The following is a 91,892-nucleotide window of genomic DNA, read 5'->3' as shown; positions in this document are numbered from 1 at the left end:
TAGGTCTGTTTTAATAACGGATTCAAGATCCCAAAAAGACTTCGACCTATTCTTCACTTTTACTATATAAAAAATAGTAGTACGAACCAATGCCTTGGTCTGCACTACTAATCTTAGTATGTTTTATTTAAAATGAAATAATGATGGAAATCTGTGATTTCCGCTGCGCGCGAACGCTTTCCGCGGGCGTGGCTTGAGCCTCTTCAGTCGCTATGCTCCTTGCAGGGTCTCAAGACTCACGCTATTCCCGCAGGAGTCGTCGCCCTCCGCTCCAATCAACGTTCTCTGAAAAATAACCGAGGTGATGGATAGAATTTTCGGAAATCCTAATCTATCCTATATAAAAATAAAAAGACTGTAGTCAACTTTTTAGAGTTGTCTACAGTCTGAAGCATTCATAGTTAATTATTCTCTTTTAAACTATTTGCAAAGCTTATCATAGATCTGCTAGACATTGGGCCTTTGATAAGCAAAACAGCGCGATTGTCGAGCATTGGTTTTAGGATATCCATCACACCATTGACGTCTTTAAAAGAATAGACATTCGCCTTTGTCCCATCTTTTTTTGCTTGAATTGCTATATCTTCTGCCTTACTTCCAATTGTAATGAGTGTATGAATGTCTCTTTGCGCAACCATACTTCCAATCTCACGGTGATATTTCTTTTCAAAATTTCCTAATCTTTTAATATCGCCAAGTACAAGTATGACATTTTTGCCCTTTCCAATAGAATCTAGCACCTTTAATGCAGCCTCAACTGACGTAGGATTATTTGTCCACGTATCATCTATAATTGTACTTCCTCCCATTCCACTTGAAAATTCAAGGTGTCTGGCCATATTTTTATAGGTTGTTAAACGTGAGATTGCTTCACTTATATCCATGCCCATTTCGTTTACTGCAGCAAGTGCAGCAAGTGCGTTATACACTTGATGTTCACCATATCCCGGTATAAATGCTTTATATTTTTTATCCGAAAAATGAACCTGGAAGTCCATTCCATTCTTTGTAAATCTAATATTGGAAGCCCTAATATGTGACTTCTCATTTACCCCAAAATAGATGATCTTTCCTTTAAATGAATGTAAAGGGACTTTTTTTATATTCGTATCATCCGCATTTAATATTAGTGTACCGTCTTGCTTTATCCCATCCACTATTTCGGACTTCGCTTTTATATATCCTTCCAAATTTCCACAACCATCTAAATGATGAACACCAATAGTTGTAATAATTCCAATCGTAGGCTGATAAATCATACACTGATGTTTAATATTTCCTGTATTTCCTAATCCAAGTTCAAAAACAGCTGCTTCTGTATTTCCATCAATTCCAGTCAAGTAAGGAAAGGATTGACGCGGTTCATTTTTACTACTAAAGGATGCCTGGACATTCCAGTCTTTACTTAAAATGTGTTTGATCATTTCTTTCGTAGTTGTTTTACCACATGTACCTGTTATAGCCACTACTGGGATTTTAAAAAGGTTTCGATAATAATCTAAAAATTTCCAATATGCCTGTACTAGGCTTCTAACTTTAATGACAGTAGTATCCGACAGTGCATTTTTCAATTCAGAGGAAGGCTTATCAGAAATCACAAGAGAAGGTCCCTTATTATTAATTTCATGCCAGTTAATAGAATCACTTCTACTAACAAACATGAGCGAATTTCGTTTTGTAAGCTCATGCCGATTATAATAAATAGCATCACTTACACTCCAATTTTCGGAACCACTTATTATTTCACCTTGAAGTAAGTTCCGGATGTCTTTCACACGTAAAGGTTTCAACATTACCCCTCCTTCCCCTTGTATAGTATGAAAAGCAATTTCTTGATGATTGGGTTTATGATGTGAACATACATCAAAATCATTATTAAAATAGTAAGAAACTGTATTTTTTTTTTGGGAAATATTAAAGGGGCACAGTGTTTGTCCATCTCAACTTCCCAATTTAACCTTATAATCTTGTTCATCGGGGACTATTTCTTCTTCCGCAATTTTGAAGCTAATTCAATTATGGGTTGACTATACATATCTCCTTTAATGAGGACAATGGTATTGGAGTCTAATATTTTACTTAGTAGATTTAAAACGAGGACTTCATTCCTGAATTTATAAACTGGGGAGCTAAAACCGAGCTTCACCGCGTGATCAGCCATTATACTTGCATGTTCACCTACGGTAATGAGTACATCCACTCCTATCCGATAAATTAACTCACCTGCTTGTTCATGAATAGTGTATCCCCAAGATCCCAAATCCGTAATTGTCCCTAAAATTGCAACCTTCTTTTTCTCTTTACCAATTTCATTTAATACTTTTAAAGCAGCTTCCAATGAAGTCGTTGTAATACTCCATGTATCATCGATAATCACAGAGTCATTTATGCCATCTACTACTTGAAGTTGCTTATTATATTTTCGAAATGTTTTTAACTGAACTGCAGCTTCTGGAATAGTTACCCCCATTTCGTAAACAGCCGCTATTGCAGCAAGTGCGTTATAGACTTGATGCTCTCCAAATCCTGGTACAAACATTTGATAATTCCGCCTCTTATGCTTGACACTAAACTGCATACCATCTTGATGGTATTTAATATTACAAGCTCTGAAATGGCAAGACCAATGAGTTCCAACCTTTATGACCCTACCTGCAAAACTTTTAACATCAATCTTACTTGTATTAATATCCTCTGCATTAATAATTAGTACACCTTTCGGGTCAATGATTTTAACCATTTCTCCTTTTGCCTGAATATAGCCCTCTAACGTATTGCAATAATTAAGGTGATGCGCTCCAATATTCGTAATAATTCCGATGGTAGGTTTAAAATATTCTCCTGCTTTTAATACATCTCCGGGCGAACCAACAGCTGTTTCGAAAATCGCCGCTTCGGTATCCTCCTCTATACTCAAAAGATATTGCAGTGAGGCTGTCCTAGAATTACTTGTAAGAATGGTTGAAGTTACTTTTTTATCTGTCGAAAGAATATGCTTGATCATTTCTTTTGTTGTTGTTTTTCCAGCAGTCCCTGTGATAGCAACAACTGGTAGATTAAATTGACTTCGGTAGTAGTGCACAAATTTCCAATAGGCTTCTTCTAAATTTGGTACATGTATAATCGTCAGATTCTCTGGTATTTCTGACTTACTATACTTCCAATCAGTTGCAAGCACTAAAGGAAAATATTTCATTAAGCTTTTCCAATTTACAATTCGCTTATCTGTAAAAAGAATTGTATTTTGATTCTTAATTTGTTTTAGACGGTATGCACCATAGTGGACTTCCACTTCATCTGAACCTTGCATCAACTCACCAGATATGATCGTTCTTATATCGCCGACCGTATGGGGTTTCATAGTTTTTTTCACACTCCTCTCTCTTTCTATAATATGTGATTTTAGTAAAGTTGATTGTATAAACTGCCTTTAATTGCGTGATACATAACTAGGTCAAAGTAAGTGCCCGTCATACATATAGAAAGAGTCGTAAATAGGAGCTTACTGTAGGGAGTGAAACGTTTGAAAGCAATTATTTTCATTAGTACAAATAAATCCGGATCCAGCAGAGAAGCTATTAAAGCAGCTGAGGAGTTGGGGTACTTCACTATTCTTTTCACTAATAATGAAAAGCAAATACAACAAAGGGAAGAGTACAAAGATGTTCATAAAATGATTTTTGTGAATACACATAATCTGGAAAAAATGAGAGAGGAAGTTGCAAAGTTACAATCCAAAGGAATGGAAATAAAAAATATTATTAGTTTTACTGATCCGTATGTTCATCTTGCATCCATTCTTTGTGATGAATTCTGTCATAATTATACTTTGTCAAAAGCCATTGAAATAATGGAAAACAAAGAAGAAACTCGATTATCACTAAAAGATAAACCTTATACGCCTAAATTTTTCTCGATTAAACCAAATGAATCGATTCCTACTAAAACAATATATGAACAGTTGGATTTTCCGATTATTGTAAAATCGCCAATATCAACGGGCTCTAAAGACGTATTTTTGGCAAGGGGAAAAGAGCAACTAATAAAACAATTTGAAAATTTACGTAAAAAAAATCCAGATGAATCGATTATGATAGAAGAATATATAGTAGGAAAACAATATTTAGTAGAGGCACTTGTTATTAATCATAAAGCCAGTATTGCAGGAATTATGGAACAAGAAATAACAAGGGGCAGGAGATTTATCATTACTGGATATGGAGTACTCGCAAAAGTTCCGGAAAGAATTAGAAAAGGAATTGAAGAAGTACTAAATTCAATCATCCAAGAGTTTGGAATTGAAACTGGAGCACTACACCTTGAGATTCGTTTATCTAAAAATGGTTGGAAGCTTATCGAGATTAACCCTAGAATTTCTGGAGGTGCTATGAATAAAATGATACAAGCTGCTTTTGGATTTAGTTTAGTGGAAGAAACACTTAAGTTATTTTTAGGGAAGAGTCCTTCCATTACACCTAAACATAAAAAGTATGTTTTTACGAAATACGTTATAGCTACTAAGAAGGGAATTTTAGAAAAAGTGACCGGAAAAGCCAGGGCAAAAAAATTACCTGGCGTTATTGATGTATACGTGAAGCCTAAAAAAGGAACTCTACTAACCCCCCCATTATCAATGGGGCATAGATACGCTTATGTAATTGCTGAGGGAAGTACTCTAGAAGAAGCTAAACAACGTGCAAATGCTGCTGCAAAAGAAATTATATTTCATTTAAAAGAGGAATAAACTGGAGACACCTTACTTTGTAGGTGCTCTTTTTTTATCCCTTTTCCGAAAAATTTAGTATTTTTGTAGGAACTATTTGCTGTATTTATTTTAGATAATTTAGCGCGACGCATGAGACTCCTGCGGTAAAGCGAGACAGACGAGACCCCGCACGAAGGAGGAGGCTCGTCGCTCGCCCGCTGAAAGCGAATGCCAAAGCGATAAATTCTCTTAACAACTATTTGATAGAAAATTTATTAGAATAACACTTTTTCAGCGGCCTCATAGCGGTGAGACTGAGACAACGCCAGCGGAAAGCGTCCGCTTGTAACGGAATCCTTTGAAAAAGGCCATGATTCCTGTGTTCATTACATACCAAGTTTTTATACTTTCTTATTTATAAATAAAACCTGAATAATAGATCTAGTTACGATCTGTTATTCAGGTCTTTGTTGAATTATTCTTTAAATGTATCATCTAAATACTTAACCGTATCAAACATATTGGTTTTACTTGCTCCTTTGACTAAAATTGTATCGTTTTTCTTCACAATCTTATCCAATAATTCATGTAATTCTTCTTTTTGGATAAAATGATAAATATTTTTAGGAGGAAATCCTTTTACTTTTGCTTGAGCACCAATTTCTTCTGTCCGAAATCCGTAGGTGATTAAAATATCAATATTTTTTTCATGAACATACTCTCCAACTTTACGGTATTCTTCCTCCCTTAAATTTCCCAACTCTCTCATCTGTCCAATAATAGCTATTGTTCGATGTTTTCCTATATTAGATAGAACATCAAGTGCTGCACGCACTCCTTGAGGATGCGAATGAACAGTATCATCAATTACGGTAATATTGTCTCGACAGTTGTAAATAGTTAATCTTCTTGGTGGCTTTTTAAAAATAAGTCCGGCCTTTATTTCCATTGGTGTAAAGCCTAAGTAATCAGCAATAGCAATTGCATTTAACGCATTATAAACATGATGCTCCCCTAAAATAGGTATAAACAACTCAATTTCTTGTCGTTGTAGCTTCATCTTGAAGCTCATACCATTCTCTTTATACTTAACGTCATATGCCCTATAATTAGCTGAAGATTTTATACCAACTGTCATTATTTTTCCTTTGAATTGTTCCGTCTCCAAATACTTAGAGTTTTCATCATCCTTGTTTAATACGAGAACACCTTCCTGATCCATACCATGGATTAGTTCTGATTTGGCATGTGCAACTCCTTTAATATCACTGTCAAAGTTTCCAACATGCGCGAGTCCTATGTTCGTTACAATACTAAGTGTAGGCTGAATGATGCTACAATGTTCTTTAATGACACCTGGATAGGCCATCCCATACTCTAGTACAACCGCTTCATGAGTGTCATTAATCTCGTCTGCATGTTTTTTCGTATGTTCTGTCGTATTCCAATAATCTTTTGACTCAAATACATTCCACTTTTTTGATAAAATTGATGCAAGAAAAGCCTTTGATGTTGTTTTACCAGCACTCCCTGTTATTGCAATTATTGGTATTTTTCCTTTTTTCTCAATATTTTTCCTCTTTAATGTGCCTATTTCTCTTTTGATTTTAGCTTGGTTTTCTGCTATAAATTTTGCATATTGGATAGTATGAATTACTACGTCTAATTCTAGGTAAAATGCAGGTGGACATCCTGGGCGCCAGTTAACTTCATATATCCAAATTTTCAGGTGCTCATCTAACCCAATGTCAATTCCGATTTCGTCAATAACTTCTCCGTATTTTACCATTTGGATATTATCTAAGTGATTAGCTAAGGACAAAGAAAAATGCTCCAACATACGTTTAATATTAAACGCTTCTTTTTTAAACTCCTGCTGTAAAAATGGATCTAAGTAGTTCGTGTAGCCGCCATTATTAATATTTGGTATGATGGATCCCTTAGGAGCAATCCGCGGAAAAATCGTTGTAATTACCCACTTACCTTCCCCGTTTTTTTGGACATGAAGCCTAAAATCATATACATGCCCAGATTTTGTGACAGATTGAATATATGGTTGAATAATAAAAGTTCCGGTTGAAAGCTTCTCTTCCAAAAACTCTATTAGCTGTTGTTTAGAATAGAATTCATTGTTGGAATCCTTCCTAACTTCATACCCATTTTTCACACTAGAAATGAAGTAAATACCTTTCCCCTTTCTTCCATCTATGGGCTTAAAAACTACTTTATGAAAAGATGCAACAAATTTAAAGAAAGTTTCCACATTCTTTACAACTTCAGAAGGGATTAAGTAATTCGAAAATTCCTTTGCTTCCTTTAGTCGTTCATTTATATTCCATTTGTTACCTATCGAGTTAGTAGTAAACGGAATTTCCTTTTTCAACTTTTCAATAATTGGTTTCGATTTTGCTAGTTTTTCAGGACTACCCGCATTGTAAATAACATCTGGAAAAGGCATAACTCTCTCTTGCCAGCTACCATTTTCATATACTTGGCCTCTAATGGATCGGTTTACGAAATTCACTGTTCCCGGTGAAAAGTAGAAAAATTTTAGCCCCTCCGCCTGGGCAACTGCAGCATAGGCATAAGACTTAATGACGGTTTTGGGGTCTCTACGATGATGTAACATTCCTATTAATGTCATTTTATATTCTCCTTTATACTGTGCATTGATATATTTATTAAATTCAGTCTTCCTATTCTGCATAAGGGCGAACGTTCAGTTTTATAAAATTCTAGTAAAAATAATAGATGTGGTGAGTAACTGGAATTATCCAGAAAAAAATTATTATTGTATATTTCGATGAAAAAGTTTATTTAAGCACGTTTTCGGATTACTTAAGCAAGGATGGCTACTATTCCATTACCGAGATATCGTAAAAAGTACTTTAATGGAATAAATCACCTAATAAAAACAGTGTAAAAATAAAAAATACCCTAAGAATATCTTAGGGGGAGGTTAACCTTTACCATTTTGGTTCAATTATTATTTTTCTTCTTAACAATTCGGTATCAAGAAGTTGGATAGCACAAATACATGTTAGATCGACTTCTTTACAAGTAGACGTTTTCTCTAATCTAACAACATCACAAATAGAATTAGAAATGCGACCTTCAATATCTAGGGGACGCAATAATGAAATTGTTGTACAGCACTTTTCCGGATCAACAGATTCGATTCGGAAGTAGCTTGTTTCAAAACACTCCTTTGTGTCGTTAAAACTTAAAGGGTCTCCTTTTTTGGTTATTAAGAAGAAGGGAATTGTATCTGTATTTACAATTTCGGCTAGCAAATGACCATAAAATTTAGTATGGGAATGTTTTAAAAAATCCTGAAATAGCTTTAATTCAAAGAGTGCATCGCATATACAATTGCTACTTTTTCTTTCGCTGCTCAAATTTTTTTCAACTCCCTCCTACCCTTTTGTAAATATCATATTAAGATATAAAAAGTTTGTACGGGTTAAAAGCTTGTCAGAAACAGCCTAAATTGACGCTCAAAGTGGTTCTAGATAAAACTTTATTTCCCTTGAAGCTCCTAATGCAATCGCTTCTGCTTGTTCGGCTGACTCTGAGACAGCTATAACGCATGCATACCGATCACCCATCGAATACGGATTAGTTAGGATTTTCCCTTCAAGAGCCTTAACATGAACATATTTAACTCCTTTGTGCTTTATAGCCAGTTCTTCACCGGTGACTTTAAGCAGCTTCCCTCTCGATCTTACCGTTAAATATTTGGCGTACACATGTTGTTTTTTTGTTTCTACGAAAGCAGGCTCTTCTCTTAAATACAATTTCAAAATTTCTTTTATGAGATTAATTCCAGTACCTTCTTCTATAATCCTATTCATTACTCCACCTGACATTCTCGGATTGATTTCAATTAGTTTCCATTCTCCTTGAACAAGCTTCATCTCAAAATGACATGAGCCATTCGAAAGGCCAAGTGTTTCGACTATATTTACGATAGTCGAATAGAGGCTATCGCTTTCTTTCTGTCCTAAAATTGCGGGAAACTTATAACCATTAACGACAAACCGTCCGTTGTATATAACTTCCTGCTCCACTACACCTAAATATCTTATTTCATTGTTGTACACTAAAGTTTCAATGAGATACTGTTGTCCTCTTAAAAATTCTTCTATTAGCAATTGACTATCTGGATGATTTTTTTGTACAAAATTTAATGCATTTGCAAGCTTCTTTGTCGTTTCAACAAACAAAACGTCCTTTGAACCGTTTGAAATAGGGGGTTTAATAATGATGGGAAAAAGGGATTGAAACTCCTCTTCCAACTCTTTGTAAGAATCACTTGGATGAAATATGGAGTAATAAGGGGTCATTGGAAGATTGTTAAGTTTTTCTCTTACTTTTATTTTGTTCTCCATTATACGTAGTGAGTCTACGGAGATTTCTGCAAGCTCTAAATGCTTGCAGAGTTGAGCTGCAAAAGAAACATACGGGTCAATCATACTAACACATGCACAAATTTGTTTTCCATTTTCCTTTAACTTTATTATTCCGTCCAACATCTGCTGTTCATCAAGCATATTTTTTACAAAAATAAATTGATCAACGTCCGGGAATTCAACATTACTTGTCATGTACTTCGGAATATCTGTAAATAACACTACATGATATCCCATTTCTTTTGCAGTTGTCAGGGCCTCTTTACTTGTCCCAAACTTGTAACATCCTATAAAAACAATTGTTTTCATTATTTATCCACCTATTCATCCCTACATAAATCTCTATAATGTATGGGGAAAAGACCGGTCTACCCATTATTATTGCCTATATGATAGAAATAATCGTGCGAAAAAAATACGTGCAACTATTAGGAAGGCGACGGACGGATGACGGCCATACTATTACCGAAATGCTTGGGATGGTGACGTAGTCGTGTCCCATGCATTTTGAAATCTAGGTAATGGTACAGTAGTCTTCCAGTCTAGAGCAATCCGAAAATGTTCTTAAACAAACTTTTCATCGAAATATAAACTTTACTGGATAATTATAGTCAATAGACACGTCTGTTTTTACTTTTATCAATTCTATGATATTCAGATATTTGAATTACTCGAACATCTCTTGTATTGAGCTCATGATAAATCCCTCTACTATCTCGAAAGGAGATGTATTGATCACGCTCACTTTGAATGAGTTCTTCTGCACTTTCTTGGGATTCTAGATGGATAAATCTTCTTATGTAATGTTCCTCATCAAAAAAATAAGTGACTTTAAATTCTTTCATTATATTAACTCCTAACATGTTTTCTTAAGGTATTCTTTATCATATCCAAAAAGTCATGTTTTAAGCTATTCATGCTCTAGTTGAAGGGAAATCCAAGGTATTATGATAAAATAAATGTACTTAAGTTGAAAGGATGATAATAAAAATGAAATCACCATTTACATATAAACATACAGCACCCGAAGCAACTGGAGAAAAACTACCTGCAATTTTCTTATTACATGGAATGGGGAGTAATGAAGAGGACTTGCCACAACTTATAAAAAGTTTTGAGAAGACTCACCATATTTTTAGTTTACGCGGCCCGATTGTTCACAATCCAGGGTATGCATTTTTTACGATAGCAGAAGTCGGCAAACCCGATCGTGATGTGTTTGATCAAATAATAACGTTTATCCAAGCATTTATCCATGAAGCAATCGAGGAATATGAGCTTAATCCAGACAAAATCTTTGTTGTAGGATTTAGCCAAGGAGCAGTGCTTGCTCAAACTTTGGCATTAACAATGGGCAATGTTATTAGTGGTGTGGTGGCATTGAGTGGCTATATACCTGACTTTGTTAAAGGAGAATATAGTAATCGTTCTGTTGACCATTTGAATATATTTATATCGCATGGTGACTATGACTACGTTATTCCATCGCAATGGGGTGCGGAAAGTAAGGATTACTTCGAGGCACAAGGAGCGAAAGTTACGTTTAAAACTTACAATGATGGGCATGGTGTAACACCCGAAAATCATAAAGATTTGATCACTTTTTTGAATGGAAATTAATATTAAAAAAGAACTTATTGAACGAACGTCAATTTCGTAAATCAAACAAATGTTCAACCCATCCTAGGAAGGATGGGTTATTTTTAGTGAACTGTCCACATTTTATTTCAGATTTCGACTCTATTCATTTCAAAACGTACTCTGCGAGAACACTTTGCACTTTATAAATATTTAAAGACTTATTAAATTTCTTTTGAACAGGTGCCGCACTTCCTGAAAGCCATATTTTCAACTCTGCATCTAAATCAAATGTTCCAGCCGTTTCGATTGAGAAATGTACAACGCTCTTATAAGGAATTGAGTGGTACTCTACTTTTTTCCCTGTCACTCCCTGTTTATCGATTAACAATAACCGCTTATCCGTAAAAACGAAAAGATCCCGGATAAGCTTGTACGCATGCTCGACTTTCTCAGAAGTGCTAAGCAAATCCTTTAGTTCATTCTCCACTTTATCTAATTCTATTTCTGATGCATTTCCCATTAATCCATCTAAAAATCCCATTGTTTTCCTCCTATGTTCATTCTGTTCTAAGCCCTAAGTTAACATCTCATTAAGTAACAATTATCCAATCATTGTTAGATTCATATTTTTTTAGAACTATATATTCATAATAACTGAAATACTTTGATAATTCACTGAATAATTGAACTTTTAAATGTATATTGACAATTATTTTTTCACTTGGTAAGCTTTAAAACAAATCCAAATTCGTTGAAGAGAATAAGTACGAATGGTTCCTTAATCCAAAGAGAGTCGACGTTTGCTGAAAGTCGATGTTTAAGTCCTTTTCCGAAATCATCTCTGAGAAGCAAAATTGAACTTTTTGTAAATTTTGCCGGTTTATCCTCCGTTATCTTGGGATCACGTATGATAGTACGTTGGCTGAGTGCTGGAATTTTTGTGATAGACAAATTTCCGGAATTAGGGTGGTATCGCGAGTAATCTCGTCCCTTTTACAGGGGCGAGTTTTTTTTGTGCCTATTTTTCACTGAATATGGATTATTCGATTGAAGGAGTGAATGAAATGAGTAAATCTAGAATTTTATTTGTAGGATTAATGTTATTTTCCATGTTTTTTGGGGCTGGAAATCTAATTTTCCCTCCATTTTTAGGTGCAAATGCTGGAACAAACTTTCCACTCGCTATTACTGGATTTGTCGTTACTGCAGTTGGACTGCCATTACTTGTATTAACAGCATTATCTTTTGTGGAAGGTGGCGCACGCACTTTAGCTAGCAGAGTTCACCCTATATTTGGATTAGTATTTACGATTATCGTTTACTTATCGATTGGACCATTTCTAGGGATTCCACGTAATGCGACGCTTGCTTATGAAATGGGACTAAAACCGTTTATACCTGATTCTTCTTTTGCTTTATTCGGTTTTACAGCATTGTTTTTCCTTCTTGTATTTCTAGTAAGTTTAAATCAAAGCAAAATGGTTGATCTTATGGGAAAAATCATTACACCACTTTTATTGCTAAGTATGGTCGTATTAGTTGTGACTGGTTTTGTTCAATTAAAAAGTGGGGCATTAAATCCTACAACTCCCGCATATGTACAATCTCCTTTCCTAAAAGGTTTTTTGGAAGGCTACAATACAATGGATGCACTTGCTGCGCTTGCGTTCGGAATTGTTATTTTGACTACGTTAAAGCGACAAGGTGTTTCGGAAGGTAAAATGATGCGAAGAGAAATGCTAAAAGCAGGTCTTCTTGCAGGAGTATTACTAGCGATTGTATATTGTTCACTTGGTTATATTGGAGTGAAAATGGCTGGAATGGGTTCATTTGAAAATGGCAGTGTACTTCTTTCTTCTGCCTCCTTTTTACTGTTCGGCCGATGGGGAAATTTACTTTTAGGCATTATCTTTGTTCTCGCTTGTTTCACTACTTGTGTTGGCCTTGTTTCCGCTTGTGGAAACTACTTTCATTCGTTACTTCCAAAAGTTAGTTATAAAAAAATTGCTTTGTTTTTTGTACTAATTAGTTTTGGATTTGCTAATTTCGGACTAGACACGATTTTATCCATGAGTGTTCCGTTTTTAGTTGCTACTTACTCTTTAACTATCGTATTAGTTGTTCTATCTTTTTTTCACCCGTTATTTGGAGGTTCTTCCTATGTTTATATTGGAGCAATGACACTTACAGGAATTGTCGCTTTATATGATGGCTTAAAAGCATTTGGATTCACTTTTGGAATAGTAGATTCTTATATGAGCTATCTACCATTTGCAGATTTAGGGTTAGGGTGGGTTATTCTTTCGTTTGTAGGTACTGCAATTGGTTATGGTTTGTATTTAATAAAAAGAAATTCAGTAATTGCCGCCACTAAACACTCTTTGGAGAAATAATATCAAAACTAGACATTGGTACTATTTCAATGTCTAGTCATTTTACAAGTATATTAACGCTTTGAACATTACGCGAATACCTTTTCTCCCATATCCAAAATGATTTAAAGAATCGATTAAATATATATCCTTTTCTGGATGATAAAACAGAAACGAACCTGCTGAACCTTAATTACCAACTCTATACTAATATGCCATTCAATCCTTTCATTTCTTCAAGCATCAAAATATACATTTTACTTTATTCATCTTTCAACCGTTTAATCTCATCACCTAAATATACTGTGGATAACTTTACTTCTTTTTCTTTTTCCACACGATATCCACTTGCTTGTGGACGAGAACTTACCACCTTTTGTAATTGTTCATCCACAAAATGCAAAGCCACACCATCGTCAGCAGCGTATCCAGCATTTATAGCATTCTCTTGAATTAGTCTCTGATATGTAGGACGACGCATCTCTTCCCCATCATAATGTGGACAATTGCTTCCACTAATAAGACCTAGGCAAGAAATAGGTTCAAGCTCATCTCCATAAGAATCCGTCACACCATCTTCAAACCAGCAAAGGGAGCCTGCACTAATTCCTGACAAGACTGTTCCATTATCATAAGCATGGCGGATAGCTATATCTAGCCCCCACTCTCTCCAAAGTGCTATCAAGTTCTTTGTATTGCCTCCACCTACGTACAATATATCTTGTTCCATTATAAATTTCTTAATGTCACGCGTTTGTGGTTTGAATAAAGACAAATGCGAAGGATCACAATCTTCCTTTCTGAAAAAATCATAAAACCGCTCTATATAACTATCCGCATCTCCACTAGCAGTTCCAATAAAACATATCTTCGGTCTTTTTTTGGATGATTGCTCTAAAATATATCGATCTAATAACGGGTTTTCAGGTTCCATTGAGAAACCTCCGCCTCCCATTGCAATAATCTGTCTCATCTCTTTATCCCCCTATGTATTTTTCATTTTTTTAGTATAGTTGATAGAAGCTCCTCGACAGACCCTGTACAAATTTTCACTTCAGATAAGTGATAAAACGTACTTGTTGTCTCCATATCCAACGCTTCGCCATGAGGCGAGTAAAGAAAAATCTGTTTCTTTAACGCGATGGCCATTCCTAATTCGATATGACTTCCTTTTCCACCTGGCAATATAATAATGACATAATCGGCATCCTCAATTGCTTCTTCCAAATACAATTGCAGGAAGTATTAACGTCGCAAACCCATGCCAGCTGGAGAACTGATGGACCTCTCCAACAGCTTTACTTTGAATAACAATCATCCAAATAGAAGATGTTAAGACTATTAAGGAAGAAACAAAAAACCAAATTATTGCCCCTGGAGTGACTTCCCAAGGTAAATTCATTACAAAAATATTATTACGAACAAAAATAGCAGATAAAACCCAATATGGAGTCAACCAAATACTCGGAATCATTATGACCCCCATTACTTGAGCCATCTCTTTAAATGTTCCCTGCCCACCAAACCATTTGCCTACCCATGTGTAGATTACCGTTCCAATTCCTAACCCTACTAATCCCAAAATAGGACCAAGCACAAGAATCCCAACTAAAAGCAACCACAACTGAATGCTAAAAAATTTACTCCACTCATTTCCTGCACTTATCGCGTTAGGTATTCCCGCTATGGCGGCTAAAATAAGGGAGTATTTTAAATCTTTGTGATTCAATACATAGCGTACTGTTTTCCTAGTGGATAGCCAAATTGAAAAAAACGGATTTAGTTTTTCAATTTCTTCATATTTCATTTCTTCTGTCACATAAATCCCTCCAACCTAATACTAGTCTATTTTTAAATTCCAAAAATATGTATTTTTTTAATCGTTTTTTACACTACAATCATTCATTCGACATGAAATACCTTTCCCCTCTAGAATAGAGAGTATATTTACAATTACTAAAAATAACCATTTTTAATTTTAGGGTGGTCAGACAGTTAATAAACTCAAATTTGCCTACTGTCTTTTTTTCAAATTAAATCCGAAAAAAACCACTCGCTTTAATCTGTGAGCACTAAAATCCTATTATGTTTAATATTTCAATAAATAAGAAAATCGTTGAAACGGTTCCCTTTCCGGAGGCCACTGAAAAACCAAAATTCAGAAAATAAAGTCACCACTTGAGAAGTATATTTGTATCAAAATTGGCATGACGTCCCCATAAACACCCTAAAAAGTGAAGGAATTATGGGATTTCGTTTTTATTTTTTGAAAAAAAAGTGACTTTTTCAGTGGCCTCCCTTTCCGCGGGCGTTGCCTCAGCCTCCTCGCTTCGCTGTGGGGTCTTCAACTAACGCTATTCCCGCAGGAGTGTCACCTTTTCAACGATTTTCTAGAAATGAAAAAGTCTCTATCATTCGAAGGTGCCAGATGGGCTTGTCTAATATCCTAATAAATAAGAAAATCGTTGAAACGGCTCCCTTTCCGGAGGCCACTGAAAAACCAAAATTCAGAAAAAATAAAGTCACCACTTGAGAAGTATATTTGTATCAAAATTGGCATGACGTCCCCATAAACACCCTAAAAAGTGAAGGAATTATGGGATTTCGTTTTTATTTTTTGAAAAAAAGTGACTTTTTCAGTGACCTCCCTTTCCGCAGGCGTTGCCTCAGCCTCCTCGCTTCGCTGTGGGGTCTTCGACTAACGCTTTTCCCGTAGGAGTGTCGCCTTTTTCAACGATTTTCTAAAATGAAAAATTATTAATCTAAAAGATAGACAGTTTTTCAATATCCTCCCCAAAATATGGATTACATTTATATACCCTTCTCTTACCTGCTTGAAAATACCATCCCCCAAAACAGAGGGCACTGAAATAGTACTTATAATTCGACTTTGTTAGGTTGTTCAATATTCCAATAAATAAGAAAATCGTTGAAACGGGCTCCCTTTCCGGAGGCCACTGAAAAACCAAAATTCAGAAAATAAAGTCACCACTTGAGAAGTATATTTGTATCAAAATTGGCATGACGTCCCCATAAACACCCTAAAAAGTGAAGGAATTATGGGATTTCGTCTTTATTTTTTGAAAAAAAGTGACTTTTTCAGTGACCTCCCCTTTCCGCGGGCGTTGCCTCAGCCTCCTCGCTTCGCGCAGGAGTGTCGCCTTTTCAACGATTTTCTAGAATTAGAAGTGTGCTGGATTTTCTTTTGTTTATCCGTTTGGGTAGCGTTAGACTGTAGAATTGCTTAAACTTTATAAAAAAACAAAAGGGGTTCGGAAATAAACAATACCGAAACCCTTTTGCATTGTATCTATTTATTTTTGATCATTAGTACCTTTTTTCTGTTTCATTTTTTCTACGTTGATTTGGAGTCATCGGTTCTTGCTTAGGCATTAGATTACCGAGTTCAGCTAACTCCAGAGAAATTTCTTCTTTCGCGTTTTTCGATCTTGCGTTAGGATTTTTTTGCAATTGAGGTAAAGAATTAGGATGATTATCTGCTCCTTTGTCACTTTCTCTTCCCATATTAACACCCTCTCCTTTGAAGAAATTTTGTTCCTCTTTAATATGGTTTAGAAATTTCGTTTAATTCGTTCTGAAAAAGAACTATGTTTATAACAATTAAGAAAAAGGAGCGTAGAGTGTGGGAATAGTTGAAGTTCCCCATCTACTTTTTTTGCTTATCAATATTTACTAAAATCATCCTTATAATTTTTGCTCGAACAATTGCTTGTAATGGTAGTTTATCTGTTCATTATTTATTCCCATACCAATTAATATTATGATTGGTTTTTTATTTAAATTAGCTGGAACGGGAGTAAAATTAGCTTTTTTTGAAGCATACTGAAAACTGTAAAGCTGATGAGATTTTTCAAATTTCACAAAGCCTTTCCCTCGCAAAACATTGTTCGGAAGCTGATTAAGCCATTTTTCAAAAGTTTTTTGTGGAAGTGCAGGGAAATCCTCTACCTTAATTGCTTGTACGGTAGAGTGGTGATGGTGATAATCTATATTCGAACGCTGTTGATTAACCGAAATGGATTGAAATTTTCTTTCAAAAAGTTTTTCAGTTCCAATTCGTCCATACACACACTTTACTATTTCCTTTTCTGGTCCAACTATTTTAGTGATTTTAAGTATTACTTTATCCAGCTGATCCTGTCGTATAAGATCCGTTTTATTTAACAACAATAGACTTCCACAAACCATTTGTTCCTTCATCAGTTTCCGAACTTCTGCTGAACTTGAAAATACACTCTGATATTCTAAGTATTGACTAGCATCTAAAACGGTAATAATAGACATTATTTCAAACTGGTCAATATATGGCTTACTCAAGAGTGCTTCTTGTATTTCTAACGGATTTGCCACTCCTGTACCTTCAATGAATAAAATATCGATAGGCGATTTATCCATTTCTGCAATTAACTCATCCATTGTTTCTTTTAAATCATCTTGAATCGTACAACAAATACAACCATTTAGTAGCTCCACTACCTTTTCATCTTTAAACAAATGTCCTTCTACATTTTCTTCACCTAACTCATTTAAAATAATCCCTGGTTGTTGCCCTTTATTCTTACAATGCTCAAGCATGTTCAATAAAATAGTAGTCTTACCACTTCCAAGAAATCCACTTAACACATATACAGGTATTTTTTGTTTGTTATCCATAGTATCTCTCTTTTCAAGTTTAATAACTTCTGTAAACATATGGCTCTTCCGGTTCTGCTATTTTTTTAAATTTTTCCACTTTCAAAATGGGAATTGTTTTTTTAAATGGTTGGTAGTACATGGAGTCCATCGTACCCTCTACTTCAATCCATTCATCATTATGGAAAGTTGTGTCTTCCGGAAGTTCTAGTAGCATACCGAATACGCCAGAATCTGCGACACAATGAATTAATCCAAAGCGAAATAAAAAAACACTTCCTGTTTCCTTATCAACGTAAGTAAAACCTTTAAAACCGATTGTTTTACCTGTAAAGTATCCAGGATTTTTGTATATCGTTTCCATTCCATAAAGGAAATCTTGATCGTTTAAAATCACTCTGTCCTTGTTAGAATACTTTCCTAGTGCTTCTTCCATTATCTCTTCATAGCCATCTTGCCCATAAAATATGCTTGTATCAGGCTCAAGGAATTGATGGAAACCATAAGGATCTTTATCGTTATACACTTCAAAGTTAAATCCCTTTGCTGCAACAATATTAGAATCTAAAGTGGCAATAGGAAGAAAAAAAGCTGTTAAAATGGGAAAGATGAAAATAGGATAACTGATCCATTCCTTCCACGACTTCCCCTCTTTAGAATGATCTATTCCACAATCGCATATATCGGTCAATTCATCTTCATTTCCGTCTTTTTTCAAAGTGAAATACATTTGGATTAGCATAAAGAAAAACAGTACAAAAATAGCGAGAAAGGAAAAAGATGAATATTTCAAATTGATGTATTTAGAAATATTTCCCGATGCATGTAAATGCAAAAAGAGAAATGACAACCCTAGCAAAATCCAGCAACGAAACATTATGAAACTACTCCTTTTCTATAAGTTCGTAATTAACAGAGATCCAAGAAATACTAGAATTGCTGTATAAATGAATAAGAAAAAAACGAACTTTGTTTTGAACACACCTAGCATCATTAATGTGTTTTTTATATCAAACTTTGCACCAAAAACGAGAAACGCAATTAATGCTCCAGTTGAAAATGTACTTCTAAACGAAGCAGCTACAAATGCATCAGCAGATGAACACAGTGACATAATAAACGCTAAGCCCATCATGACAAGTGAAGAAGAGTATTCCCCATGTCCAATGGATGTTAGTATGGATGTTTTCATGTATGTTTGCACAGCTGCAGCAACCATAGCGCCGAATATCAAATACTTCCCAACAGTGAAAAACTCATCCACCATATGTTTTAAAGTTCCAAGCACTTTTCCTTTCACTGTTATATGTTTAGGGGAAACTTGATGTATGAACGTATGCTTCAACTGGGATTCCTTAAATTGATAAGAAAGAATTAGTCCTACTATAAAGGCCACAACAAATGAAAGACCACCTCGATAGAGCACCATTTTCCAACTGTTCCCAAAAGCCACATATGTGGAGAATAAAACAACTGGATTTATAATTGGTCCCGTAAGCATGAATGCAATAGCTGCATGGAGTGGGACTCCCTTCGCCATTAATCGGCGAGCGATAGGAATAATCCCACATTCACATGCAGGAAAAATCGCACCGAGCGCACTAGCGGATAAAACAGAAAGGAATCTATTTTTAGGAATAATTTTAGTAAGCATTTCATCTGTCACAAATACTTGAATCAAAGCCGAAACAATTACCGCTAATAAGATAAAAGGCAAAGATTCAATTAATATACTAATAAAAATTGTATTAAACTGTAAAAATAATTGACTATTCATTTTCTTGACTCCTACTGAAAAACTTGAATATAGATAGATTAATATACCTTGATTTTTTTTACAAACAGCTATCATTGTAAGAACTTACAATGCATTCCATGTCCGAATTTTTGCTTAAAAATAAATTCAAAAATAGCATATAAACACTTTAAAAACATAACAAAATGGCGAAGGAATAAAAGTGTAAGAAGTATCACTTATCTAAGAAAAATATCCCATTCTATAAGTTTGTGTTAATTAACAGAATAATCTAACTCCACTATTTATATTGACAACTTTATTTTCACTTGGTAAGCTGTGAAACAAATCCAAATTCGTTGAAGAGAATAAGTACGGATGGTCACTTAATCTAAAGAGAGTCGACGCTTGCTGAAAGTCGATGGTTAAGCCTGTTTCGGAAGTAATCTCGGAGAAGCAAAGTTGAACCTTTAGTAGATTTTGCCGGTTTATCCCCCGTTACCATGGGATCACGTATGATTGTACGTTGGCTGAGTGCTGGAATATTTGTGATAGACAAATTTTCAGAATTAGGGTGGTATCGCGAGTAATCTCGTCCCTTTTAAGGGGCGAGTTTTTTTGTGCCTATTTTTCACTGAATATGGATTATTTGAATTGAAGGAGTGAATGGAATGAGTAAGTCAACAACTTTATTTTTAGGACTAATGTTATTCTCCATGTTTTTTGGGGCTGGGAATCTTATTTTCCCACCATCTTTAGGCGCAAATGCTGGAACAAACTTCCCACTTGCTATTACTGGATTTATCTTTACTGCAGTGGGTCTTCCTTTACTTGTATTAACAGCATTATCGTTTGTGGAAGGTGGCGTTCGTACGCTAGCTAGTCGAGTTCATCCTATTTTCGGTTTTGTTTTCACAATGATTGTTTATCTATCACTAGGTCCGTTTCTAGCCATCCCCCGTAATGCAACACTTGCTTATGAAATGGGGTTAAAACCTTTTATCCCCAATTCTCCTTTTGCATTAGTTAGTTTTATAGCGGTGTTTTTCTTGCTTGTATTTTTAGTTAGCTTAAACCAAAACAAAATGGTAGATCTCATGGGAAAAATCATTACTCCTCTTTTATTACTAAGTATGGTCGTTTTAGTAGTGGCCGGTTTTATTCAATTAAAAAATGGCGCAATAGAACCCGCAACTCCTGAATATGTACAATCTCCTTTCCTAAAAGGATTTTTGGAAGGCTACAATACAATGGATGCACTAGCCGCGCTTGCGTTCGGAATTGTTATTTTAACGACTTTGAAGCAAAAAGGAGTTACGGAAGTAAAAATGATGCGACGAGAAATGATGAAAGCAGGTCTTCTTGCAGGAGTATTACTCGCTGTTGTATATTTTTCGCTTGGTTATATAGGAGTAAAAATGGCTGGAATGGGATCATTTGAAAATGGCAGTGTCCTTCTATCTTCTGCATCCTTATTACTATTTGGTCAATGGGGTAATTTACTATTAGGCTTTATCTTTGTTCTAGCTTGTTTCACTACTTGTGTAGGGTTAATCTCTGCTTGTGGAAACTATTTTCATTCTTTGTTTCCGAAAATTAGCTATAAGAAAATTGCTCTATTTTTTACGTTGATTAGTTTCGGATTTGCAAACTTCGGACTAAATTCGATTTTATCATTGAGTGTACCTTTTTTAATAGCTACATACTCCTTAACAATTGTATTAGTTGTGCTATCTTTTTTTCACCCGTTATTTGCCGGCTCTACTTACGTGTACGTTGGAGCAATGTCCCTTACAGGAGTAGTTGCTTTATACGATGGCTTAAAAGCATTTGGATTCACCTTTGGAATAGTCGATACTTATATGGGTTACCTTCCGCTTGCAGAGCTAGGGTTTGGGTGGGTTACACTAGCATTAACAGGTACTATCGTTGGATATGGAATATATCTCATAAAGAGAAATTCGCTCATTACAACTAAACAATCTTTGGAAAAATAAAAAGTTCTTTGTAGATGCATACGCTTCTTCAAACTACTAAAGGCTATCTACTACTGACTCAGTGCTAGAATAATTTTACAATGATAACGACTAACGTTAGGTACCAGACTTTTCGCCTGGTACCTTTTCTTTTTCCCAAAGAGATTTTTTAATATATAATTGAAAAGAAAGAAATTTATACCAGTATTTTTAAAGGAGATTTAGTATGTTAAAGATACATTCTATAAAACAAGAAGTAAAAAAGACGTTAATAAAAGAATTAGAAAATCACCAATCTACCAATGATTTAGATAAGCAGATTGAATCGATGTCCAAAATAGAATTAATGGATAGATACATTTACTCTTTCGAAGAACAGATCTCTTCATCAGAAATTTGTAAATTCGTAGATACCGTTTTCGGAATTAATTTAGAATCAGTACTTGTATTAGATAAGAAGTCATTACAAGCTCCTTCTTCCAATAACATGGATCAATCTACAATGTCTCCGTCCAGAACAGTAATAGATAGTTACTTAGATTTAGCAAAACATAAAATGACCGGTATGGAAATTCGTAAAATGTTAAACCAAATCTTCGGTATTAATTTAGATGGAATTTCTGCTTTAGAAAAAGAAAGAATTTCTTTATTTTCAAAAGGGCAGTGGGTTGTTCAAAATGCAAAAGACTTATTCATTATACATACAGGAATTGAAGACGTAGATGTAACGGTGCTACCATCCATATACTTTATGGAACATTCTGGATTAGAAGGATTACCTAGTGAATTGCAAAATTCGTTATCTCATCTTGGGTACAATCACGATAAGAAAATACGAGGCTACTATTTTTCAAATCCAAGCGGAATGGCAGTTACAGACCAATTTAAAGGTCAAACAATTGGAGCAATCATTGAAGTCATCCGCAAATCGTATTCAGATTTATAAAAACTAAAGTCGTACTTAGTCATTCAACTAATTAGATGAGTACGACTGTTTTTCCAACTAACCCCTTCATCATTAATAGAAGAAAAGACGCTGTCCAATAAGCAAGAAAATCGTTGAAACGGCTCCCTTTCCGGAGGCCACTGAAAAACCAAAATTCAGAAAATAAAGTCACCACTTGAGAAGTATATTTGTATCAAAATTGGCATGACGTCCCCATAAACACCCTAAAAAGTGAAGGAATTATGGGATTTCGTTTTTATTTTTTGAAAAAAAGTGACTTTTTCAGTGGCCTCCCTTTCCGCGGGCGTTGCTTCAGCCTCCTCACTTCGCTTCGGGGTCTTCTGCTAACGCTATTCCCGCAGGAGTGTCACCTTTTTCAACGATTTTCTAGAAAAAAGTAGAGTAAAAAATCCCCTCTACTTTTTAGCTTTTTAGAAAAGTCATCAGACTGTAGACAAACTCATAAAGCGAGTTATCTATAGTCTTTTTATTTTTAATAGGATAGATAAGGTTTTCCGAAGCTTTCCGCGGGCGAGAGTCGAGCAGCTTCCTCGCTCTGCTGAAGGCACTGACATTCGACTTTGCCAGATGGGGTTGTTCATTTAGTCCAATTAATAAGAAAATCGTTGAAACGGCTCCCTTTCCGGAGGCCACTGAAAAACCAAAATTCAGAAAATAAAGTCACCACTTGAGAAGTATATTTGTATCAAAATTGGCATGACGTCCCCATAAACACCCTAAAAAGTGAAGGAATTATGGGATTTCGTTTTTATTTTTTGAAAAAAAGTGACTTTTTCAGTGGCCTCCCTTTCCGCGGGCGTTGCTTCAGACTCCTCGCTTCGCTGCGGGGTCTTCTGCTAACGCTATTCCCACAGGAGTGTCACCTTTTTCAACGATTTTCTAGAAATGAAAAAGTAAAGTGTGGAATAGTTCTGAAGTTCCTACTCTACTTTTTAATTTTAGACAATACCATCGGGAACTGAAAAACTCGAATTAATATTATTGTAGGAACTATTTGTTTTATTTCATTTAAGAGAATTTAGCGCGACGCATGAGACTCCTGCGGGAAAGCGAGACAGGCGAGACCCCGCACGAAGCGTAGCGGAGGAGGAGGCTCGTCGCTCGCCCGCGGAAAGCGAATGCCAAAGCGCTAAATTCTTTTAGCGACTATTTGATAGAAAATTTAATAGAATGACCTTTTTCAGTGTCCTCCCTTTCCGCAGGTGTTACCTCAGCCGCTTCGCTATAGGGTCTTCGATTAACGTTATTCCCGCTGGAGTGTCACCTTTTTCAAAGATTTTCTGATTGATTTCAACTTCTCGTGTTAATGATAGAGTTTATTGATCAAAATTAAGAAAAATTTTAAAGGCAGATGGAATGAGTTATGAGTTCATTCCATCTGCCTTTGTCTTCGATTTGAGGCTGTCTCTAAAATAGAGACAACCTTTCTTAAATAGGTTTATTTCCCAAAAGACGACAAAAATTTAACACGATCGCCCATAGGTGGGACATTGTTATCAACTAAAGCTACTTCTAAAATAGCTGGTCCATTTAACTGAGTTAAATTATTTATGACATCTTGATTTAAATCTTCCATGCTATCAATTCTGAAACTTGGTATGTCCATAGCGGCAGCCATTGCAGCAATATTGGTTGGTTCCTGCTCAAAAGATGGATGGCTGCGTTTGTATTGTAATGAATGACCGTGATAGACCATTCCAAGGCGAGCATTATTCATTATTACAAATAAAACAGGTATGTTAAATTCTTTTGCTGTTAATATTTCCATTCCATGCATGAAGAAGCATCCGTCACCTGTAATAGCTACGGAAGGTCGCTCTGGTTCAGCAAGTTTCGATCCTATAGCCGCTCCAATACCGCCTCCCATAGCACCAAAATGTACATTAATGTCAAACGTATCAGTATCTAAAACCTTCATATGATGAATAACGTATGCCATAAACTCCCCTATATCAATGGAGTATCTAGTCGAAGAAGGTAAATATTCCTGTAACTTTAAGAGTACATTTCTCGTATTGTATTCCTCGATATTTTTTATCTCATTATTCTTTTCAAGTCGCTTTGTACTCTCTCTCGTTAATCCTAAAGCTTTTAATTCTTCTATTAAATACAACAAGCTTACATTTATTTCACCTAAAACAGGAATATCAATCTCATACTTCCGGTTGAATACAGTTGAATCAAAGTCCATTTGTACAGTGAAGCGATTTTTTGTAAGGTTTGCATTATAATTGTTTGTGGCTGTTTCCCCTAGGCTTGTACCGATTATTAATAATGATTGAACATCACCTTCATTTATTAATGTCGATGCATAGTCATGTCCAGCAAAACCAAAAACTCCAGCTAGAAGAGGGTGATCATCTCGGATAAGCCCTTTTGCTTGAGGTGTTGTGATAATCGGCCAATCTAACATTTCTGCTAATTCTATTATTTGCTCAGTAGAATTTCTTATTCCCTGCCCTACAAAAATATAACCGCTCTCTCTTTGCGTTAGTTCTTTAGCTACTTTTTGTATCGTTTCAAGGTCAGGAGTTAGATCTTGTTTCTTATGTAATATTGGTATTTCAGTATTTCCACCTTCACCATGTTGCACATCGATTGGCATGGCAATATGAACAGGCCCTGGCACTCCAGAAATCGCTATTTCAGTTGCTTTTACAACTTCATTCAGTAAATCCTTTGAATCTGTCACAGTTACACTATACTTTGTAACTGACTTAAAAATCGGGTCAGCATCCAATTCTTGAGAAGCATTTAGCCCCATCGTATTAACAGGTACTGCACCCGTTATAAATAAAACAGGTAAATGCTCTCTCATTGCATTTGCTGCACCTGTTACTAAATTGGTTCCACCCGGCCCACTACTTCCTATACATACACTCATTTGTTTCGTATACTTCGCATAAGAAGCTGCAATATAGGAAGCTGCCCCTTCATGCTTTGTGACTATTGGAGTTATTTCAGGCATATCATAAAGTTCATTGAAAAATGCATTTACGGAACCTGCTGGAATACCAAAAATATGCTTTACTCCAATACCTTGTAAATATTCTAATACTGAACGTACAGCTTTCATAAAAATCCCCCCGAATTTTTAATATTAACTTAAATATTTTTTTGTTATTCCCTCAGCGTTTAGTGGCTTACTAAAGTAAAATCCTTGCATGATATAACAGTTTTTAGATAGTAGAAAGTCTAATTGCTCTTTTGTCTCGACACCTTCAGCAATAACATTTAGATTCAAATTTTGAGCTAAAGTAATAATTGTATTTGTAATTGCAGCATTATTATCATCATCTTTTACTAAGTCTTGAATAAACGATTTATCGATTTTTAATGCATCAATCGGAAAGTTTTTTAAATAACCTAATGATGAATAACCAGTACCGAAATCATCTATCGCTATATTTACTCCTAGACTTTTTAATTGTTTCATTTTTTTGATCGTATTCTCAGTGTTTTTAATAATTTGATTTTCGGTAAGTTCTAAATGTAAAAATTCAGGTGCGAGATCTAATGTCTCTAAAATTTCTTTTACTATAGAAACTAAATTGTCCTCTTCAAACTGACATCCTGATAAATTCACAGACACACTCATGGACGAATGTCCCTGCCCCTGCCATTCCTTCAATTGTTTACATGCAGTAAAAAGTACCCATCTTCCAATCGGAACAATTAACCCCGTTTCTTCCGCAATCGGAATAAATTCAGCAGGTGATATCATACCTTCTGTAGGATGATTCCATCTTAGTAAAGCCTCTGCTCCAATAATAGTATTCGTCCTACTGTCAATTTGGGGTTGATAATATAAATCTAGCTCATTTTGATCTAACGCTTTATATAAAGCATTTTCTAGTTTAATACTTGCAAGCGTTCTATTATTCATTTCACTTTTAAAGAAGTGGTAATAGGTACCTGATTTCTCTTTTGACTTGTACATTGCTGCATCTGCATTCTTTATTAAAACTTCAGAAGAGTCACCGTCTTCTGGAAAGAGACTAATACCGATACTCGTTTTAATATACACTTCATTTCCTTTTAAATTAAAAGGCTTGGAAAAAGAATCAGTCACTCGTTCAACAACCTTTAAAACATCTTTTTTACTTTTAAAATTTGATAGAATGATTGTGAATTCGTCTCCACCTTGCCGAGATACGATAGCATCTTTTGGAATACTAGTTCTTAATCGATCTGCAACCTCCCGTAGCAAAAGATCCCCATAACTATGACCTAAACTATCGTTGATCAATTTGAAACGATCTAAATCTAAGTAAAGCACTGCAATTTTTTGCTCTTTCTCTTGCGCTTCTGCTAATCTTTGATTTAATGTGTCATTTAACAAAACTCTATTAGGTAAATCTGTTAAACTATCGAAGTAAGCTAGATATTTAATTTCTTCCTCCAGTTGTTTCCGTTCTGTTATGTCCTTAAATGTAACCACTTCGCCAAGAATGACGTCTCCTTCTTTTATGGAGGAGATAACATATTCCACAAAGAAACTGGAATTGTCCTTTTTATAAAATTTTTGATTTCTGACGGAATGGAGTGATGGATGACTTTGTGTATTATTTCTATTAAAAATAATATCGCAGGACTTACCTATAAGTTCACCTGTTTCATAGCCCAACATAGATTCGCTAGCTGGATTACAAAAAGTTATTTTCCCTTCGAGATCTAAGCCAAAGATTCCTTCTCCTGCTGAGTTTAAGATTAATTCCTTTTCGCGACTTAAATTCTCTAGCTCTGAAACAACTCTTTCAAGCTCATTATTTTTTACTCTAATTTCTGAAGTTCTCTCTTCAATAATCACCTCTTGCTTTTCCATATATAATAAGTTTGATAGCGTAGAGGCAGCAGCATCTGCAATGGATTGTGCTAGCTGTATATCCGACTCCGGAAAAAATAGGACTTTTTCCTCGAGTTCAACAACTGCTAAAGCACCTAATACCTCTCCCATCGCCACTAATGGTAGCATAAACATACCTTTTATACCAAAATTTAGACAAACATCGTGATTTGGTCTTTCATCTATAAAAACATTTGGAATAAGAAGTGGTTCTTTTGTCCGAAGAACCTCTTTAAACACAGCATCATTCGTTTGATCAATATGAACTTTATTGTGAGTCCTCATCCAGTCCTCTTCTGTCCAATCACTATCTCTACTTAAACTTGCTGGTTTTATTCTTTTCTCTGCCAAAGGGTCTAGTAAGTGCACCCCAATATTGTAGTTTTTCAACACTTTTCCTACATAGTAAAAACATCTATCTAGAACTTCTTGCATCGACTCACACATTGATAATTCACGTGTAAGATCCAATAACAATTGCTTTTCTGCTATGAGATTCTCTTTCCTCGTTAGATTTGTTGCATTCCGAATAGCAACACCAGCCATATTCACATAAGCTTCTACAGTCTGTATTTCTTCCTCTGTTAAATTCATAGGAATCCCATAATCAAATAAAAAAACAAGTCCGAACAATTCATTCTCGTAAGAAATAGGAGAAGCTAACAATGATTTAATCTTAAACCCTGCAACTGCTCTAGGGTCAGGACGACTATCCTCTGCTGTATTGGGAATGTAGATTGTTTGTTGTGTCTCAATCACTTCTTTTGCGAGTAAATCATATTCAGTATCGATGACGTGCATATCTATCGTCATTCCATTTATGACTTCCGGTTTTCCAACATACCCCCTGAACTTCCCATCTTCCTGAGGCAAATAAATACCAACAGAGTCGCATTGAACGATTTCTTCGGAAATAGCTGTAATTACTTGTTCCAACACTTCTCGTAATTCGAGCTTCGTATTTATTAACTTTGTAATATTTGCAAGACGAGAGTATCTCGTTTGTTCTTTTACCATAACGTCCGCTCTCCATTTCTATTTTTAAATAAGTTTTCATCTATCATTGTGTTTTACATTTAATTTCAGTTATTATTTAATATTAACACCTTAGGGGTATCGATTATAAATTTTTTCCTAATTCAAAATAAAAATCCTTATAAGAAATGTGCAAGGCCCAGTGCATCTTCTCTTCATCGTTTCTAGCGTGCTTTGGACAGCATGTCGGCCATCTTATTACCGGATAATTTTTAAAAGGGACGGGAAGTGGTAAGCCACTTCCCGTCCCTCTTTTTCGGTAATCCTATGGCTGTCGTTTACCCGTCGCCAGCTTGAACGGTTGGAGTCAGGTGGCTTTTGCTTTAGGTTAATGAAAGAATAGATACTATCCACCTAGAGAGTGGCGCCCGAAGATACAATTTCGGACGCTCTTCGCTTCTCAATTTTAGAGATGCTGATTATTTTTTCAACTATTAATGCCATAAAACATATGAACAAAAACGAGGGAGGTGAAAAACTTGAAACATTAGTACTTTTATAGGAACTATTTACTGTATCCTTTTTTGATATAGGAGAATTTATCGCGGCGGTATGAGACACCTGCGGGAATAGCGTTAGTCGAAGACCCCACAGCGAAGCGAGGAGGCTGAGGCAACGCCGCGAAAAGCGAATGCCAAAGCGCTAAATTCTCGTAGCGGCTATTTGATAGATAATTTAATTTATTGGAATGACACTCTTTCAGCGCCCTTACAAGTCTTTACTAATCCTAGTAAAAGCACTATAAACAATGGGTTCATAGTACATCAATTTTATATACTTTCTTATCTTTTAAAAAAGACCGTTTGATGTTAGCACATCAAACGGACACATCTTACTTATTATTCTCATGTTTTTTATATAAACATTCCTGCAATTGCTGCACTTAATAAGGAAGCTAGCATCCCTGCAATAACTGCTCTAACTCCTAGGCGTGCAATATCAGGACGACGACTTGGTGCCATTGATCCTAAACCACCTAACAAAATCGCCAATGAACTTAAGTTTGCAAATCCACATAATGCAAAGCTAACGACAATGACTGTTTTAGGAGATAAATCTGGAATAACTGGTGCAAAAGAAGAATAAGCAACGAATTCATTTACGACTAGTTTTTGCCCTATAAAGGAACCAGCTGTTACTGCTTCTGACCATGGGACACCTATTGCAAATGCCAACGGAGAAAATACTACCCCTAAAATGCCTTCTAATGATAATCCATCGTAACCAAAGAAACTTCCGATTCCACCAAGAATACCATTAAGCAATGCGATAATTGCAATAAACGCTAATAGCATTGCTCCAACATTCAAAGCGAGCTTCAATCCATCACTTGCGCCACGTGCTGCTGCATCAATTACATTGGCAGATGCATCATCCTTTTCAAGTGCGAAGTTTTCTGTGTTCACCTCTTCTGTTTCTGGAATTATTATTTTTGCTAAAATTAATCCTGCTGGTGCAGCCATAAAGCTTGCTGCAAGCAAATATTCTAATGGAACACCTAATAATGCATAACCTACTAAAACAGAACCAGCAACAGAAGCGAGTCCCCCTGTCATCACGGCAAAAAGTTCAGATTTTGTCATTTTCTCTAGAAACGGTCGAATAACAAGCGGTGCCTCTGTTTGACCAACAAAAATATTTGCAGCAGCTGAAACAGACTCTGCCTTACTTGTCCCAAGAAGCTTCGAAAGTCCTCCACCAATAATCTTAATAAAAAATTGCATTATTCCTAAATAGTAAAGAACCGAAATTAATGCTGAAAAGAAAATGATTACTGTGAGCACTTGAAATGCAAAGACGAACCCAAACTTTTCAGTATCCGCTGCAGGTCCAAATAAGAAGGATATTCCCTCACTCGAATACGATATTAGATTTTGCACTCCATTAGAAAAAGCAACTAGTACTTCCCGTCCCGTTTCCCATTTTAAAACAATAAAAGCAAACAGAATCTGAATTGCTAATCCTGCTAAAATCGTACGCAATTTAATCGATTTTTTTGCACTTGATAATATAAAAGCTATACCTAATACGACGATTATACCGCCTATTCCCCATAGCACGTTCATTATAGACACCTTCTTAAATATGTATTATTTAGTGGATTGCAAAATTATTCAAAAAATTACCATTATAAGACATCTGACAACGGATGACCCTATCGCATATTACCAAAAAGCTAGAAGGATGTAAAATGTAAGGCTATTCACATTCTTCAACCATATTTTTTGGCGTCATTATTATTGAAAATTACCATTTTATCCATCTGTAAAAGCAAATTTCACTCCCCTTTATCTATTCCCTCACAAGGTACATATAACCATTTGAATTGAAATTTCGGTAGCAAACAAAAAACACGAAGAATTTCTTCTCCGTGTCAATAAACAATATAAATTTCATAAATATTCCTTAATACTATATTAATAATAAGTTATTACCTAAATCAATTTCATAAATCACATTTTTCAAAACCCTAGACTAAGCATATTTTAAAAAATGGCGTTTTTTAAAATCTGACTCTTTTAAACAATACTGTTGATTTCCATTGTACGCGTACGCTTTCCAAGGCAAGCAACAAGCCTACTCCTAAACTAAAGGGAACTGATTTGACTTTGCCGGAAGGGTTATCCAATAGTCCTATTAATAAGAAAATCGTTGAATCGGCTCCCTTTCCGCGGGCGTCGCCTCAGCCTCCTCGCTTCGCTGCGGGGTCTTCGACTAACGCTGTTCCCGCAGGAGTGTCTCCTTTTTCAACGATTTTCTAGATATAAAAAAGTAGAGTGTGGATTGTTCGTACCCTCTTAGTTTTTGAGACAACATTTTGCTGACTTTGCCGGAAGGGATTGTCTAATTGTCCTATTAATAAGAAAATCGTTGAATCGGCTCCCTTTCCGCGGGCGTCGCCTCAGCCTCCTCGCTTCGCTGTGGGGTCTTCGACTAACGTTATTCCCGCAGGAGTGTTGCCTTTTTCAACGATTTTCTAGATATAAAAAAATAGAGTGTGGATTGTTCATCCCCTACTACTTCTTTAGTTTTTGAGACAAATCCATGTTGCTCTGTTCATTAATAATTTAATCAACATATCTGTTACTTCTTTTTAGATTGCTCCAAAAACTCTTCTAGTATACGAGTATATATTTCAGGCTGTTCCTCATGCACTAGATGTGCAGCAAATGGAATAATGGCAATATGCACATTTTTATTTTCTTTAGGATATATCGATGCACCGATAGTTTCGTGCTGATTTCCTTCCCCAACGATGAAAAGAACTGGAAAATTACATTCATTTAGCGTTTTCATATCTTCAAAAGGATACCAATCTTCATCTCTTCCCAAATAAATGAACTGTCTCCAATCGGATACATGCAATTGATCAAAATAGCTTGTGAATTCCTCGTTCTCAAGCAGTTTCCCTTGAAATTCTACATCTTCCGAATGGAGTACGGACCAGTTTTCTGGTTTTACAGGTGTAATTCCAGAAATAGTTAACGTATTTATCCGCTCCGGATACAATTGAGCAAACTTCATCGCTACTATTGCTCCTAAGGAACAACCTACGAGATGGATTGTTTCTAGATGGTAATGATCTATTGTTTCCAATAAATCTAACGCCGAATCTTCAAAAAAATTTTGAATATCATTTGTTTTAGATTGTCCATGACCTCTTAAATCTGGAGCGATTACTTTGTAGGATTTGGTGAAATATTCTCTTTGAAAGGTATAGTCCGTCAATCCTGTTTGTAATCCAGTATGCAAAAATACAATTGGCTCCCCAACCCCTGTAATGCTTGTTTGAAGTAACAAATATTCCACCCCTTTAAATTCATTAATATACCCCACTTATTTTAACACATTATGGAAATAAGTATTTTAATATTTTTTGAGTATTAAAAAAGTTCTAATATCTATCGATAGATACTAGAACCTTCCTATTTAATATTGAAATTTTACTCGAACATCTGCACTAATAGTGATTTGTCCTTGTTCGATTGGCGTAGCTAGTGACTGATCAGCCATTGCAACAGATTTGTATAGTACAGGTGGCTCGTTACTTTCTTCTACAACTTCTATCGGCTGCGGGTGCAAAGATAATTTCATTGTTTCGGCTATTGTCTTTGCTTTCATTTGTGCATTTTGAAGCGCTAAGCGGAGAGCTTGTTGATAATAAGCATCTGCATCTTCCACTCTAAACTGAATGCCCGAAACATGATTTGCACCATTCTTTACTGCGGTGTCAATAACTGTACCCACTTGACTTACATCTCTTTCTTTTACAGTAATAGCATTTGTAACCTCATAACCTCGGAATACTTGTTTTCCTTCTATATAATCATAGGTCGGTAAAATATTGTACGCTGCAGTTTGAATATCTTCTCTTGGAATATTTAGAGCTAATATAGACTGAATAACACGATTCATGATGATTGCATTTTCTTGTTGAGCTTCACTTAAATCTTTTCCTACAGTTGTTACTTCTAATCGGATTTGAACATAATTCGGTTGAGCAGCTACTTTCCCATTCCCAGTTACGGTGATGACACGTAAAGGAGGGCATGTCAGTAGATGAGCGCTTGAATAATACATCGGATTCCGCCTTCCGTATTGTACATACTAATTATCCTATGCTCCCTGTCTTGAAAACTTGTCAATTACACCAATTGATATTGCTAGAAAACTATTTCACTGCTACTCTTTCACCACCAAATTTAAAAACAATAATACCACCGATAATAATTAGTACTCCTAATAATTTCTGCAGCGAAAAAGGGACCTGTTCAAGCCCTAACCAGCCTAGCGAATCCCATAATAGGGCAAAACAAAGTTGTGAAGTAAGTACAATGGAAATAGCATATGTAGGTCCAAGTAACTTGATGCCCTGGATCAAACAAGTAACGACGCCTACTCCGATAAATCCACTAAACCAATACCAAGTTTTCATGTTTTGAAAGACTAGTAAATCTCCACCTTCCACTATGAATCCTATTATTAAGGAAGCAATGAATCCCATACCTAATATCAGTGTTGTTGCAGCCCAAGAACCTGTATGTTCATTTACTTTAGTATTAAATATATTTTGCAAGCTTAAAAAAGAACCTGCAATAAGTGCCATTGATAGCCCTACAAGCATAATCTCTACTCCTCTATGTGAATATTTTAGTCCCAATCATTCATAAATATTATGATTTGCAAGGGTACTTAACCGTTTGGAGTCTTTTACGAGTATATACTCTTTCGTACGTTCAATAAGACCCTCTTCGCATAACTGATTAATAACTCGATTTAGATGTCTATAACTTGTTCCAATCAAACCAGCTGCATCTTTCAAATTATTAATGCTAAGCCTCCCTTTAAAATCAGCATTGGATTCATCAAAGGAAATAGATAGCAAATAGCTTGCAAGACGTACTTCCACTGGATACATTAAATTAAAAATAAAAGAATCATTCTTGATGCGAAATTTTCTTGTAATAATTTTAAGTAAAAATTGCAGGAGCGGGGGATAATCACTTCCATATTTGTTCAACCAATTATAGTGAACACCAATCATGTGAACAGGAGTGACAGCCTCAACTGTATTCATCATTTCAATATCTTGAATGAATTCAATATCACCTACAATTTCAAGTGGAGACTTAAAAGCAATAATCAACTTACTCCCTTCCGAAGAAGTAGTAAAAATTTTTATCTTGCCTTTCACAAGTATATATAGATGGCTTCGGGGATCACCTTGCTCACATATAATTTCTCCTTCATCAAACTTATATAACGATAAATGGGGTAGTAATGCCTCGTTAAATACAGATTCTATTTGATGAACATGCAAATAGTAATTGAGTTGCTCTCGATCCTCCGTTTTCTTCATGAATCTTTCCCTCCTAGAAGTTTGCACTAAAATTTAAAGTCCTAATATTACAACACCAGCTACCATCATTCCCATCCCGATAAACTGTGGTAGCTTCATCTGCTTTTTCACTACACCAAACCATCCATTTATATCAATCATAAAGGTGAAGCTAAGTTGCGCGATAAGAATTGCTGATATAGTAAGCGTAACTCCTATTTGATGGATAGCTGTAATATTACCAAAAATTATAACAGCAGCAAATGCCCCTCCAGTCAAATACAACGGTTTCACTTGTTTAAACTTTTGCCATTTTCCATCACGTACGATCAGTACTATAAGTAATGCCACCATAAAACCCGTAAATTGTGTTACCGTTGCCGTCTGCCATGTACCAATGTCTTGACTAATCTGTGCATTTGCTACTCCTTGCAACGTGATAAAAGCTCCACCTATTATTGCAAACAAAATTCCCTTCATACTTCACTCCTCCATTCCAAACGTTCTCTCTATTAAAAAATAGATGAACACATTTTGGAAAGGACATATGTCCCTACGTCATTAAAATGCAGGCACTAAAACAGTTTGAATTGTTTTAGTGCCTGCAGAAATTTTATTTACGATTTCTCTTACTTAATATTTTTTAAAAACTTATCATGTAATTTCGAAAAAAAGATTAACGCCAGGATAGAACCCACTAACGCTAAGGACATGTCCCATTGCGCATCCCATTTATCTCCTTGCATTCCTAAAAAGTCTTTAGACACTCTACCTCCTGTGGATACTTTAGTACTCAACCATTCGATAATTTCATACAACGCTGCGATTGCAAGCGTAATACTCGTAGTGATACTAAACAACCAAGCCCCTTTAGATAATGGCGTCATACGTATTAAAATTTCTCTTACTACAATCGCAGCCAAACCTTTTAGAAAATGGCCAAATCGGTCATAATTATTTCGCTGTAAATGAAACTCCTCTTTTATCCAATTAAAAAGAGGAACTTCTGAGTATGTATAATGTCCACCGATAAACGTTAATATAGATAAAATGGCAATAATTAAATATGAAAGTGTCGTAAGTCGAAATTTATGATAAGTTGCTATGAGTATGATTATTACAACAACTGCAGGAATAACTTCAGCTAGCCAAGACAAATATTCTGCCGGTTTAATGACTGACCATATAAATACTATAGTAACAACAATAAGGAGAGAAAAATTTACCTTGGAACGTTTACCTTTACCCACTTTGTTCATCCCTTCTTTATAACCCCAAATTCACATAAGTATATATATACAGTCTTTCCCGCAAATTCTTAAATAATACGAGATTACATAGTATGAATCTTCATCATCCATAACTAATACATAAATTACAAAAATGACATCTGGTAAGGGCGCAGCTATGGTCAATGATAACCTCCTGTTTTTACTTTCACCGGATTATGAAACAATTGTCATTAAATCAAAAAAGACTGCAGACAAGCTCGATTTTTCGAGTTTGACTACAGTCTATGATGAGATCTAGAACCCATATTTTCTTATATTCGTTAATCTAAAATTTTTACTTTCACCGTTTTACGACCCCATTGAAGGGCTTCTTCTTTAGAAGGGATAAAAATATCTATTTTATTTCCTTTAATTGATCCTCCAGTGTCCCCAGCAATTGCTTCGCCATACCCTTCAACCCAAACACGTGAGCCTAGTGGAATAACTGTTGGATCTACAGAAATGACTTTTTGATTTGGATTTGAACGCAAATCAATACCTGTCGATGTTACTCCAGAGCATCCCTCACATGAAGCAGTATAAGCTGTGGAAGTAACCGTCAACTCTTTCGCTTCAGAAGTTGCTGCTGGTGCTGCTGGTGCTGCCGGTGCTGGAGTTACTGGTGCTGGAGTTTTAGCAGTTGTTTGAGACACATTAGTAGCAGGAAGTGAAGCTGTACTTACCTTAGTAGGTGCCACTTTCGTACCTTCAAGTACTAATTTATCTCCCGGAAAAATTAAGTCACTAGTAAGCTGGTTACGCTTCATTAACTCATCTACCGATTGACCATGTTTTTTTGCAATATCAAAAAGTGTATCTCCTAAAACCACGACGTACGTCTCAGATGCTTCTTCTACTTTTAACTGTTGTGATGGGTATATAACTGTTGAATCAAGCCCGTTCCATTGTTGTAAATCTTCTACGCTCACGTTCATCTCTTGTGAGATAGCCCAAAGCGTATCTCCTTTTTCTACCGTATGAACAGTTGATGCCGACGCTTGTCCCGCTGCCCCTACTGATAGTGCTGCAATTGTGGTTAGTGCAATAATTTGTTTTTTCATAAGATGAATTTCCTCCTTTTCACTAACGACACTTAGTGTAACATCTGAAGATGTCAGTTCCATTGCAGAATAATGAATAAGAGTTATCAATTAAATGACAAAATTCATCGCGTTGATATAATTGTAATATTTTCTTTTATATTAGAAATTCTCTACATAATATTAATTCTTTAGTTTTTCTGAAATGAAATCTACCTTTTCACTTAAATTATCTTTATCATTTCCTCTTGAGTTAGACGTTATACTCCATCCAGATAAAACACTGAGAAAAATCAATAGGGACCCATGCACTATCGCTATGGTGAATACCTTCCTAAAGTTAATTTTTGTAGAGTCAAAGTTACTATCTTCAGGGGAGAAAGCCAAGGTCCATTTTGTTTTAGCTCATATTATGTAGCATGTACTTAAACTAACAATTGATCGACTCACTAATCTTTCAAACAACTATAGTCTGATTTTACATGTTTTTTAACAACACACATTATCAAACCGATCAAGTTACAAAAAGTATTATAAATCCCTAATAAAGCTGAGGTGAAAAATTTGAATGAAAATGTATTAGTAATTGCGGCACATCCTGACGATGAGCTCCTTGGAAGCGGTGGAACTTTAAAGAAATTAATTGATCATGGATATAAAGTGATTACCGTTATTTTTGCTAAGGGGCGTAAGGAAGAGGAGAACCAAATGAAAGAGGCCATGTTAAACGCAAATAAACACTTAGGAATAGAAGAGATTATTTTTTTGGAATACCCAAATCTATTATTAGAAACTTTTCCTTTACATGTTATCAATAAAGAGATTGAAGGATTAATGGAAAAATATGAACCTTCTATAGTTTTTACTCATCATTATGGAGACATTAACAAGGACCATCAAATTCTGTTTCAAGCCGTATTAACGGCAGCCCGCCCGTTACCCGGAAAAAAACCTTTTGAACTCCTTTGTTTCGAAACAGTTTCTTCTAGTGAATGGAGTCAACAGACAAATGATAAAACCTTTAAGCCTAATTATTATGTCGATATTACTGACACAATTGACATAAAACTAGAATCTCTTAAGTTCTATGACGTAGAGATGAGACCATTTCCTCATCCACGATCATATAAAGGAGTACAACATTTAGCCCAAGTACGCGGTATGACTATTGGAGTTGAGTATGCTGAAGCTTTTGAAATCATAAGGAGGGTATGGAAATGAAAGATAAGCAAATGAACGATTCTTCTTCACAAGTCCCATATCCTTATTTGGTCTCCGCAACAGACCAATACTATGGTGTGAATATTACTCCCACGGAAGATAATCAGACAATAATGAAGAAGAGAAAAAAGGAAAAGAAAAAAGATTCCCTTGATAGGAAAAAACGTAAAAATCTACGGATTTTAATTGCGACATATTGGGATTATCCAGCTATCGGGGGACTACAAAAGTATATAACTACTCTTAAAGATGGCATGGAGAAATTGGGACATTATGTTGATGTTATTGCTCCCAACCATTTTCCAAATAAGATTAAGGATCTAAACAAAAAAATAGTTACAGAAACTAAACAGTTTTATATCAATCGCTACGGTAGTTACAGTGACAAGATAGTAAAGGAAAACCGACGTCTCGCTAGTTACGAAATAATGTTAAGGAACATGAGTTTAGAGAAATACGATATCTTTCATGCACAAGATCGATTTACAGCCAATATATTAGGTAGACTTAACGAAGATTATCAAAAACCACTATTTTTTACTCCTCATGGGTTCATGACTCAACGTCGACTTAATTTTAATTTGATTGAACAAGGTTCTTTAGAAGAAGCTTACTTTTTATCATTGGATCAAAAAGCAGTTGAAAGTTCGGACCATGTAATTACCCTATGTGATACATTTCATCCCATGCTTGAAAAGTTAGGTGCGAAGGAAAGTAAAATAACAACAGTCTATACAGGGATCGACTTTAAATCAATGAACCCCAGGAGGGCGAGAAAAAAGTTAGAAGATAAAACGATTGTTACTTGTATTACTCGTCTTCGCCCACGCAAAGGCCATAAATACTTGTTTGAAGCTCTTTCTTTATTAAAGAGTACTTTAAAAAATGTTGATGTTTGGATTGTTGGCGATGGAGAAATGAGAGAAGAGCTTGAGAATCAGGTACAAGATTTACAATTAAACAATGTCTTCTTTCTAGGTGAAAGAAACGATATACCTAGATTGTTAAGCCAATCCGATATTTTTGTACTGCCAACTACGAGTGACACTTTACCAATTGCCATCATCGAGGCGATGTTTGCCCAAAAAGCGATTATTACAACGAATTGTGGTGGGATACCGGAAATCATTCAAGATAATCATTCAGGTTTAATTGCTGAGCCAGGGAATTCACTCCAACTAGCTGAAAAATTATCACTTCTACTATCTGACTCAGCATTAAGGGAAACTTTAGCACAAAATGCAAAAGCTTTTGCAGATAAGCATTTAACAAGTACGAATATGATCAAAAAAATAGAAGAAATTTATCAATCCTTTCATAGGCAAGGAGAAAATGAAAATGCGACATGATATTTCTGCTGTTGTGTTGGATTTAAGTGCTACAGGGATTGGTATCGTTCGAAGTTTGAGAAAAAAAGGAATTAAAGTGTATGCATTTGATATAAAAGGAAAATACGAAATCGGTAAAACCCGTCACGCAACTTGTGGAATTTGCCCTAACCCCATATCTGAGGAAGAGGATTTACTTCGATTTCTTACCACCTTAGGAAAGGATTTTGTCGAGAAAGCAGTTCTCTATTCGGGTTCTGATGACTTTGTTCAGTTTATTTCCAAACATAGAACCGAGTTATTTCTATACTATCGTTTTCTTTTACCAGAAAACTCGTTAGTCGAGGCTGTTTTAGATAAAAGATTAACATATGAATTGGCCGTAAAACATAATGTTCCATGTCCTAAAGTCTTCGCTATACACGATGATCAACAGCTTGAACAAATTACCAATGAAGTTACGTTCCCTTGTATATTAAAACCTGTCTATTCTTCAGATTTTCGTAAACGAATCGGCCACCGGTTGTACAAAAAAGCAATCATGGTAGAAGGGGCATCCCAATTACGAGAAAAGTATCTCTTTTATCGGCAATTCGGGGAACTAATGCTCCAAGAAATCATTCCCGGAGACGAGACTTGCATTTATTCGGTTAAAACATTTTTTGATGATCAAATGAATTTGATCGGAATCTATATGAACCAAAAAATACATCAATTCCCTCCGGATTTTGGCTCCTCTTCAATGGTTCTAAGCAAAAAAGATGAAGAAGTTATTCAAAATGCAATAGCTCTCATTACAAAGCTACAATTTAAAGGTTTGGCCATTACTGAATTTAAAAGAGACCAAAGGGATGGACAGTTAAAGTTTATTGAAATTAATTCGAGGATTGGGTTAACACAAAGATTATCAATTGCATGTGGTGTTGATTTAGCCTACTTGTACTATTTATCGCTAACTGGTCAAAGTCCATCGCCAGTAACGACTCAACAAGAAGGAATTAAATGGGTTTATTTTGTCCGTGATTATATTTCATTTCTTCATAAAAGAAGAAATGGTGAAATGACATTCTCTGAATGGATTAAGGGTTTATCAGGAAAAAAAGTAGAAGCTCTATTTGCTTGGGATGACCCCCTTCCATTTATTCGAAGTTTTATTTCGCATGTAAAAAATTTGTGGGTAAAGAAACAAAAAGTATAGAGGAAAGGAGGAAATTTACCCTTGAGTAGTAAAGATGAAATTGTAAAACAGTGGAATCACTTTAAATGGAAAGACAAGTTTAAAAAAGTTCTTGGTAAAAAAGTTGAACTTCTAGAGAACGAGATAGAATGTCTTAAAAGTTCACGCGAAAAGACGAGCATTTGGAAAATAATGATGACAGATGGAATAGAAACAATTCCGGTTGTGTTGAAAATATACAAAATGCCGTTAAAAGAAAATCATTTAGTAGAAATGAATATGTACCAAAAGGCCAACCAAGCTCTGCGTGAATTTATGCCTCAAGTATATTGGATTGAGTCAAATGTAAATAAAAAGGAAATTTGGTTGTTTATTGAATATGTGAAACCATTACGCGGACAAATTAAGCTAGTCCCTCAACACTTTGATTCCATTATTCCGACCGTGGCGAAATTCCATGCTTCAACATTCGAGAAACGAACATTGAAGCATGAAGATGTTTTTGGTTCTTGGCTTCCACATTATGATTCAAAGTCGATGGCTTCAGATAGAAGTAAACATCTTGAAAAAACAAAGGAATACCTTGATTTGGCTATGAAGGATACGAATTTAAGAGAGTTAGTAGAACCTAGCTATCATGCCATTCAAAGCATGTTAAAAAAGGGACCTATCTATTTCCCTGAATTAATGGAAAGCGGGCAAAGTCTCATACATGGAGATCTCCATGTTCATAATATTAGTTGTCATAATGCAAGCGAAGATGAAGACTGGAAAATTAAATTGGTAGACTGGGAGTCTGCAAAATACGCTCCTGGATGGTTTGACCTTGTCGTTCTAATAGAAATATTAATCGATTTCCGCAGTGATTGGCATCATGATGCGGAAGACATTCGAAAACATTGTGTAGCTCTATACAGTGAGGAAATGAAAAAACATGGGATTACATTCCAGACGGATCCTCTGCAGCTCTTTAAAATGGCGTATTTACAGAGAACATTAGAAAAAAGACTGTTAAATCACTTACGGAGAGTGTTAAGAGGAGAAAAAAGTGCACTACTAAAAAGGTACTTGGAAAAAACGATGATCTGGGGAAAAGAGCTAGGGTTATATTAATGAATGCGAAAAATATAGAATTTAAGTTTAATCAATTATTCAAATGGAGAATTCAAGAGGTGGTGATGAACAAATGAAAATACTAGTTACAGGGGGAGCCGGATTTATCGGTTCCCATGTTGTCGAGTTACTAATCCAATCTGGACATGAAACGATTATCGTTGATAATTTTAATTCAAGTAAAAAAGAGGATGTTCCCTCCAAAGTCCATCTCATCGAAATGGACATTAATGCGCCACAACTGGAAGGAATATTTGCACAGGAAAAGCCTGATATCGTTATCCATATGGCAGCGCAAGTGGATGTGGCCATATCGATTCAAAATCCTGAACACGATGCCGAACAAAATATCTTGGGTACGATTCGTTTAATAAACTACTGCAAAAAGTACAACGTTCAAAAAATAATATTTTCTTCCTCTTGTGCTGTTTACGGAGAAACCGCAGATTGCAGTATAACGGAGTCATTTCCTATCAAGCCTCTATCCTACTATGGCCTCTCTAAATATACTTCGGAAATGTACATTCAACTTTTCTCTAGCCTCAACCAAATACCTTTTACCATTTTAAGATATGCCAATGTGTATGGTCCAAAACAAACTTCTAAAGGCGAAGGAGGGGTTATTTCAACTTTCTTCAGAAAAATCCTAAATAATGAAGCTCCAATTATATATGGAGATGGAGAACAGACTAGGGATTTTGTGTATGTAAAAGATGTAGCTATGGCGAATGTACTAGCGATAAGCAAAGGAACGAATGAAATCTTCAACATAGGAAGTAATACAAAGACAAGTGTAAACGAGCTGCTCAAAATAATGAAGTCACTTGCATCAGTTGATATTACACCTATTTCCAAGCCGGAACGTGATGGAGATATTCAACATAGCCAATTAGATAACACGAAGGCAGCAACAATCTTAGGGTGGAACCCATCGTATGATTTATTGAACGGCTTAAATGATACTTTTAATTATTATAAATCGAAAAAAATATAAAAGGAGTGTTTCCGTAATGGAAGAATTTTGGGCGAAAATAGCCAATAATAAAGGGACAATTACGCTTAAAGATTTAAATGAGTATAAACTGATTGGGAAAGGAGCTGATGGATCAGTCTTTCAATTAACACCTGATCGTTGTGTGAAAATTTTCGAAAAAGAACAAACAAAAGCATTAGAACTGAAAGCGCTACAAGTGGGACAATCATCTCGAGTGATTCCACGGCTGTATGAGGATGGACCAAACTATATCATCATGGAGTATGTGAAAGGAATATCTCTTCCACAATTTTTAAAAAAGGAGAAGCAACTACCTGAGTCAATAGTAGAAAAGATTCTAGCTATGCTAGTTGAATTGAAAAAAGTAGGATTTGACAGAATTGATACAGAGGTTCGTCATATTTTATTTGACGAAGAGATGGAAATTAGAGTGATTGATCTTAAAAGAGCATTTGGATCCGTTAGAGAGAATCCCACAAAATTTTTAGAGGGAATTAAAAAGAAAGGGTATTTAGAAGAATTCATGAAACATGTGAACACACTTAATCCAACACTTTATAAGGAATGGAAAAGCATTATTCGTTGACTTCAGAAAGAAAAATATTTAATCTCATCGAATTCTCCCCACTCACAAAAGATGAACTTCCCTGTAAATTTCTATAGGAAGAGCAGTTCGTCTCCCTCTATGTAATCCTCAATGATTGGTACCAGGTTCAAGAATAATTTCGAATTGTATTTATAACCTGGTACCCTTCATTAAAACAAAAAATGCTCATTTCTATATTTCCCTCAATAGTTGAGCTAGCCTATTGTATGAATCTTTAACCCCTTCCTCCATAAAAGTTCTGGATCCGCAAATGCTTAGTTCTCGGGGTGCATCTTGTATTATTGTCCAACTTATAATGAAGATTGTCCAAACTTCAACGTTTATTGTCCAACTTTTACTACTGATCGTCCAAACTTCGACGTTTATTGTCCAACTTATTTAAAAGATTGTCCAAACTAACCAAAAATCGTTGAAGCATAAGAAAAACGCAAGCGCCATTAAGTGTAACTTATCTTGACTATTCCTGATTCGTGCCCAAAGATACAATTTCGGGTGCTCTTTGCTTCGTTATAAATATATAATCCTTATTTTTTCTAGCATCCCCTTCTAAAATAATAAGTTACTTTCTACAAATTACTTTTTTCGAAAGAATTTCAGCAGTCCCACTAATCCAATATAAATTCCATGAATATGGATTCACGGCATTCTTATTTTATATACTTTCTTATCTTTAAAAAAAAGACCGTATGATGTAGTTAACATCAAACGGTCAGATTTTTTATAGACTATAGTGAATCATTTTCTACTGGTTTTCGGTCTTTCATTTTTAACATGAAATAACTCGCTGCAACAATAGCTAAGAAGACAACCCCAACAATTAGAGATATACGAGTATCATCGTTAAACCACATACCAACTAGTACCACCAGTAAAAACAATATAGTTGCGTAGTTACTAAAAGGTGCTAAAGGCATTTTGAAAGGATGACTTTTCATTTCAGCAGCTCTTACTTTTCTGAATTTTAGTTCACTAATAAGCAGAGCAAACCATGGAATCATCCCTGGAAGTACGCTCGCACTGTATACATATAAAAATAATTTTGGTGGAGCAAAATAATTTAATACAACACCAATTGCTAAACCTATAAGCACAGCAATTGTACAGTATAGCGGAACTCCATTTCTAGATACTTTTGTAAAAATTTTCGGCGCTTGGCCATTCATCGCCAATGTATAAAGCATACGGCCTGCACTGAAAATTCCACTGTTACAACCTGACATAGCAGCTGTGATTACAACAAAGTTAATGAGTCCAGCGGCTACTGTAATACCGACTTTTGCAAAGGTCGAAACGAACGGGCTACCTAATGCATCTAGCTGATCCCACGGATACACAGTGACGATTACAAAAATAGCACCAATATAGAATATTAGTATACGCCAGATAATAGTTCGAATTGCTTTTGTTAGTGTTTTGGTTGGATCTTTCGCTTCACCAGCTGTTATACCAATAAGCTCAACCCCTTGATAAGATGCAATTACAAGAGACAGCGCAAAGAAGAAACCTTTCCAGCCACCTGTGAAGAAGCCTCCATGTGCCCAAAGATTCGATAATCCTATCGCTTGTCCGCCATTTCCTAATCCAAAGAAAATTAGACCAAATCCTGCAATAATCATTAGTACAATTGTAACTATTTTTATTAAAGAAAACCAAAATTCAAATTCCCCAAACGATTTAACCGAAACTAAATTTGCTGCACCAAGAATTACCATTGCGATAACTCCTGGTACCCAAGCAGGTAAATCTGGGAACCAATACTGCATATATACCCCAACTGCAATAATTTCTGACATACCAACAATTACCCACTGAAACCAGTTACTCCATGCCGTCATATAACCCGCTAAAGGATGCATGTACTTATGTGCAAAGGTCGCAAATGAGCCTGTAGTAGGTTCTAAATAAAGCATCTCTCCCATAGAGCGCATAATAAAAAATATAAAAATACCTGCGATTGCATAGGCAAGCATAACAGATGGGCCTGTCCATTTAATTGAACTCGCAGAACCCATAAACAATCCAACACCAATCGTACCTCCCAAAGCAATCATTTGAATATGACGTGCCTCAAGCCCTCTCTTTAATTCTTTGTTTGACATGATGAACCCTCCCAATGCAATATTAGCGGCTTTAGTTAGAATACATATTCTTACTTACAAGTCTCTAATAGAATCTCTATGAAGTATGAAAACTCATAGGAGTTATTTTATTTGTTTTATAATAATAAATATGTGCAATGAACACAAATGTATTTTTAGGAAAAACACTGTAATTTTCACAATTCTAAGAGCAAAGTAGATGAAAATAAAATGATTTTTTAATATTTTTAAAAAACAATAAACTAAATCTAATTCTTATAACAACAGGCTTCCAACATCATCTACTTGGAAGGTATTGTCATTTTTATCACTGAAACTCTCTTTATAAAAAAATATTACAAAATGCAAACATTTTTAAAAATATTATATATAATATTCGTTTATTGTATATACTACTCATTTATTTTGCTCTATAATATCGAATATAATTTCTAAATACGAACATTGAGGTGTAATTAATGACAAAATATGCACGAATTTTCCAAGGGACTGCTTTTACAAGTAAGACACAGAAAGAAGTAGAAATCCTACATAATTATCTTTTCTGTATTAACGCTAGTGGAATCATCGAAAAAATAGTTTCACCGGAAGATGTAGATTATCACACTTTATTAGAAGCTTATGAAGGAGAAGAAAACTTTCATCGTTTAGATGATGGCCAATATTTCTTACCTGGCTTTATCGATTTGCATGTTCACGCTCCTCAATGGGCTCAAGCCGGAACAGCATTAGACATTCCACTCTATGATTGGTTGAATACTTATACATTCCCAATAGAGTCTAAATTTTCGGATTTAGAATTTGCGGAAAATGTATACGAAGATGTAGTAAACACTCTGCTAGCTAACGGAACAACTACAGCGCTTTACTTTGCGACTGTTCATAAAGAAGCAAGTTTATTACTAGCTGAAATTTGTGCAAACAAAGGGCAGCGAGGGCTAGTTGGGAAAGTGGTAATGGATAATCCTGAACAAAACCCAACATTTTATCGTGATGCTACTACGCAAACAGCATTAGCAGATACAGAAGAATTTATTATTGCTGTGAAAGAATTAGCTAAAACAACTAAACAAGGCGTGTACCCAGTAGTTACACCGCGCTTTATACCAAGCTGTACAGATGATGCATTAAAAGGTTTAGGTGAATTGGCTGCTAAATATGATACCCACATTCAGTCGCATTGCAGCGAAAGTGATTGGGAGCATGGTTATGTACAAGACCGTTTCCAAAAGAACGATGCCTTTGCCTTACATGATTTTGGGCTGTTAAGTAAAAAGTCCGTAATGGCTCATTGTAATTTCTTAAATGATGACGACGCAGATTTATTTGCTAAAACGGGAACCGCGGTCTGCCATTGCCCAATCTCCAATGCTTATTTTGCTAATAGCGTCATTCCAATTGCTCATCTGCACTCTAAAGGTGTTGAGATTGGTTTAGGATCCGATATCTCTGGAGGTTTTTCACCTAGTCTTTTTGACAATGCGAGACAAGCTGTGATGTCGTCCAGAATGTTAGAAGACGGTGTTAATCCGTCTCTCCCTGCTGAGGAACGCGGTGTTCCAGCATCACGCATTACGATTAACGAAGCTTTCTACCTTGCAACTGCTGGTGGTGGAGAAAGTTTAAGCTTGCCAATCGGTAGGTTAGCTGAAAACTATGCATGGGATGCACAAATCATCGATACGAAACTGGCTACTGCAAAGCTACCGATTTTTGATGAGAGCGAAGATTTAAATGATGTTTTCCAAAAAATTATGTATCTAGTTCGACCAGAAAACATTCGCGAAGTTTGGATCCAAGGTGAAAGAGTTCATTCACGTAAGTAAGAAAAATTAAAATTTTGAGGTGTTCATTACCAATGGAAATACCAACACATAAACAAGCTGTAAAGGATATTCCACAACTAACTGTTGGACCTGATGAAAAAGTTTCGACAGGTCAATCCATATTACTTGGTTTACAACATGTACTATCTATGGACGTTTATGTCGTCCCTTTCATTATTGCTATGCTAATCTCACTACAGGCTGATCAATCAACAGCTTTAATACAATCTACATTTATCGCTGCTGGAATTGCCACAATCGTGCAAACTTATTTCTGCATGAAATTACCTGTTGCCCAAGGACCTTCTTTTATCCCAATTGGTGCGATCGTAGGTATATATGCTGCCAGTGGCGGTGGTACAGATGGTTGGAGCACTGTTTTAGGTGCTAGTTTAATTGCCTCTGTTTTAGTAATTATTTTAGGTTTTACTGGTATTTTCAATAAAATGATCAAATCATTAGTCCCTCCCATTGTCGGTGGTACAATCATTTTCGTAGTTGGTCTCTCGTTAATGCCAGTTGCCTTGAACTCAAATATTTATAACGCTTCTGGCGCTACTGTTGGACAAAATGTCATTTTGGCACTAATTACAGGAACGGTGCTAATTCTATGTGTTATGTTAGGTTCATTGTTCCGTAAAAAGGGCCGCGTCTTCCGTGTTGCTTCTGTTATTATTGCTTTAATCATTGGATGTATTGCTGCAAATTTTATGGGAGTATTAGATTTATCGGCGGTTGCAAAAGCGAAATGGTTTAGTTTACCACAAATCCCTTTTGTCGATTTTGGCTTCACGTTCAATCCTTCTGCAATTATTACAATGATTATTATCTATGTTGTATTGATGGCTGAAACAACCGGTACATGGTTTGCAGTAAGTAATGTAATTAATAAACCATTAACGGACAAAAATATTAACCGGGGTGTTATCGGAGAAGGTATTGGCTGCTTTGTTGCATCATTATTAGGCACAACTCCTGTTACTGGCTACTCAACGAATGCAGGTATTATTTCTATCACGGGTGTCGCAAGTCGAATCGTCTTTATCGTTGCTGGTGCTTGGTTTGTGTTATTTGGTTTTTCAAGTAAATTATCTGCTTTAATATCTGCAATTCCATCAGCAGTTATTGGGGGAGTTTTCGTAATTATATGTGGAGTCATCGCAATTAGTGGGCTTCGAGTTATGAAAAACGAAAAAATCGGAGAAAAAGAAATGTATGTTATTGCAGTGCCAATGATTTTAACTTTAGCTTTAACACTTATACCTAAAGATTTCTTATATTCTTTACCTAGCACATTACAATACTTATTCAACTCGCCTGTTGCTACAGCTGCAATAGCGGCAATTTTATTGAATAAAATATTACCAAATGTAAGGTAACAATTAATATTATGGTGGACGGATTCTTCTGTCCCCTTTTTTTATTCCGTAATTCGTCGTCTCATCTGAAAGCCAATTAGAATCCATTTGATTGAAATGTGCAGAAACGGGAAAATTGGCACTAAGGAGGCGATAGTATATGCCAAGTAAGAAAATCATTGAAACGGCTCCCTTTCCGAAGGGCACTGAAAAAGTATTATACTAATATATTTTCTATCAAATAGTCCTAGGAGAATTTTGCGCTTTGGCATTCGCTTTCCGCGGGCGAGCGACGAGCCTCCTCCTTCGCTCTGCTTCGTGCGGGGTCTCGTCTGTCTCGCTTTCCCACAGGAGTCTCATGCGTCGCGCTAAATTCTCTTAAATAAATACAGCAAATTGTTCCTACAAAAATACTAATTCGAGTTTTTCAGCGCCCTCCCTTTCCGCGGGCTTTGCCTCAGCCTCCTCGCTACGCTGTGGGGTCTTCTACTAACGCTATTCCCGCAGGAGTGTCGCGCCTTTTTCAACGATTTTCTAAAAATGAAAAAGTAGAGTATGGGAATTGTCGAAGTTCCCACTCTACTTTTTTAGTTTTTTAGATAACCCCATTTTACAATGCAAAAATTACTGAGGTCTTTTATCTAAATATATTATGTTTGTATAAGTAATCATAGGAAATATCAATAAACAAATATTCATTTCCATTAACGGGAATAGAAAAGGTACGTGTCATTTCTCCAGTGTCGATATCGCTGTATATATCAGAAAACACACCACTCTGATCATTGCGCATTGTAATGATCGTTTTTAAGAAATAAGGACGCCAGCTCCAATTTTTATTCACAGCTTCCTCTTGAATATGCCACTGTTTACCTAGACGCATAATATTAGGTGATGTTTGAAAGCCTTCTTCATCGCAAATATAAAGTCGAAAAGAATACCCATCTAGTTCTTTTGCAAGTGCAAGTAGTTGCTCCGTATTATCGCTTGCAGGTTTCAAACGGTGAACGGACTTCTCTAAAGAATTTTGTAAAATCTTCAATTCTCGATAGTTTTCTTCCAACAAACGCTTCTCGGCTGTAATAAACTGCTGACATCTCTCTTTAAAGCTTTGCTTCAATTGATCACGTTGAATTGTTGTAATATGTGCATCAGCCAAATACTTCCCTTGATAATAGCGCCCACCATTTTTCCAAGCAAATTGAAGTTGATGTACACTATCAATACCTTCAAATAACATATTTGCTCCAATTTTACGCGCCAATGTACCGAGTGAGGTGAACAAATCATTTTGCACACCCCAAGATTCATAACTCAATTGCTCAATATTCAACTTCAAAATATTTGGAGACAGCATCTTAATATGATCTAAATGACTTTCAGATCCAACCTGATTAATGGCGATTTTTATTCTGTACGTTTGAAAATAACGTAGTATTTTATGAAGTTGGTCTAATTCTCCTTTAAAATCATGCTCTGATATCATCAATACAATTCTTCCTAGCTCTGCCTCAGGAATATATTTTTTTATAATATCGAAATAACTTTCCCCGTAGTCAAGCATTAGTAAGTTTGCATTGCAAGGTAAATAAATATCGAAATCCTTTCCTTCCTCCTCTAGTTGAGAAAGGGCTAAATGTAATATTTTATGCTCTACATCTACTCGATACTCTTCTGGAATATCCTCATCGTAAGCAAATGAATTCAAACTTATAAGCCTTTCATCGTTCATAAGCTTACCAGAGATTTCATATGCAACAACCACATGCTCATCTGCACTAAAAATAGGCTGAAAATAAGCCTTGAGACGTTCTAAATTCGTTAGTACTTCAATTGCATCCAACTTCGGAACCCCCCTAAAACGATTGAACATTGGACCATAATAGTTCCATGTAACGTCTATCATTTTTATAATTACTCTCTCTTTTAATGATAAGCCGATAAAGATGAATATACAAACGAACTATATGTATATTTTTTAAGAATAATATTTATGAATGAATGCTGTGCATTTAGACAAGAAATTTTATTCTACTCAACATAGCCTATGCAGCAAGTTATTAATTCTTGTAAAAAAACTATAGACAATTATTAGCAACTTAAGGTATATTCTTTAGTATTCGAACAAAATTAAATTGACATAAAATGCTATCAACTAATAATAAATAACTTTTTTCAAAAAAGTATTGCATTTGTCATGAAAAATGTTTTATAATATATCTTGTCCTTAATATTTCGGAGGAATACCCAAGTCTGGCTGAAGGGATCGGTCTTGAAAACCGACAGGCGGGTCATACCGCGCGGGGGTTCGAATCCCTCTTCCTCCTCCATTTTTTAAAAACTATTAGCAAATCGCTTTACGAAGAAAGCGATTAACGTCGACGCAAGCGAAGCGTGGAAGACGTAAAACTCACTTAAATGCGTAGTAGATTTAAAATCTAAAAATATTATTGTCGCGGGGTGGAGCAGTTCGGTAGCTCGTCGGGCTCATAACCCGAAGGTCACAGGTTCAAATCCTGTCCCCGCAACCAAATGGTCCCGTGGTGTAGCGGTTAACATGCCTGCCTGTCACGCAGGAGATCGCCGGTTCGATCCCGGTCGGGACCGCCATTTTTTTTAATTTGATTGAGATTTAGGATAAGCAAGCAGGTCGAGGAAGCAATCGAGCGAAAGAAGGAGCGTACCCAAGTACGTGACTGATAGAGCGAGTGCAGCTGACAAAGAAATGCGCCGCTTAGCGTAAATCGAAGAGGCTCAGTAGCTCAGTCGGTAGAGCAAAGGACTGAAAATCCTTGTGTCGGCGGTTCGATTCCGTCCTGAGCCACCATTTTATGCGGGTGTAGTTTAGTGGTAAAACCTCAGCCTTCCAAGCTGATGATGAGAGTTCGATTCTCTTCACCCGCTTCATTTTTAGACCTACAGCTTAGCTGTGGTCGATGGTTCGAAGTTATACCTTAGAGCCTATGGGGAAGTACTCAAGTGGCTGAAGAGGCGCCCCTGCTAAGGGTGTAGGTCGGGTAACCGGCGCGAGGGTTCAAATCCCTCCTTCTCCGCCATTATATATTGGCCCCTTGGTCAAGCGGTTAAGACACCGCCCTTTCACGGCGGTAACACGGGTTCGAATCCCGTAGGGGTCATCATTAATAAAAGCTCGAGAATCTATTTTTGGATTCTCGGGCTTTTTTGTTTGTATCATTGGCGTTGCCTCAGCCTCCTCGCGTAGGAGGGCACTGAAAAAATCCTCCAAGAGATTTCATAGAGAGTATGGTGAATGACAAGTTGTTCACATACTCTCTTTTTATCGGGATATCGTTGATTTCCGTTCCAGGCGGACGCTTTCCGCCGGCATGGCTTCAGCCGCTTCCCTCGCTACGCTCAGTCCAGGGTCTTCAGCTCATGCTATTCCGGCTGGAGTCGCCGCCTTCCCCTGACAACCCCTACATATTTTTCCGATTCACTCTTTATAACAAGTGGTCTTCTGCATGTCTTTTGAATTATTTCTTTTATTATTGAACAAAAAAAGCGTTCATCTAAGGTTAAATAACCTTAATCGAACGCTGTATTATTTGCTTAATTTCATCAACAAAATTCATTTCAAATAAAATATTCCCCCACTTATAATTTCAATTTTAATTCTTGACTCATATTGTTCTTTCAATGCTTTTTTCTCCATCTCGTAACATTCTGGTCTGTTTTCTATTCCGACATAAAAGTGTTCTAATACTTCTAAATCTCTTTGCCATCTTCTATTTGCTTCTTCTGCCCATGTGTGATCATCATGTTGTATAATATTTTCAATTACCGAGTCTAATCGCTCTAAAGCGCGGATAGGCTTAATAATATAAGGTAAGTGAAATACATTTTCGGACATAACTGATCCAAAATCCACTTCCCTTAGTGATTCCTGAAAATCCTCTACAACATTACCAGTCATTAAATTAATTCCAAAAGAATGGAGTATTTCTTTCGTTTGATCACTGTAATACGACACTTTATAATTCACTCCTAACCAAGGAGTTAAAAAAGGTCTTGATTCAAACTTATCTACTACCTTCTCATACATTTGCACAAATGCCCCTAGCTCTTTTGTCGCTTGAAACAGTTGATTGAGCCTTGGAGAACCGAAGTGCACGACTTCACCTTTTATGTCTTTTTCTAGCTTATTTTGATTTGTAATGAATGTTAATTGAGCAGGACATGGCACACCATTTGTACTTTCTAAGTATTTCCAATAATAAGGGCGATTCATAATTTTTTTATCCATATCAATCGTTAGTTGAACTGTGATGTAATGATTATTATCACTTAATATTTGGCAATTGTTCTCTCTAAAAAATGTTTGTAAATAACTGTGAACTTGTTGTGGATACATGCACATCCTCCTTCGAATGCCACTGCTACATTAAATAGATTTTTTAAACGCAGATAAAATATCGTCTAACTCACCCACTACTTTTTCAAAAACATCAATTTTCATATTAAGCAAATGCAATATATCTTCTTCAATCGTGTCATGGATAGCTAAATTATAAATATGAACATCATGTTCTTGCCCTAATCGGTGGACACGTCCAATCCGTTGCTCTAATTTCATTGGGTTCCAAGGAAGATCATAGTTTATGACATGGTGGCAAAATTGCAGGTTAATTCCCTCGCCTCCAGATTCAGTCGCAATTAGAACCTGCGCCTGTTCCTTAAAAAGTCGCTTCATCCACTCTCGTTTGTTTTTATTGAATTGTCCGTTAAACAGAACGCTCGTAATTCCTTTTGAATTTAAATACCATTGCAAATAGGCTTGACTCGCACGATATTCTGTAAAAATAATCACCTTATCATTAGCTTCAGAAACAATTTCATAAGCCTTTTCGGCTTTCGAATTTGTTTCCAATGCCATCAATTTTTGAATGATCTGCTCTACAAATTCGGCCTCATCTGCTTCAACGCAATTTTGTCGCATTTTGTTTAATGTTAAGTAGGTAGCTTCCTTGCTACTGCACATTTCCTTTTGTAGCGTAATCATAGAGAAGGCACCTGAAAAAACAGGAGAAACATTTTTAAGCTCTAAAATCATATCGTAAACTTCTTTTTCTTCTGGAGTAAAATGAATAGGTACTATTTGAACTTTACGATTCGTCCATTCAATTCCAGTGTCCTGCCTTCTATTTCTGACCATCACTTGATTGACCAATTCTCTCAAATATTCATCGTGTTCCAAACTATGTTTACTAGCAGAAAATGAGGTTTGGAACGTCTCAAAATTACCTAGATGTCCTGGCTTTAGTAAGGATATAAGATAAAATAATTCAAACACATCATTTTGAATAGGCGTGGCAGTTAATAACAAACAAAACTTTTTCTTTAAACTTTGAACAAACTCGTAGATTTTCGTCTTATGGTTTTTAAGTTTGTGGGCTTCATCTATAATAATCATGTCATAATCTTGCGCATATATGAGTTCTCGATGTGGGCTTTTCTTTGCAGTATCCATACTCATCACTACTACATCATAGTGGTCTAGTGAGTAACTTTTTTTATAAGCAATAGCGGGGATGTAGAATTTATAATTCAATTCTTCGATCCATTGGTTGATAAGAGAAGCTGGAGCTAAGATTAAAGCCTTTTTTACAAGCCCACGAATAAGATATTCTTTTAAAATTAAGCCAGCTTCAATCGTTTTACCGAGACCAACTTCATCCGCAAGAATTGCTTTTCCATTCATCCTCTCGATAACTGTTTCAGCTACTTCCAACTGATGGCTAAGAGGTGTGAGCGCGGGTAAATATTTTGGAGATTGAAGACCACGGAACTCTGTAATCAGGTTATTTTTTTCTACTTCGTAACTCATATTGTATAATGACCAATTACTCCATGGCTCCAGATTTTCTAGTCTCTTTATAAAGCCTTCTTTCCATTCCGACGACCTTTCTATTATCATGAACTTCACCTCATGCAACTTTTTTATAACTTAGGTTGTCCCAAAAAGAAGTAGGTATGTTTATTTACATAAAATAAAAATAATAGGGGTTCTTAAGGACTCTTCAAAATGAAAAAAGATGGAGAGAAATTCTCCATCTTTTGAAAGACTGATTATTGATTTTCAGAATATCCGTTTTTCCTTGCTGCAGCTTCATCTAAAATCTCTTGTCGAAAACCTCCAATACTCTTTTCACGGCGTTCATTTTTTTGTCTAAGTGCTTCTCGTTCACTCTCATTTGAATAAGCCATTAATTCTTCAGCCGCTTCCATATTTTCCTTTGTGTTTTTCACCATATCTTTGAGTTTTTCTACATTATCTGACCGATCATCCGGCTTTGGAGTGTTTTTACCCATTGTTGTTCCTCCTTCATTTTAATAAAGTCATACAACAAATATCGTCCCCAATCTAACAAAAACTATTCGGTATAATAAATGGCATTTTCGTTCAATGATAAGATGATACTGTTTTAGTAATCATCGACTCATAAAAATAAACAATCCTTTTGAGAAACAGTGCTCAATGAATCCTTAAATTCTGTTAAAATGAAGGTTAGTCATTTTAATAAAACAGAACTGGAATGGTGAATAAACGTTGAAAACATTCAAAAAGATGTATATCGAAATTACAAGTGTGTGTAATCTTGCTTGTAGCTTCTGTCCTCCACCGAGTCGAAAAGCGAATATTATCAAACTAGATGCGTTTAATAACATACTAGATCAGATCAAACCGCATACGAAATATATTTATCTTCATGTCAAAGGAGAGCCTCTTCTCCATCCAAGAATCGATCAATTGTTGGATGCTAGCCACGCCAAAGGATTTAAGGTAAATATAACAACAAATGGGACACTCATTAAGAAAAATAGGCATAAACTACTCGGAAAGCCGGCGCTACGCCAAATGAACTTCTCGCTTCATAGTTTTGACGGTCATGAAGGATCGACAAATCGAGAACAATACCTATCTACCATTCTGGATTTTGCCAAAGAAGCGGCGGAACAAGGTGTCATTATTTCATTTCGATTATGGAATCTTCAAAGAGAAGATGCAACGAATGAAGATATAAGAAGAAACCAAGAAACCTTAGAAATTTTGGAAAAAGAATTTAACCTGGATTACAAGATTGAAGAGAAAGTAGTACCAGGAAGCGGGATTAAAATTGCAGATCGAATCTATATTAACCAGGACCATGAATTTCAATGGCCAAGTTTACAGGCACCAGAGGATGATGGTAAAGGATTTTGTCATGCACTTCGTAGTCAAGCTGCTATTCTAGTCGATGGAACTGTAGTACCATGTTGTCTTGATGGTGATGGTGTGATTAATTTAGGTAATATCAATAAAACCCCATTCTCTGAAATTGTAGAGGGAGAACGAGCAAATAACCTCTATGATGGATTTACTAGAAGAGAAGCTGTGGAAGAGATGTGTAGGAAGTGCGGATATCGACAGAGATTTGGGGTTTAGATTATTTTCAAAAATAAAGTAATCAGGATAAATGCCCGGAAATCGATCCCTTAGAATGAGATTCGATTTCCGGGCTTATTTGAACTACTGGATTTAAATGGGGTTAACGAATTATTTCTTATCGGTAAGATAATTTGCATAGTCTTCTGATAATTGATTAACTGGACCGAATACCTTTTCCAACGCCTTAGTTGTTCTCTCTGACAGTATTTGAAGTTTATGTTCGCTTCTACTATCAATATAAGGGTCATTTGCCAAATCTTTTACCATCGAAAAAAATGTGTCGAAACCTTGCGTTGTTATTAAGTAATCGGCAAGTAAAAAACCGAATGAAGAAATTTCAAACGATTGGGTGTAGTCTAGTTTGTTCATATCAGAGATTGGTAAAAAGACCAACTCTTCGTTTTCTAACAACCGTTGTTCCACCTCCGCTAGATTGTTTAAATTAATGGTGGGTTTATCTGTCTCATCCTTTTCGACTACACTTTGAAGAAAAGAGGCGACGCCCTCTTGAAGGTATAGAGAAAGATTATCGTTAGAGAAATCAGAGAGCATCTTATGGCTTAACTCATGAGCAAGAATGTTAAAGCTATTGTTTGGAACCATTGATGGAATCATGAGTTTAAGTGATTCGCCTGTCTCATTCCAACCAGCTAATCCAGTCCAAGGCACAGTGGCAGATACTTGCTCCATTGAATCATAGAGTTTTATCGTTATTTCCTTTGGTTCCCAATCAAATTCTCTACTGTAGAGTTCTATAATATCACTGGCCTCATTCAGAACCATCTGGGCTTGTTCTTCTAAATCAGTTACATAAAGTACAGCAATATTGCCCTTGGTAATTTTCTCAAAGGGTACATCGTCTATTTTCCAAATGTTATTTAATTTTAGAATTGAATAGGTAACCTTGTTATTGGATTCGGTGTCTTGATATTTCATATTAACAGACAACTCGATTGTTCCTTTTTCCAGAGAAATGAGATTTACCTTACGAAGATGCACGGTAATATTATATCCCTGATTTTTCTTGAAAATGGCTTCTTCAATCCACCTCTCTTGTTCTTTATAAAACAAGGAATTTGACTTATTTTGAAACTTTAAAAACCCTTCCTCATCATTATTTTCTATAGCTTCAACCATTTGAGAGAAGTATGATTTGACGAGGTTAATTTCTCCAACTATTTCTTCTTGTTTATCGATTGCCGCTTGTTCTTCTTTAGTTATGGAAGTCTTTTCTTCTATCGTAGTAGGTTCAGTAGCACAACCACAAAGAATGATGATGAGGAAACCTATTAGCAGCATTAATTTTTTCATTTTAGATCCCCCTTTCCTACGAGTGAATTCGATTAATTTTTTCACACATTTTCTTTTAATACGTTATAGGGATTTGTTCGCAAGGCTTTGATTGTGGGAAAGAATGCACCTAGAATGCCAACCAACACCGGGAGACAAATTGTCAATGAAAGAATCGTTAATGAATCCCAAGGAAAGACTTTATACATAAGGCCAATGTATGAAATAGAAAGAACCAAACCGACTATTCCGGCCAATAAACCCAAAAAAGCTCCTTCAATAATAATAGAATGCGTAACCGTCTTATCTTTCCAACCAATCGATTTAAACAGTGCTAGTTCGCCTTCTCTTTCCACAATATTTTGCCACATCATCTCAGCTGTAGTAAGTGCACCAATAATTAGAGCTGCGCCCATAATCAAGTAGTGAGATTTGTTTACCTCAACTGCAACAAACTCTCCTAACCAAGATGTATATAAAACTCCCTCTAGACGGAATGATACGTATAAATAAAAGGATAGTAATGTAGAAGGTAATGCAATGGCTAAAATAGACAAAAGGTTTCTTCCAGGTCTTTGCGATACTTGGTTCATAACAAACCCGATCATCGATTGATTACTAAAAATCCTTTTAGACTTTTTGGTTATTTCTCCTGATTTAATTCCCTGATATGGTTCCAATCGTCCGACTTGTATAAGAGGTAAAATTATACCTAAACCATAAATAACGAGCGATGTACCGAATACTAAAGCAATATTGCTAAAGTTGAACGTGCTTCCATTTAGCATAAAAATCACTTCTAAAATAATGGCTATTAGAGTGATTAGGAGTACGTAAAAGAATGCTTCTCCTAGCACCATTTTCCGAAGAATACTCGTTCGCCATCCAAGTGCTAGAAATATACTATATTCTTTCTTGCGAGTTAAATAAGAGACATAAGTTGTTGCAAACACATACATCGTACCAATCAGAAGGATGGTAACTAGAATACTCGTATACCCTAAGGATGTTTCTCTTAAAATGGTGATTGCTGCACCTATATGGATCCAGGGTTGTTCAATCCATCCAAGCGTTTTATCGTGTTCGACCACTTGGGTGATAGTTGGTTGAGGGGACGAGCCTCTTGTAATAATTACTTGAAGTCCAGTCGAATGCTCAATATCGTTTTTGACTTGTTCCATTTTTTCTTGCGCTACATTTCCAATATCATCGATGCCTTTTACTTTAATGCGAATGGAGGATATGCTGTTTCCTCCCGTAATGATTTCCGCTGCCTTCACAGTGGTTAATATGTTAGGTGGATTTGTAAGCAGGCCTGTTGGCACACCGGATCCTTTCATCGTCCTAGAAGGATTTAACGGTTCATTGTCTGGCCCAAGGACTATCCCCGCCTGTGCAGGACGGTATGTCTCAAGTGGTAGTTCAGTGAAAGGGTCTTTACTAATATTTAATTTATCAGAAGAGAAGCTACCAACAATATTCAATCTCAATACTGGTAAAAGTGGTACTCCGTCTTCAGACAATTTATGATCTAACAATTCTGCTTTTCTGAAACCTGAATCTGGTAAGATATCTTTAAAAATGCCACTCACTTCGATAGGCTTGCTTGAAACTTGGTAACTATATGACCATCTCTCTGGAAAAGGACTTTCTATTTTTTGATAATTAAGAATACTGGATTTAAAAACTAATTGAGTTCCATGAACTGATAAAGAAGGATTGTCATTTGGGTTAGACAAAGCTTTAAAAATCATGGATTCCAATTCTTCACCAGTTAACTCAAAACTGTCTACTTTCTCTGTCTCCAGCCCATTAAAATAGTCCCGTCCATTTCCTTTTTTTATTAATTCAGTAGCTTGTTGCCTTTCAGCCTCAGTATTAAAAGGGATAGCTAATTTTTCTTGAGATACCTGAAACAGGCTATTAGAAAAGCTTTTACTATTTATTAAAACAGGAATTTCAAATAATCGGTCCACTGCCTCATCGTAAATAGCATCTTCATTTGGCTCTAGGTATCGACTCGTATCAGATATATGAACAGCCTCATCCAATCCTACAAGCTTCGCTTCTTCTACCGGATCAATACCAACCAATAATTGATATTGACTCAAACTTATCTCGCCTTGATCATCTCCCCAAAAACCTAACTCCTCACTGGAACCACTCCAATTAGTAGCTCGGTATATTTCTGTATCTTGTATAGTTTTTTGGGATAAACCATCATTAAATGTCTCTATGATCTTATACTTATAGATACCATTGTCCGTTGTTTTAAATTTTTCCTTCATAGTTATTCCTAAAGTGGTATAGCCCAAAACTGAAACTGGTGCTGCAACAGCTACATCGTTCATTGATTTGATTGCTTCGTATTGATCGTAGCTGATGCCTCCACTAATTCCATTCAAGTGATTTGGTTCCATCAGGTTTTCTTCATTGAAAATCGACCCTGGTGGAGTGACAACAAGATCATAGGCGCTTTCCCATTTCTGTTGTAGTTGATTATTAATCGTTCCTTTTGTTGTTTCCGTTAAACTGAACAGATAAATGAGCACACTGCTAATTAACACCACTCCAATCACGGAAAGAATGAGTCGATCTTTATTGCGTACCAGCTGCTTCATCATAAATGTCATCATACTGGTTGCCTCTGACATACGGAGACAATTTCTCCGTCTCGCATTTCCACTTTTGTATTTGCCCGATCTGCAAGAATAGAGTCATGTGTAACCAAAATCACTCCACATTGCTTACTTTTATTTAAGGAGGTTAACAATTCATATACCGTTTCACCTGTATCAGTATCTAAATTCCCTGTCGGTTCATCTGCTAATAACCACTTTGGTTTATGAACTAAAGCTCTAGCAATAGCAACTCTCTGTTGCTGTCCCCCTGAGAGTTGGGAAGGCAGAGAATTCATTTTGTCTTTAAGTCCAACTTGTTCCAAAACTTGTATAGCTCGTTCTTTTTTATTGTATGTTACTTTTCTTCCAAAAAGAGGGGACATGACATTCTCTAATGCCGTCATAGTTGGAATCAAATGAAACTGTTGAAAAATGAATCCAATGTTCTCAAAGCGAAAATCTGCGATTTCATTATTACTCATTTGATGAACAGTCTTATCCCCATAAAGAATTTCTCCACTTGAAGGTACATCAAGTGTTCCAATAATGCTTAATAACGTCGATTTCCCCGAACCTGATGGTCCAATAATTGAAACAAAGTCCCCTTCGTTTAATAAAAGATTTATTTTTTTTAAAGCATATGTTTCAATGCCATCCCCTTTAAAAACTTTATCTATATCTCGGAATTCGATCGATTTATTCAAAATAATCCCCCTATTTGAATAATTTACTAATTTTAGTATATCAGAATTATTAAAATTATTGTATTATTATTTAGTAAAGAGAGTGGCTTTCTAATATAAGAATTAAATATGAGTATTTATTTATAATTATTAAAACGATTTGCTCTTATGGTTTTTTATAATTTGAAATAATGGATAATGCTTTATCTCTAATCCCTCTCAAAAGGAATTAAGGTAAATATATCGATAAGAGACGAAACCAAGAAACGTTAGAAATCTTGGAGAAGGAATTTAATCTAGATTTCAAAATCGAAGAGAAAGTAGTACCAGGAAGCGGGATTAAAATTGCAGAGCGAATCTATATTAACCAGGACCATGAATTTCAATGGCCAAGTTTAAAGGCACCAGAGGATGATGGTAAAGGATTTTGTCATGCACTTCGTAGTCAAGCTGCTATTCTAGTCGATGGAACTGTAGTACCATGTTGTCTTGATGGTGATGGTGTGATTAATTTAGGTAATATCAATAAAACCCCATTCTCTGAAATTGTAGAGGGAGAACGAGCAAATAACCTCTATGATGGATTTACTCGAAGAGAAGCTGTGGAAGAGATGTGTAGGAAGTGCGGATATCGACAGAGATTTGGGGTTTAGATCTTTTTCAAAAATAAAGTAATCAGGATAAATGCCCGGAAATCGATCCCTTAGAATGAGATTTGCTTAAATTTCAAACCTTTGATTGTAGTCTAGCTTGTTTAGCTCACTTATCTTTAAAAAGATTAACTCTTCATCCTGAAACAACTGTTCTCTGCACCTGCTAAATTATTTAAGTTAAGTGATGGTTTATCGGTTTCATCTATTTCGACCACATTTTGGAGAAAATTTGCGAAACCTAAATCCGAAAGCATCTTATGGACCAATTCATGTACAAGAATATTCAAAAATAAATCGACAACTTACTTAAACGATGCAATAAGAGCCTCCTGAAATTTGGAGGCTCTTACTTTATCTAATAATCGTGGTTAACTAGGATTTCTAGTATCACTAAACAGCTCTTTTAAGTCCTCGATTATATAATCTGGAGTAATGTTGGTTCTCTCAATATCCTTTTTACTAGACACACCTGTCAATACAAGGCAGGTCTGAATATTGTTTGTTTTCCCCATCATAATGTCTGTTTCAAGTCTATCTCCAACAATTAAGCATTTGTCGCTTGATGTTGATAATTTTTCCCGAATTTTATTTGCGTAATATGACGATGGTTTTCCAATGACCTGATCAATGCTTTTGTCAGAGGCCACTTCAATTGCTTTAGCTATAGCAAGTGTATCAGCCATGTATCCTCCTGGAACTGGACAAGATGGATCTGGATTAGTCACAATTAGTTGAGCTCCATTACGAATAGCATTCATGGCCGAATTCAGCTTCTCATAAGTGAAGGAACGATCTAATCCTACAAGCACATGAGTAGCTTCTAAAGGGTCTTCTGTTATGTTTAATGAATTGCGAGTGAATTCTTGTTTAATCGCTCTTTCCCCCACGATGTATATGATTGCATGAGGGAAGTTTTCTAAGAAATAGGTAGCAGATAGAGAAGAAGCCGTAATGACTTCATCTAGCTCCGCTGACACTCCTAATGAACAAAGTAGTTGATGGCAATCTTCTCTCGTATGTGTAGGGGCATTGGTGATAAAAAGGATCTTTTTATGGTTCCTTCTTATAATATCAATCGTTTCTTTTACACCCGGTAAAAGCTGATTCCCCACATAGATGGTTCCATCTAAATCAAAACAATAGGCTTCAAAATCGTCTATATGTAACATTTTATACTCCCAGTTGGTTAGTTTGAATCTCTTTCTGAAGAAGAGCCTTTCCTTCATGCAATTTTTCTAAAGGTGTATTAGGTGCATATTCTAGAATGAACTCGCAGTTCGGTGCATATTCATTTATTGCAGCAAAGATTTCTTCCCACTCGATTGTTCCTTCACCAATTGGCAAGTGATGGTCTCCCGTACCGTCATTATCATGAATGTGTAAGACAAGAAGACGATCCTTTGTGTCTTTGATTAATTGTCGAATATTCCAGTTGTTTAAATGGGCATGACCTGTATCAATTAAAAAACCGGCCGTTTCATCTACATTATTTAAGAAATTCGTATACTCATTTTGGGTGAAAATAGAGCTTCCGTTATACCCTACATTTTCAATAGCCAATTTAACGCCTAACTCTTTCGCTATTTTGCATAATTCGTTTATATATTCTGTTGCGCGTTGTTGAGCTGTTTGCTTATTAAACACTGGAGAAAAGCAGAATCCCGGGTGAATTACCACATGACTCGCCCCAATCATACCGGCAAATTGAATGGACTTTTTGTATTCAGAAAAAGCAGTTTCTCTAGTCGCTAGGTTTTCACTTGTCAGATTAATATCCCATGCTGGAGGATGAATAGTATAAGTAACAGGAAAGGATTGTAGTTGTGATGCAAGTTCCTGAAATCTCCCCTCCATTTCATTCCACTCTTGTCCATCCATTAATAACTCGATTTTATCTGCTCCGTGTTGTATTAAATCTTTCACGTTTTCTATAATATCTTTTGACAAAAGTACTAAATCGGAATAACTAATGCTTTTTTTCATGATGATTCAATCCTCCATTATTTATCTAATTGATGTTGGGTATCCAATAGAATTGGTTGTCTGTTTATCGAAAACATGCATTTTATCTAATCTCGGTTCTACATAAATAGCTTCCTTTGGAGGCCATTTATTTGATTCGCTCATGGCGATGATTTCATTTCCTTCTAAATCGATATAAACTCCATAACTGCTCCCGTGGTTTTCTACATACTTTACAAAGCCCTTTAACCCATTCTTCAGCTGGGTTTTAGAAAGCGTAATGTGTTCAGGTCGAATGCCAAAAGCCAGTTCTTTGACTCCCGTCTGACGTATATAATTACGCCATTCCTCTTGTAGCGGTATCTCTTGGCCAGCAAGGTAGGCACTGTCATTACTATTATCAAATGCCATGTCTATCACATTCATAGGAGGAGAACCAATAAATTTTGCTGTGAATATATTAGCTGGTCGGTTGTATACATTTTCAGGTGTATCGACCATTTGCAGATGACCTTGGTACATTAATGCAATGCGGTCGCCAACGGTCATCGCTTCTACTTGATCATGGGTAACATAAACGAATGTTTGTTTATACAATTCATGTATCTTAACTAATTCTTTTCGAGCTGACACTCGTAATTGAGCGTCTAGGTTGGACAATGGTTCATCTAGTAAGAAGTAATCACTTTGTTTGACTACTGCTCTTGCTAAGGCGACTCTTTGTCTTTGTCCTCCAGATAAATCTTTTGGTAATCGGTTTTCGTACCCTTTTAGCTGGAGCATGCCTAAGGCAGCATCTGTCCTTAGATTAATCTCATCCTTTGGAAACTTTTGAACCTTTAGCCCGTATGTAATATTTTGAATTACATTCATATGAGGGTATAAAGCGTAGTTTTGAAAAACCATGCCCACATTTCTTTTTCCACTTGGAAGTTCATTGACTCTTTTGTCCCCCATATATAATGATCCTGATGTAATATCTTCTAGACCAGCAATCATGCGCAACGTTGTAGATTTTCCGCATCCTGATGGACCTAGTAGAATTAGGCGCTCGCCTTCTTTTATCGTTAAATTTAAATTTTTGACTACTTCTGTTTTCCCATATGACTTGCAAACATTTTCAAATCGAATTTCCTTCACAATATCCCGCCTTTACTTAATTCCTGAAGAAGTAAATGTCCCAATGATATATTTTTGGAACATTAAATATAATGTTAAGGGTATGATCATCGTGATCACGGCTACTGCCATGGCGACAGTGAAATTTGTTCCGCCTTCTGAACTGATATACATTTGTAAAGCTAAAGGCAGTGTGTAATTGTCGACAGTTTTCAAAATGAGTACAGGCCATACATATTCATTCCAAGATAAAATAAAGAACCAAATACCAGTTGACGTGATAGCAGGTTTAACAAGCGGGAGCACTATGTCCTTCATAATTCGTGCATGCCCCAAATTGTCTAATCTCGCTACTTCAATTAAAGAAGTAGGAATGGTTTTCATAGACTGTCTAAGTAAAAATATTCCTACAGCGTCTGCAAGCTGCGGTAAAATGACTCCCCATATACTATCTGACAATCCAAGGTCGGATATGACTAAATAATTTGGAATCATCGTGATCGAGAATGGGATGAAAATCATGCTGATTAAAAGAAAATACAAAGTGTTTTTCCCTTTAAATTCCAAGAACACAAATGCATATGCTGCTAAAAAAGAAGTAATTACTTTAAAAAAGGTAACAACAGATGCAATGATAAACGTATTCGAGGTAATCTTTAACACATCCATACTATCGAAAAATGTTAAATAATTTTCTAAGGTAGGATGTATTGGGAGAAAATTTATTGTGTTATTATACGCATCTTCTAAGGGTTTAAAGGACATGCCAATTGCAAAGATAATTGGAAAAATAAGAATCACGATTGTTACCATAAAAACAATATGCCAAGGTATCGATTTGAAACGACTAGTTTTCATAATGAACACCTCTTTCCACAAACTTGAATTCAAGAATGAGTAAAGTTATAAAAATAGCCATTGTCAAAATGGATAAGGCTGCTGAATGTCCTGTTCGATACAGCACAAATGCCTCATGATAAGCGTGATAGATAGCATTTGCACTGGCATAGTTAGGCCCACCTTGTGTGATGACTTTGATCGGTGTAAATACATATTGAAGTCCTTGTACGATAGTGATAATCAGGACATATATACCTGTGGCTCCACTCATAGGCAATACGATATGAAAAAATATCTTCCATAACGGAACACGGTCCAATTTGGCTGCTTCTATAATTTCTCGTGAAATACCATTGATGGAAGCATAGAGAACAATAAAGTTATAACCAAATACTTTCCATGACGTGATTAAACTTAAAACGACGATGACCCAGCCATCCATCTTACTCCAAATAGGCATTTCCACACCAAACCAATCCAGAATAATAGCCACTGGACCTGATACTGGATTTAATATCCATGTAAATAGTATCGATCCTACTACTAATGAAATAACGGACGGTAAAAACATCGCGCCTTTATAAAAGTTTTTATATCTTTTCAAAACCAAATCAAGGATAAATGCGAAAACGTAAGGGATGGAACAATTTATTATCAATAGTAAAACGATATATAAGAATGTATTCCCAAATACTTTATATGTATTTGGATCAGATAGAACATCTATGTAGTTTTGAAAACCTACAAATTCTTTCGTAGGCTTCACCATATTCCAATCAAAAAAACTTAAATAGATTGTATATACAAAAGGCCAAAACATGAACAACGCGAAAATAAGCAAGGTGGGAATAAGTAATCCATAAGCTAACCACTGTTCTTTCGACATTCTTTTGTTTGTTGCTTTTACAGCATGCATTTTTTACTTTCCCCCCGTGTTGATTCATTGGAGCTTACTCATCATGGTTTTTGGTAAGCTCCAATGAAGTTGATACTACTTTAATAATTGATTGATTTCTTCTTCTGTGGATTTCAACCCTTCGTCTACACTTACTTTTCCGCCAAGGATTTCATCTCGCGTGTCTAATAATAATTGCTCCGCTTGTAAGCCTGCATCACCTGGGAAGGAAGTCCATGGAACAACACCATCCATTTGCTCTACAGCTGCTTTCATCATTTCGTTTTCTTCCAAATATGCTTTAAGACCATTTTCTGCTTCTGCAACGTCTTTGCGTGGAGGAACGTAACCTGTTCCTTCTGTCCATTTCGCCATGGATTCAACGCTGTATAGATATTTCATGAATTCCCATGCAGACTTCTGTTGTTTTTCTTCTTGAGCAGTAATCGCCAACATCGCACCACCAGCTGGTAATCTCACTTCTTTTCCTTCCCAAGCAGGTGATTTAACTGCAGCTACATCGAATTTTACATTTTGTTGAATTTGGGAACGTCTTGCAATTGTTGTGTATGCCATAGCAACATTACCATCTATAAAACTTTGCACACCTTGATCCCATGGAAGGTGAAGAGCTGTTTTATCTTTATTAATCATATCCGCCAATAACTGATAGGCTTCAATCCCATCTTTTGAAGCGAAAGTTGCTTTACCATCTGTCAGCATTCGTGCACCGTTACTTTCTAATAAAGCTTGTGTCGCCCAGTTATCTGCAGGCTCTTGCATATAAAAACCATGTTTTCCTGTTTTCTCTTTAATGACTTTTGAAAATTCTTGTACTTCTTGCCAAGTTTGAGGTCCATTTTCATTTAACCCAGCTTCTTTTAATAGACTTCTGTTAATATATAGAACTGGCGTGCTCAATGAATAAGGAATTCCTACTTGTGTACCTTCTGAGTTTTTAGCTAAATCCATAACATTCTCTAAGAAATTATCTTTAATAAACGTGCTGTCGTCTTTAAAATGCTGATCTATTACTTCTTGAGGAGATATATAGCTGAAATTATTGGAGAAATAATCCAAAAACGACCATCCAACCTGCACCACAGCTGGACTTTTTCCAGCAGCAGCTTCCGCTTGTAAATTCTGCATTAGTCCTTTATACATATCCGGATTATACTTCGCTACCACTTCCGTTGTTTCACTTTGCTCATTGAAGGCCTTTACTAATTCTTCTACCGTTTTTCCACCTTGAGTTTCTGCGTTTACATGCCAGTATTCTATTACTGTTTTTTCACCTTTGGATGAAGAGTCCTTGTCTGTTGAATCACTTGAATTGCCACATGCCGTCAACACAAAAGCTAGTGAAATTAAGCTAAATAATTTTAAAAATGATTTCATTTAATTTTTCTCCTTCATAAATTAGTAGTGTGTTTTCTTTAAAAACTCTCTTTTTTCATTCGGTTTAAATATGAATGAAACTCAAAATAGTCAACGGTAAATATAATAATGAGTTTGTACTCACCTCCCTGAGCGAAAAAATAGAGACCTCAAATGAAGTGTATATTTATATACACTTCATTTGAGGTCTCTCTGTTCGCACCGTTTATGTATTCACTTTATGTTTATACAATAACGAGTAATTATTATCTTAGTATTAATGGAATGTAAATTCTTGGTTTACATTTCAATAAAATTCATTTTCCATATTTCAGGATTTGATGTTGTGATAGCTAGAGCCCCATTTTCTAATGCTTGTATAGCATGTTCAGGTGAATTTAAAAGCCCACCGGTTATAGTAGGTACTGGTGAAATTTCTGATATTTTTTTTAGAAAGTCCGGAGCTCGGCACGGCATAATCTCAATGACATCTGATTGAATATGCTTAATTTCTTTAACTAGGTTTGTATAAACCTCCGTATCAATCAAGAAAAATCGTTGAATAACAAATAGTCCGCTAGATTTTGCTTTTTTGATAATTCCATTTCTTGTTGTAACTATTGCGTGCGGTTGCACATTTCTTTTGATAAACTCTATCCCGTCCCGATCCATCTCTAATCCACCTATTTTTTCAACATGCAAGATAACAGGAATACCCTTAGACTGGATGTAATCTACATATCTTTTTACAGTTAATATGGTTCCTGTCATCAACAAAATGGCACTTATATTTTCTTTATAACTAATAGCTTGTTCAATATACTTAGGCTCTTTAACGGCGGCAACCATTTTATACTTTTTTAGTCTTTCTTGTAGAATCTGTACATCATTATCTTTTTTCATATTTCTTTTCCTTCCTATGACATACTTTTTATTGATATGCAAAGCCTTTACAGATGGTATCCTTCCCTACTATAGAGCATACAGGTGATTTTTTGTATATTCTTCCACAAAATTCCCCTAACAAAAATGGTTTCACTTCTTTTTTTATCAGTTAAAGTAATGGTAGAATCGACAGAAAAGAGGGTACCTGTGCAATTAAATGAACAAGCAATTCAAGCACTTAAAGGGGCAGTTTAGCAATAAGTGGCGTTTAGAAACATTAAGGGGGATTTTTTTGTGTCTAAGGTTAAATTAACAAATATGTGTATGGTTTATGATAAAGAAAATAATAAAGTTCTAGTTCAAGATAGAATTAAATCTTGGAAAGGCATTTCATTTCCTGGAGGACACGTGGAGGATGGGGAAATTCTAATCGATTCCACTATCAGAGAAGTAAAAGAGGAAACAGGATTAACGATTTCTAATTTAGAACCATGTGGAGTTATTCATTGGTTTAATAATGAAACTGGTGAAAAATTTTTTGTTTTTAATTATAGAACAGAAGTGTTTAGCGGAGAATTGCTAGATAAAACTGATGAAGGTAGTATATTTTGGGTAAAAAAAGAGGAGTTATCGAGACTTAATCTTGCAAAGGGAATGATAGAAAGATTACCAATGTTTCTAGATAAAAAGCATTCAGAAGGATTCGGTGTTTGGAATGAACATACCCCTGGTCAATTAAAATGGCAATAACTTAGAAAATTGGTCATGATTTAAAGGTAATAGATATTTTAATACTTTTTAATTGTGTGTGTAAGAATATTATGGGGTTATATGATTGGGCATAATCTAAAAGGATTATCTAAATTTAATTTCGAAACTTATCATAACTACTAATACTTCGAAAAAGTTATAGCAACATTTCCTTCCTCCTTCCATATTAGCTCATATGGATAGTAACTCAGAATGGAAATGCTGCCCCCCTTTCATAGAATTATTCTGAAATAAGGCGTTTTTCCTTCATTAGACGAGCTTGATTCAAAATCAGGGCACCGAACATTTGAATGATAGTTTTCACGATAATTTGTCCTATAATAGCGAATGGTACAGCTTCCCAAGGTAGAAAATTGGCACCAAGTGGACTCAAGCCAATTACAACGAAAATAACAGAATCTAGAAATCCTCCAACAATTCCGCTGTAAAATACACGCCAAGCCATTGGGAGTTTCAATCTAGTATAGATTTCTGTATCAGCTGTTTCAGCGACAACAAATGAAAGAGCCGATGCCACCACTATCAACAGCGTATCCCCAAGCATGAATGAAACGAATGCGGATAAGGCTAAAGCTGTAATAATAAATAAATATGTCTTTGCTCTTCCGTATTTATTTTGCACAAGATCTCGGAAAATAAAGGTCGCTCCGATCAGAAAAGTTCCCATAGGAACGATAAACATTCCAAGCTGTAATGGTGCAAATGCTGCCGTTACCACGTTAGCGGTGACAATAGATAATAAATAGAATAATATTCTCATGTTGTTACTCCTCAAGTAAATTTAGATTTAGTTTTGTGGTTGCCCACTATACACCTCTTTTATTTCCCCAAACCAGGGCATGTAGCTGTGGCAAAACTTTGACATCTCTTAATTCATCATCCGCAATCACCTTGTCGATTAGGGCTTCGTACTTTTCCAATAAATGATGGATCAGCCGCGGATTGTCAGTCGTCGTGATGTCATCATTACCTACCTGGAGATAAAAAGGAATCGTCGGGTATCGAAGGTGAACTTGCTTGGCATACTCATAATCCTCTTGATTGAAAACGACTATTTTGAGAGATGTATGCTGCTCGCTGTTTCGATTATTAAGTTTTTCGAAGATATTAGTGAGCACCGAAAAGTCAGTGGTCATTCCGGAACTCGGAGGCTTTGGTGATATTGTCAGTTCATCGATATCATACAGCCATTCCTGCCATTTGCTCCCCTGTGTCTCCACTCCGATTTTTATCTCATTTTCTTTTAAAATTGCAATGAGTGCTTCCAAATTTCGAAGGAGTACCGGATTTCCACCCGAAATCGTGACAAATGAAAAACCATTACCTCCAAGACGTTTCAACTCAGACCAAATCTCTTCTGCAGTCATTTGGACAATCAGATGCTTGCCGCTTCCATCCCATGTAAAAGATGAATCACACCAGGTACAGGAATAGTCACAGCCTGCAGTCCGTACAAACATTGTTTTCTGGCCCACTACCATTCCCTCACCTTGAATCGTCGGTCCAAAAATCTCCATAACAGGTACTTTACTCAACTTCCATCCACTCCCGTCTTGCTTCGGCATAGCTTGTCGGAGTTTCATACAGCCTGATAAATTCTACACGCGCCCCATTATATTGTTGTTCATCAATCAAGGCTTCAGCCAACTTTTCGTAAATCCAGACTACAATGTTCTCTGCAGTCGTATTCATCGATGGAAGCGTTTCATTTAAATAACGATGGTCTAAATAAATCTCTATTTCTTGTTTCCAAATTTCTTTTATATCGCCAAAATCAATCATCAAACCGCGTTCATCCGTGTATCCACTCACCCCTAATACGGCACGATACGTATGACCATGCAGATTTTTACATTTCCCCTCATAATTATGTAAATGATGGGCAGCATCGAAGGTAAATTCCTTGCTCACGAGAACACGCTTTGAATGATACTTTAATTGACTGCTTTGAATATCTTCATCTATTTTTTGGAGCTTATCAACAATTCTAAAATCAGACATGTCTTAGGACTCCTTCTTGAAACTTAAATACTCATCAAGCCCTTTTTTTCGAAGCTTACACGCCGGGCATTCACCACAGCCATCTGCAATTACACCGTTATAGCAGGTCAACGTTCTTTCCCGAACAAACTCAAGTGCGCCGAGTTGATCAGCAAGCTCCCATGTTTGTGCCTTGTTTAGCCACATCAGCGGTGTATCAATGACAAAGGTATCGTCCATTGATAAGTTCAGCGTTACGTTCAAAGATTTAACAAAAATATCTCGGCAATCTGGATATCCGCTAAAATCTGTTTCACAAACTCCAGTCACGATATGCTTGGCTCCTACTTGGCTCGCTAAAACTCCAGCAAATGAAAGAAAGAGCAGATTCCGGCCAGGCACAAAAGTCGACGGCAGCTCGCCTTCTTCTCCTTCTTCCACCTCTATGTCATCTCGAGTCAATGCATTAGGTGCAAGCTGATTCAGAAGGGACATATCCAGAATGTGATGCTTAATACCGAGCTCCTCTGTTATCTCTTTCGCACATTCAATTTCAAGACTATGCCTTTGACCATAATCAAAAGTAACTGCCTCAATCTCTTTAAAACGTTCTTTTGCCCAGAACAGACAGGTGGTGCTGTCCTGACCTCCGCTAAACACAATGATTGCTTTTTCCTGCTTCATCTGTAAAAACTCCCTTATTACGAGAAAACAGCACCCTAAAAAGAATGCTGTGTTCTTCTTAGTTTTTTTAAGAGGGTAGCTAAAAACCTCTTCCTTCATAATGCAGACTATTCAATTCTTTGTTTATCGATTATCTATTTTCTCTGGGTAAAGATCATGGTTCATCAAACGATAGTTTGCAATCTCTTCGTATTTAGTACCTGGTCTACCATAGTTACACCATGGATCAATGGAAATTCCGCCACGTGGTGTGAATTTTCCCCAAACTTCAATATATCTTGGATCAAGTAATTTGATTAAATCGTTCATAATGATGTTGACGCAATCTTCATGGAAATCACCATGATTTCTAAAACTGAATAAATATAATTTTAGTGATTTACTCTCTACAATTTTTTTATCCGGTATGTACGATATATACATCGTTGCAAAATCAGGCTGTTGTGTAATTGGGCACAAACTAGTGAACTCCGGACAATTAAATTTTACGAAATAATCTCGATTGGTATGAAGACTATCTACCGACTCCAATACCTCTGGTGCATACTCAAATGAGTATTGAGTCCCCTGATTACCTAACAATGTCAAATCCTTTAAACCTTCTTCTTGGCTTCTTCCAGACATAATAAAAACCTCCTAATAAAATGTTTCCCAACACTTTTCTAAAGAGGCAACTCCAACCATTCTATTGCAAACATATAGGATAAAAACAAAAAAGCCACGTCCAAATATGGACATGGCGAAAAGTCATGTATCCATAGTTTTTTATAGAGGGTATTAGCTATGAACCTCTCCCGATTATGTTCGGGTACTTATACATGATATAGAATACTTTCGAAAACGTCAAATAGACATTATCCACTGCTATTTTTCTGACTAATGCAAAACTTTTATTTTATAGTTTCTAATGAGGTTCTTAATTTTGCTGAAATTCCTTTATTAAGATCATTTGCAAGGACAATCTGAACAGCATCTGATCTAGTTTCTTGAATAACCAATAAAGGAAAGTAGTGTATATTCATAGTCTTCGGATGACGGATTATTAATTGTCCTTATAATTTGTTCTGGTCGTTCCATAGTTCATTTGTTTTTGTATTAAATTGTATTCCAAAACCCTTAATGTAGTTCAAAAAAAGTCTTTTCGTGGTTTTCTTTACACTCCCAAGTAGGTCTATTTCGGTTACTCGAAAAAGTCAGAATCGCATCATAGATCGGTACCCTTCATCCTTCTCTATTGACTCCTTATTTCACACTATAACTTGGATATATCAACTCAATCATACGCTTAAAAATATACGATTCATTTTCTCGAATCAACGCCATCTGCATGATTTCTTTAAAATCGTCACCGGTAAACCAAAGTTCCCCTAAGTTAGGGTGAATTTCCAATACAAATTTTTCAAATGTAAAAGATACTATCTTGTTCGCTTGATCTACATATTCATGATCCAAATTCACTTGAACATTATTTGAAATACGATTGACTATTTTCCAAAGAGTAAATTCTTCTTCTGATTTTGAATGTAAATCTACCAGCGTATTGGCTTGGAAAAAATAATTGGTATAGAATGTCGCATGATTATTGATTTGATAACCGTTACCTGCAATCGCTTTTGGTTGCCAACTACTTACTTTGAAGTGAATATAATCACCCTCAATATCAACCCTCACGACCTCAGCAAAGTAGCTTATTTGCCATTTTAGCTCTTCGTAAATAGCGATAAATCGAATACGTTGCCATCCCGCTTGTACATCAGCAATTCGCATTTTATATATCCGCTCCATTAATAGCGATTGCATCTGTTCATCTTCATTCACAACACAATTCAGTACATAGTCAGTTGAATACAAATCGATAGGTTCCATTGCACCTTTAGGTAATATACCCTCTTGTTGGAGCTGCTCAGGGCTTTTATTCAATAAACTATCGATGAACTGATCTACTAGAGTAGTCGCATTCGGTAAAAATGGTAAGGCTCCTATATTGACACTTTCTATACTACGATAGAGTGGATGCTGCTCATATTCTCTCTCCTCATGCCAAGGGAATAACACATAAGCACCGAATGCTGTGCGTTCATAGCGACCTTCCGAATTTACTACAATAGAATCCCGGTAACGATGCATCGTATTAATATCATCTTGCATCGGTCCTGGCACACTGTATGTTTCAAGGTCTAGTCGATATTTGGCATCAAAAATATACTGGTATTGATAGTCTTTACCGTTCTTTCCAATACTCAGCATCGAGTCTGGTTTTTGTTGTACAGTAGGCACTCGATTACTCGTTGTATCAAATTGATATTTCAGGGTAATTTCTTCTCCTGTAACAGGATGAACATACTTTCGTTCGGCTGTTCGTGACTTATCTAAATTAACAAATAACCCTTCTGTATTCACCTTTACAATGTCTTGACTCACTTGTCTACACTTCTTGGCTAATAGTTGACCTAACTTCAAAAATGTCCAGTATTCATATAACGTCGCAATATCCTTAATAGACATTTTATAAATCTCGCCTTGCAACACAATACTTTTGCTAATCGTTGTGTACACTTGTAGCACGTCTCGATAACCTGGTGCCATTTGCAATACAAGACTCATCACAGAACGATCCAGCTTCCCTATTTCTCGCCAAAATACATTCTTCTGTCGTTTTTCAGTTTGTTCAATCATCGATTCTAACTTACCTTGTAGCTCGTTATCTACTTTGCTATAGCCCCATGTATAAGAACTTTCTATCACCCGCTTCAAATCTTTCAAGCGTGTCACAATACGTAGCATTGTCCATTTCACATAGCGATTTTCATGGGTATCAGCCGTATGTTCTTTTTTCATTAGCAATCCTTTAGTGGGCATAACTGTTCTACTACCTATTGATATACCATTCGGAACATCAACAAACTTCACCGCATTCTTTCGCATGTATGCTAAAGACTTTTGATCTTGTCTTCTTAATTGATTGCCTCGCACTTCAACGTAGCTCTTAATCAATTGATGATGTGAAACTTTCTCCACTCGATCTAACGCCCTCATATACTGCTCAAAATGAAGATCAATCAATCTATAAAACTCCGCTAGCGAGGGCTCTTTATAAATCTTGGCACTCCCTTGCAAATACGTTCGCTTAATAAAATGATAGGCTAAATTATAAATCTCTTCATTCACTTCATCCAACAATACTTTGTAATCTCTTTTATAATCTAGCTTCGTCGGAAAAATTTCTAACACAACATCTACTAACCGACGATTATGATTCCCTCGAATCTCAAAAGAAGTTAACCCTACTTCATTTCGAAAATGCAATGTACCTGTTAAAATGTCTCTTCTTGAGATTTTACTAACCGCTTCACGGAATTCCGGATATTCATGATAAAATGTTAGCTGCTCATCTGTCTTAGGTAGAATAATGACTTCATAACATCCATTTTCAAAGAATATAGGGACAAATTGTTGTTCTGCATAGGGCAACATCTTCCCCGTCAACACATCATATACGTGTACATCCTCTATATTCTCTGCACGACACCGAAATTGCATATAGTCTTCTACTTTGAAAGACATATGTTGTTGCAGCTTATTATATTGGGGATGCTCAGCAGATCCCTTTATAATACATGTTAAATCAGCCGTTTCGATGACCACCAACTCTTTGTCTTTAGGAAATCCAGAAAGACGTGAAGCCATCCGTATGATACCTCCTTAACATTTCTGCAACTTTTTTTGCACTACGAGGGTATTCTCTAGATTCTTGAACACTGTCAGCATCGTATGGTACACCTGTCATATAGGTAAATAAATTCTCTAACAATTGATCAATTCGCCCATCACTACCTGTAATTCGCGGTAAAATCTTTTGCATCACACAAAAATCAAATGCTTCGTGTTCCTCTAATAATTCCGCATTTTCGTTATGTACCATATAAAAGCAAATCTCATCCCGCACACGATAACCAACGTGCGCATTAATCGATTCTAAATATTTATTAATATCCGCTAATTTTTGCGACACTTTTTCCACTAAAGGTTTTTGCTTCATCCAAACATCTTTTAGTGAAATAAAACTTGGCTCTAGCTGCTCATTTGAAATCCGTTGCGCTTCCACCTCTTCATGACTCTCTAAGAAATCAAAACGATCTAGATAAATGTCATTAAACTCAATCGTATTTGCACGGTCCAGCACCTTTTTACTAAAAGGATGCGTTGTTTCATCCATATTCACCGTACCAATAATATAAAGATTTTCAGGCAACTTTATCTCACGACCCGTATACTTCCCATCTAAGAGTAGCGAAGAAGTTATCTTGTCGCCATCTCTTTTACGACTTTCCATCACACTTAATACATCACTAAAATAATATTCTACCCGTGCTAAATTCATCTCATCTAGAAGAACGAAATGTGGCAGATTTGGATGATCCATCGCATGCTCAACCATCTCTGTCAGTGGACCTCTCTGAAATTCACCCTTCAAATCCACATAGCCTAATAATTCCGAACTATCACTCCAGTCCGGCCTCACAGGTATCAACTTAAACTGCCCATTGTCCTCTGTCGCCTCAATACTCTCAGCAAACAACTGCGCAATCTTGGTCTTCCCTGTACCAGAAATGCCTGAGATAATAACGAATGGTTTACTACGTAGGGATAGGTAGAGATTTTTGATATTGGAAAGGGAGTAGTTGAAACCTTTGGATGTTATGAAGGAATAGATGTGATCAATTAAATCAACGTCACCCAACGTTTCTATCAATACTACTTCATCTTCTGAAGGAATCTCTACGTATTCTTTTATATCTAATAGAGTCTTTAAACTTGTATATTTTATAGGATTTCCACTTCCTTTATGTAAATCTCCTACATCTAAACTGACTAATTTACTTCTTAACTCCTCTGATGTTACCCGCCCTTGTAAAATATATCGTGGTGGTTCTCTTCTCGGCATTTCTTCTTCATATCCTAAGAAATCATATACTTCAATAATCTTATTCTGATAGACTGGACAATAATACTTTAAATCTCTTGTTTCAGTCTTTTTAAAGCTAGCAACCCAGCTAACACTTGTCGCATGATAAAGCTCTTCTGGAGTCATGTTTTCTTTATAAGTTTTATTGATTTTGATTAGAACTACATCTTCAATATTATTTACAGTCACTGTACTTTCTCCCTCACTTACATCTGTAGCTAAAAACTGTTTATAATGATTCAATGCTGCACTATACATCTGATTACCTCGTCGATTTTTCTCAATAAAACCAATTGATGACATCACTTTATCGATAAACTCAGGATCATTAAGTGAATATATATCTACTTTATCCAGACCCCAATCTGACATCTCATTAGATACTATATTTATAGCATCAAAATATTTTTTTCGTGTTATTTCTTTACAATTTAAATTATCATCCATCCAATTTTTAAACTTTTCTCTGTTCATTTTAAAACACCTCGTTTCAAATATTTTTTTAACTATGTTCCATGAAAAAGATTAGTCATATATCGCTAATCTCTTCGCAATCCATTTCTTTGATACCCATAGATATAGTAATAATTTATTTAGCGAAACTAACATAACTATAATCATAGGAGAATGTATCTCAATAATCATCATCTATTAGTCAGTGATGACCTGTCTTTACCGCGGGTATAATCGGCTTTTTTTCATAAATGGTTTCATCAACAAAATATATTAGCTCTTGTATCTGAATTAGGCAGTTGACTTACTTCTATAATTGAATGGGCTATCCATTCATCCCAGTTTTAGATAGAATTATTTTCCCTTTTTTTAAATTAAAATATTGATCTAATAGCGCTTCTTTAGATGGCTTTCAAAACTCCACCCTATACTCACAAGCCAATTTCATAGATGACCAGCCATGATCTTGTCCCTTACTAAACTTTACTCGAAGTGACAGTTCTTCTTGTTTTTCATTCCAACGTAGAGTTGTTTGAATCGTTGATGGTGTTTTCGGGTATACCTCTACCACTCCCTTAATTACGTCATGTTCCAATATAAGACTATTATCTTTTACATAATCAGTGATAATAGTTGTGGCTGTTCCACGTATTGCTGCAAGACCTTTTCTTAGTTTCTCTTGCTTAGCTGCTTGCAAACTTTCACCCAATGCCGCTGATATCATTTCTAAGCATTGTTGATGCGTGAGTAGTTTTTTATTGAATTTGACTTTCGCTTCATCCGTTACAAGTGTAAGGGATCCGGTATCAAAATATAATGGACCTAATATCGTTCCTGCTCCTGGGTTTTTGACAGTAATTTTAGCACTGCTTTTAGATATGGCTTTTAATGACAGATTTTCTTCTACATATCGCTTTTCTACTTTTATAATTATTTTCATATCGCTTGTGTCCAAACGATCCTTTAGATAGTTATCCGGTACTAATTGAATGCTTTCTATTTGATAAACTTGGTATTTCCCTTTTAAATATTCATCTATTTTCTCTACTGCTTTTTTAGAAGATTGTTGGATATCTAATAAAGTTTTACTTGATATATAAGGAGAGTATGATTCCAACATTACTTGAAAATCCTTTTCGTCTACTTGATGGATTTTTGGATCTGTTACTAAAACTCTATAATAAACCATTGCTTCATTACATTTACCAACTGCATTGCTATCATTTGATTTGTTTAGTTGCTTATGCCTTTCAAGCAAGCCCTCAAATACTTTAATAGACTGCAAATTCTTATGTACTACTCCGTCTTCTGCTGGGAAACACTCATAACTAGTTGCCAATTTTACAGATGATGTTGGACCACTCTCAAATTTAAATCTAATTGTAAGTGCCTCTGTGCCAGATCGAATACCAATTGTGTCGTTCCCTTTTTTATAGATTTGTATTTCTTGTTCTATGTTTATATTTGATTTCCATTCCTCAACACCGAAACATTTGTTCTCTCCAGTGTATCTTGTTATAATATTAGTAGTATCTAACATCATTAATTCTTTAAAAGCATTTTCAATCCCTGTAGTACCATTATTAAATTCGTCTTTCATTAATTGAAAACAATATTCTCTTAAACTAAAAAGGAAACTTCTACGAAATGGATTAATCTCAGCTTCAAACTTAGGATAGCAAGCCAGAACTTTCTTCTTTAATTCTGGTATTCTGTCATAGACATTTCGATACCCTCTAAATTCCATGATACTTTGCAAATAAAGTTCGTACTCTTTGCTAAAATACGCATTGAATTTTTCTTGCAATTCCTGTGACATAAAGTAATTTTCCAGAAAACTCTTTGCACCTAAATTTTTGGGTTGTATTGCTGCGTTACGTTTTATATTAAATAAATTTAATTTTTCCTCTTCTTTATTATGTAAGGTTAGAATGAGATCTGGATTAAAATCAGGTTTGTCTGTCTCGAATTTATTTCTAACAGATTGGATATCAGGATACAACTCAGCTATGTACTTCACCGTTTCTTGGACAGGTTCAATATAACTTTCCATTGAATCAGAATTTAAGTAATGTCTCAATGCATTACACACATCCAATACATGTCTCTTGCCTAATTCATTTGGTTTACTCATATTACTCCCTCCTATTACCTATTATTCTATCGTAGTTGTTAGAAATATTATACAAATTGTTTGTGTGGCCTTTTCTTATTAAAAGTGTTAAAATAAACATTAAACATCGGAGGTGCTAACTTATGAAGATTGCAGAACGGGGCAGAGCTAAGTTTCGTCCTCTAAAAGAGTATGATGAAAAACAAGTAAAAAACTTATTACTAGATAAAATTCAACAAGAACAACTCAGTGCTCAGCTACTATCTAAAGATTACTTAGAAGTATTCGACAGAAAAACATATAAACTAAATTTAGTCAGTTTGTTTTCAGGCTGTGGTGGATTGGATCTAGGATTTGAGTTGGCAGGTCTTGACGCTATATTTGGAAGAGAAAAAACAAATGAATTATTGGAAACACGAGATGGTTTCTTGAATAGTAGACATGAAAGTATTTTTCATACCATTTATTCCATTGATATGTTTAAGGAAGCCAACCAATCCTATAGATTAAACTTCCCCGAAACAATCGTACAACATGAAAAAGATATTAGAAAAATAAAGGATTTCCCAAATTGCGATATCGTATTAGGTGGTTTTCCATGCCCTGGTTTTAGCGAAGCAGGTCCACGCTTAATTGATGATGAGCGAAATTTTCTTTATATCCATTTTATACGCGCACTTCTTAATACCAAACCAAGCTTCTTCATTGCAGAAAACGTCAAGGGTATGCTTACCCTAGGCAAAGGGGAGGTCATTAAACAAATTATTCAAGATTTTGAGTCAGCTGGTTATAAGGTAAAATATAAACTCGTCAACGCACGCGATTACGGTATTCCCCAAATTCGTGAACGTGTGTTCATCGTAGGTGTTCGCGAAGACATTGATTTTGACTATCAATTCCCTGCTCCTACACATGGGGGTGGAAAGGGCGAGCAACCTTTTGTCACATTGCATGATGCCATCCGTGATCTAGAAACTAATCCTGGTGAATGTTATGAAGGTAGCTTTTCACCTATCTACCTTTCTCGAAATCGTAAAAAAACTTGGGGCGAGCAAAGTTTTACCATTCAAGCATCAGGTAGACAAGCACCCTTACATCCTAGTGGTGAAGCCATGAAAAAAACAGGTCCAGATCAATGGGTATTACCTGGCGGCGAGAGTATGCATAGACGCCTTTCCGTTAAAGAAATTGCCCGTATTCAAACATTCCCAGACTGGTTCCTATTTTCTGAAGGCAACAATTTAAGTATTAGTAAAAATGGTAGACTTGATAAAATATACAAACAAATTGGCAATGCCGTTCCCGTCGAACTAGCTCGATCTATTGCTTCTCCCATTGCACAATGGAGTGCAAAAAACCTAGATAAAATTATTAATAATCGTAGTACGTCCCAACAATTAAGTCTGTTTGATGAGATTGAGATTTAATAATAGAAAAGATAGAGGGAGGTTCATTTAAGAATCCTTACTCTATCTTTTTTTGATTAATAATTTTTCTAATCTAACTACTCCCCATCAACCAGTCAATCCCCTCACTCAATCATCAAAATCTCCCGAATATCTTCCTCAGTCATAGTAGCCATTCCATCTCCATCCGAATGTATAACTTCATCAATAAGACTTTTCTTCTTCTGCTGCAGTTCATTTATCTTCTCTTCAATCGTTCCTTTTGCCACCAAACGAATGACGTGCACTTCATTTTCCTGTCCCATTCGGTGGGCGCGATCGGCTGCTTGTTGCTCGACTGCTGGATTCCACCATAGATCATACAGTACGACAGTATCTGCTCCCGTCAAATTTAAGCCGGTGCCACCTGCTTTTAAAGATATGAGGAATAAATCTCCTTCCCCTTGATTAAAACGATGGCACAATTCGACGCGATCGGCAGGTGGAGTTTGGCCGTCTAGGTAAAAGTAAGGTGTGCCCTGACGTATAAGTTGCCTTCTGATAATGCCAAGCATTTGAGTGAACTGTGAAAAGACGAGCACTCGTCTTCCTGAGTTCCGGCATTCTTCTATGATTTCCATCAATTGCTCATATTTTGCGGAGCTTCCTGTGTAGCCCTCCACAAATAGACCGGGATGGCAACATAATTGTCGAAGTCTTGTTAGTCCGGCTAAAATTTTTATTCGATTCCTTTTTAAATCCCCTTTCTTTAAATGCTTTAAAGTGTCGTGTTTCAGTTCGGCCAAATAAGCAGCATATAATTTTTTCTGCTCAACTTGTAGCTCGGAGAATTGAATTGTTTCAGTTTTATTCGGCAACTCTTTCAGAACATCTTTTTTCATGCGGCGTAAAATAAATGGACGTACACGTTTTGCAATATTTTCTCGTCTTAATTCGCTAAAGGCTCTTCTGTCTGGCAATAGGCCGGGAAACACAACATGGAAAATGGACCAAAGTTCATCTAACGAGTTCTCTATTGGCGTTCCTGTGAGTGCAAATCGGTATTCGGCTTGAATCATTTTTACCGCCTTTGCCGTTTTAGTTATTGGATTTTTGAAAGCTTGAGCTTCATCCAAAAACACTGTATGAAAGAGTTGCTTGCGGTAAAGGTCTGTATCCATCCGTAATGACGGATAAGAAGTGATAATCACATCCATTCCCGAAGATGCCTTCCATAATGTACTTCTTTCTACTTTGTTCCCGTCTATAATTTGCGCGTTTATATGCGAAGTGAATTTTTCTAATTCGTTCTTCCAGTTATAAATGAGTGAGGCTGGAGATACGATTAATACTGGCAATTTTCGCTCTCGTACATCTGGAAGCACCGATTCGATGAACGCAATGCTTTGCAGCGTTTTACCGAGTCCCATATCATCCGCTAGAATTCCCCCGAATTTGTACTTAGATAGTAGCTTGAACCATCTGAAACCTACCTTTTGATAATCTCGAAGTATAGATGTTAGAGGTATAGGAACATTTAAATCCAAGCTTTCAGGATTATTTAGATCCTTCATTAGCTTTGCAAAGTTTTCTCCGGGATCTACTAAATCTCCTTGTTCCAAAGAATCGACTAATTGCATCCCACGAATTAACGGAACTCGTATTTCTTCTCCGATATTATCGCTAGATAGCCCCATATCATTTATGAAATTGGCTAGTGCCAAAAATTCTGGTGTTTCCAACGATACTAAATTACCATTCGGAATTCGGTAAAACTTTCGCTTTTCTTCAATTGATGCCATCAGGTTTTGGATTTCCTTTTCTGGAATTCCATTTAGATCGAAACGGAACTCCAACCACTCCATCCGTTCCTTCACTTCCACTTTTATCATTGGCCCCGTATATACTTTCTGAACACGCATTTTCACAGCTGTCGAAGCATAAATCTGAACCCATTTTTCCATCCCTGCAAGTACATGATACAAAAAATGATATTCTGCATCCTCATCGTATAAGTAAAATCCACCAGGTGTTTGTGTAAATGAGTTTTCTAGGAGTACATTAATGATTTGCAGTTCCTTCTTACGCTGACGTCTAATCCCAGGATAATGCGAGAATGTCTCCTCTGTTTCTTCACAAGGATTGATGATTAGGTGACCGTAATGGAACTCCAAACCTGCTAGTAATCGGTGTTTTACCCGGTCTAGAAACAACTTGACTCGAAGTGGAGTTTCCCCCATTCTTTTCAAAACGGATTCTGCAATATTCACTTGCCCAAGCTTCATCAAGCCTGGTATAACCTTTTCCATAAAATGATCTATTTGGTTCTCCGTGATGACAAGCTTGTGCTTCCCAGACTGCTCAAGCATTTCTTTCAACTCTGCCAGTCTGCTGCATTCTTCTGGAGATAACTTGTACAATTTACCATCTGAAAATGCGTAACCGTAAGCTTTGAAAACAATTATTTGGTCAAGTCCTTTAACATTCAGTTGATAGTCAGCCGTATTTACTTCATCAAATTCAAAACTTAACGACAGTTCTTTACCAAACTGAATTCCTTCATAAATTAATCTATTCTGCATGAATCTTACCAACGGTGCCTGAGCTAATAAAGGAAGGAGCTGCTCCCAATCGGATGCGGAAATTAGCAGCAAATCTTCTTGAGAGAGATCTTTAATATTCACACGCTGACTTTTCATTAGGAATTGCAGGACTTCATCTGTTTCTCTTGGAAAACTGTAAAGCTCCGGTGCATACAACAAACCTGGTGCATATTCGAACGGTTCTCTTTGCCCTATTCCATCGAGAAATTTCGTTATACACGCGATTTCATTCAATGCATTAGTACCAGCCCTCATTTGTATTCCGAACACATACTCCCCTTCTCCAAGAAATACTGATTGGCATGCAAATTCCACATGTAGCGTCTGTCTCTTGTCAAAATGCAGTTGCTTTCCAGTAGGATGTAAAGATCTATTTTCAAATAAATCAAGCATTCTAGCAGCCAGATGTTTTTCCACTTGGTGCTTTTCTTCAATAGCGAACAGGACAGCTGCAATATGTTGACAGTATGTATTCACAAACCCAATCGGTGGGCAAGTACAAACAGCTGTGACTTTCCCATCTGAACCAGCTTTCACCGTGACATCAAAATCATCGCCAGCCTTCACACTTGCTTCAATCTCTAAACTATCTTGTTGATAGGAGTGAAGATTTACCTTTCCCGTCTGATAATAAGTTTTCCCTTTATTAGAGGCAGTAACACCACATAACTTCTTAATCTTCGTTTCGCTCATCGAAAAATTCATTTTCTAATCCTTTCTCGATTACAATCGTTAGTCTCTTATTTGGTTATATCTTAGCACGTTTGAACAGGAATGAGGGATTTACTCATAATAAGGTAGAACCATTTACTTAAATTAGATAGTTAAGTAATAGAGTAACTATCTAATGTAGTTAGTGTACCTCTATGTGAACGGAGATTATAACCACTTTCCTTTTTTCTATAATTATAAGTGATAATCTCTTTTTGAAGAGACTATCAACTTTTTTTATATTATCTTCTTAATTTATGTATAAAATCGAAATAGATTGCTTATATTGTTAATAGAATAAAAGATTCGAGGAGGAATAGAAATGAAAAATCCAATAAGTTTACCAGAACAATTACCAGAAACATTAGAAGAGTTATTGACGCTGCTATTACAAACAATTGTCGCATAGGAGAGATTATAGATTTATACTGAAACTTGGAAACATAGAAAAGTAGATATTTCTACTTGTGTCAGGTAGAGATATCTACTTATTTATTTTACCCCAACCTCACTCTCTCACACGAACGGTACTACTAATTAAAGCTGCAAGCATTATTGTACAAGATTATGTTTTACAAATTCTTCATCAAACTTTCATTATGATGCACATTTAATAGTTTTGTAAACTCCTATAGTGACAGTTTCAAATTTCATTTCCTTTGGTGCCAATACATATTATACATCTCGTATTAATAACGAACTTATAAGGACTGTGCCTTAAAAAGTTTAGTACATATAGATATTTATGTAGTTTTCTTTACAATAGTTATTCTCTCCATTAAACTCTTATTGATAATATGCTTTTGTGTAGTTAGCTTTTGTATTATTTTTTGTACTACACTTAAACGTAACGTTTCAAGGAGGAATTATTGATGCACAACATCCAAGATATTTTAGAAACTAGAGATTTCATTATGAGTAAGACTGACCATCGTCCTGTCATTGGAATGATACTAGGATCAGGCTTAGGAAGTCTTGCTGATGAAATTAAGAACCCAGTTAAAATCCCATATAGCTCAATTCCTCACTTTGCAAAATCTGAAGCAATTGGTCATGCGAACGAACTTGTTATTGGAGAATTAAATGGCAAGATCGTAGTAGCTATGAAAGGTCGTTTCCATTATTACGAAGGTTTTTCTTTGGATGAAGTAACCTTTCCAGTACGTGTAATGAAAGCGTTAGGTATAGAGAGTGTAATCATTACGAACGCTTGCGGAGCCGTTAATACAAGCTTTAACCCAGGTGATTTAATGTTAATCACGGACCATATTAATTTAGTTGGAACTAACCCATTAATTGGACCAAATAATGATGAATTGGGAACTCGTTTCCCTGATCTATCACAAGTCTATAACGTGGAACTCCGTAATACCGCAAGCAAAGTAGCGAAAGATCTAAATATTTCATTACAGCAAGGTGTTTATGCTTGGTGGAGTGGACCTACATATGAAACGCCAGCAGAAATCCGTATGATCCGCACACTAGGTGCTGACGCTGTAGGTATGTCAACAGTACCAGAAGCTATTGTAGCCACTCATGGAGGTATGAAAGTACTTGGTATTTCTTGCTTAACTAATATGGCTTGTGGAATATTAGACCAACCATTAAATCATGATGAAGTGGTATGTCAACACTAAATCAAACAACTTTTTTAAGGGAAGCGAATTTGTACTCTACCGGACTTAGGTAGCCTAGTGTGCTGTGCGTACGAATGTTATTGTACCAATTGACGTAATCGAACAGTTCAAGAGACAGCTGTTCAAGGGTAGGGTAGTGCGATCCGTTGATAAGTTCTATTTTTAATATCTTAAATGTCGCCTCTGCCACCGCATTATCATAAGGGTTACCCTTTTGGCTAAGTGATCGTTTAATCTTGTATTTACTTAACAGCTCATCAATTCCAACGTTCTTGAACTCAGATCCACGATCTGTATGAAAGACTTTTACCTGACCAAGTGGATACTTAACTGATGCAAAGGCACGTTGAACTAGAGCTGCGTCTTTTTTCTCTCCGACGCTATACCCAACGATTTCTCGATTATATAAATCTATTAAAAAACAGATATAATTCCAACGATTGCTGACTTTCACATAGGTTATATCACTTACTAAAACGGACATCTCTTTATCTACTTGAAATTCTCTATTTAACACATTACAAACAGACTCCTCATTTGGTTGAGTAGACATTGGTTTATAAGAAGCTTGCGTGTATTTAGATACAATTCCAAGCTCTTTCATGAAACGACCAAGACGTCGTCTTGAAACAGTTCGATTAGCTTTTTCTNCTGATGCAAAGGCACGTTGAACTAGAGCTGCGTCTTTTTTCTCTCCGACGCTATACCCAACGATTTCTCGATTATATAAATCTATTAAAAAACAGATATAATTCCAACGATTGCTGACTTTCACATAGGTTATATCACTTACTAAAACGGACATCTCTTTATCTACTTGAAATTCTCTATTTAACACATTACAAACAGACTCCTCATTTGGTTGAGTAGACATTGGTTTATAAGAAGCTTGCGTGTATTTAGATACAATTCCAAGCTCTTTCATGAAACGACCAAGACGTCGTCTTGAAACAGTTTGATTAGCTTTTTCTAATGCATCTTTTATTCGTCTGGTTCCGTATACTTTCCGATTTTCCTGGAAAATCACCAGCACTTTCTCTTTTAATTCTTGCTCTTCTTCTAACTTTTCTTGTTCTTTTTGAACTGCTATTCCTGTGTCATAATAAAAAGTACTACGAGCTATTTGAAGGACTTCACACATTGCTGATACCGAATATTTGTGTCGATTTTGTTCGATCACATTTATTTTCGTCCCATTATCAGCGCGGCTTGCTTTAAAATATCCACTTCCATTTCAAGCTGTTTATTTCTTTTTCGTAAGTCCATTAATTCTTGCTCTTCCGGAGATCGGTTATCTTTTTCTGAAAAAGAACCAGACTGTTGGAATTGCATAATCCATCTATCTAATGCAGAGGCAGTTAATTCATATTCTCGGACAATTTCTTGACGACTTTTCCCATTTTCATATAGAGCTACAACTTGCTTTTTAAATTCTGTAGAAAACGTTCTTCTTTTTTGGGGCATAGTAGATTCTCCTCACTTATTGTGTATTATTCTACTTGCCCTTAATTTGATTGTCCAACTAAGTGTAGACTATCCAGGTGCTATAGTTAAAGAATATGGGGTTGCTTATGCAGCTCTTTTTCTTATTTAACTAAAGGGGCAGGATAAGGTAAAAAATATAGAAGGAATTGGGTACATATAAGAAAAACGCACATATTAGATAAGTCTATTATGTGCGATTTATTTATTCTAATATGGATTTTATGGTATCTAATTATTGTGCAATTTTTACAATTGGTTTAATTGTTATTCCTGTTTTTGAATCTTCAAATGTTTGATTAATGTCTTCAAAGTCATTATTAATATTTTAAAAAGGACGTTTCTAAAATAGGAGCATATGATAGTACATAAATCTGTGAAGGGATTGAAGAAAGTGTATTATACTCCTTATGGGTATCTAAATCAAAGCCCTTATTATGGAAATATGTCATGTAATTATGGTGGAAACCCGAATTACTGGACTTATCCTTATGGGACAATTCATGCAAATCCACTTGATTCCTATCGTGTTTCTAATGGTAATGGAAGAGGAATGTTAAAAGATTTTGGAGCTAACCCATTTGTCATTAATATTAATGAAGCGACAAAACAAAACAATACTTATCGTACTGCGATATGGACTGGAAATCATTTGCAGGTTACATTAATGAGTCTAAATCCCGGAGAAGATATTGGACTAGAAATGCATCCTGATGTTGACCAATTTTTACGTATTGAACAGGGTCAGGGTATTACCCAAATGGGCAAGAGTAAAGATAATTTAAATTTTAGAAGAAATGTATATGATGATTCTGCAATCATGATACCTGCTGGAACATGGCATAATCTAACAAATACAGGTAACATTCCAATAAAGCTTTATTCGATATATGCTCCGCCTAACCACCCATTCGGAACTGTTCATCCTACGAAAGCAGATGCGATGGCTGCTGAACAAGAAAACAGTCATAGCGATGGAAAGACAGTTATTTCTGGTAAGAGTCCAGATGAATGGGTACGGTACACTGAATTTTTGGTAAATGAAGGATTGGAGGATGTTACAAGAGGAATAAATGCTACTCATATTCTTCAAGAATTTATTCTAATGGGGGTTCTTGTAGGAAAAGGATTTTCTCCTAAAAAAGCATATGAGACTGTGGAAGGATGGGAAAGGACAGGGAAATCTAAACTTCTTCAACAAAGTAAAAATATGTAGAATAATGTAATAGATAAACTAATGGATGGATTTAAAAAGTTTCTCATAACGGTAACGTTTTGTCAGTTTGGCGAACCCCCTCTAACTATAGAATAGATTGTGAAAGAATGTACTAAACTACTGGCACTTTTGATATCTTTACTTACGTGAAATACGGTAGAAAAATCTACAGTAGATAAAGAGGCTTTAGGGAAAGAAGAAATAATTGATTTTATGATAGAGATCATATTAGTTATTCAATTAAAGGGTGCTATTCTGAAACATAGATAAGCGCCCATTTTCATATTAGGGCATATAATTGAAAAACGCCTTTAAAGTAATCTGTATATTAATGTTAAAATTTAGGTGAGTTTGTGAAGGATTGTACTTAAACTCCCATGAAAATTAAAAAATGCTCAAAATCTATAAACTTGCATAACAAAAGAGACTCAGAAAAAGCTTTTTTTAAAAAAAGGCTGAGCCTTCAGAATGATTATATTGAGTTAAAAAGTAAATCAGGAACCAACTCCATTCTTCTTAGAATAAAGGCATGGCTGGTGCAATAACCAGAGTAGGATTAATCTCCCATGAGTGCTACTCGTATAGAGTGCGACTGTCTGTGATGCACCGTGGTCGTTGGAGTCAGACTAACGGATGGGCTCTATGGCACCATAGTTCATCGACCTTCTTTGCCAGCCATACTAATCTATACCCGTTCTGAAATAATTTTCATCCTCTGTGGTGCAGCGTTTTTTTTGCTGCATGGATGGCTAACGGGTGCTTTAGTTACAGAACATTGAGCTGCTAAGACGGCTCTTTTTTGTTATTGAACTAACGGAGCAGGTTAGTTGAAGAAGAGAAAGAATGCCATTGTCGATTTGCTACTATTTCGAGCAAAGGGCAGGTTAAAATAAGAATATTGTTTATGGAGTTGTAATTATTATTGTAGTCTTTGCAATATTTTTACTTATGAAGGTAGAGGCGACAAAGACTAAAATAAATATTTGTCATTTCTTTTTCTTAGTTTAGGAGTGAATGTCCTCCCCTTCCATTTTCTGTATTTATAGGAGGAATGGCAATAGACTCCCCTGACAGTAATAATTTTGATTTCCTTAGAGGTTTTTTATTTGTTCAAACAATATCATTTATTATGCTCTTTATTAGTATATTGAAAATATTTATGAACAAGAGACCATTAAAAGAAAGTAGTTACATATATCCTTTTTCTTTCAGACTTAAGAACGTACTTGGTGTCACAATGATATGGTCAAGTATTTCGATTCCTAGTAGTATACCGGCTTCTTGTATGCGTTTTGTGATTTCAATATCCTCGTTACTTGGCGAACAATTATATCAATAGTAAAGTAAAAAAAATATTATAAGAACAGTCACTCTACTTTAACTACATGTCTTGTCTTCAAAGTCGTTTTGATTCGGTGAAATGGAATGTTAAGAATATGTAAATTTCCTTATTTAGTCTAGGTAAATAAGGAATAAGATGCTAAGTTGTTAATATCGAAAATCAATATTGATATTAAATATTGGCATTCATCATCTAGGAGGTTACAAATTGGAAGACAAAGTACTGCGAAAGCTTTTTCTTGGTTTTATTCACATTCACATATTACACCATGCAAAAGAACACCCCATATTCGGCGTATGGATGTTAGAAGAGCTTAGGGAACACGGTTATAGTATCAGTTCTGGTACTCTTTATCCTATATTACATTCAATGGAGTCAGATGGACTGCTAATAAGAGAAGATAGAAACGTGGATGGGAAAATCAGAAAGTATTACACAACAACTGAAAAAGGAGATCTAGTCCTTATTGAAGCCAGGAAAAAGGCATATGAACTCTTCAAAGAAATCAAAGACTAACAAAAAGGAGTCAACAATGAATAAAACTAACCGCAATAGGGGATTTAAATCACTATTGGAGATATTTTTAGTTTCAACACGACTTGGGTTTACATCTTTTGGTGGACCAACAGCTCATTTAGGGTATTTTCATGAAGAATATGTACGAAGAAGAAAATGGATGGATGAAAAAAGTTATGCGGATTTAGTTGCTTTATCTCAGTTCTTACCTGGTCCGGCCAGTAGCCAAGTGGGGATCGGTATAGGCGTTATGCGGGCAGGTGTATTAGGTGGAATTACATCTTTTATTGGGTTTACGCTACCTTCAGTTATTGCACTTATCCTTTTTGCTTTACTGCTCACTGGATTTGATATCGGAAATGCTGGATGGATACACGGATTAAAAATTGTGGCAGTAGCGGTAGTTGCACATGCTATTATCGGTATGGCCAAAAACTTGACGCCTGATTTGAAAAGAAAAGCCATCGCTATATTTGCACTAATAGGTACACTTCTTTGGCAATCAGCTTTTACTCAAGTAGGTGTCATTTTAATCGCTGCATTCTTTGGGTTTCTTTTATTTAAACAACACGATGAAGTCGAAGAAGCTAGATTGAACTTCCCAATTGCTAAAAGGGTTTCGGTGATTTGTCTACTGTTATTTTTCAGTTTGTTATTTCTTTTACCGGTTATCAAAGAAGTAACTGGATCCTATTGGGTAGCTATGTTCGATAGCTTTTATCGTTCAGGTTCTTTAGTTTTCGGTGGGGGTCATGTCGTTTTGCCTTTATTAGAACAGGAACTTGTACCAACTGGATGGATAAGCGAAGAGTCATTCTTAGCAGGTTATGGTGCTACACAAGCAGTACCTGGTCCCCTATTTACATTTGCAGCCTATTTGGGAACCGTTATGAAAGGTTGGCAGGGTGGTTTAGTCGCAACGCTTGCAGTTTTCTTACCTGCTTTCCTTCTTATTCTTGGTGCGTTACCATTTTGGGATAGTTTACGTAACAATCCTAAAATTAAAGGTGCAATAATGGGCGTAAATGCAGCAGTTATCGGAATTTTAATCTCTGCTTTCTATTTTCCGATTTGGACAAGTTCAATCTTGGCACCTGTTGATTTTGCTCTAGCTACAATTTTATTTAGCATGCTTGCCTATTGGAAACTTCCACCTTGGATTATTGTGGTTTCTGGAGCTATAGGTGGAGCACTAATGACACTCATTTAATTTTATTCATACGAAAATTATATATTCTTAAATCTTAAAAACAAACGGAAAAAGTTTTTATTATTTCCGTTTGTTTTTTATTTGTAAATAATCCAACTTGAATAACATACATTAGCAGTAAACTAAGATGTTTAAATGGAAGGAGAAGATTGCTTGAATAGATCATTACTTGATTCCCTTAGAAAAGGAGGATTTATATTCTATTCAAGGCATGGAGAAGCAAACGTTGGAAGAGATTTATCTAATTTAAATTTTCAAAACTGTTTAACCCAAAGAAATCTTTCTGAAAAGGGACGTAGGGAAGCTATTTACTATGGAGATATTCTCCGATATTTACGAATTCCGATTAAATACCCTGTTGCTTCAAGTCCTTTTTGTAGGACCATTGAAACAGCACAGTTAGCATTTGGGAGTGGGAATGTTCAAGTTGATCCCTTTTGGGTTGATGTATATAGGTTGACTGGAAATTTACCAAGTGGAGACAAACAAAGAATACTGAATGGTCTTCAGTCAGTGCTGGAATTAAAGCCAGAAGAGGGAAGAAATAATATTATAATTGCTCATAGTTTTCCAAAAGGAATAGGTTTAGGTCAAATACCAAATATGGGGACAGTTATTGTAAAACCTAGTGGAATAGGAAACGGTTATGAAGTATTTGGTCAATTATTTTTATCGGATTTAAGTAAATTAGGGTGTTAGATATATCTGTTCAAACTTAATTACCACCTTATTTAAAAAAGTATGTGAAGAATTTTACTTAAACTAACGGGTGCTTGTGCGGCCGAGCTTAGGTCGTATCATATAGCGGGTGGGATTCCCGCCGAGAAAGAACTAGCCATTCACTCGTAGCGAGTCTTGGAGGGCTACTGGTAACATTAGCCTTTAAGCGTAGACAG

At 36.0% G+C, this 91,892-nt stretch carries 70 protein-coding genes, 7 tRNA genes, 5 pseudogenes, 2 riboswitches and 2 other annotated features; of the genes and pseudogenes, 29 read left to right on the top strand and 53 right to left on the bottom strand.

Annotated features, from left to right (window positions below; genetic code table 11):
- Positions 1–401 precede the first annotated feature (401 nt).
- A complete protein-coding gene (locus tag FG384_RS15810; protein ID WP_240793451.1) occupies positions 402–1,793 on the bottom strand; it encodes a Mur ligase family protein in 1,392 nt (463 codons plus the stop codon).
- A 188-nt stretch (positions 1,794–1,981) separates the two neighbouring features.
- Positions 1,982–3,373, bottom strand: coding sequence for a Mur ligase family protein (locus tag FG384_RS15805; protein WP_240793450.1), 1,392 nt, complete (start codon positions 3,371–3,373; stop codon positions 1,982–1,984).
- A 150-nt stretch (positions 3,374–3,523) separates the two neighbouring features.
- On the opposite strand from FG384_RS15805, the gene FG384_RS15800 reads away from it, so the two are divergent.
- A complete protein-coding gene (locus FG384_RS15800) occupies positions 3,524–4,744 on the top strand; it encodes an ATP-grasp domain-containing protein (protein WP_205961811.1) in 1,221 nt (406 codons plus the stop codon).
- 436 nt (positions 4,745–5,180) lie between these two features.
- On the opposite strand, the gene FG384_RS15795 is transcribed toward FG384_RS15800, so the two are convergent.
- The 4 genes from FG384_RS15795 to FG384_RS15780 all read right to left on the bottom strand — a co-directional run bounded on the left by FG384_RS15795 (position 5,181) and on the right by FG384_RS15780 (position 9,962).
- Complete coding sequence (locus FG384_RS15795) at positions 5,181–7,349, bottom strand: YheC/YheD family protein (protein WP_142643665.1); 2,169 nt, start codon at positions 7,347–7,349, stop codon at positions 5,181–5,183.
- Positions 7,350–7,671: 322 nt separating this feature from the next.
- The gene (locus FG384_RS15790; RefSeq protein ID WP_142643663.1) at positions 7,672–8,103 is read right to left on the bottom strand and encodes a CotY/CotZ family spore coat protein; all 432 of its coding nucleotides are present in this window, start codon (positions 8,101–8,103) and stop codon (positions 7,672–7,674) included.
- 99 nt (positions 8,104–8,202) lie between these two features.
- Positions 8,203–9,426, bottom strand: a complete 1,224-nt coding sequence (locus FG384_RS15785; protein ID WP_142643660.1) for an ATP-grasp domain-containing protein — start codon at positions 9,424–9,426, stop codon at positions 8,203–8,205.
- Between the two features lie 302 nt (positions 9,427–9,728).
- Positions 9,729–9,962, bottom strand: coding sequence for a hypothetical protein (locus tag FG384_RS15780; protein ID WP_142643658.1), 234 nt, complete (start codon positions 9,960–9,962; stop codon positions 9,729–9,731).
- Positions 9,963–10,107: 145 nt separating this feature from the next.
- On the opposite strand from FG384_RS15780, the gene FG384_RS15775 reads away from it, so the two are divergent.
- The gene (locus tag FG384_RS15775) at positions 10,108–10,737 is read left to right on the top strand and encodes an alpha/beta hydrolase (protein ID WP_142643657.1); all 630 of its coding nucleotides are present in this window, start codon (positions 10,108–10,110) and stop codon (positions 10,735–10,737) included.
- Between the two features lie 124 nt (positions 10,738–10,861).
- Here the strand turns inward: FG384_RS15775 and FG384_RS15770 are convergent, their stop codons facing one another.
- Positions 10,862–11,239 carry a PH domain-containing protein gene (locus tag FG384_RS15770; protein ID WP_142643654.1) on the bottom strand — a complete coding sequence of 126 codons (378 nt, stop codon included), beginning with the start codon at positions 11,237–11,239 and terminating at the stop codon, positions 10,862–10,864.
- 201 nt (positions 11,240–11,440) lie between these two features.
- Positions 11,441–11,693 (top strand) — a binding site (T-box leader).
- A 69-nt stretch (positions 11,694–11,762) separates the two neighbouring features.
- On the opposite strand from FG384_RS15770, the gene brnQ (FG384_RS15765) reads away from it, so the two are divergent.
- Positions 11,763–13,091 (top strand): branched-chain amino acid transport system II carrier protein, encoded by a 1,329-nt coding sequence (brnQ, locus tag FG384_RS15765; RefSeq protein ID WP_142643652.1) that lies wholly within the window; start codon positions 11,763–11,765, stop codon positions 13,089–13,091.
- Positions 13,092–13,332: 241 nt separating this feature from the next.
- Here the strand turns inward: brnQ (FG384_RS15765) and FG384_RS15760 are convergent, their stop codons facing one another.
- From FG384_RS15760 to FG384_RS15730, 7 genes are all read right to left on the bottom strand, one after another.
- Positions 13,333–14,043 carry a Type 1 glutamine amidotransferase-like domain-containing protein gene (locus FG384_RS15760; RefSeq protein ID WP_142643649.1) on the bottom strand — a complete coding sequence of 237 codons (711 nt, stop codon included), beginning with the start codon at positions 14,041–14,043 and terminating at the stop codon, positions 13,333–13,335.
- Between the two features lie 23 nt (positions 14,044–14,066).
- On the bottom strand, positions 14,067–14,297 hold the full coding sequence (locus FG384_RS15755) for a hypothetical protein (protein WP_142643647.1): 231 nt from the start codon (positions 14,295–14,297) through the stop codon (positions 14,067–14,069).
- Entirely contained in the window at positions 14,281–14,889 is a 609-nt protein-coding gene (locus FG384_RS15750) for a Yip1 family protein (protein ID WP_142643645.1), read from the bottom strand. The genes FG384_RS15755 and FG384_RS15750 overlap by 17 nt, the downstream gene beginning before the upstream one ends.
- Before the next feature lie 1,508 nt (positions 14,890–16,397).
- A complete protein-coding gene (locus FG384_RS15745; protein WP_142643643.1) occupies positions 16,398–16,595 on the bottom strand; it encodes a hypothetical protein in 198 nt (65 codons plus the stop codon).
- A 180-nt stretch (positions 16,596–16,775) separates the two neighbouring features.
- A complete protein-coding gene (locus FG384_RS15740) occupies positions 16,776–17,744 on the bottom strand; it encodes a CobW family GTP-binding protein (RefSeq protein ID WP_166462458.1) in 969 nt (322 codons plus the stop codon).
- A 19-nt stretch (positions 17,745–17,763) separates the two neighbouring features.
- On the bottom strand, positions 17,764–18,600 hold the full coding sequence (locus FG384_RS15735) for a TIGR03943 family putative permease subunit (RefSeq protein ID WP_142643639.1): 837 nt from the start codon (positions 18,598–18,600) through the stop codon (positions 17,764–17,766).
- Positions 18,601–18,618: 18 nt separating this feature from the next.
- Positions 18,619–19,500, bottom strand: coding sequence for a permease (locus FG384_RS15730; RefSeq protein WP_142643637.1), 882 nt, complete (start codon positions 19,498–19,500; stop codon positions 18,619–18,621).
- A 308-nt stretch (positions 19,501–19,808) separates the two neighbouring features.
- Positions 19,809–20,061: a binding site (T-box leader), on the top strand.
- Positions 20,062–20,129: 68 nt separating this feature from the next.
- Between FG384_RS15730 and brnQ (FG384_RS15725) the strand changes: the two genes are divergently transcribed.
- Both brnQ (FG384_RS15725) and FG384_RS15720 read left to right on the top strand, forming a co-directional pair.
- Positions 20,130–21,455: a branched-chain amino acid transport system II carrier protein gene (brnQ, locus tag FG384_RS15725; RefSeq protein WP_142643635.1), complete on the top strand. Its 1,326-nt coding sequence runs from the start codon at positions 20,130–20,132 to the stop codon at positions 21,453–21,455.
- 205 nt (positions 21,456–21,660) lie between these two features.
- Positions 21,661–22,380 carry a hypothetical protein gene (locus FG384_RS15720; protein WP_240793449.1) on the top strand — a complete coding sequence of 240 codons (720 nt, stop codon included), beginning with the start codon at positions 21,661–21,663 and terminating at the stop codon, positions 22,378–22,380.
- Positions 22,381–23,839: 1,459 nt separating this feature from the next.
- Here the strand turns inward: FG384_RS15720 and FG384_RS15715 are convergent.
- The 11 genes from FG384_RS15715 to FG384_RS15670 all read right to left on the bottom strand — a co-directional run bounded on the left by FG384_RS15715 (position 23,840) and on the right by FG384_RS15670 (position 36,453).
- Complete coding sequence (locus FG384_RS15715; RefSeq protein ID WP_142643633.1) at positions 23,840–25,477, bottom strand: thiamine pyrophosphate-binding protein; 1,638 nt, start codon at positions 25,475–25,477, stop codon at positions 23,840–23,842.
- A 24-nt stretch (positions 25,478–25,501) separates the two neighbouring features.
- Positions 25,502–28,264, bottom strand: coding sequence for a bifunctional diguanylate cyclase/phosphodiesterase (locus FG384_RS15710; protein ID WP_142643631.1), 2,763 nt, complete (start codon positions 28,262–28,264; stop codon positions 25,502–25,504).
- 872 nt (positions 28,265–29,136) lie between these two features.
- A complete protein-coding gene (locus FG384_RS15705) occupies positions 29,137–30,348 on the bottom strand; it encodes a NupC/NupG family nucleoside CNT transporter (RefSeq protein ID WP_142643629.1) in 1,212 nt (403 codons plus the stop codon).
- A gap of 1,018 nt (positions 30,349–31,366) precedes the next feature.
- Positions 31,367–32,083 (bottom strand): alpha/beta fold hydrolase, encoded by a 717-nt coding sequence (locus FG384_RS15700; RefSeq protein WP_142643627.1) that lies wholly within the window; start codon positions 32,081–32,083, stop codon positions 31,367–31,369.
- A gap of 129 nt (positions 32,084–32,212) precedes the next feature.
- Positions 32,213–32,863: an SIMPL domain-containing protein gene (locus tag FG384_RS15695; protein WP_142643625.1), complete on the bottom strand. Its 651-nt coding sequence runs from the start codon at positions 32,861–32,863 to the stop codon at positions 32,213–32,215.
- A gap of 91 nt (positions 32,864–32,954) precedes the next feature.
- A complete protein-coding gene (locus FG384_RS15690; RefSeq protein WP_142643623.1) occupies positions 32,955–33,407 on the bottom strand; it encodes a DMT family transporter in 453 nt (150 codons plus the stop codon).
- Positions 33,408–33,443: 36 nt separating this feature from the next.
- Positions 33,444–34,142 carry a Crp/Fnr family transcriptional regulator gene (locus tag FG384_RS15685; protein WP_142643621.1) on the bottom strand — a complete coding sequence of 233 codons (699 nt, stop codon included), beginning with the start codon at positions 34,140–34,142 and terminating at the stop codon, positions 33,444–33,446.
- Between the two features lie 33 nt (positions 34,143–34,175).
- Positions 34,176–34,601, bottom strand: a complete 426-nt coding sequence (locus FG384_RS15680) for a DMT family transporter (protein ID WP_142643619.1) — start codon at positions 34,599–34,601, stop codon at positions 34,176–34,178.
- A 149-nt stretch (positions 34,602–34,750) separates the two neighbouring features.
- The gene (locus tag FG384_RS15675) at positions 34,751–35,380 is read right to left on the bottom strand and encodes a DUF2238 domain-containing protein (RefSeq protein WP_142643618.1); all 630 of its coding nucleotides are present in this window, start codon (positions 35,378–35,380) and stop codon (positions 34,751–34,753) included.
- A gap of 21 nt (positions 35,381–35,401) precedes the next feature.
- The gene (locus FG384_RS20340; protein WP_276612770.1) at positions 35,402–35,536 is read right to left on the bottom strand and encodes a hypothetical protein; all 135 of its coding nucleotides are present in this window, start codon (positions 35,534–35,536) and stop codon (positions 35,402–35,404) included.
- A gap of 137 nt (positions 35,537–35,673) precedes the next feature.
- On the bottom strand, positions 35,674–36,453 hold the full coding sequence (locus FG384_RS15670; RefSeq protein ID WP_142643616.1) for a LysM peptidoglycan-binding domain-containing protein: 780 nt from the start codon (positions 36,451–36,453) through the stop codon (positions 35,674–35,676).
- 543 nt (positions 36,454–36,996) lie between these two features.
- On the opposite strand from FG384_RS15670, the gene FG384_RS15665 reads away from it, so the two are divergent.
- The 6 genes from FG384_RS15665 (at position 36,997) to FG384_RS15640 (ending at position 42,851) form a co-directional block, all read left to right on the top strand.
- The gene (locus FG384_RS15665) at positions 36,997–37,653 is read left to right on the top strand and encodes a PIG-L deacetylase family protein (RefSeq protein ID WP_142643614.1); all 657 of its coding nucleotides are present in this window, start codon (positions 36,997–36,999) and stop codon (positions 37,651–37,653) included.
- A complete protein-coding gene (locus FG384_RS15660) occupies positions 37,650–39,002 on the top strand; it encodes a glycosyltransferase family 4 protein (RefSeq protein ID WP_240793448.1) in 1,353 nt (450 codons plus the stop codon). The genes FG384_RS15665 and FG384_RS15660 overlap by 4 nt, the downstream gene beginning before the upstream one ends.
- Positions 38,992–40,179, top strand: coding sequence for a carboxylate--amine ligase (locus FG384_RS15655; RefSeq protein ID WP_142643612.1), 1,188 nt, complete (start codon positions 38,992–38,994; stop codon positions 40,177–40,179). The genes FG384_RS15660 and FG384_RS15655 overlap by 11 nt, the downstream gene beginning before the upstream one ends.
- A gap of 21 nt (positions 40,180–40,200) precedes the next feature.
- Complete coding sequence (locus FG384_RS15650; protein ID WP_142643610.1) at positions 40,201–41,271, top strand: phosphotransferase; 1,071 nt, start codon at positions 40,201–40,203, stop codon at positions 41,269–41,271.
- Positions 41,272–41,344: 73 nt separating this feature from the next.
- Positions 41,345–42,265, top strand: coding sequence for an NAD-dependent epimerase/dehydratase family protein (locus tag FG384_RS15645; RefSeq protein ID WP_142643608.1), 921 nt, complete (start codon positions 41,345–41,347; stop codon positions 42,263–42,265).
- Positions 42,266–42,281: 16 nt separating this feature from the next.
- On the top strand, positions 42,282–42,851 hold the full coding sequence (locus FG384_RS15640) for a kinase (protein WP_142643606.1): 570 nt from the start codon (positions 42,282–42,284) through the stop codon (positions 42,849–42,851).
- Positions 42,852–43,597: 746 nt separating this feature from the next.
- Here FG384_RS15640 and FG384_RS15635 read toward each other — a convergent pair.
- Positions 43,598–44,971: an amino acid permease gene (locus FG384_RS15635; protein WP_142643605.1), complete on the bottom strand. Its 1,374-nt coding sequence runs from the start codon at positions 44,969–44,971 to the stop codon at positions 43,598–43,600.
- A 458-nt stretch (positions 44,972–45,429) separates the two neighbouring features.
- Between FG384_RS15635 and guaD the strand changes: the two genes are divergently transcribed.
- Together guaD and FG384_RS15625 are read left to right on the top strand one after the other, a co-directional pair.
- Positions 45,430–46,797: a guanine deaminase gene (gene guaD, locus FG384_RS15630; RefSeq protein ID WP_142643603.1), complete on the top strand. Its 1,368-nt coding sequence runs from the start codon at positions 45,430–45,432 to the stop codon at positions 46,795–46,797.
- A gap of 32 nt (positions 46,798–46,829) precedes the next feature.
- Positions 46,830–48,176, top strand: coding sequence for a uracil-xanthine permease family protein (locus FG384_RS15625; protein ID WP_142643601.1), 1,347 nt, complete (start codon positions 46,830–46,832; stop codon positions 48,174–48,176).
- A gap of 616 nt (positions 48,177–48,792) precedes the next feature.
- Here FG384_RS15625 and FG384_RS15620 read toward each other — a convergent pair.
- The gene (locus FG384_RS15620) at positions 48,793–49,998 is read right to left on the bottom strand and encodes an EAL domain-containing protein (RefSeq protein WP_142643599.1); all 1,206 of its coding nucleotides are present in this window, start codon (positions 49,996–49,998) and stop codon (positions 48,793–48,795) included.
- 394 nt (positions 49,999–50,392) lie between these two features.
- Here FG384_RS15620 and FG384_RS15615 point away from each other — a divergent pair.
- The 7 genes from FG384_RS15615 to FG384_RS15585 all read left to right on the top strand — a co-directional run bounded on the left by FG384_RS15615 (position 50,393) and on the right by FG384_RS15585 (position 51,292).
- Positions 50,393–50,485, top strand: a tRNA-Ser gene (locus tag FG384_RS15615).
- A gap of 124 nt (positions 50,486–50,609) precedes the next feature.
- Positions 50,610–50,686, top strand: a tRNA-Met gene (locus tag FG384_RS15610).
- A 3-nt stretch (positions 50,687–50,689) separates the two neighbouring features.
- Positions 50,690–50,765, top strand: a tRNA-Asp gene (locus tag FG384_RS15605).
- A 141-nt stretch (positions 50,766–50,906) separates the two neighbouring features.
- Positions 50,907–50,982: transfer RNA gene (locus FG384_RS15600), tRNA-Phe, on the top strand.
- A 6-nt stretch (positions 50,983–50,988) separates the two neighbouring features.
- A tRNA-Gly gene (locus FG384_RS15595) sits at positions 50,989–51,059 on the top strand.
- Between the two features lie 61 nt (positions 51,060–51,120).
- Positions 51,121–51,211, top strand: a tRNA-Ser gene (locus tag FG384_RS15590).
- Between the two features lie 9 nt (positions 51,212–51,220).
- A tRNA-Glu gene (locus FG384_RS15585) sits at positions 51,221–51,292 on the top strand.
- A gap of 452 nt (positions 51,293–51,744) precedes the next feature.
- Here FG384_RS15585 and FG384_RS15580 read toward each other — a convergent pair.
- From FG384_RS15580 to tlp, 3 genes are all read right to left on the bottom strand, one after another.
- Positions 51,745–52,527 carry a YqhG family protein gene (locus tag FG384_RS15580; RefSeq protein ID WP_142643597.1) on the bottom strand — a complete coding sequence of 261 codons (783 nt, stop codon included), beginning with the start codon at positions 52,525–52,527 and terminating at the stop codon, positions 51,745–51,747.
- Positions 52,528–52,557: 30 nt separating this feature from the next.
- The gene (locus FG384_RS15575) at positions 52,558–54,090 is read right to left on the bottom strand and encodes a DEAD/DEAH box helicase (RefSeq protein ID WP_142643595.1); all 1,533 of its coding nucleotides are present in this window, start codon (positions 54,088–54,090) and stop codon (positions 52,558–52,560) included.
- A 152-nt stretch (positions 54,091–54,242) separates the two neighbouring features.
- Positions 54,243–54,485, bottom strand: coding sequence for a small acid-soluble spore protein Tlp (tlp, locus tag FG384_RS15570; RefSeq protein WP_142643593.1), 243 nt, complete (start codon positions 54,483–54,485; stop codon positions 54,243–54,245).
- 238 nt (positions 54,486–54,723) lie between these two features.
- Between tlp and FG384_RS15565 the strand changes: the two genes are divergently transcribed.
- The gene (locus tag FG384_RS15565) at positions 54,724–55,599 is read left to right on the top strand and encodes a radical SAM/SPASM domain-containing protein (protein ID WP_142643591.1); all 876 of its coding nucleotides are present in this window, start codon (positions 54,724–54,726) and stop codon (positions 55,597–55,599) included.
- Between the two features lie 111 nt (positions 55,600–55,710).
- On the opposite strand, the gene FG384_RS15560 is transcribed toward FG384_RS15565, so the two are convergent.
- From FG384_RS15560 to FG384_RS15550, 3 genes are read right to left on the bottom strand one after another with little or no spacing between them, the layout of a single operon-like run.
- A complete protein-coding gene (locus FG384_RS15560) occupies positions 55,711–56,913 on the bottom strand; it encodes a hypothetical protein (protein WP_142643589.1) in 1,203 nt (400 codons plus the stop codon).
- A 41-nt stretch (positions 56,914–56,954) separates the two neighbouring features.
- Positions 56,955–59,528 (bottom strand): ABC transporter permease, encoded by a 2,574-nt coding sequence (locus FG384_RS15555; protein ID WP_166462457.1) that lies wholly within the window; start codon positions 59,526–59,528, stop codon positions 56,955–56,957.
- Entirely contained in the window at positions 59,525–60,217 is a 693-nt protein-coding gene (locus FG384_RS15550; RefSeq protein WP_142643585.1) for an ABC transporter ATP-binding protein, read from the bottom strand. Before FG384_RS15550 ends, FG384_RS15555 begins: the two co-directional genes overlap by 4 nt.
- 227 nt (positions 60,218–60,444) lie before the next feature.
- On the opposite strand from FG384_RS15550, the pseudogene FG384_RS15545 reads away from it, so the two are divergent.
- A pseudogene (locus FG384_RS15545) lies at positions 60,445–60,849 on the top strand (SPASM domain-containing protein); the annotation flags it as partial.
- A gap of 368 nt (positions 60,850–61,217) precedes the next feature.
- Here FG384_RS15545 and FG384_RS15540 read toward each other — a convergent pair.
- From FG384_RS15540 to FG384_RS15510, 7 genes are all read right to left on the bottom strand, one after another.
- Positions 61,218–62,018, bottom strand: coding sequence for an HAD-IIA family hydrolase (locus FG384_RS15540; protein ID WP_142643582.1), 801 nt, complete (start codon positions 62,016–62,018; stop codon positions 61,218–61,220).
- 1 nt (position 62,019) lies between these two features.
- Positions 62,020–62,832 carry a sugar phosphate isomerase/epimerase family protein gene (locus FG384_RS15535; protein ID WP_142643580.1) on the bottom strand — a complete coding sequence of 271 codons (813 nt, stop codon included), beginning with the start codon at positions 62,830–62,832 and terminating at the stop codon, positions 62,020–62,022.
- A 21-nt stretch (positions 62,833–62,853) separates the two neighbouring features.
- Positions 62,854–63,951 (bottom strand): ABC transporter ATP-binding protein, encoded by a 1,098-nt coding sequence (locus FG384_RS15530; RefSeq protein WP_142643578.1) that lies wholly within the window; start codon positions 63,949–63,951, stop codon positions 62,854–62,856.
- 12 nt (positions 63,952–63,963) lie between these two features.
- A complete protein-coding gene (locus FG384_RS15525; RefSeq protein WP_142643576.1) occupies positions 63,964–64,788 on the bottom strand; it encodes a carbohydrate ABC transporter permease in 825 nt (274 codons plus the stop codon).
- A complete protein-coding gene (locus FG384_RS15520) occupies positions 64,778–65,686 on the bottom strand; it encodes a carbohydrate ABC transporter permease (protein ID WP_142643574.1) in 909 nt (302 codons plus the stop codon). Before FG384_RS15520 ends, FG384_RS15525 begins: the two co-directional genes overlap by 11 nt.
- 75 nt (positions 65,687–65,761) lie before the next feature.
- Positions 65,762–67,063 carry an ABC transporter substrate-binding protein gene (locus FG384_RS15515; protein ID WP_142643572.1) on the bottom strand — a complete coding sequence of 434 codons (1,302 nt, stop codon included), beginning with the start codon at positions 67,061–67,063 and terminating at the stop codon, positions 65,762–65,764.
- 279 nt (positions 67,064–67,342) lie between these two features.
- Positions 67,343–67,945, bottom strand: a complete 603-nt coding sequence (locus FG384_RS15510) for a glycerol-3-phosphate responsive antiterminator (protein WP_142643570.1) — start codon at positions 67,943–67,945, stop codon at positions 67,343–67,345.
- Positions 67,946–68,221: 276 nt separating this feature from the next.
- Between FG384_RS15510 and FG384_RS15505 the strand changes: the two genes are divergently transcribed.
- Positions 68,222–68,677 carry an 8-oxo-dGTP diphosphatase gene (locus tag FG384_RS15505; RefSeq protein WP_142643568.1) on the top strand — a complete coding sequence of 152 codons (456 nt, stop codon included), beginning with the start codon at positions 68,222–68,224 and terminating at the stop codon, positions 68,675–68,677.
- 241 nt (positions 68,678–68,918) lie between these two features.
- Here FG384_RS15505 and FG384_RS15500 read toward each other — a convergent pair whose 3' ends face one another.
- The 8 genes from FG384_RS15500 to FG384_RS15465 all read right to left on the bottom strand — a co-directional run bounded on the left by FG384_RS15500 (position 68,919) and on the right by FG384_RS15465 (position 78,915).
- Positions 68,919–69,458 carry a VUT family protein gene (locus tag FG384_RS15500; RefSeq protein WP_142643566.1) on the bottom strand — a complete coding sequence of 180 codons (540 nt, stop codon included), beginning with the start codon at positions 69,456–69,458 and terminating at the stop codon, positions 68,919–68,921.
- Positions 69,459–69,504: 46 nt separating this feature from the next.
- Positions 69,505–70,233, bottom strand: coding sequence for a 7-carboxy-7-deazaguanine synthase QueE (gene queE / locus FG384_RS15495; RefSeq protein WP_142643564.1), 729 nt, complete (start codon positions 70,231–70,233; stop codon positions 69,505–69,507).
- Positions 70,226–70,699, bottom strand: coding sequence for a 6-carboxytetrahydropterin synthase QueD (gene queD, locus FG384_RS15490; RefSeq protein ID WP_142643562.1), 474 nt, complete (start codon positions 70,697–70,699; stop codon positions 70,226–70,228). Before queD ends, queE begins: the two co-directional genes overlap by 8 nt.
- Before the next feature lie 3 nt (positions 70,700–70,702).
- Positions 70,703–71,362, bottom strand: coding sequence for a 7-cyano-7-deazaguanine synthase QueC (gene queC, locus FG384_RS15485; protein ID WP_142643560.1), 660 nt, complete (start codon positions 71,360–71,362; stop codon positions 70,703–70,705).
- Between the two features lie 52 nt (positions 71,363–71,414).
- Positions 71,415–71,458: riboswitch (PreQ1 riboswitch) on the bottom strand.
- A gap of 27 nt (positions 71,459–71,485) precedes the next feature.
- Positions 71,486–71,986, bottom strand: coding sequence for a preQ(1) synthase (queF, locus tag FG384_RS15480; protein WP_142643558.1), 501 nt, complete (start codon positions 71,984–71,986; stop codon positions 71,486–71,488).
- A 127-nt stretch (positions 71,987–72,113) separates the two neighbouring features.
- Positions 72,114–72,160, bottom strand: a riboswitch (PreQ1 riboswitch).
- Positions 72,161–72,604: 444 nt separating this feature from the next.
- Entirely contained in the window at positions 72,605–75,049 is a 2,445-nt protein-coding gene (locus FG384_RS15475) for a restriction endonuclease-like protein (RefSeq protein ID WP_142643556.1), read from the bottom strand.
- Positions 75,021–76,802, bottom strand: coding sequence for an McrB family protein (locus FG384_RS15470; protein ID WP_240793447.1), 1,782 nt, complete (start codon positions 76,800–76,802; stop codon positions 75,021–75,023). The genes FG384_RS15475 and FG384_RS15470 overlap by 29 nt, the downstream gene beginning before the upstream one ends.
- A gap of 391 nt (positions 76,803–77,193) precedes the next feature.
- Positions 77,194–78,915, bottom strand: a complete 1,722-nt coding sequence (locus tag FG384_RS15465) for a hypothetical protein (protein WP_142643554.1) — start codon at positions 78,913–78,915, stop codon at positions 77,194–77,196.
- Positions 78,916–79,037: 122 nt separating this feature from the next.
- Here FG384_RS15465 and FG384_RS15460 point away from each other — a divergent pair, with 122 nt between their 5' ends.
- Complete coding sequence (locus FG384_RS15460) at positions 79,038–80,321, top strand: DNA cytosine methyltransferase (protein WP_142643552.1); 1,284 nt, start codon at positions 79,038–79,040, stop codon at positions 80,319–80,321.
- 104 nt (positions 80,322–80,425) lie between these two features.
- Here the strand turns inward: FG384_RS15460 and FG384_RS15455 are convergent, their stop codons facing one another.
- Positions 80,426–83,587 (bottom strand): DEAD/DEAH box helicase, encoded by a 3,162-nt coding sequence (locus tag FG384_RS15455; RefSeq protein WP_142643550.1) that lies wholly within the window; start codon positions 83,585–83,587, stop codon positions 80,426–80,428.
- 878 nt (positions 83,588–84,465) lie between these two features.
- Here FG384_RS15455 and FG384_RS15450 point away from each other — a divergent pair.
- Entirely contained in the window at positions 84,466–85,230 is a 765-nt protein-coding gene (locus FG384_RS15450) for a purine-nucleoside phosphorylase (RefSeq protein WP_142643548.1), read from the top strand.
- Between the two features lies 1 nt (position 85,231).
- Here FG384_RS15450 and FG384_RS20465 read toward each other — a convergent pair.
- From FG384_RS20465 to FG384_RS20455, 3 pseudogenes are all read right to left on the bottom strand, one after another.
- Positions 85,232–85,876 (bottom strand): annotated as a pseudogene (locus tag FG384_RS20465) (IS3 family transposase); the annotation flags it as partial.
- 9 nt (positions 85,877–85,885) lie between these two features.
- Positions 85,886–86,029, bottom strand: a pseudogene (locus FG384_RS20460) (DDE-type integrase/transposase/recombinase); the annotation flags it as partial.
- A 102-nt stretch (positions 86,030–86,131) separates the two neighbouring features.
- Positions 86,132–86,694, bottom strand: a pseudogene (locus FG384_RS20455) (IS3 family transposase); the annotation flags it as partial.
- Between the two features lie 376 nt (positions 86,695–87,070).
- Here FG384_RS20455 and FG384_RS15435 point away from each other — a divergent pair.
- On the top strand, positions 87,071–87,928 hold the full coding sequence (locus FG384_RS15435; protein ID WP_420849971.1) for a cupin domain-containing protein: 858 nt from the start codon (positions 87,071–87,073) through the stop codon (positions 87,926–87,928).
- A 1,188-nt stretch (positions 87,929–89,116) separates the two neighbouring features.
- Here the strand turns inward: FG384_RS15435 and FG384_RS15430 are convergent.
- Positions 89,117–89,245 (bottom strand): annotated as a pseudogene (locus FG384_RS15430) (JAB domain-containing protein); the annotation flags it as partial.
- A 232-nt stretch (positions 89,246–89,477) separates the two neighbouring features.
- On the opposite strand from FG384_RS15430, the gene FG384_RS15425 reads away from it, so the two are divergent.
- The 3 genes from FG384_RS15425 (at position 89,478) to FG384_RS15415 (ending at position 91,695) form a co-directional block, all read left to right on the top strand.
- Positions 89,478–89,786, top strand: coding sequence for a PadR family transcriptional regulator (locus tag FG384_RS15425; protein ID WP_142643541.1), 309 nt, complete (start codon positions 89,478–89,480; stop codon positions 89,784–89,786).
- A 16-nt stretch (positions 89,787–89,802) separates the two neighbouring features.
- On the top strand, positions 89,803–90,996 hold the full coding sequence (gene chrA, locus FG384_RS15420) for a chromate efflux transporter (RefSeq protein ID WP_142643539.1): 1,194 nt from the start codon (positions 89,803–89,805) through the stop codon (positions 90,994–90,996).
- A gap of 153 nt (positions 90,997–91,149) precedes the next feature.
- Positions 91,150–91,695 carry a histidine phosphatase family protein gene (locus FG384_RS15415; RefSeq protein WP_142643537.1) on the top strand — a complete coding sequence of 182 codons (546 nt, stop codon included), beginning with the start codon at positions 91,150–91,152 and terminating at the stop codon, positions 91,693–91,695.
- The last annotated feature ends 197 nt before the right edge of the window (positions 91,696–91,892 follow it).

It is taken from the genome of Psychrobacillus vulpis (genome assembly GCF_006861825.1).
In the GTDB taxonomy this organism is placed as follows: domain Bacteria; phylum Bacillota; class Bacilli; order Bacillales_A; family Planococcaceae; genus Psychrobacillus; species Psychrobacillus vulpis.
This window is presented reverse-complemented; position numbering and strand designations above follow the sequence as displayed.

Coding starts and splice junctions, on each gene's coding strand:
- FG384_RS15560 (WP_142643589.1), bottom strand. CDS start 56,913: ATGAAAAAATTAATGCTGCTAATAGGTTTCCTCATCATCATTCTTTGT.
- FG384_RS15475 (WP_142643556.1), bottom strand. CDS start 75,049: ATGGCTTCACGTCTTTCTGGATTTCCTAAAGACAAAGAGTTGGTGGTC.
- FG384_RS15510 (WP_142643570.1), bottom strand. CDS start 67,945: ATGAAAAAAGATAATGATGTACAGATTCTACAAGAAAGACTAAAAAAG.
- FG384_RS15470 (WP_240793447.1), bottom strand. CDS start 76,802: ATGAACAGAGAAAAGTTTAAAAATTGGATGGATGATAATTTAAATTGT.
- FG384_RS15645 (WP_142643608.1), top strand. CDS start 41,345: ATGAAAATACTAGTTACAGGGGGAGCCGGATTTATCGGTTCCCATGTT.
- FG384_RS15780 (WP_142643658.1), bottom strand. CDS start 9,962: ATGAAAGAATTTAAAGTCACTTATTTTTTTGATGAGGAACATTACATA.
- FG384_RS15680 (WP_142643619.1), bottom strand. CDS start 34,601: ATGAAGGGAATTTTGTTTGCAATAATAGGTGGAGCTTTTATCACGTTG.
- FG384_RS15450 (WP_142643548.1), top strand. CDS start 84,466: ATGCACAACATCCAAGATATTTTAGAAACTAGAGATTTCATTATGAGT.
- FG384_RS15770 (WP_142643654.1), bottom strand. CDS start 11,239: ATGGGATTTTTAGATGGATTAATGGGAAATGCATCAGAAATAGAATTA.
- FG384_RS15660 (WP_240793448.1), top strand. CDS start 37,650: ATGAAAGATAAGCAAATGAACGATTCTTCTTCACAAGTCCCATATCCT.
- FG384_RS15690 (WP_142643623.1), bottom strand. CDS start 33,407: ATGCTTGTAGGGCTATCAATGGCACTTATTGCAGGTTCTTTTTTAAGC.
- FG384_RS15705 (WP_142643629.1), bottom strand. CDS start 30,348: ATGAACGTGCTATGGGGAATAGGCGGTATAATCGTCGTATTAGGTATA.
- FG384_RS15575 (WP_142643595.1), bottom strand. CDS start 54,090: ATGATAATAGAAAGGTCGTCGGAATGGAAAGAAGGCTTTATAAAGAGA.
- FG384_RS15810 (WP_240793451.1), bottom strand. CDS start 1,793: ATGTTGAAACCTTTACGTGTGAAAGACATCCGGAACTTACTTCAAGGT.
- FG384_RS15515 (WP_142643572.1), bottom strand. CDS start 67,063: ATGAAATCATTTTTAAAATTATTTAGCTTAATTTCACTAGCTTTTGTG.
- FG384_RS15460 (WP_142643552.1), top strand. CDS start 79,038: ATGAAGATTGCAGAACGGGGCAGAGCTAAGTTTCGTCCTCTAAAAGAG.
- FG384_RS15540 (WP_142643582.1), bottom strand. CDS start 62,018: ATGTTACATATAGACGATTTTGAAGCCTATTGTTTTGATTTAGATGGA.
- FG384_RS15675 (WP_142643618.1), bottom strand. CDS start 35,380: ATGAACAAAGTGGGTAAAGGTAAACGTTCCAAGGTAAATTTTTCTCTC.
- FG384_RS15685 (WP_142643621.1), bottom strand. CDS start 34,142: ATGAAGAAAACGGAGGATCGAGAGCAACTCAATTACTATTTGCATGTT.
- FG384_RS15535 (WP_142643580.1), bottom strand. CDS start 62,832: ATGAAAAAAAGCATTAGTTATTCCGATTTAGTACTTTTGTCAAAAGAT.
- FG384_RS15525 (WP_142643576.1), bottom strand. CDS start 64,788: ATGAAAACTAGTCGTTTCAAATCGATACCTTGGCATATTGTTTTTATG.
- FG384_RS15745 (WP_142643643.1), bottom strand. CDS start 16,595: ATGGGAAGAGAAAGTGACAAAGGAGCAGATAATCATCCTAATTCTTTA.
- FG384_RS15655 (WP_142643612.1), top strand. CDS start 38,992: ATGCGACATGATATTTCTGCTGTTGTGTTGGATTTAAGTGCTACAGGG.
- FG384_RS15740 (WP_166462458.1), bottom strand. CDS start 17,744: ATGGATAACAAACAAAAAATACCTGTATATGTGTTAAGTGGATTTCTT.
- FG384_RS15735 (WP_142643639.1), bottom strand. CDS start 18,600: ATGTTTCGTTGCTGGATTTTGCTAGGGTTGTCATTTCTCTTTTTGCAT.
- FG384_RS15710 (WP_142643631.1), bottom strand. CDS start 28,264: ATGGTAAAAGAACAAACGAGATACTCTCGTCTTGCAAATATTACAAAG.
- FG384_RS15785 (WP_142643660.1), bottom strand. CDS start 9,426: ATGAAAACAATTGTTTTTATAGGATGTTACAAGTTTGGGACAAGTAAA.
- guaD (WP_142643603.1), top strand. CDS start 45,430: ATGACAAAATATGCACGAATTTTCCAAGGGACTGCTTTTACAAGTAAG.
- FG384_RS15555 (WP_166462457.1), bottom strand. CDS start 59,528: ATGATGACATTTATGATGAAGCAGCTGGTACGCAATAAAGATCGACTC.
- brnQ (WP_142643635.1), top strand. CDS start 20,130: ATGAGTAAGTCAACAACTTTATTTTTAGGACTAATGTTATTCTCCATG.
- queD (WP_142643562.1), bottom strand. CDS start 70,699: ATGTCTGATTTTAGAATTGTTGATAAGCTCCAAAAAATAGATGAAGAT.
- FG384_RS15670 (WP_142643616.1), bottom strand. CDS start 36,453: ATGAAAAAACAAATTATTGCACTAACCACAATTGCAGCACTATCAGTA.
- FG384_RS15435 (WP_420849971.1), top strand. CDS start 87,071: ATGATAGTACATAAATCTGTGAAGGGATTGAAGAAAGTGTATTATACT.
- chrA (WP_142643539.1), top strand. CDS start 89,803: ATGAATAAAACTAACCGCAATAGGGGATTTAAATCACTATTGGAGATA.
- FG384_RS15715 (WP_142643633.1), bottom strand. CDS start 25,477: ATGAAAGCTGTACGTTCAGTATTAGAATATTTACAAGGTATTGGAGTA.
- queF (WP_142643558.1), bottom strand. CDS start 71,986: ATGTCTGGAAGAAGCCAAGAAGAAGGTTTAAAGGATTTGACATTGTTA.
- FG384_RS15455 (WP_142643550.1), bottom strand. CDS start 83,587: ATGAATTTTTCGATGAGCGAAACGAAGATTAAGAAGTTATGTGGTGTT.
- FG384_RS15625 (WP_142643601.1), top strand. CDS start 46,830: ATGGAAATACCAACACATAAACAAGCTGTAAAGGATATTCCACAACTA.
- FG384_RS15640 (WP_142643606.1), top strand. CDS start 42,282: ATGGAAGAATTTTGGGCGAAAATAGCCAATAATAAAGGGACAATTACG.
- FG384_RS15775 (WP_142643657.1), top strand. CDS start 10,108: ATGAAATCACCATTTACATATAAACATACAGCACCCGAAGCAACTGGA.
- FG384_RS15730 (WP_142643637.1), bottom strand. CDS start 19,500: ATGAATAGTCAATTATTTTTACAGTTTAATACAATTTTTATTAGTATA.
- FG384_RS15500 (WP_142643566.1), bottom strand. CDS start 69,458: ATGAGAATATTATTCTATTTATTATCTATTGTCACCGCTAACGTGGTA.
- FG384_RS15465 (WP_142643554.1), bottom strand. CDS start 78,915: ATGAGTAAACCAAATGAATTAGGCAAGAGACATGTATTGGATGTGTGT.
- tlp (WP_142643593.1), bottom strand. CDS start 54,485: ATGGGTAAAAACACTCCAAAGCCGGATGATCGGTCAGATAATGTAGAA.
- brnQ (WP_142643652.1), top strand. CDS start 11,763: ATGAGTAAATCTAGAATTTTATTTGTAGGATTAATGTTATTTTCCATG.
- FG384_RS15635 (WP_142643605.1), bottom strand. CDS start 44,971: ATGTCAAACAAAGAATTAAAGAGAGGGCTTGAGGCACGTCATATTCAA.
- FG384_RS15760 (WP_142643649.1), bottom strand. CDS start 14,043: ATGAGACAGATTATTGCAATGGGAGGCGGAGGTTTCTCAATGGAACCT.
- FG384_RS15580 (WP_142643597.1), bottom strand. CDS start 52,527: ATGTATCCACAACAAGTTCACAGTTATTTACAAACATTTTTTAGAGAG.
- FG384_RS15520 (WP_142643574.1), bottom strand. CDS start 65,686: ATGCATGCTGTAAAAGCAACAAACAAAAGAATGTCGAAAGAACAGTGG.
- FG384_RS15695 (WP_142643625.1), bottom strand. CDS start 32,863: ATGTATTATTCAAGCGCTCATCTACTGACATGCCCTCCTTTACGTGTC.
- queC (WP_142643560.1), bottom strand. CDS start 71,362: ATGAAGCAGGAAAAAGCAATCATTGTGTTTAGCGGAGGTCAGGACAGC.
- FG384_RS15720 (WP_240793449.1), top strand. CDS start 21,661: ATGTTAAAGATACATTCTATAAAACAAGAAGTAAAAAAGACGTTAATA.
- FG384_RS15795 (WP_142643665.1), bottom strand. CDS start 7,349: ATGACATTAATAGGAATGTTACATCATCGTAGAGACCCCAAAACCGTC.